This window comes from Spirillospora sp. NPDC047279 (assembly GCF_040643285.1).
GTDB lineage: Bacteria > Actinomycetota > Actinomycetes > Streptosporangiales > Streptosporangiaceae > Spirillospora.
This window is the reverse complement of sequence record NZ_JBEYUA010000027.1, coordinates 1-113729: the sequence shown is the minus strand read 5'-3', so window position 1 is coordinate 113729 and position 113729 is coordinate 1. Positions and strand designations below refer to the sequence as shown.

The window sequence follows — 113729 nt, the reverse complement described above, 5'->3', positions numbered from 1 at the left end:
GCCCCCGACACGCGCTCCGACGAGGCGCAGCTCACCTTCGACCACCAGGCCCCGCCGGCCGAAGACGGACTGGCCGACGGTGAGCGCGTCGGCGTGGAGGGCCACCGCGCCGGGGTTGCTCAGGTGCGCGCCGTCGAGTTCGAACTGGCCACCGATGCGCGCGCCGACCAGCCTGATCTCGCCCCTGGACGTGAAACCGTCGCAACACCGCAGGTCATGGTCGAGGTCGAGCCGCTCGGCGTTCAGGGCGCGGCCGCCCGGGTTGGCCAGGTGCGCTCCGGCCAGGGAGAAGCGGCCGCCGACGCGGGCTCCGGCGATGCTGATCTCGCCCTGGGCGGTGAAGCCGTCCCGCATGAAGACGCCCTCGCCGACGTCGAGGCCGTCACCCCGCAGCGCGACGCCGTCGTGGTCGTGCAGCCGCGCTCCCTTGAGCGAGAGGCGACCGCCGATGCGGGCGCCGACCAGGCTGACGCGGCCGATGACCGCGCCGTCGAGATCGAGGTTCCCGGCCGTCCGCAGCTGGTCGGCGTGCAGGGCGGGGACGTACGAGCCGGGCATCCGGATCGCCGGCGCGGACGCCTCGCTGAGGTCGACCGGCTCGTCGATGTGGCAGTCCCGCAGCGACACGGGGCGAACGAGCTCGGCGGCCTCGAGGCCGAGCGTCCCGGTCACGCGCACGCCGCGCAACTTGATGGGCCGCGGCCGGTGCCCGTCCGGCCTGGCCGTGAGCAGCTCGATCAGCAGCCCGGCCCGGATCGTGCGGTCCGGGCCCCAGCCGTCCCCGCGTTCCGGGTCGTCCTGGCCGGCGTCACCGGTCTGCCCGGCGTCACCGGCGCGCAGGTCGGCCGGTTCGCCCGCCCGGACGGCCGCCACGACACGCCGCTCGGCGTCGTTCCGCCCCTGAACGTTCACGCTGAGCGCCTCCCGCTCGTCCGGACGACTCGCCGGCCCTCGTTCGGGGGACCGCGGCCGGTCACCAGGAGTCTCCCCCCGCGCCGCCGCGGTCTCGGAACGCGGCGAGCGGCAGGGGTGTCTGGGCGTGTGAGCGGGTGTCAGCGGGTGTCGGTGGCGCGTCAGCGGGGTCGCCGAACGTGATGAGCGATGAGACGAGATCCGACTGGAGTTCCCATGGAAGACGTGATCCGGGCCGAGGGCCTGCGGAAGGGGTTCGGCGGCACCCAGGCGCTGGACGGGGTCGACCTCGTGGCGCGCCGCGGCACGGTGCTGGGAGTGCTGGGGCCCAACGGTGCCGGGAAGCTGACCTCCACGGTCCGGCCGTTCTCGTCCCGCACCCCCAGCGGGCCCAGGATGCCGATGCGCACCAGGTCATTGTGACCGACGCGGCCCGCGTCTGAGATCGTTCACCCCATGGACCCGAAGATCATCGCCGGTATCGAGATCATCCCCCTGCTCGACGCGATCGGCCCCATGGGCGGGGAACTCCGGCTCCCGCCCGCGGAGCTGTTCCCCGGAGCCCGGTGGGAAGGCGTGCGGGAGACCCATCCCGCGGCCTTCGGCCCCGAAGGCGAATGGGTCCTGCACTTCTACTGCTTCCTGATCCGCACGCCCACCGGGCAGAACATCCTCGTCGACGCCGGGCTGGGCCCCCTGGACTCGCCCGCCGCCTCGTGGGCCCCCGTTCCCGGCGACCTCGTCAACGCCCTCGCGAGGATCGGCGTCTCCCCGTCCGAGATCGGCACCGTCGTCCTCACCCACCTGCACAGCGACCACGCGAGCGGCGCCGTCGCCGGCGGGGTGCCCGTCTTCCCGAACGCCCGCCACCTGGTCCAGTCCGACGAGCTCGCCTGGCTCAAGGACGGCGCCCCGCCCCTGCTCCCCGCCGTGATCGACCCCCTGGCCCGGGCCGGCCTCCTGGACGTGCGCCGCACCGACGTCCGGCTGGCCCTGGACGTGCACCTCATCCGCACGTCCGGACACACCCCCGGCCACCAGTCCGTCATGATCGGCAACGACGAGATGTTGATCAGCGGCGACATCCTGCACCACCCCGTCCAGCTCACCGACCCGTCGATCACCTACCTGTACGACGAGGACCCCGAAGCCGCCCGCGCCACCCGCACGGCCCTGCTCACCAGGCTCCGCGAGAGCGGCGGCGTCCTGGCGGCCCCGCATCTCCCCGCCCCGTTCACCACATGACGGTTGAGCTGGACGTTTGACACGACTCGAACGGGTACGGCGGCATCATGGATCTCTCCTTCCTCAAATCGCTGTACACCCGACCGGGACCGTACGCCTCGGTGTACGCCGACCTCACCCGGACGACGGAGGAAGCGCCCAAGACCCCCAAGCTGCGGTGGCGGGCGCTGCGCGAGAAGCTGGAGGCCGAGGAGGCCCCCGCGGAGACCCTGAGCGCCATCGAGGAGATCGTCGGCGACGACCTGTCCGCCCACCGTTCGGAGGGCCTGATCGCCTTCGCCACCGAGGGCGAGACGCACGTCACCCGCCTCCCGGGCCCGCCCCTCGCCGAGACCGCCCGGCTCGCCCCGCTCCCCCACGTCATGCCGCTCCTCGTCCAGCGCGGCGAACGTTTCCCCTACCTCCTCGTCGACGTGCACCGCCCCGGCGGAACGATCACCTGCGTGGCCGCCGACGGCACCCGCACCACCCTCGACGTCCAGGGCGACGAGGACTCCCGCAAGGTCAAGTCCACCGGCGAGACGGCCCAGGCCCGCGTCCAGCGCGCCGCCGAGAACACCTGGAAGGCCAACGCCAAGAAGGTCGGCAAGGAGGTGGACCACGCCGCCCGCAAATGCGGCGCCGAACTGATCCTCATCTCCGGCGACCCCCAGCTCCGCGGCGCCCTCCTGGAGGAGATCTCCGACGGCCTCCTGGAACGCACCGTCGAGGACACCGACGAGGAGCACCTCCTCGAGCTCAAGCGCACCGAACGCCTCACCACGATCGTCGAACGTTTCGAACGTGAACTCGCCAACAACGGCCGCGCCGTCAGGGGCCTCAAGCCCACCGTCGAGGCGGCCCGCCGGGGCCAGGTCGAGACCCTGATCCTCCCGGAGGACTCCCCCGCCCGCGTCTGGGTCGGCCCCGCCCCGTCCGACATCTCCCTCGACCTCGGCGAACTGCACCGCATGGGCGTCGACGACCCCGCCGAGGACCGCGCCGACGCCGCCCTCATCCGCGCCGTGGCCGCCACCGACGGCGACCTGGCCGTCGTCGGCGGAGCCAAGATCGGCGCCATCCTCCGCTACTCCACCTGACCCTCCGGGCCCGGGCGGACCGGGGCCTCTGCCCGGGCCCCCTGGCGCCACCCCCACCGCGCGTAGTGGACTTGATCCCATGTCCATCGACCTGAACCACACGATCGTCCATTCACGCGACAAGCAGGCCGAGGCCGAGTTCTTCGCGAGGATCCTGGGCCTGGAGGTCGGCGCCCAGTGGGGCCCGTTCGTCCCCGTCCAGGCGGGCAACGGCGTCACGTTCGACTTCATGGACTCCACGGAGATCCAGCCGCAGCACTACGCGTTCCTGGTCACCGACGAGGAGTTCGACCAGATCTTCGCCCGCGTCAAGGAGTCGGGGATCACCTACTGGTCCGACCCGGCCCACCGCCGTCCCGGCGAGATCAACCACCACTACGGCGGCCGCGGCGTCTACTTCGACAGCCCCGACGGCCACAACCTCGAGGCCATCACCGCCCCCTACGCATGACAAAGGCCGGTGCCCGAGAGCACCGGCCTCACCTGTGGAGCTATGGGGATTCGAACCCCAGACCTCCTCCATGCCATGGAGGCGCGCTACCAACTGCGCCATAGCCCCGCACGCCGACCTTCCGACCGACCTGGAACAGCTTAGTGCACTCCCACCCCTGCTAACGCCACCCAACCGACTCCAGCCGCTCGGCCGCCCTGCGTGGGCTGGCCCTCCTCAGACCCCGCGCAGGTGGTCGGGGGCTTGCGATCAGGCCAGCGCAGCACGGGGTGCGGTGAGAGCGCGCAACTCGCGTGCGGCGTCCAAGGCGAGAGCAGCGGGAGGCGCGACCTCCAAGGACACACGCGCAGCGGACGCCAGGCGGGTCACCCGCCGTTCGGGAGGCAACGACTCGATGATCCGGGCGGCCTCCTCCAATCCCGTCTCCGGGTCAGTGCGCGTGACCAGCGCCGCTCGGTGCAGCCGGATCGCGATGAGCGCATGCTCGCCGGGCGCGTGCAGATGCTCCGCCGCGTCCTGGGCCTCCGCCGCACGCGCTTCGTCGCCGGCGACCGTGTAGACGAAGCTCTGGTCGAAGCACAACCGTCCGCCGCTCCAGTCGGGGTCGTCCCCCGGCAGGTGGCCGGTGACCTCCTCCGCCTGGCGCAACACCGCGACCGCTTGATCGGCCCGTCCGGCCGCGGTCAGCGTCTGGGCCTCCGCGGTGAGCGCCCTGGCGAGCGCCGCGGAGGGCCGGGGACCCGCTACACGCCGCGCTTCACGGGCCATCGCCAGGCTTCCCCCCGAGTCGGCAGGGTCGAACCGGAGGAGGAGCGCCTGGCCTCCCCGAAGCCAGGACGCGAGTCGCGTGTCCCCCGAGTCGTCCACGAGCGCCAGGGTCTTCGCCCACCACCTGCGAGCCTCGCGCATGTTGCCCATGTCGAACCACCTGGTCGCGATCAAGCTCGCGTGGCGTGCAGCGGTCCGGGAGAGGTCGCGCCGCACCGCATCCGGCTGTGGCTTGCGCAGGTGGGGAGCCATGTCGGCAAAGTCCACGGCCAGCAGAGCAAGAACTGTGACGGGCGGATCGGTCCGAGCTCGCCGCGCGTGCAGGTCGGCCGCGGCGTCCCAGTCGTCCAGCATCGTCCGAGACACCGTCGCACCAGCAACCTTGGGTTCGCTGGCCTGCCAGGCATCGGTCAACGCGGCCAGAACCGGCGCGACCGTGGCACCCATGGCAACGGTCGCGGCGTCCTGCATCAGCCGTCGCCGTTTCACGTCGTCCTCGTCCATTCCTTCGGGAGAGGCCGTCACCTCAAAGCTACCCCGAAGGCTGGGGAAGAGCTCCTCCTCGTCCATCTCGAACGCGGTCGCGTAGGCCGACGTCCAGTCACGCGGGAAATGCTTGCCGCTCTCCCAGTCGAGCATCTGCCGGTCAAGCGAGTCGACGCGCTTCCGCTCGGCCGGGGCCCCTATCGCCTTGAGCAGCTCGCGCGCCATCGTGCGCTTACCCCAGTCGCGATTCTGACGCTCGGCACGCAGGCGTGCGCCCTGCCGGGCCCTGTCACCAGCGTTCATCATTCGGCACCTCGTCCAGCTGGGACATCTGAGCATCGGGTCCTCATCCGGATTATCTGGCTTCCTCGTACGAACGGCTGCCGGGTGAACTGGCTGTAACCAGATCGCTACCCCGAGGAGAACAGCCGCCATGATTCCGCGTCGATCCTGCGAGCCGTCCCGGCTGTTCTCGTGGGAGGTCGCGCAGGCCAGGACCGGCGGGGTGACCGACGACCCGAGACGTGCCATCGACCAGGTGAACGCGGCTCTGGCCAGGGCTCCGCGCGGTGCCCGCGCGACGGTGACGCGAGTGGATCTGATCCTCGACATTCCGAGCAAGTACGACGTGGTCGCCGTGGTTGGCCGCGCGCGGACGGACCAGACCACCGGCGAGGTCGTCTGGGAGATCCAGTGAACGCGCTGAGACACCTGGAGGCCCTCGCCGCCGACCTGGCCCGGAGCGGCTACGCAGTCCGGCGCTGGCACCGGGGCGACCCTCCGTGGATCGTGGTGTGCCTGCCCTCCCTGACCGCATGCGGAGAGTCAGTGACCGCGTGTCCCATCCTCGACTTGGAGCAGGTCAGCCCGCTGGAGCCGCTGTGGTGGTTCCGGACCTCCTCCGGCGTGCTGCTAGCCCCCTGCGACCGCCCAGCCGAGGCAGTGACCAGGTTCCGGCAGGTGATGGCCCCCATTCACCAGGCCGCACAACTCGTGGCACGCACAGACAGACCGGCGCCCGCAACGATCCAGTGGCCCCACCCCGACGCGAATCGGGGGTGTGGGGGCGAAGCCCCCACCTAGCGAACAGCCCGAGCGAAGCGAGGACCCCTATCGGGGGCAAGGGGGCGAAGCCCCCAAAAAAGAAAGGCCCGAGCGAAGCGAGGACCCAAAGCGAAGGGGCGAAGCCCCGAGCAGGGGGTGCGGGGGCGGAGCCCCTGCCCCGGGGGTTCCAGGGGGTCGTCCCCCTGGGCAGAAATGACGAAGGAGTGACGGGAGCAGCCCGCCAGGGCTGCGACCACATCACTCCCAACTCCGAGTGGAGCTATGGGGATTCGAACCCCAGACCTCCTCCATGCCATGGAGGCGCGCTACCAACTGCGCCATAGCCCCGTGCAGCTGCGTGGACGTGCATCCCGCAGCGCTCCGCCAGTGTATCGGAAGGCGGGGGCGTACTCGAATCGATTAGGGGTCAGGCGCCGTTGTCGGAGCGGTCGTCGGAGAGGACGGGCTCGGGCAGGGTGCCGGCGTTGTGCTCGATGAGGCGCCAGCCGCCGTCGCGCATCTCGGCGACGACGGACCAGCAGCAGTTGCTGAGGCCGCCGAAGCGTTCCCAGATCTCTTCGGGGAAGCCGAGGAGGTGGGACATGCCGAGGCGCAGCGCGGCGCCGTGGGAGGCGACGACGAGCAGGCCGGTGGGCGGCAGTTCGTCGAGGGCGCGTTCGAGGGCGGCGCCGACGCGTTCGGCGACCTGGGCGCTGGTCTCGCCGCCGGGCGGCTGCCAGCGGGCGTGCTCTTCGGGGTAGCGCTCCCGGATCTCGCGGGAGGTGAGGCCCTCCCACTGGCCGCCGTCGCGTTCGACCAGGTCCTTGTCGTGGCTGACCGGCAGTCCTGTCACGTCGGCGAGGGCCTGGGCGGTCTCGGCGGCGCGCTGGAGCGGCGAGGCCAGGATGGCGGTGGGCCGGAGGCCGGCGAGGAGGCGGGCGGCGCGGTGGGCCTGCTCGACGCCGGTCTCGTCCAGCGGGATGTCGGTCTTGCCCTGGAAGCGGCGTTCGACGTTCCACGCGGTCTGGCCGTGCCGCCAGAGGACGAGGCGGCGCTTGCCGGGCTCGCGGCGCGGGGCGTCACTCACTCGTGCTCCCGACCTTGCGGCCGCGCTGGACGGAGTGGGCGTTGACGCTCTCGGGGAGCTCGATGAGGGGGCAGTCCTTCCACAGCCGCTCGAGGGCGTAGAAGAGGCGGTCCTCCTCATGCTGGACGTGCACGATGATGTCGGCGTAGTCCAGGAGCACCCAGCGGCCCTCACGCTCGCCCTCGCGCCGGATGGGCTTGGCGTCGGCCTCTTCGCGCAGGCGCTTTTCGATCTCGTCGACGATCGCGCGGACCTGGCGGTCGTTGGGTGCGGAGGCGAGCACGAAGGCGTCGGTGATGACGAGCTGCTCGCTCACGTCGTAGGCAAGAATGTCGTCGGCCAGCTTGTCGCCCGCCGCCTCGGCGGCGATCCGGATCAGCTGTACGGCCCTGTCGGATGCGGTCACGATGTGTTCGCGATCCTCCCTGTCGGGGACGGTCCCGGTTCTACCCTCTCACGGCTCCCGGACGCGGCCCTCTTTTGTCATTGCTTCGGTGTTGCGGTCCAGGTTGCCCGCAACCGCGCTGATATCCAGGGTATGGGCCGAAAGTCAATCTTCGTAATCGAATGAGGGACCGGGACTCAGGCCTCAAGATCGCGATACAGGGCGCGCTTGTTGATGTATTGCACGATGCCGTCCGGGACCAGATACCAGATGGGCTCGCCGTCCCGTACGCGGTCGCGGCATTCGGTGGAGGAGATCGACAGCGCGGGCACCTCCATCAGGCTGACCCGGCCGTTGGGCAGGCCGGGGTCGGCGAGCTGGTGGCCGGGCCGGGTGACGCCGATGAAGTGCGCGTGCTCGAAGAGCTCGTCGGTGTCGTGCCAGGTGAGCATCTTGCCGAGGGCGTCGGCGCCGGTGATGAAGAACAGCTCGGTGTCGGGGCCGTGCAGCTCGCGCATGTCGCGCAGGGTGTCGACGGTGTAGGTGGGGCCGGGCCGGTCGATGTCGATCCGGCTGACCGAGAAGCGGGGGTTGGACGCGGTGGCGATCACCGCCATCAGGTACCGGTCCTCGGCGGCGGTGATCTTCTCGCCCTCCTTGTGGGAGGAGATCCCGGTGGGGACGAAGACGACCTCGTCCAGCGAGAAGAAGTGCGCGACCTCGCTGGCGGCCACCAGGTGGCCGTGGTGGATCGGGTCGAACGTGCCGCCCATGATCCCCAACCGCCGCTTTTGCGTCATGCCGACGAGAATAGCCACGCGGCCTGGACCTCCCGTGACGCGCCCCGCCGTTTGTGCGGAGACTCAGGCGAGGCCGGGCAGGGGCGCGTCGCCGGACTCCCAGGTGACGACGCGGACGGCCTTGCCCACCTCGACGCGGGGCACGGTGCCCGGCGGGAGGACGCTGACGTCGGCGTGCAGGCCCAGATCGGCCTTGAGCGCCGCCGCCAGAGCCTGGACGGGGTCGCCGGAATCCGCCGTGCCCGCCGTACCCGCCGTAGCCGCCGTAGCCGCCGTAGCCGCAGCGCCCGCCGTACCCGCGGTCTCCGCCGTCTCGCAGGCGACGATCAGGCGGACCGCGGCCTCGTCCCGGCGGTCGACGACCAGCTGGTAGTGGGGCACGACCAGGCCGGACCCGAGCAGGACACGCTCCACCTCGCTCGGATAGACGTTCACGCCCCTGATCACCAGCATGTCGTCCACCCGGCCGCGGATCTTGCTCATCCGGGCGAGGGTACGGCCGCACGGGCACTCGCCGCGGGTCAGCGTGGCGATGTCGCCGGTGCGGTAGCGCAGCAGCGGCAGCGCCTGCTTGGTCGGGGTGGTGAAGACCAGCTCGCCCGGCTCCCCCTCGGCGACGGGCTCGCCGGTGGCCGGGTCGACGGTCTCGACGATGAAATGGTCCTCGTTGACGTGCAGGCCGTCCTGCTCCAGGCACTCGGTGGCCACCCCGGGGCCGATGATCTCCGAGAGGCCGTAGATGTCGACGGCCTTGATCGGGAGAACGTCCTCGATGGCGGTGCGGAGCTCCTCCGACCAGGGTTCGGCGCCGAAGACGCCGGCCTTGAGGGACGACAGGTCGGCCCCGGCCTCGGCGGCGGCCTCGCCCAGGCGCAGCGCGTACGCGGGCGTGCAGGTGAGGATGTCGGGCTTCAGGTCAGTGATCATCCGGATCTGGCGCTCGGTCATGCCGCCCGACATCGGGACCACGGTCGCGCCGAGCGCCACCGTGCCCTGGTGGATGCCGATCCCGCCCGTGAACAGCCCGTACCCGTAGGCGTTGTGGACGATGCTGTCGGACGTCGCCCCGGCGCACGACAACGACCGGGCGCACATCGCCGCCCACAGGTCGAGGTCGGCGCGGGTGTAGGCGACGAGCGTGGGCCTGCCCCGCGTGCCGCTCGATCCGTGCACGGCGACGACCTGCTCCTGCGGAACGGCGAGCATCCCGAACGGGTAGTTGTCCCAGAGGTCCTGCTTGGTGGTGAACGGCAGGCTGTGCAGGTCCTTCAGGTGAACGTCGGAGCCGCGGGTGACCCCGGACTCCTTGAGGCGCCTCCCCTGGACGCCGCCCGCGGCGACGAGCCGGTCGACCAGGCCCCAGAGCCGGTGGCGTTGCAGCGCCGCCCTCTCGTCCAGCGACATCGCCTCGGCCTTGGGATCGAACATCGCGCCTCCTTGCGCCCCGTCCCGGATGGTCGCGCGCACCCTCGCGCGATAGGCCGAAGTAGAGCGTGTGTCACGCGCCGGGCGCAAGGGGCCGGTCCTGGTCGGCAGGGGTGGGCCCGGGAACCCTAGGGCCTGGTGGTTCGTCGGAACTACCATGCCGGACATGACGACGAACACACCGGATCGAGCACGCACGCGCTTCCCGGGGATCAGCTCCCGGGCCTACGAACACCCGGCGGACCGCTCGGCGCTGGTGGCGCTGCGCTCGCTGACGGGGTTCGACACCGTCCTCCGCAAGATGTCCGGGCTCTTCAACGAGCGGGCGTTCCGCCTGATGTTCCTCGGCGGCACCGTGCGGGTGGGCGAGAGCCAGTTCCGCAACCTGCACGACATGGTGCGGGACGCCTGTTACATCCTGGACCTGCCCGAAGTGCCCGAGGTGTACGTCCGGCAGAGCCCCGAGCCCAACGCCATGGCCCTCGGCTCCGACCGCCCGTTCATCGTCATCAACACCGGCCTGATCGACCTGCTGGACGACGAGGAGCTGCGCTTCGTGGTCGCCCACGAGGTCGGGCACATCCTGTCGGGCCACGCGGTCTACCAGACGATGATGCAGATCCTGCTCTCGCTGGGCAACCGGCTGGCCTGGCTGCCGCTCGGCAACATCGGCATCGCGGCGATCATCATCGGGCTGAAGGAGTGGTTCCGGAAGGCCGAGCTGTCGTCCGACCGCGCCGGGCTGCTCGCCGGGCAGGACCTCGACGCCGTCAAGCGCACGATGATGAAGCTGGCGGGCGGCACCCGCCTCCAAGAGATGAGCACCGAGGCGTTCCTGGAGCAGGCCCGCGAGTACGACGCCGCCGGCGACGTGCGCGACGGCCTGCTGAAGTTCCTCAACCTGCTGCCGCAGACCCACCCGTACGCCGTGATCAGGTTCGCCGAGATCGACAAGTGGGCGCACAGCGGCGAGTACGAGCGCATCCTGGCGGGCGACTACCCGCGCCGCGACGACGACGGCAGCGCCTCGGTCACCGACGAGGTCCGCAACGCGGCCAAGTCGTACCGCGAGTCGTGGGAGCAGACCGCCGACCCGTTCGTCGGCAAGGTGAAGGACATCGCCGACGCCGCGGCCTCGGCGGCCGGCGGCCTGTTCGACCGGGTCTCCTCGACGCGCGGTGGCGGCGGCCGCGACGACGGGCCCACCAACGGCTCCAGCTGAGCCGTCCGCGGACATGAAGGGATCGGGCGCGCGGCCCCGCGCCTGATCCCTTTGTGACGTCCGGGCCCCGCCGGGGCCGGCCGGATCAGAAGGGGGCGGGGACGAGCAGCTCGACGTTGCGGTCGTCGCGGTCGCCCCGGCGGCCCTCCTCGCGGTCCTGCCAGTCGTTCCCGGCCAGTTCGCGCGCCAGCGAGGCGAGCCGCACCGGGTCGCCGATCCTGCCGCCGAACGACTCGGGCCCGGCCGAGTCGAGCACGGTCGCGAAGACCGACAGGGTGCCGTCGCCGTTGTCGGCGAGCTCGACGATGCGGCTCTGCTGCGGGAAGTCGACGTGCGCCGCCGTGTTGACCTCCCAGAACCCCCCGGCCCCGGACGTGCGGGCGTGCGGGATGACCTCGTTGCGGTGCGTGTGCCCGTTCACCCACAACACGACGTTGGGGTAGCGCAGGAGCAGCGCCTCGACCTCGTCGCCGAGCACGCGCCCGCCGCCCAGCGGGTTGCCCATCGAGCCGATCGTGTGGTGGCTGAACAGCACGAACAGCCTGTCGGCGACGTGCGGTCGCCGGACGACGGCACCCTTGGCGTCGAAGTGGCGGCTGCTGCCCGCCTGGAGCTGCGCCTCCAGCCAGGCGAACTGGCCGCGGTCGAGGGAGCCCTCCGAATAGCCGTTGGGGTTGACCGTGTCGAGCACGATCCCGCGGACCACGCCCTTGTCGAACGCGTAGTAGGCGGTGCCGTCGCGCAGGTTGGCCTGGGTGAAGCCGTGGCCGCGGAGCGCGGCGGTGGTGCTGAAGTGCTCCCGCACGACCTCGGCGCGCGACACCATGCGCCGCCTCAGGTCGGGCGTGACCTGGCGGAAGAGCCCGACGTTCTCGCGGGCCAGGCCGACCAGGTCACGGCCGTCGCCGGTGCGGAGCATGCGGGCGAGCCGTTCGGCCTGCTCGTCGGTGCCGGGCGCGCCGATCTTGATGCCGCCGGTGGCGAGGCCGGACAGCAGCGGGTTGGGCGGCAGGTTGCCCTGCATGAGCCCGTCGTGGTTGCCGAACACCGCGTACCAGGGCGCGTCGAGCCCGGTCGCCTGGAACGGCTTGCGGGCGGCGTCGAGCAGCCCCTTCACGCGGGGGAAGCCGTAGTCGGCGAACGCGACGTCGGGCTCGGCGCCGGGCGGCGTGCCGTCCGGGTGCCAGAACCGCACGTCGTACGCGCCCCAGTCCTGGACGCCCTCGTAGCGGCGCGGGTCGCCGGAGTCGGGGTGGATCCGGCCGCCGTCGAGCAGGTCGATGATCCAGCGGAGCTCGTTGTACTGCACGTTGTCGGCGGCGTCGCCGGTGTTGATGTGGAACGCCAGCCGCAGGCCCGTCGCCGGGCCTCGCCCGACCCGGTTGAGCTGCCGGACCATCGCCTCGGCGACCTGGGTGGTGAGGATCTCCTGCGGCCGCCACGCGCCCTCGACCGGAAGGATGCTCAGCGCGTCCTTGAAACGGTCGAGGAACTCGACGCGGGCCGGCGACTGCGCGTCGATGACGTGCACGTCGGTGAGGTGCCCGAACGCCACCAGGCCTCGCCGGGCCGCGGCCCGCGTCGCCTTGGCGATGCCGCCGAGGTCGCGGCGCAGCACGTGCGGCTCCCCCGGCCCGGCGACGACCTTGCGGTAACCGCCGGCGCCCGCGGCGCCGAGCAGCAGCGTACGTTCGAGCGTGGTGCCGGCGACCGGACCGCGCAGCGCGGGCGCGGCCGCGGCGGAGGCGGGACGGGCCGGAAAGGCGGTCACTCCTGCGGAGGCGATCCCCGCGCCGAGGGCGGCGCTCTTCAGAACGCGGCGGCGGCTGATCTCGACTGTCACAGCCGAGATCAGACCACACTTACAACAGTGACATCAAGGGTCACTTTGTCACATAGTGCTCACCCTTCCGCGTTCACCCGTCCCGCAGCCGCGTGACCTCGGCACGGGCGTACTGGACCGTCCGGTGTCCCTTCCTCCGGCCCGGGCGCCCGCCATCAGAAGAATGATCGCGACGACGGCCAGAGCCGCGGGAGGGCTCCCGCGGTCGAGTCCCGGCCTTCGCCGTTCCACCGGGACCCAGCCCGGAGGAGGTGGGGACGCCGTGGCGGGAGCGGCACCCGATCGAACCGTCACGGGCCCGCTTCGGAAAGGCACGCCGGGGTCGGGTGAACGCGCAGGTCAGGCGGGAGGCTTGGCTCCCTTGAGGTGGCCTTCGCCGACGACGACGTACTTGGTGGAGGTGAGCTCGGGCAGGCCCATCGGGCCGCGGGCGTGCAGCTTCTGGGTGGAGATGCCGATCTCCGCGCCGAAGCCGAACTCCTCGCCGTCGGTGAACCGGGTCGAGGCGTTGACCATGACGGCGGCCGAGTCGACCAGCGCGACGAACCGTTTGGCGGCGGGCTGGGACGCGGTGACGATCGCCTCGGTGTGCCCGGAGCCGTACTTGCGGATGTGCGCGACCGCCTCGTCGAGGCCGTCGACCACGCGGGCGGCGATGTCGAGCGAGAGGTACTCGGCGTGCCAGTCGTCCTCGGTCGCCTCGACCACGTCGTCGCCGTACGCGCGGACGCGCTCGTCGCCGTGCACGGTGACGCCCTTGGCACGCAGGGCCTCCAGCGCGCGCGGGACGAACGCGCCGGCGATGGAGGCGTGGACCAGGACCGTCTCGGCGGCGTTGCAGACCGACGGCCGCTGCGTCTTGGAGTCGACCAGGATGTCGACGGCGAGGTCGAGATCGGCGTCGGCGTCCACGTACACCGCGCAGTTGCCCACGCCCGTCTCGATCACCGGCACGGTCGACCCCTCGACCACCGAGTTGATGAGCGAGGCGCCGCCGCGCGGGATCAGCACGTCGACCAGGCCGCGCGCCCGCATCAGGTGCTTGACCGAGTCGCGGGACGTGCCCGGCACGAGCTGGATCGCGTCGGCCGGCACCTGGGACGAACGCAGTCGCGGTTCGGCGGGGTGGGATGAACGCAGTCGGGGTTCGGCGGGGTGGGATGAACGCAGTCGGGGTTCGGCGGGGTGGGATGAACGCAGCGCGTCCTGCATGATGCCGACGAGCGCGGTGTTGGAGCTGAACGCCGAGGACGAGCCGCGCAACATCGCCACGTTGCCGCTCTTGAGGCAGAGCGCGGCGGCGTCGACCGTCACGTTCGGGCGGCCCTCGTAGATGATGCCGACCACGCCGAGCGGCACCCGGACCTGGCGCAGCTCCAGGCCGTTGGGCAGCACGTTGCCGCGCACCGTCTCGCCGACCGGGTCGGGCAGCGCGGCGACCTGGCGGACCGCGGCGGCGATCGCCTCGACGCGCTCGGGCGACAGGCTCAGCCGGTCGATCATGTATTCGGAGATGCCCGCCTCGCGGGCCCGCGCGACGTCCTCCTCGTTCGCCTTGACGATCTCGCCGGTACGGGCGAGCAGCGCGTCGGCGATCGTGTGCAGGGCGGCGTCCTTCACCGCGCGCGGGAGCGGAGCCAGGCCGGCGGCGGCCTCCTTGGCGCGGTCCGCGACGCGCAGGAAGGCCGCGCGCTCCTCCGCCTCCTGGGCTGTGGGCTCACTCATCACCGGCTCCCCTCTGGGCGCATGCTCTCTTCGGTCTTCAGGACGACGAGGTCATCGCGGTGAATGATCTCGCGTTCGTACTCGGGGCCCAGCTCGCGGGCCAGCCACCGGGTCGACCGGCCCATGAGGTCCGGGATCTCGGCGGCGTCGTAGTTGACCAGGCCGCGCGCCACCACCCGGCCGTCGGCGCCGCACAGGTCGACCGGGTCGCCGGCGGCGAAGTCGCCCTCCACGCCGGTCACCCCGGCCGGCAGCAGCGACTTGCGGCGCTGGACGACGGCCTCGACGGCGCCCGGGTCGAGCACGATGCGCCCCTGGCCGGTGGTCGCGTGCGCCAGCCACAGGTGCCGCGTGGAACGGTGGCGCGCGTCCGGGTGGAAGTAGGTGCCGACGGGCTCCCCGGCGAGGGCGGCGGCGGCCTGCGCGGCGTTGGTCAGGATGACGGGGATGCCCGCGATGCGGGCCGCCTCCACCTTGGTGACCATGCCGCCGGTGCCGACCCGGCCCGATCCGCCCAGCTTGATGCCCTCGAGGTCGGCGGGCGTGCGGACCTCGTCGATGCGGCGGGCGCCGGGCTGGCGCGGGTCGCCGGTGTAGAGCGCGTCCACGTCCGAGAGCAGGACCAGCGCGTCGGCCCGGGTGAGGTGCGCGACGAGCGCGGCGAGCCGGTCGTTGTCGCCGAACCGGATCTCGTCGGTGGCCACCGCGTCGTTCTCGTTCACGATCGGCAGGACGCCGAGGTTGAGTAGCTGGGCCACGCAGCGCTGCGCGTTGCGGTGGTGCACGCGCCGGATCAGGTCGTCGGCGGTCAGCAGCACCTGTGCGACGCCCACCCCGTGGCGCGCGAACGACGAGGTGTAGCGCGCGACCAGCAGCCCCTGGCCGACGCTTGCGGCGGCCTGCTGCGTCGCCAGGTCCGGCGGGCGCCGGACCAGCCCCAGCGGGGCGAGCCCCGCGGCGATCGCGCCGGACGACACGAAGACGATCTCGGTGCCGGCGGCGCGCCGGGCCGCCAGCACGTCCACCAGCGCGTCGATGCGGTCGGCGTCGATCGTCCCCTGTGGCGTGGTGAGCGACGACGACCCCGCCTTCACCACGATCCGGCGGGCGGTCGCGATCGCCTTGCGCACGTTCATGCTCTCCCTCGGGGGTCGGGACGGAACCGGCGGTGGCCGTCCAGGCGGCGCTAGCGGAGGCCGTCCAGGCGGCGGTCGGTGCCGCGCGGCCCGGCGGTCGCCTCGCCGGCGGCGATCTCCGGCTCCCAGTCGAAGACGATCGACTCGTCGTGCGTGCCGATGAGCACGGTGGCGCCGGGGGCCGCGCCCGCGTCGGCGAGCGCCGCCTCCACGCCGAGCCGGGCCAGCCGGTCGGCGAGGTAGCCGACGGCCTCCTCGTTGGTGAAGTCGGTCTGCCGCAACCACCGGACCGGCTTCGTCCCGGTGATCAGGTAGGTGTTGTCGCCCATGCTCTTGATCTCGAAGTCGGCGCCGCCGATCTCCTTGGGCCGGATGACCAGGCGGGTCGGCTCGGGTGCGGGCAGCGACGCCCGGTATCCCTGGACCATCTCCGCCATCGCGAACGACAGCTCGCGCAGGCCCTCGTGCGTGGCGGCCGACACCTCGAAGACGCGCAGGCCGCGCTTCTCGAACTCGGGCCGCACCATCTCGGCCAGCTCGCGGCCGTCCGGCACGTCCACCTTGTTGAGGACGACCAGGCGCGGGCGGTCCGACAGCGGCCGGTCGCCCAGGACCCGGTCGTACGCCTGGAGCTCGTTCTCGATGACCTCGAAGTCGCTGATCGGGTCGCGGCCCGGCTCCATCGTCGCGCAGTCGAGCACGTGCGCCAGGGTCGAGGAACGTTCGATGTGCCGCAGGAACTCAAGGCCCAGGCCCTTGCCCTCGCTCGCGCCCTCGATCAGGCCCGGCACGTCGGCGACGGTGAACGTGGTCTCGCCCGCGCTGACGACGCCCAGGTTGGGGACCAGCGTGGTGAACGGGTAGTCGGCGATCTTCGGCTTGGCCGCGGAGAGCGCCGCGATCAGCGAGGACTTGCCCGCGCTCGGGAAGCCCACCAGCGCCACGTCCGCGACGCTCTTGAGCTCCAGCACCACGTCGGACGCGTCGCCGGGCTCGCCCAGCAGCGCGAAGCCGGGGGCCTTGCGCTTGGCCGTGGCCAGCGCCGCGTTGCCCAGGCCGCCCGCGCCGCCCTTGGCGATCACGAACCGGGTGCCCTCGCCGACCAGGTCGGCCATGATCTCCCCGTCCGGCGCCTTGACCACCGTGCCGTCGGGCACCGGCAGCAGGACGTCGTCGCCGTTGGCCCCGGTGCGGTGACCGCCCTGGCCGGGCTTGCCGTTGCCGGCCTTGCGGTGCGGTCTGCGGTGGTACTCCAGCAGGCTCGCGGCGTTGGAGTCGACCACCAGGGTCACGTCGCCGCCGCGGCCGCCGTTGGCCCCGTCCGGGCCGCCGAGCGGCTTGAACTTCTCACGGTGGACGGACGCGCAGCCGTTGCCCCCGTTGCCCGCGGCGACGTGCAGGACCACCCGGTCCACGAACTGGGCGCCTGTTCCTGCGGCCACGGTCTTCCTCCCCATCAGCCCGGATCCCGGGCATCAGCCCGCAAGGGGCTCAAACAGAACAAAGGGGCGGACCAAGTCGGTCCGCCCCTTTGAAAAGTCTTTCCTGACGGCGGTGCTCGTCTGGGGGGCGACCCCCAGACCTCCGCGGGGCGAGTCCACCTGGTCCTCGCTCCGCTGGTGCTCCGCCGCGGTCAGGCGGATCGCTATTCCGCCGGCGGGACGATGCTCACGGCGTTACGGCCACGGTAACGGCCGAACTCGACCTTGCCCGCGACCAGCGCGAACAGCGTGTCGTCGCCACCGCGGCCCACGTTGAGGCCGGGGTGGAAGTGCGTGCCCCGCTGGCGAACGATGATCTCGCCGGCGTTGACGGCCTGGCCGCCGAACCGCTTGACACCAAGGCGCTTGGCGTTGGAGTCGCGGCCGTTACGGCTGGACGATGCGCCCTTCTTGTGTGCCATATCGTCGCCTCCCCTTACTTCCCGGCCTTGATACCGGTGATCTTGACCTCGGTGTAGGGCTGACGGTGACCCATCCGCCGCTTGTACCCGGTCTTGTTCCGGTAGTGCATGATGTTGATCTTGGGGCCCTTGACCGCGCCGACGATCTCGGCGGTCACCTCGACCTTCGCCAGGTCGGCGGGCTTGGTCACGACGTTGTCGCCGTCGACGTACAGCAGCGCCTGGAGCTTGATCGAGTCACCGACCTCGCCGTTCAGCTTGTCGACGGTGAGCACGTCGTCGACGGCCACCTTTTCCTGCCTGCCGCCTGCGCGGACAATCGCGTACACCGCGAAACCCTTCAGTCTGCGCGCGCTTCCGGTCTCACCCGGCCCCGCACGTGGTTCCAGCCCCCGGTTGAGGGCCTACCCTCGGCCGGCGCCGAGAGCGGCACGCCAAAGGACGGTTCCCCTGGCGCTCTCTGCTGTGGGTGACGCTCACCGAGTAAGCCCGCCGGAGCCTCGGTGGCAAGTCGAAAGGCACGCTCGCACGTGCCGACTCATAAGAATACCGGATGCCACGACCGCAAGGCCAACCGCGCGATATTCGCTGGGCCTGGGCCTCCCGCCGTGCCAAGGTGCCCGGGGTGAGCTCATCTCGCCTTGATCTGCTGCGCTGGCAATTCGACCTTACCTGGGCGCTCTTCGAGTACCACCTGGAGCGGCTCGAACCCGACGACGTCCTGTGGGAGCCCGCGGCCCTCACCTGGACGCTTCACCCGAACGGGTCCGGCACCTGGACGCCCGACTGGGCCGAGACCGAGCCCGATCCCGTCCCCGTTCCGACCATCGCGTGGGTGACCTGGCACATCGGCTGGTGGTGGAGCACCGCCGCCGCCCACGTGACGGGCGCCACACCCCCGGAACGCGAGGCGGTCACCTGGCCGGGCGACGCCCCGTCCGTCACCGCCTGGCTGCGCGGCCTCCGCGACGACTGGCACACGACGCTCGACGGCCTCACCGACGCCGGGCTGGACGCCCCGGCCCCCGAGCCCTGGTCGACCACCGCCACCCTGGTCGCCTGGGTGAACGCCGAGCTCATGAAGAACGCCGCCGAGATCGGCCAGCTCCGCCTCCTCCGCCACGCCCGCCCGAACGCCCCCGGGCCCACGGCGTGACCGGAAGGCGGCCCGCTCCGGTGGACGCGGGGTCCCGCGGGGCGGATGCTCGGTTCGGAGGAGGCTCCAAGCCCTCCCGGAGCGGGTGAGGAGGCCCGATGATCGCGACCGTGGCCGTCTTCAGTCTCGTCGCCGCCGCCGTGTGCCTGGTGGTGGGGGCCTTCTCCGCGTTCGGCGTGCGGGACAAGCGCCGGGAGGTCATCGCCGCCATCCGGGTGCCCTCCATCGGCGACGACGCCTCCGCCGGGATGGCCGACCGGTCGCTGGCCGCGACGTTCGACAGCGTGGCCCGGCTCGCGGCGGCACTGAAGGACCTCGACCGCGTCGCCCAGATGTTCACGCTCGCCCTGGGCTTCACCGCCGTGGCCGCCCTGGCCGTCGGCATCGACGCGATCGCTCGGGCGGCCGGCGGCTGAAGGTCCAGCCCGGCCAGGCCCACCATGACGTCGTCGGTGGGCTCGGCCGCCGTGTAACGGACCCGGTACGCGCCGGGCGCGAGGGGTGTCCTCGCGCAGGGGGCAGGTGACGACGACCTCGTGGTGCAGGCTCATTCGGCACATTGTGGACGAATGACTATCCCAGTGATTGCTGGGATGGTTGAATCCGGTCTACCCACGCCAGGGAGACATGTGATGAGAGTTCGTTTCTGGGTCGCTGCGTTCCTGCTCGTTCCCCTGCTCACGGCGACGGCCGGGCCCGCCGAGGCGCGAGCGGCCGAGCCGAAGCCGTTCAAGGGCGCCGCCGCGCCGTGGTTGTGGGCGCGCAGCGGGCTGGAGACCGTGTCGGCGACCGGGCCGAACGACGTCTGGGCCGCCGGCTACCAGGGGTACCAGGGCGTCGACTGGTCCATCCCGGGCTTCGGCGCGGGGACCATCCACGTCCTGCCGCCCAAGGCCATGGTGGTCCGCTGGAACGGCTCGACCTGGCAGACGTACGACATGCCGGGCACCGAGGGCGACGCGGTGATCCAGCAGATCGAGGCCCAGTCGCCGACGAACGTCTGGGCGGTCGGCACGATCCGGCCGAACGACAGCACCGGCAGCAAGCCCTACCTGGCGCACTGGGACGGCTCGGCGTGGCGGCAGGTGCAGCGCCCCGACGACGGCTGCTGGCCCTCGAAGGTCGCGCCCGACTCCACCGGCGCCTGGTTCCCCTGCTGGACCGGGCTGTACCGCTGGGAGAACGGCTCCTGGACCGAGCACGACGCCGGTACGCCGCCCGGCGCCTGCTGCGTCACCATCGGCCAGATCTCCGTGGTGTCCGACGACTCCGCCTGGGCGGCGTCCACCTGGGGGATCCTGCACTGGGACGGGCAGCGCTGGACGAAGGTCCACGACCTGGACGACTCCTACTGGCACACCGTCCTCGCCGTCTCCGACACCGACGTCTGGGTGACCGGCCGCCAGTCCACGGGCGGGAACGTCAACCGGAACGTGACGCTCCGGTGGAACGGCTCGACCTGGCAGGAGGGCCCCGCCACCCCGGCCAACGAACGCCTGATCCGCACCGGTGACGGCACCATGTGGGCCCTCCAGCCGTTCTGGGGCGAGCTCTACCGGCTGGACGGCGACACCTGGACCCGCGTGTATCCGCCGGTGAACGGCGGCCGGCTCACCGGCGGCACGGCCGTCCCCGGAACTCCCTCGATGTGGCTGGTCGGCAAGACGAAGAACGTGCCCGTCGTGATCAACAATTCCTGATCCCCTCGAACCCACCCCTCGGACGCCCCCGCCCCTGCTTCCCCATGCGGGGGCGTTCCGGGTCCCGGTACACGAAGGGCCCCGGCCGTCGCGAGACGACCGGGGCCCTTGTGACGCGCGTCAGTCTTCGGCGCCCGCCTCGGCCTTGGCGCGGGGGCGCCGGGCGCGACGGCGGCGGCCGTTGCCGGCGACGGCCTCGTCCTCGGTGCCGTTGAGCTCGGCGGCCTCGCCCGAACCGGGCTCCAGCGTGCCGGGCACCGTCTCGGTCGCCTCGATCGCGGCCTCGGCGGCGTCGGTGACCGCCTCCTCGTCGGACTCCTCGTCGGGCTTGCCGTTCTGCTGCTTGGCGAGCTTGTCCTCGACGGCCTTCTCCACCTCGCCCTTGCGCTTGCGGCGGCGGCCGCCCTCCTTGCCCGCGGCCTTGCCCTCCGCCTTGGGCTCGACGGGCGTCAGGTGGACGTGGATGCCGCGGCCGTTGCAGGACTCGCAGGTCTCGGAGAACGCCTCGAGCAGGCCCTGGCCGACCCGCTTGCGGGTCATCTGGACCAGACCGAGCGAGGTGACCTCGGCGACCTGGTGCTTGGTACGGTCCCGTGAGAGGCACTCGACCATGCGGCGCAGCACCAGGTCGCGGTTGCTCTCCAGCACCATGTCGATGAAGTCGATCACGATGATGCCACCGATGTCGCGCAGCCGGAGCTGGCGGACGATCTCTTCGGCGGCCTCGAGGTTGTTGCGGGTGACGGTCTCTTCGAGGTTGCCACCCTGACCGGTGAACTTGCCGGTGTTGACGTCGATGACCGTCATGGCCTCGGTGCGGTCGATCACCAGCGAACCGCCGGAGGGCAGCCACACCTTGCGGTCGAGGGCCTTGGCGATCTGCTCGTCGATGCGGTAGGCCGACATGGCGTCCTGGTCGCCGTCCCAGCGCTCGACGCGATCGGCCAGGTGCGGCGCCACGTACTGGACGTAGTCGGCGACGGTGTCCCAGGCGTCGCCGCCGGAGACGACGAGCTTGGTGAAGTCCTCGTTGAAGATGTCGCGGACGACGCGGATCGTCAGGTCGGGCTCACCGTAGAGCAGCGACGGCGCCGAGGCGGTCTTGACCTGCTTCTGGATGTTGTCCCACTGGGCGGCCAGGCGGGAGACGTCGCGCGACAGCTCCTCCTCGGTGGCGCCCTCCGCGGCGGTACGGACGATCACACCGGCGTGCTCCGGCATGACCTTCTTGAGGATCGACTTGAGCCGGCTGCGCTCCTTGTCGGGCAGCTTGCGGCTGATGCCGGTCATCGACCCGTCCGGCACGTACACCAGGTAACGGCCGGGCAGCGAGACCTGGCTGGTCAGGCGGGCGCCCTTGTGGCCGAGCGGGTCCTTGGTCACCTGGACCAGGACGGACTGGCCGGACTTGAGCGCGGACTCGATGCGGCGCGGCTGGCCCTCCAGGCCGGCGACGTCCCAGTTGACCTCACCCGCGTAGAGGACGGCGTTGCGGCCCTTGCCGATGTCGACGAACGCCGCCTCCATCGAGGGCAGCACGTTCTGGACCTTGCCGAGGTAGACGTTGCCCACGTACGACTGGTGCGTCGCGCGGTTGACGTAGTGCTCGACCAGCACGTCGTCCTCGAGGACGGCGATCTGGGTGCGCTCGCCCTCCTGGCGGACCACCATCTCGCGCTTGACCGCCTCGCGGCGGGCCAGGAACTCGGCCTCGGTGATCACCGGCGGGCGGCGGCGGCCCTGCTCGCGGCCCTCGCGGCGGCGCTGCTTCTTGGCCTCCAGCCGGGTGGAGCCGCGCACCGACTGGACCTCGTCCTCGGCCGCGCGCGACTCGACGCTGCGCGCCGAGCGCACGTGGGTGACGGTGTTGGGCGGGTCGTCGGCGACGCCGTCCGAGTCGCCGGTGCCCGAACGGCGGCGACGCCGGCGGCGACGCCGGCTCGAGTTGCCGCCCTCGTCGTCATCGTCGCCGGACTCGTCGTCGGACTGGTCGCCCTCGGCCGCCGGCTCGTCCTTGGACTGCTCCTTGGACTGCGCGTCCTTGGCCTTGCGGGACCGGGACGGCTTGGCGGCCGGGGCGGGGGCCTCCTCGGCGTCGCCGTCGTCCTCGTCGTCGCCCTCGCCGTCCTTGCCGGCCCGGCCACGGCCGCGGCCGCCCCGGCGGCGACGGCGGCGCGACGGGCGGTCGCCGGACTCGTCGTCCTCGTCGTGCTCGGCGGACCCGGCCTCGTCGGCCTCGTCCTCGGGCTCCTCGTCCTTGGGCTCGTCCTTGGGCTCGCTCTTGGGCTTGGCCTTGCTCTTGGCCTTGGCGGGCGCGCTGGTGGGCTCGGGTGCCTGGAAGACGACCATGGGCGGCTGGAAGCTCACCCCCGGCACTCCCCCGGCGGCCTCGCCCGCCTCCTCGGCCTCCGCCGTGGGAACGGACGGGACCTCGGGAACGGCGGGCTCCTCGGCGGTCGCGGCGGCGGTACGGCGGCGCGACCGGGTGCGGGTGGCCTTGGCGGGCTCCTCGGCGGCCGTGGCGGCCTCGGGAGCGGCGGCGGTCTCGGCGACCTCGGCGGTCGCGGTCTCGGGCGCCGCGGCCGGCTCGGAGGCGCCGCCCTGCTCGCCGGCACCGTCTCCGGCGCCCGCGTCGGCGGCCTTCGCGCCGGCGGCCTTGGCCTTGGTGGTCCTGGTGCGGGTGGTCCGCGTCCGGGTCGCCTTCTTGGGCGGCGCGGCCTCGTCGCCGGCCGGGTCAGGTGCCGCGGAGTCCTCCGCCGCCTCGACGGCCTGGGCCGGAGGCGGAGGCGGGGTCTCGGACGCGGCTGCCGCGGCGGCCGCGGCCGCGGTGGCCGTGCTGTCGGCCGGAGCCGGCGGCCGAGGGGTGTCGTCGATCTCGGGCGGCGGGCCGGCCGGCCTGCTGGCGGCACGGCGCCGCGTCCGCGTGGTCTTCACGACGGCCGTCGTGTTATCGGTACTTTCGGCGTTGGCCGAATCAGATTCGTTGTCAAGCATCCGGGCAGTCTCCCGTCAGGTTCCCGGGCGCGACCGTTCGCTCCGCCTCGGGCGGATCGGTGCGGTGCGCCGCACGGGAACTCTCCGTCAGTCGTCGGCGCCGTCGCGTCCGGGCCGTGGCCCGGCTGCGACGACAAAGTCGTCGGGGGTGCGCCCGTCGTTCCCTGCGGGCCGGTTCCGTGGCGTCGCCACGGCTTCGGCCCTTCGATCAGGCGCTGACGGCATCCGCGCTCACGGCTTCGCCGGAGATCGGGAGAGCAGAGCCGTTCGCCGCCACGGCTTCGTCGCCGGACGGCTGCTCGTTCTCCCGGTCGGAATCCAGCGGATCCGCGAGGCCACCGGCGCCCGCGTCGAGGGGCCCCTGCGCCAGCCTGGTCACCAGTGGTGGTGACGGCGGCGCGAGGTCGGCGACCTGGCGCAGTCCGGTGAGGATGTCGTCGGGTCGTACGGCAGGTGTTGTATGCCGAACAACCATTCGAAGTATCGCACAAGGGGCATCGGCCGTCTCTTCGGCGCGCCGGTCCTGCTCCAGAGCGGACACGGCGGCGCGCACGTCGAAGCGGCGTCGTCCCTTCTTTGTGAGGCGTTCCACCTCGATCTCGTCGGCGGCCAAGAAGGCGGCCACGGCCGCGGCGGCGTCGCCGGTGGCGACCCCGTCGAGCCTGATCCGCCACTCGGACGCCTCGAGCCGATCCGCCAGCGAGCCCGGCTTGGCTCCCCCAGAACTGGGCGGAGCCGCCTGAGCATCACTGGTACGCACCTGCCGGACCACCACGACATCCACGATGTCGAGGCCGTCGGGCAGCGCTGCATCGAGCTCGGCCCGTACCCGCGCAGGGTCGCGGGGCTCGGTGAGCCCGATCTCGAGGTACTCGGCCTCACTGGCCACCCCGGTTGCCGCCGCACCCGCATACGAGATCTTCGGGTGCGGAGTGAATCCCGCGCTGAACGCGACAGGAATCCCGGCGCGCCGCACGGCGCGTTCCACGGCCCGGGATATGTCGCGGTGGCTTGTGAACCGCAGCCGGCCGCGCTTGGCATAGCGCACGCGCAGACGCTGGGTCACAGGGGCCGGCGCAGGGCCCTCCGGCATGGGAGCCAGGGCACTAGTCCTTCCTAGTCGCGTCGAGTCGAAAACGTCTCCCTATAGAGTACGGGCACCCCGGGCTCGTTGCGCCCCCGCATGGCCGTGGCGCACCCGCACACCCTTGCGGGCAAGGGCATTACCGGTCCTGGACCTACCCGTTCCCGACCTGCGCGGAACCCCTCAGACCACTGACAGGGGAAGAAGACGCTTACCCGTCGGGCCGATCTGGATCTCCGTGCCCATCGTGGGACAGACGCCGCAGTCGTAGCAGGGGGTCCAGCGGCAGTCCTCGACCTCGGTCTGGTCGAGGGAGTCCTGCCAGTCCTGCCAGAGCCACTCGCGGTCGAGGCCGGCGTCGAGGTGGTCCCAGGGCAGCACCTCGACCTCCTCGCGGTCGCGCACGGTGTACCAGTCGACGCCGACGCCGTGCTCGCCCAGCACCTTGTCGGCGCAGGACAGCCAGCGTTCGAACGAGAAGTGCTCGCTCCAGCCGTCGAACCGGCCGCCGTCCTCCCAGACGGCCCGGACCACGGCGCCGACACGGCGGTCGCCGCGCGACAGCAGGCCCTCGACGATCGACGGCTTGCCGTCGTGGTAGCGCAGGCCGATGGCCCGGCCGTACTCGCGGTCGCCGCGCAGCGCGTCCTTGAGCGCCTTCAGCCGGCGGTCGACGGTCTCGTGGTCGCACTGGGCGGCCCACTGGAACGGGGTGTGCGGCTTGGGCACGAACCCGCCGATGGAGACCGTGCAGCGGATGTCGCGGCGGCCGGTGGCGTCGCGGCCCGCCTTGATCACGCGCTTGGCCATGTCGGCGATGGCGAGGACGTCCTCGTCCTCCTCGGTGGGCAGGCCGCACATGAAGTAGAGCTTGACCTGGCGCCAGCCGTTCTCGTAGGCCGTGGTCACGGTGCGGATGAGGTCGTCCTCGCTGACCATCTTGTTGATGACCTTGCGCATGCGCTCGGAGCCGCCCTCGGGCGCGAACGTCAGCCCGGAGCGGCGCCCGCCGCGCGAGAACTCGTTGGCCAGGGTGATGTTGAACGCGTCGACCCGGGTGGACGGCAGCGACAGCGAGGTGTTGGTGCCCTCGTAGCGGTCGGCCAGGTCCTTGGCGACCTCGCCGATCTCGCTGTGATCGGCGCTGGACAGGCTGAGCAGGCCGACCTCCTGGAAGCCGCTCTGCTTGAGGCCCTCGTCGACCATGGCGCCGATGGTGGTGATCGACCGTTCCCGCACCGGGCGGGTGATCATGCCGGCCTGGCAGAAGCGGCAGCCGCGCGTGCAGCCGCGGAAGATCTCCACGCTGAAGCGCTCGTGCACGGTCTCGGCCAGCGGGACCAGCGGCTTCTTGGGGTAGGGCCACGCGTCCAGGTCCATGACCGTGTGCTTCTCGACCCGCCACGGCACCCCCGGGCGGTTGGGCGCGACCCGCTGGATGCGCCCGTCGGGCAGGTAGGTCACGTCGTAGAACTTCGGCACGTACACGCCGCCCGACGCGGCCAGCCGCATCAGCAGCTCGTCGCGGCCGCCGGGCGAGCCCTCGGCCTTCCACTCCCGGACGACCTCGGTGATCGCCAGCGCGATCTCCTCGCCGTCGCCGAGCACGGCGGCGTCGAGGAAGTCGGCGATCGGCTCGGGGTTGAACGCGGCGTGGCCGCCCGCCAGGACGATCGGGTGCTCGTCGCCGCGGTCGGCGGCCTCCAGCGGGATGCCGGCCAGGTCGAGCGCGGTCAGCAGGTTGGTGTAGCCGAGCTCGGTGGAGAACGAGACGCCGAAGACGTCGAACGCGGCGACCGGGCGGTGCGCGTCGACGGTGAACTGCGGGATGCCCTGCTCCCGCATGATCGCCTCGAGGTCCGGCCAGACCGAGTAGGTGCGCTCGGCCAGCACGCCCTCGCGCTCGTTGAGGATCTCGTAGAGGATCTGGACGCCCTGGTTGGGCAGCCCGACCTCGTAGGCGTCGGGGTACATCAGGGCCCAGCGGACCTCGGCCTCGTCCCAGTCCTTCACCTGGGAGTTGAGCTCGCCGCCGACGTACTGAATCGGCTTCTGCACGCGCGGGAGCACCGGCTCCAGGCGCGGGAAGATCGACTCAATGGGCATGGGGAGTCCTCCAGGGAAGGATTCGTGGGATCAACCACCCAGCCTACCCGGGTCCGGGCAGGTTAGGGCCTAGTCGAAGGGGCGGCGGCGGACGTGGACGGCCTGGAGCAGGCCGAGAGCGATCATGTTGGCGAACGTGGCGGACCCGCCGTAGGAGACGAACGGCAGCGGCAGGCCGGTGATCGGCATGATGCCCAGCGTCATCCCCACGTTCTCGAACGTCTGGAACGCCAGCCAGCAGACCACGCCGGTGGCGACCAGGGTGCCGAAGAGGTCGGCGGCCTGGGTCGCGATCCGCAACCCTCGCCAGAGCACCAGGCTCAGCAGCAGGATGATCACCGCGGCGCCGAGGAACCCCAGCTCCTCCCCCGCCACGGTGAAGATGAAGTCGGTCTGCTGCTCGGGGACGAAGTGGCCGCCGGTCTGCTCGCCGTTGAACAGGCCCTTGCCGGTGACGCCGCCGGACCCGATCGCGATCCGCGCCTGCTGGGCGTTGTAGCCCGCGCCGCGCGGGTCGGCGGACGGGTCGAGGAACGCGGTGAAGCGGGCGAGCTGGTAGTCCTTGAGCAGCCCGAAGAACCACACCGAGAACCCGGCGATCACCGCGCCGCCGGTCAGCCCGGCCAGCCAGCGTTTCTGGACGCCCGAGACGGCCAGCATGCCGAGCACCACGGCGGCGAACACCAGCGTCGTGCCCAGGTCGGGCTGCAACATGATCAGCACCGCGGGGACGCCCGCCAGGCCCAGCGCCAGCAGGACGTCGCGCTGCCCCGGGCCGACCTCGCCGTCGCGCGGCTCGCCGAGGAGCATGGCGAGCAGCACCACCAGCCCGACCTTGGCGAACTCCGACGGCTGGATCTGGAAGCCGCCGCCGAGCACGATCCACGAGTGCGAGCCGTTGATCGTCGAGCCGAGCGGGGTCAGCACCAGCACCAGGCCGACGCACGCCAGCCCGTACAGGATCGGCACGTACGCGCGCAGCAGCCGGTAGTCGAGCACCGTCACCACGCCGCCGAGCACGAAGCCGATGACCAGGTTGAGGATGTGCCGCTTGAGGAAACCCTCGGGGTCCTTGCCCTGCTCGGTCAGAAGCTGGAACGTCGCGGCCCGCACCAGCAGCGCGCCGATCACCGACAGCGCCAGCACGGCCAGGATCAGCGTCCAGTCGAGGTTGCGCAGGCTCGCCAGCCGTCGCTGCCAGACCCCGTGCTCGCCGTAGCCGCCGACGGACCCGACGCCGCCCACGCCGCTGATGCCGCCGCCGCCCAGCCCGCCGATCACGACGGGGCCCCTTCCCTGCCGGTGGCGACGCCGGTGCCCGGCAGCTTGGGCAGCGTGGCGGGCAGGCGGCCGTCCTTGAGCGCCGGCTCCTTGCCGTTGAGGCCGTACATGGCCTCCCAGATCTCACGCACGGCGGGCGCGGCGACCGAGCCGCCGGTGCCGCCCTGGGAGACCATCGCGACGACCGCGAACCGCGGCTTGCCGGCCGGCCCGTACGAGGCGAACCACGAGGTGTCGTCCTTGCCGTAGACCTCGGCGGTGCCGGTCTTGCCGGCCACGGCGACCTTGTCGAAGTCGAACCCGCCGAACGCGCCGGCCGCGGTGCCCTCCGTGGGCACGTCGGCGAGGCCGCCGCGGATGTACTTGAGCACCTTGGGGTCGACCGGCAGCTTCGCCGCCGGCGGCGTCTCGATGCGGCGCACGACCGAGCCGTCCGCCCGCACGACCGCCTGCGCCACCCGCGGCACCACCAGCCGCCCGCCGTTGGCGACGGCCGCGTACGCCCTGGTCAGCTGGAGCGGCGTGACGAGCATGTCGCCCTGGCCGATGGAGAGGTTGGCGGCGTCGCCGGCGCGCCACACGAAGCCCTCGGCGCAGTTCTCCGCCGCGATCGCCTTGACGTAGGCGGCCCGTGTCGGGTCCTTGCGCGCCAGCTCCGGGTAGCCCTCCTTGGCCGCCTTGCAGTCGGCCTTCTTGGTGGCGTTCCAGTAGTCGCGCTTCCACCGCCGGTCCGGGATGCGGCCCGAGGCCTCGCCCGGCACGTCGATCCCGGTGGGCGTGCCGAAGCCCCACTTGCGGATCATCTGGACGATCGGGTCGGACGGGTTCTTCTTCGGCTTGGTGCCGCCGTCGCGCAGCCACGCCTCGTAGGCGAACTTGTAGAAGATCGTGTCGCAGGACACCACCAGCGCGCGGTGCAGGTTCATGCTGCCGAGCGCGGCGCCCTCGAAGTTCTTGAACGCGCGGTTGCCGACCATGAACGAGCCGGGGCAGTTGTAGGTGCCGTTCAGGTCGTAGCCGTCGGAGATCGCGCCGGTCATGGTGGCGACCTTGAACGTGGACGCGGGGGCGAACTGGCCCTGGGTGACCCGCGAGATGAGCGGCTCGCCCTTCTTCTTGCCGAGCAGCCCCTCGTACTCGTCCTGCGAGATCCCGCCGGTCCAGATGGTCGGGTTGTAGGTGGGGTAGCTGGCCATCGCCACCACCCGGCCGGTCTGCACGTCCATCACGACCGCGGCGGCGGAGTCGGCCTTCTTGCCCTGCGAGCGGGCGCTCTTGACGCCGTTCTCCAGCGCCTTCTCGGCCGCCTCCTGCACCTTGGCGTCGATGCTGGTGACGAGGTTGCCGCCGGGGATGGGCGCCTGCTCCTGGGCGGTGCCGGTGACGCGGCCCTGGCTGTCGACCAGCACCTTGCGGAACCCGGGCTCGCCGCGCAGGTCGCCGTCGTAGGTCGCCTCCAGGCCGTCGCGCCCGATCAGGTCGACGCCGCTGTAGCCGGTGACCTTGAGGCCCTTGCGCTTGTCGAGCTCCTCCTGGGTGATCGGCTGGAGGTAGCCGAGGGCCTGCGCCGCGCTGGCCCCCTCCGGCTCCGGGTACTCCCGGACGGCCTGGACCGCGGCCGTCACGCCGGGGTACTCCTCCTGCCGTTCCATGATCTGCAGCGCGCGCTTGGGGTCGACGCGGTCGTCCACCGGGATCGGCTGGTAGGGCGAGCCGGGCCAGCAGGGCCGCTTGACCGTCGGCCCGCACAGCCGGATCTTCTTCTCCAGCTCGGCGGTCGAGGTGCCGAGGGTCCTGGCGAGCCGCGCCAGGACGGCCTTGCCCTTGTCCTTCTGCCGCGAGAGCGAGGTGCGGTCGACCGACACGACCAGGGCGGTGCGGTTGCGGACCAGCGCCCGGCCCGAGCCGTCGAGGATCATGCCGCGGACGGCGGGGACGACGATGTCGCGGGTGCGGTTCTGGGCGGCGATCTCGCGGTAGTGCGCGCCGTCGAGCACCTGCATCGACCACAGGCGCCCCATCAGGACCAGCAACATCGCCCCGACGAGCGCGTACAGCACGACGAGCCGGAAGTGGGTCCGCGAGTTCACAGGCGCGACCCCACTCTGCTGCGGTAGCGGCCGCCGCCGTACCGGGCGGAGGGTACCGAGAAACGGTCGCGGGAGGACGGCCGGTCGCCGCGCTCGTACCGCCGGGTCACGCGCAGCACCGCCCACACGACGAACGGACTGGCGATCACGTCGTACAGCACCTGGAGCGGCACGACCCGGGCGACGATCGTCCAGCTCGCGCGCGGGTCGCCGAGCAGCATGCCGGTCGCCGCGTACAGGACGGTGGCGATGAGCGCGCCGACGGCGACGGCCAGGAACGGCACCAGCGACTGGCGGTCCATCTCGTCGGACGCCAGCCCGCAGATGTAGCCGATCAGGCAGTAGACCAGCGCGTACCGGCCGATCGTGTGGTCGGCGGGCGGGATGATGTCGGCCGCGAGCCCGGCGCAGAAGCCCGCCACCAGGCCGGTCAGCGAGCCGTTGACCAGCGCCAGCGCGACCACGGTCAGCAACACCAGGTCGGGCGTCACGCCGCCGGGCAGCGGCAGCCGGTTGGCCACCGAGACCTGGAGGATCAGCGCCGCCACGATGACGCCCGCCGTCATGACGGTGCGGCCGGCCGGCGATCCCTCTGGTGCGTTCAGCACATCAATCCCCCGATGACGGCTTCGTGGACGGCGTCGTGGACGGCCTGCCGCCCGCCTTGGCGGTCGGCGAGGCGGAGGGCGTCGCCGACGGGCTCGGCGCGGGCTTGGGCGGCAGGACGCTGTCGCGCGGGTCGGTCTTGGGCGGGGCCACCACGACCGCGACCACGTCGAGGCTGGTGAACCGGACGAACGGGCGGACGTAGGCGGTGCGGGTGAGGCCGCCGGCGGGCTGGTCGATACGTTCGACGACGCCGATCGGCACGCCCGGCACGTACGGGCGCTCGCCCTGCGAGCCGAGCGTCACCAGACGCTGGCCGGGGCGCATCGGCGCGTTGGCGTTGAGCAGCTGGAACCGCATCGGGGTGGCGCCGCCGTCGCCGAGGCCGCGGCGGCCGCGGCCCTGCACGATGCCGATCTCCTGCGAGTCCTCCAGGCGGCTGCCGACCGAGGACGCCACGTCGGTGGCGAGCAGCACGGTGGCGGTGGCCGGGCCGACGCGGACGACCCGTCCGACCAGGCCGTCGGCGCTCATCACGGTCATCTCCGGCCGCACCCCGCTGCTGGAGCCGACGTCGATGGTGACGGTGTCCTCGAAGCCCTGCCCGGCGGAGATCACCTTGGCCGCCGCGATCTTGTAGCCGCCCATCCCGGCCGAGCCGAGCAGCCGCTGGAGCTGGGCGGCGCGGGCCTGGTCGAGGCGGCCCGCGCGCAACTGCTCGCGCAACCGCTGGTTCTCACGTTCGAGCCGGTCGGCGCGGCGCCGTTCGCCGGGCGCGTCGGTGATCGCGTCGAAGGTGTTGCCGACCGGGCGCACCACCGCCGCCGACACGCGCTCCACCGGGCCGAACACCGCGGCGCCGACCCCGCGCAGGCCGCGCAGCGGCGAGCCCTCCCCGCCGCGGTAGTCGATCGTGATCAGCGCGAGCGCCGCGACGAGGAGCAGGCCGAGGACCGTACGGGTCCGCCGGGTGTCCTTCACCCACTGACCTCCGTTTTCCTTGCGCGAAGGGGGTGATCAGTGGCGGGGTTCGGGGACGAGGACCTGCCGCAGCGACTCGAAGTCCTCGACGCACTTGCCGGTGCCGAGGACGACCGAGTCGAGCGGGTTGTCGACGAGGTGGATCGGCATGCCGGTCTCCTCGCGCAATCGCTCGTCGAGGTTGGCGAGAAGGGCGCCGCCGCCGGTGAGGGCGATCCCGCGGTCCATGATGTCGCCGGACAGCTCGGGCGGGCACTTGTCGAGGGTCGTCTTGACCGCGTCGACGATGGCGTTGACCGGCTCCTCGATCGCGCGGCGCACCTCCTCGGCGGAGATGACCACGGTCTTGGGCAGACCGCTGACCAGGTCACGGCCGCGGATCTCGGCATGCGGCTCGTCCTCGCCGCCGGGATAGGCGGACCCGATCGCCATCTTGATCTCCTCCGCGGTGCGTTCCCCCAGCATGAGGGAGTACTCCTTCTTGGAGAACGAGATCACGGCCTGGTCGAGTTCGTCGCCACCGACACGCACGGACTGGCTGGTCACGATGCCGCCGAGCGAGATGATGGCCACCTCGGTGGTGCCGCCGCCGATGTCGACCACCATGTTGCCGGTGGGCTCGTAGACGGGCAGCCCGGCGCCGATCGCGGCGGCCATGGGCTCCTCGATGATGTAGACCCGGCGGGCGCCGGCCTGGTAGCCGGCCTCCTTGACGGCGCGCTGCTCGACCCCGGTGATGCCGCTGGGCACGGCCACCACGATGCGCGGCTTGGCGAAGTGCCGCCGCTTGTGCACCTTCTGGATGAAGTAGCGCAACATCCTCTCGGTCACGTCGAAGTCGGCGATGACGCCGTCCTTGAGCGGGCGCACGGCGACGATGTTGCCGGGCGTGCGGCCGATCATCCGCTTCGCCTCGATGCCCACCGCGACGATCTTGCCGGTGTTGGTGTTGATCGCGACCACGGATGGCTCATTGAGGACGATGCCGCGCCCGCGAACATAGACCAGCGTGTTGGCGGTACCGAGATCGACCGCCATGTCACGGCCAAGAAAAGACAGCTTGTTACCCATGAAGAAAGGGAGCCCTTCATGTTGACGGGCGTGCAGAGCGGCAGCCCCATCGTAACGCCCTGAAGCGTTACGGGGCAGACACCCCCCGGGTGCGTCTTGCCGAAAAATCAGCGTGCTACCAGGTCACTTTCCGGTAAAACACACGCGGGCCGGATCACTCCGGCCCGCGTGTGTCACGTTTTTCGCCCCGGCGGCGCGGTGCGGACGTCAGCCCAGCTCGGGGAAGAACAGCTTGATCTCGCGCGCGGCGGACTCGGGCGAGTCGGAGCCGTGCACGATGTTCTCGCCGATCTCCAGGGCGTGGTCGCCGCGGATGGTGCCCGGGGTCGCCTTGACCGGGTCGGTCGCGCCGGCCAGCGCGCGGAACGCCTCGATGGCGCGCGGCCCCTCGACCACCAGGGCGACCAGCGGGCCGCCGGTGATGAACTCGACCAGCTCGCCGAAGAACGGGCGCTCGCGGTGCTCGCCGTAGTGGTCCTCGGCGGTGTCGCGGGACAGGGTGCGCAGCTCCAGCGCGACGATCTTCAGTCCCTTGCGCTCGATGCGGGAGATGACCTCACCGACCACGGCACGGCGGACGCCGTCGGGCTTGACCAGGACAAGAGTGCGCTCGGACACGGATGGTTCTCCTCGTACAGGTGGGATTACGCGAGCAGGTTACCCGGGTTCTCGGATCGGCGGCGGCCTTCGGCGTGCGCCGTGCGACGCCGCGCGGCGCTCACCCGGCCGCAGACGGCGGCCAGGACGACCGCCAGCACGCCCGCCGTGACGAGCCAGACACGGAACCCCGCGGTGAGACCGTACAGCTGCTGCGGCCCGTTCACCGGACGCAGGCGCTGGATCTGGGCGGCCTGGAGCGCGAGCACCAGCAACTGCCCGACGAGGACGGCCGGGAAGGCCAGCGTGAGGCCGAACAGGGCCGCGCCGACGCCCGCGCCGCGCAACGACGCGGCGAGCGCCATGCCGAGCCCGGCGCCGAGCGGCACCATCGGCGCGGCCAGCGTCCAGGGGCTGGACGCGACGTCGGTGGCCAGGCAGACCAGCACCGCGACGATCACCAGGCCGTGCCCGCCGAGGACCGCGCTGCGCGCCGCGTCCCTGGACATGCGCACGGTCGCCAGCGCACCGGCGAGGGCGGCGACGCCCGCGATCACGAAGGGGACGAGGTAGAGGCGCGGGTCGCCGGGCGTGCCGCCTTCGGCACCGGCGCCGGCGCCGCCTTCGGCACCGCGCAGGGTGGCGGCCGCGCCCGCCAGCCCGGCGAGCGGCCCGGCCAGCGGGTAGGTGAGCAGCCCGGCGGTGACCATCACGACCGCGCAGCCGAGCGGGCTGCCGGTGGCGGCGTCCTTGCCGCCGACGACGGCGAGGCCGATCAGCGCGACCATCGCGATGCCCGCGACGACGAGCTGCGCGCCCGGCGACCAGCCGTAGGTGGTGACCACGGCGAGGAACGCGAAGCCCGCGGCGGGCACGGCGGGCAGCAGCAGCTGGCCGCGCTCGGTCTGGCGCGGCGCGGCCAGCGGGGCGCGGCTCCTGATCGCCATGCAGGCGGCCGCGGCGGCCAGCGCGGCGGCCGCGACGCCCGGATAGGGGCCGAACGCCACCCGCCAGTCGCCGTCGGGGGTGCCGGCGTCCGGCAGCGGGGTCGCCTGGAGGGCCAGCGGCATCGCGACGAGGAGCGCGGCGACGAGCGTTCCGGCCCAGACGGCCGCCAGCGCGCGGCTGCGGCGTTCCCAGACCAGGACGAGGACCGCGGGTAGCACGACGCCCGCGCCGACGCCCTGCGCGACCCTGCCGCCGGCCATCATCGGCACCGATCCGGCGAGCCGGGCCGCGCCCAGGCCGCCCAGCAGCAGGACAAGGCCGATCAGCAGCACGAGCCGCGGCGAGAACCGGCGGGCGGACACGGCCGCGACCGGGACGGCGAGCAGGAGGGCGGGCAGGGTGAGCCCGGCGGCGCGGATCAGGCCGGGCAGGCCGGCGTCGTCGAGCCCGAGCGCGTCGCGCGCGGGCAGCAGGACGTTGAGGCTCGTGTTGGGGAGCACCAGGGCGATCGCCGGGAGGGCGGTGCACACCAGGGCCAGCACGCCGAGGGCGGCCAGCCGGTCACGCGTCCGTCCGGCACCGGGCATCAGCCCCGAGCCCTCGTCCGCCGAGCCTGAGCGCTGCCCGGACCGCTCGCCCCGTGCCCGGGCGTCATGCCCGGCCACGGCGGTCTCCGCGCCGCTCCCGGGCGCCGGCTCGGGCGTGCGCGCGGGCATGGGCGGGGGCGGCCAGGCCACGTGCTCGCCGCTGGATTCGCCCGGAAGGTCGGTGCGGATCTCGGTGGTGATCTCGGTGGGGATCTCGGTGGGGATCTCGGTGGTGCGGCGGCGTTCACCGCGGGGCGGGAGTTCGACGGGAATGGTGCGGCCGTCGGGAACGTCGAACGTGACGGTGCGGTCGGCGGGGTCTTCGGGCGGGAACCGGGTGGGATCGTCGTTCGGGTGGCGAGACACGGCCTTCTCCTTCAAGAGGGCGTCATCCACCGAGGCGCTTTTCCCGAAAGGGTGCGATGTCGGATTTGCGCGATAAATTAGAATCGCGAATATCGGCGGATGAGATAAGACGCCGTTCCCGCGAATTTAGCGCGCTTGCGCACTTTCCGCCTTGCGTCCGAGCCAAATCGCCGTGACCCAAAGCGCACCGAAAAGGGCGCCGAGGAAGAACATGGTCGGCACCATGAAGCCGGTGGCGATGATCAGCACCTGGAGGGCCCCGCCCACCGGCACCGCCCACGGGAAGCGCAGCAGCCCGGCCAGCAGCAGGCACGCCACCGCGAGCCCGCCGCACACCAGGCCCGCGACCTCGCCGCTCACGTCCAGCACCGAGACCGCCACCGGGATCGCGAGCGCGATCACGATCGCCTCGCAGGTCAGCACGGTCGACAACAACCTGCGCGCCGGATTCGCCGAGCGCGCTCCGCCGCCGGCCGCCGGGCTCGCCCCGCCTTGCGCACCCGGGCTCGCTCCGCTCGAAGCACCCGGGCTCGCTCCGCTCGAGGTCACTTCGTTCCCTCCACCCTCAACAAGGTCCGGGCATCGCCCGCGGTGACCACCGAGCCGGTGATCAGGACGCCCGCGCCCTGGTATTCACCGGTCTCCTCGGCCAGCCCGATCGCCTGGTCGATGGCGTCGTCGAGCCGCGGCGAGACGTGCACGCGGTCCGGGCCGAAGATCCCTTCGGCCAGTTCGGCGAGTTCTTCCGGCGGAAGGGAACGGGGCGAGGAGTTGCGCGTCACGACCAGTTCGGTGAGAACGGGTTCGAGCTGTTCGAGCATTCCGGCCACGTCCTTGTCGCCGAACGCGGCCACGACGCCGACCAGCCGGGTGAAGTTGAACGCCTCGGTGACCGTGGTGACGGCCGCCTCCATGCCCGCCGGGTTGTGCGCCGCGTCCAGCAGCACGGTCGGGCCGGTGCGCACGACCTCCAGGCGGCCGGGCGAGCCCGTCTTGGCGAACCCGCTGCGCACGAGCGCGGGGTCGAGCTGGCCCTCGTCGCCGCCCACGAACGACTCGCCCGCGGCGATCCGGGTGGTCGCCTCCAGGTTGGCCTCGCCCCTGGTCGGCGCGCCGCTGGCGAACGCCTCGACGGCGGCCAGCGCGCACGCGGCGTTGCTCGCCTGGTGGTCGCCGAACAGCGGCAGGAAGATCTCGTCGTAGGCCGCGTGCAGGCCCTGGATCCGCAGTTGCTGGCCGCCGAACGCGATGTCGCGGTGCACCACGCCGAACTCGATGCCCTCGCGCGCCGCCACCGCGCCCACCTCGCCGACGCGGCGCAGCAGCACCTCGGCCGCGGGCACCGGCTGCTGGGCCAGCACCGCGATCGCGCCGGGCTTGATGACGCCCGCCTTCTCCGCCGCGATCTCCTCGATCGTGTCGCCCAGGTAGCGGGTGTGGTCCAGGTTGATCGGCGTGATCACGGCGACCGTGCCGTCGGCGACGTTGGTCGCGTCCCAGGTGCCGCCCATGCCGGTCTCGACGACCGCCAAGTCCACCGGCGCGTCGGCGAACGCCGCGTACGCCATGGCAGTGAGCACCTCGAAGAACGACAGCCGGACGCCGTGCTTGTCGTCGATCAGCCCCACGTACGGGAGGACGTCCCGGAGCGTCTCGACGAAGCGCTCCTCGGAGATCGGCTCGCCGTCGATCGCGATGCGCTCCCGCAGCGTGGTCATCTCCGGGCTGGTGTAGAGCCCGGTGCGCAGCCCGCGTTCGCGCAGCAGCGCCTCGATCAGCCGGGCGGTGCTGGACTTGCCGTTGGTGCCCGCCACGTGGATCACGGGATAGGCCCGCTGCGGCTCTCCCAGCAGGTCGACCAGGTCCTGGATCCGGTCGAGGGTGGGATCGATCTCCCACTCCACCCCGCGGCCCATGATCTCGCTGACGGCGTCGCGATAGTCGCGCGGCTCGGTTAGCTGGCTCACGTTGCTCCATGCCTGCGGAAATTGACCTCTGCAGCCTACTTGCCGAGGGCCCGCGCCCCGGCACGACATCCCTGGAAGCACAACGTCCCTGGAAGCCCCGCGTCCCTGGAAGCATGGACCCGTGACGGCAGACGAGGCAGACGGGGTCTTCTTCCGCGAATGGGCCGCCCGGGAGCCGGGCGAGACCCGCGGCCTGGCCCGCGCCCGCGACCTGGCGGCCCGGCTGGGGCTCCTCCACCTCGACCTGCCGCTGCTGACGGTGGTCGGTTCCAAGGGCAAGGGCACCGCGGCGACGTACGCCTCCGCCTACCTGGTGGCCGCCGGGCAGCGCGTCTGCACGGTCACCAGCCCCGGCCTGCGCAGCAACCGCGACCGCGTCCGCCTGGACGGCGAGTCGATCAGCGAGGCCGGCCTGCGTTCCCTGGCGCGGACGCTGGACGAGGCGATGAGCGGCCTGCCTCCGCGTACGGACGGCTACCTGTCACCGGTCGGGCTCTTCACCCTCGCCGGGGCCCTGCACGCGCGCGAGACCGGCGCCGACGTGCTGGTCCTGGAGGCGGGCATGGGCGGACGGTCGGACGAGGTGAGCCTCTTCTCCCCCGCCGTCGTCGCCGTCACCCCCATCTTCGCCGAGCACGTCGGGGTGCTCGGCGACACCCCGGCCGAGATCGCCGCCGACAAGGCGGGGGTGATCACGGACGAGACGATGTTCGTGGTGTCGGCCCCGCAGGCCCCCGACGTCGCCGCCGTCCTCGACGGCGCCACGGCCGAGGCCGGAAGGGCGAAGATCAGCTACGCGCCGTGCTCGGGCGCCACCGCCGACCTGCTGCCGGCCGGGCTGGGCCGCGGCTCGGCCGAGCTGGGCTGCGCCGCGGCGCTCCGCCTGCTCGAGGCGTACGGCCTGGAATGGCCGGAAGCCGAACGGCTCAGGCCGGTCCTCGGCAGTCTCATCCTTCCCGGCAGGCTCTCCTGGCACCGGTTCGGCGGCACCGAGCTCCTGGCCGACTCCGCCATCGACGGGACGGGCGTGGCCGCCGCGCTGGACGCCGCCCGCGCCCGCTGGGGCTCCATCGACCACGTGCTCGTCTGCCTGCCCGACCACAAGGACCTGGACGGCGCGATCACCGCGCTGGGCGGCCTGCCCGTGACCTCCGTCCGGCTGCCGTACGACCACCTGCGCTTCGAACGGCCCCTGCCGCCCGCGTGGGACACGGTCGAGTCGGCCGACCTCTCCCCCGAGTCGATCGGCGCGCTGGGCGCCCGCGTGGTAGCACTGGGCACCGTCTATTTCACCGGCCTCGTGCTCGACGCCATCGGCGCCGAGACCGAACGGCTCTTCACCGCTCCTTAGAGCGCGGGAGGGCATGGGCTTCGCGGGGGTCCATGACCCCCGTCTCAGTACCCGGAGCCGGGGCCGTTCCCCCCGAAGCCGCCGCCCGGGAGCCCGCCGCCGCCCTGACCGCCGTCCGGCGCCTGCCACTGCCGCGACCAGCCGGGACGTTCGCCGCGGTCCGTCCCGCCGCCGCCGGCGACCGCGACACCGGTGGCGACCGCGCCGCCGGCGATGAAGATCCCGATCAGTCCGGCACCGACCAGCTGGACGGCCCTGTTCTGCACGAACCTGCCGAAGCCCCCGTCCTCGCGGGTGGGCCGCATTTCACACCGTGCCGCGCGACTCTGAGGGCCGCGTGCGAGGAGTCTGAGAACTCCCTGAATTGCCCACCGAGGGGTCGGGAGCCCTAGCGGGCCTTCTTCTCCAGGTCCGCGCGCATGTTGACCATGAGGTCGGCCATGGCGGCAGTGCCCGCCGCGTTGTCGGCGACGATGCCGAACGAGGCGGACGTGGCCCAGGCGCAGAACACGTGGACGTCGGAGAGCACGGCGAAGGTCCCGCAGGCCGCCTGCCCGCCGCCCTTGCCGGCGGGCACGCCGGAGCTGGCGATCGTCGTGCTCGGGCGGACCTTGGCCAGGAACTCCGCGGGCTTGCCGAACGTGCCCGTGCCGCCGTAGAAGAGCACGCTGCGCGGCGTCACGGCGGTCCCGGTGTAGACGCGCACCACGTTGCCCCGCCGGTCGGCCGCGGCGGCCCTGACGCCGGCCCGCACGAACGGGTAGGCGGAGGAGACCGCGGGGTTCTGGTCGCGGTTCCAGGTCAGGCCGCCCGCGACCGCCGCGTTGGTGATCATCCGGTTGGGCTTGGACGCGGGCGCCTCGTCGCCGCCCAGGCTCGCGTACAGCACGCCCGCGGCGAGGAGCGCGAGCAGGCAGATCCCGGCGCTCAGCACGGACCCGATCAGCAGCCCGCCCCGGCCGCGCTGCCTGGGCAGGTAGGGCGCGGGGAGCCGCGGCCCCGGCACCCGGAGGGGGCCGTCGGGGACGACCTGCCAGCCGCCCGAGGTGAGCGAGTCGGGCACCGGGCCGTCCGGGATGATCTGCCAGCCGCCGGACGTCGCCGGGCCGGGCACGCGGTCCTCCGGGCGGGGCGGCGGGGCCTGGACGGGCAGCGGGCCCGAGCTGTGCGCGGGGTCCACCACCACGTCGGGCGCCGCCATCCACCACGGCTCGGCGGCGTGGCCGTCCTCGGCGAGGTCGTCGTGACGCAGGCCGAACTCCGGAGGAACGTCCGGAGCGTCGACATCCTCGATCATCTGCGGCAGGACCCGCGGAATCTCCAGGTCGTCGACCGGCATGCCGTTCAGGTCGACGTTCTCCGGAGCGTCCGGCAGGTCGGGCTCGGCGACCGAATCCGCCATCACATCCCCAATCCCACCCAAAGCGCCGTCGGTCAGAGAGATCGTAGCCTGGCGCGCACGCAGAGCCGCCCCGTTCTGAAGGGCCGTGGCCGAAATGACAGAACTCCCGGACCGGCGGCGGCCGATCCGGGAGCCACGGCGATTGCCGTCAGGACGCGGGCAGGGCCGCCAGCTGTGCCTCGAGGCGCTGGATGTCGGCCTCGGCCTGGGCGAGGCGCTCGCGGTTCTTGGCGACGACGGCCTCGGGGGCCTTGGCCATGAACGCCTCGTTGCCGAGCTTCTTCTGGGCCTGGTCGACCTCCTTGCGGGCGGCCGCCAGATCCTTCTCCAGGCGCTTGCGCTCGGCCGCGACGTCGATGGCGCCGGCGGTGTCGAGCCGCACGGTGACCCCCTCCACCGGCAGCGACGCGGTCGCCGCGAAGCCGTCGCCGGGGCCGGTGAGGCGCAGGAGGGAACGGATGCCCTCCTCGTGCGCCGCCAGCGGCGAACCGTCGAAGGACAGCTCGGCGGCGACCTTCTGGCCCGGCTTGAGGCCCTGGTCGGCGCGGAACCGGCGGACCTCGGTCACCAGGCGCTGGAGCGACTCGACGATCTCGGTCGCCTCCTTGTCGAGCAGGTCGCCGTTCGCCGCCGGCCAGGGCGCCCGGACGAGCGTCTCGCCGCCGGTGAGCGAGATCCAGAGCTCCTCGGTGACGAACGGAGTCACCGGGTGCAGCAGGCGCAGGAGGACGTCGAGCACCTCGCCCAGGACGCGGCGGGTGGCCTCGGCGCGGTGGTCGTCGAACTGGACCTTGGAGAGCTCGACGTACCAGTCGCAGACCTCGTCCCAGGCGAAGTGGTAGAGCGTCTCGCAGGCCTTGGCGAACTCGAAGTGCTCGAGCTGGTCGTCCACCTCGGCGGCGACCGTCTGCAGGCGCGACAGGATCCACCGGTCGACGGTGGACAACTCCGAGGGAAGCGGCCCGCGCACGTGCGCGCCGTTCAGCAGCGCGAAGCGGGTGGCGTTCCACAGCTTGTTGCAGAAGTTGCGCGAACCCTGCGCCCACTCCTCGGCGACCGGGACGTCGCCGCCCGGGTTGGCGCCGCGCAGCAGCGTGAAGCGGGTGGCGTCGGCGCCGTACCGCTCGATCCAGTCGAGCGGGTCGACGACGTTGCCGAACGACTTGGACATCTTCTTGCCGTGCTGGTCGCGGACCATGCCGTGCAGGGCGATGACCTTGAACGGCTCGACGCCGTCCATCGCGTACAACCCGAACATCATCATCCGGGCGACCCAGAAGAACAGGATGTCGTAGCCGGTGACCAGCACCGACGTCGGGTAGAAGCGCTCGAGGTCGGCGGTCTCGTCGGGCCACCCCAGCGTCGAGAACGGCCAGAGCGCCGAGGAGAACCACGTGTCGAGCACGTCGGTGTCCTGCGTCCAGCCGGCGGGCGGCTCCTCGTCCGGCCCGGCGCAGATCGTCTCGCCGTCCGGGCCGTACCAGACCGGGATGCGGTGGCCCCACCACAGCTGGCGGCTGATGCACCAGTCGTGCATGTTGTCGACCCAGGCGAAGTAGCGCGCGGCCATCTCCGGCGGGTGGATCTGGACGCGGCCCTCGCGGACGGCGTCGCCGGAGGCCTTGGCCAACGGCCCGGCCTTGACGAACCACTGGAGCGAGATCCGCGGCTCGACGACGGTCTCGCAGCGCTGGCAGTGGCCGACCGCGTGCTCGTACGGGCGGACCTCCTTGACGATCCGCCCCTCCTCGCGCAGCGCGGCCACGACGGCCGGGCGCGCCTCGAAGCGGTCGAGGCCCTCGAACGGGCCGTGCGCGGTGATCACGCCGCGCTCGTCCATGATCGGGATGGCCGGCAGCGAGTGGCGCCGGCCGATCTCGAAGTCGTTGGGGTCGTGCGCCGGGGTGACCTTGACGCAGCCGGTGCCGAACGCCGGGTCGACGTGCTCGTCGGCGACGATCGGGATGCGGCGGCCGGTCAGCGGCAGCTCGACCTCGGTGCCGACCAGGTGCCGGTACCGCTCGTCGTCGGGGTGCACGGCCACGGCGGTGTCGCCGAGCATCGTCTCGGCGCGGGTGGTGGCCACCACGATGTCGTCGGAGTAGCGGATCGAGACCAGCTCGCCGTCGCGGTCGGAGTGCTCGACCTCGATGTCCGACAGCGCGGTCAGGCAGCGCGGGCACCAGTTGATGATCCGCTCGGCCCGGTAGATCAGCCCGTCGTCGAACAGCCGCTTGAAGATCGTCCGGACGGCGCGGGCGCGCGCCTCGTCCATCGTGAACGCCTCGCGGGCCCAGTCGACGCTGTCGCCGAGCCGCTTCATCTGGCCCAGGATGCGCCCGCCGGACTCGGCCTTCCACTGCCAGACGCGCTCGACGAACGCCTCCCGGCCCAGGTCGTGCCGGGACAGGCCCTCCTTGGCCAGCTCGCGCTCGACGACGTTCTGGGTGGCGATGCCGGCGTGGTCCATGCCCGGGATCCAGGCCGTCTCGTACCCCTGCATGCGGCGGCGCCGGATCAGCGTGTCCTGGATGGAGTGGTCGAGCGCGTGCCCCATGTGCAGCGACCCGGTGACGTTGGGCGGCGGGATGACGATCGAGTACGCGGGGGCGGCGGGGTCCCGAGCAGCGTCGGCGGCGAAGTAGCCTGCGGATACCCAGCGTTCGTAGAGCCTGCCCTCGACATTCGCCGGCTGGTACTGGGTGGGCAGATCGACGTCTGCGGCGGCCTGGCCGCGCTCGTTGCTGGGCTGAGTCACGGGCCCAGATTCTACGGGGCCCCGACAGGTAGAACACGCCGCCCCGTAGATGCGTCAATAGATACAGAACCAGCCGGTCCAGGCCCTCCCTCGAGGCGCCGTTCCGGTGTCCGAGGAGATGACATGAGCGGTTGGAACCTCCCTCCGGGCCAGAGCGGGCCCGAAGGCCACGGACAACAACCTCCACAGCAGCCGGGCGGCTACGGACAGCAGCCTCCGCAACAGCCCGGGGGCTACGGGCAGCAGCCCGGCCACCCACCGTACGGAGGCGGCGGCGGATACCCGCCTCCTCCCCCCGGCCGACCGGGCGGCGGTCCCGGCGGCACTTCCCCGGGCGGCCCGTACGGCCAGCCCGGCCCCTACGGCCAGCCCGGCCAGCCCGGGGCCTACGGACCGTCCGATCCGTACGGGCAGCCGGGACAGCCCGGCCCGTACGGCCCGCCACCGCGCAAGTCGCACACCGGCCTGATCCTCGGCGTGATCGCCGGCGTCGTCGTGGTGATCCTCGTCGCCGGCATCGCGCTGATCATGGCCGTCAGCGCGTCGGGCTCCAAGTACGACATCACCACCCCCACCGTCGCGGCCGGGCTGACCCGCGACCCGTCCACCGAGTCCACGCTGGCGTCCACGACCTCGATGATCCGCAGCCAGTTCGAGGCCGAGACCAAGGGCCAGATCACCTCGTTCCGGTCCGCCTTCTACAAGGACCCGAGCGGCACCTCCGCCGGCACCACCCCGGCCGGCGTGCTCTTCATCGGCGGCACCGGCGACATCGGCGACCCCGACAACTTCATCAAGGGCTTCCGCGACGGCGCCGCCAAGTCCGGCACGTCCGTCACCACCACCGACGCCGGGCCGAACGGCGGCCGGGCGGCCTGCGCCCAGATCAGCCGTTCCGGCGTGACCATCACCGAGTGCGCCTGGGCGACCTCCAACTCGTTCGGCGTGGTCGTGCCGACGAGCTCCGACAGCACGATCTCGGGCACCGCCGACCTCATGCGCAAGTTCCGCGCGGACGTCGAGGTCGAGCGCTGACGACCCCCATCGGGTGACGGGCCGGGACGACCCGGCCCGGAGCCCGGTTCCGGCACGCTCCGGCACGCCCTCACCGCATCGCGTGAGGTAGATCACACATTCATGTCAACTGCGCCCCGAGGCGAACGCGACGGCCACCGTGTACGTCCAACGCTTCGGAATCCACCGGACGAACCGACCCCTGAATCGTTCGCCCGGCCCGATAAGGAGCTTTGACATGAGCGGTTGGAACCCCCCTCCGGCACCCGGCGGCCCCGGACCCTACGGCTACGGGCCCCCGCCCGGACCTCCGATGGCCTACGGCCCGCCCCCGCCCCGGCGCTCGTCCGGCGCCGGCTGCGTGATCGGCGTCATCTTCGCCGGGTTCGCGGCGGTCGTGCTGGTGATCGTCGTCGTGGTCGTCGTCGTGGCCAACAACAAGCATGAGATCGACACCCCGCTGACGGCCGCCGGGCGTTCGCGCGACTACTCCGCCGAGTCCCAGATGGCCACCACGATCGCCAGCCAGCGCCGCATCCTCCAGCAGGCCACCGGCTACAAGATCAGCGTGGTCAAGTCGGCCGTCTACGGGCGGAGCAGCGACCGGTACGTGTTCGTCGGCGGCGAGGGCGACTTCGACCCCGACATCCTCTACACCTCGTTCCGCCGCTCGGTCGACCGCGAGGTCAGCACCAGCCGTTTCACCACCCTCACCCTGCCCATCAGCGACGCGGGCGGTTCCGGCAAGGCCGTCTGCACCAGCATCCGCTACCGGTCGACCACCAGCAGCAGCCTGACGTACTCCACCGCGATGTGCGCCTGGATGACCGGCAGCACGTTCGGCATGGTCTACCCGGCCCCCGAGAGCAGCTCCAGCCTGTCGTCCTCGTACGTCCGCTCGTACAGCACCACCACCGTCGCCTCGGTCATGCGCAGCCTCCGCGACGACGTGGAGGACTGAGCCCGGAGGCTCGGGACGGAAGGGGGCGGGCGGGGGCACGGCCCCGAATGATGATCAGAATGCGTTTTCCCGTTTCGCTCGGGACACCGGTCACCTGACACCGGGTCACCCCACCGGACAGGGTCTTGTCCGGACGAGGCGAACCACCGCCGACGGGGACGTCCGGACCAGCCGACGGCCGGAACGAGGTGAAGGACGGGATGCGAACCGCATTCGCGCGCGCGGCCGGGCTGGCCGGCGCGTTCACCGCGGGGGCGGTGACGGCGCACCTGACGAGCATCCCCCACCTCGTCGCGCTGACCGCGAGCCTGCGGCGGTCCAAGGCACGGATGCTGGCCGCCCACGAGGAGGAGCGGCGGCGGCTCCGCCACAACCTCCACGACGAGCTCGGGCCGACGCTGGCGAGCCTGGCCATGTCGCTGGACGAGGCCAGGATCGCGCTGGTCACCGACCCCGGGCGGGTGGACCCGCTGCTGTGCGAGCTGCGCGACCGGCTGGCCGGCACGGTCGGCCAGGTCCGCGAGCTGGCGCACGACCTGCGGCCGCCGGCGCTGGACGACCTCGGCCTGGTTGGCGCGATCGAGACGCTGGCCGAGGGCGCCTGCGACCGGGTGGACGTGCGGTTCGACGGCGACCCCACCAACCTGCCCGCGGCCACCGAGGTCGCCGCGTACCACATCGTGGCGGAGGCGCTCACCAACGTCCGCCGGCACTCCGAGGCCTGCGCCGCCCTGGTGGTCCTGAGCCGCGACACCGACCTGCACCTCATGGTCGCCGACTCCGGCCGGGGGCTGCCCGACCGGCTGCGGAACGGGCACGCGCGGCGGCCGGCCGTCACCCCCGCCCGCCGCGGCGCGCGCACCCGCGGCCTGGCCGCCATGCACGAGTGGGCGGCGGAGGTCGGCGGCGGCTGCACCATAACCTCACGAGCCGGAGGCGGCACCGTCGTCTCCGCCCGTCTGCCACTCTCAGTGCCGGGTAGCATCGGGCTTCGACCGGCAAAGGCGGACGAACATGAGCGCAGAGGACATCCGGGTCCTCATCACGGATGACCACCCTGTCTTCCGCCAGGGGTTGAAGGGCCTGCTCCAGGCCCTCGGCATCGAGGTGGTGGCCGAGGCGGAGAACGGCCCGGAGGCGGTCAGGCTCGCCGCCGAGCTGCAACCCGACGTCGTCGTGATGGATCTTCACATGCCGGGCGGCAACGGCATCGAGGCCACCCGGACGATCACCCGCACCAGTCCCCGGATCGGGGTCCTGGTGCTGACGATGTTCCGGGACGACGACTCGGTGTTCGCGGCCATGCGGGCGGGCGCCCGCGGCTACCTCCTCAAGGAGTCGGGCGCCGAGGAGATCGCGCGCGCGGTCCGGGCGGTCGCGGCCGGCGAGGCCATCTACGGCCCCGAGATCGCGCGCCGCGTCCTGGCGTACTTCACCGAGATGCCCGACCCGAGGCAGGCCGCGTTCCCCCAGCTCACCGAACGTGAACGCGAGGTGCTGGAGCTGATCGCGCAGGGCCGCAGCAACCAGGAGATCGCCGCGGCCCTGTTCCTGAGCCAGAAGACCGTGCGCAACCACGTGTCCAACATCTTCATGAAGCTGCACGTGGCCGACCGCGCCCAGGCCATCGTCCTAGCCCGCGAAGCAGGCCTCGGCGGCTCCTAACCCCCATCCCCCCACCCCACCCCCGCCCAGCCGTCAAGCAGCGCCCCAGCGGGCAGCGCAGGCCAGCGAGCGACGGCGGAGGGGGCGGCGGTCCAACTTGCAGCGGCACGGCATCCGACGGCCTAACGGGCAGCGCAATCCCACGGCCAGCGGCGGCGGAGGCGGCGGAGGCGGCGGTCCAACTTGCAGCGATAGGGCGCTCGACGGCCATATGGGCAGCGCGAGCTAACGAGCGACGGCGGTGGGGCCTGTGATCCAGCCCGCAGCTGCATGGCGCGACGGCCTGGCGGGCAGCGCGGTCTACCGGGCAGCGCGGCCTGGCGGGCGATGGCGGGGGGCAGCGGTATTGCGGGCTGCTGTCCAGCGAGCGGTGGCGGTGGACGTGGCGGATGCGAGGGCGGCGCGTGCCATCGCGTTCACTCCGTTCTGGTTGGGGTGTGCCGGGGCGGCCCACTGGGTGGGCATGCCCTCGATCCAGCGCTGGGCGGGGTCGCCCTGGCACATGTCGTGCCCCGGCTGGGCGGTGTCGACCAGCGTGGCCCCGGCGTCCGCCGCCTCCTCGGCGAGCATTCCGTTCAGCCAGGCCTGAACGTCGCGCAGGTAGGCCACGTCGCCCTTGGCGATCGGCACCCACGGGAAGCAGCCCGTACCGGTGGCGGGCATCAGCAGCGGGTAGTTGAGCAGCAGCACGCGCGCCTGGGGCGACCGTTCGCGGATGCCCCGCAGCGCCGCGCCGACCTTCGGGGCCGCGTTGTCGACGCTCACCCTGAACTGGTCGACACCGCCGGCCGTGAGCTGGTCCTTGCAGGGCGAACCCTCGGGATCGCCGTAGCTGACCTGGAAGCACCGCACGGCCTTGCTGAACCCGATGTCGTTGCCGCCGACGGTCAGCGTCACCAGCGTGGTGTCCGTCTTGAGCGCGTCGTACTGCGGCGGGTTGGCCGACCCCACCGAGAACGACTGCGCGGCCGCGAAGTGTTTGGTCTGCGCGCCCGAGCAGCTCACGTCCACGAAGCTCGCCGCGTTCAGCGCCTTGGCGACCTGCGTCGGGTAGTTGCGGTCGCCCCGCAGGCAGCCGACCGGCGAGCCCGGCTGGAGGAACGAGGTAAGCGGCGCCGCCGTGTAGGAGTCGCCGAGCGCCACATAGCGCGCAGGGACCGCCCCCCGCGCGAGCCCCGCCTGCGCAGGCATGGCCTGCGCCTGCATGGCCTGCGCGAGCGCCGCGTTCGCGGGCGCGGCCTGCGCGAGCACCGTGTGCCCAGGCGCGCCATGCGCAGGTACGGCCCGCGCAGGTACGGCCTGCGCGGGCGCCGCCTGCACAGGTGCCGCGTGCGCGGGTAGGGCTGTCGCCAGGGTCGCGGTCGCGAGGGCGGTCAGGCATGACAAGGGCAGCAGGCGGCGCGGCACGGCGGTCTCCTCGGGCTCAGGGGCGTGCCTGATTTCTAGTCCGCTGTGACTGCCGTCACTATGAAGCCGACGATCGTTTTACCCACCGGAATCCGTCTCCGGTGCACAACAGACGTTGCGATCACCGCTAGAGCCGCCGCAGCCTCAGCCAGAGCCGCTGAGGCCTCGGGAGCCACAATCTCCTCTGCGGATCGCTGCGGTCTCTGGAGCCACTGCGGCCTCCGCCGGAGCCGCGGTCACCTTCGAAATTGCGGTCGCCTCCAAGGCCCCGGTCGCCTCCGGAGCGACGGTCACCTCCAAAGCCGCGTTGGTCTCCGGAATCGTGATCGGCTCTGGGACCGCGATCGGCTCTGGAGCCGATGTCGTCTCCGGCGGACGTCCTTCGCCCTGGGTACGTTCGGGGAATGGACGATCATTTCGGGGAGCGGGTCGCGGCGCGTTACGACGAGGCGTCGGCGGAGATGTTCGAGCCTGGGGCGGTGGACCCGGTGGTCGACCTGCTGGCCGACCTGGCCGGTGGTGGACGGGTGCTGGAGCTGGGGATCGGCACCGGACGCATCGCCCTGCCGCTCTCCAGGCGCGGCGTCCCCGTGCACGGCATCGACCTCTCCCGCGCGATGGCCGACCGCCTGCGAGCCAAGCCGGGCGGCGACACGATCGGCGTGACCATCGGCGACTTCGCCACCACCCGCGTCGAGGGCACGTTCTCCCTGGCCTACCTGGTCTTCAACACGATCATGAACCTGACGACTCAGGAGGCTCAGGTCGCCTGCTTCGAGAACGTCGCGTCCCACCTGGCCCCCGGCGGCCGCTTCGTGATCGAGGTCGGCGTTCCCGACCTGCGCCGTCTCCCTCCCGGCCAGAACATCGTGCCGTTCCATGTCGGTCCCACCGGCTGGGCGTTCGACGTCTACGACACCGCGACCCAGTCCATGAGCTCCAACTACGTGGACGTGGTCGGCGGCCACGGCGAATACCGCTCGATCCCGTTCCGGTACGTGTGGCCGGCCGAGCTGGATCTCATGGCCCGGATCGCCGGCCTCCGCCTCCGCGACCGATGGGCCGGCTGGACGGCGGCGCCGTTCACCCACGAGAGCGGCGCGCACGTCTCGGTTTGGGAGAAGCCTTAGGGCGCCAGGCCGATCCGGTGCAGCGCCAGCGCCGAGAATCCGAGCAGCGAACGATTCCACGGCAGCGGGAAGGCGCCCGTATGGATCTCGTCCGCGCGGTCACGGGCCTCGACGAGCGCTTCGAGCGCCGCCTCGGGGATCCGCTCCCCCTGCCTGAGGGCGAGCGCGACCGCGGCGGTCAGCCGTACGCCGTAGACGCCCGCGGCGAGCAGGCCGGTCAGCCGCCGTTCGATCGCCGGATCGTCCGCGCCCAGGTGGCCGAGCGTCAGATTGGCGCTCGCCCGGGCGAGCTCGCGTCCGTCCGTCCCGGGAACGTCGAGAAGCGCCGACACGGCGGGCCCCGTGGCGGGAAACCAGACCAGCAACTCGGCCGCCCGCGCCGCCACGACCTGGTCGGCGTCGGTGGTCCAGGAGACGAACCGGTCGCTGATCGCGGCCGCCGCACGGTACGCGTCACGGTCCCAGGAGACCGCCACCGCGTCGACGTCCACGGCCGCCTCCGCGCCGTCCTCCCCGCACGGACCGCCCTCGCCGTGTAGGTCGTCCGCTCCGTACAGGAGGTTCAGCGTCCGGGCCACGTCGGCGGCGGTCACCCCGGCCGCCGCCGCGAACGCCTTCGCGGGGTCGAACGGCAGGTGGGTGTCGTCGCGGTCGCCGACCGCGAGCGCGGAGAGCAGGCCGATCACCCGCTCCCGTTCCGGCGTCGCCGGATCGTCCGCGAGCGCGGCCAGGAACGGGATCACCTGCCCGCTCGCCTGCCACCTCGTCCCCTGGTGATAGACGTTGCCGGACAGCTCGCGGTACGCCTGGAGCCGTTCGTCCTCGTCCGGGGAGATCAGCGCCCTCAGCTGGCCGGGGACGTCCGTCGCGGCGCCGTAGGCGTGGTGGAGGCGCCCCCACGCGACGTCGTCGAGCCCGGCCAGCGGGGCTCCGGAGGGCCTCACGCCTTCGTACGGGCCGCCTCGGCGGCCGCGATGACCCCGGTCAGCGCCTCGTGCAGGCCCCGGAGTTCGCTGAGGTCCATGTCGAGCCGCTCGACGATCGCGGGCGGGATCTTCAGGGCCTCCGCGCGCAACTCCCGCCCCCGGTCGGTCAGCACGACCGCCAGCGAACGTTCGTCCTCCCCCGCCCGTCCCCTTCGCAGCAGTCCCGCGGCCTCAAGCCGCTTCAGCAGTGGGGACAGGGTCGCCGGCTCCAGGTGCAGCATGCCGCTGAGCTCCTTGACCGACAGCGGCGCGTGCTGCCACAACGCGAGCATCACCAGGTATTGGGGGTGGGTCAGCCCCATCGGCTCGAGCAGGGGCCGGTAGACCGAGATGACCGAACGGGCCGCGACGGCCAGGGCGAAGCACACCTGGTTCTCCAGCGCCAGAGGGTCGAGGTCCTCCAGGGCGACATCGCTCACATCGGTCTCCACGGGTCCGGGAATGTCCCGCACCTATCGTACGCTAATGATTAGTGCACTAATCGAAGGAGACGCGATGCCCAAGCGCCCGTCGTTCCTGCCGTCGCTGGAGACGCTGGAGCAGCAGGCCCTGGACCGTTCGGCCCAGGGCGAGCGGCCGGGCTCCCAGTTCGGCCACCCGACGGCCAAGTACATCTTCATCGTCGGCCTGGTGGTGACCGCCCTGGCTCACATCATCGGCGGCATCATCTTCGCGATCATCGGCCTCTGACTCCCACCCGGTGACCCCACGCGAGCGCCCCCACGCGGGGGGCCCTCACGCGGTGATCCCTCCTTGGTGGTCCCTACGCGGGCTGGAAGAGCTCCACCACGTTCCCCGACGGGTCCTGGAGCAGGATCTGGGACCCGCCGGGCCCGGTGACCACGTCGTTGCGGAACGGCAGCCCCGCCGATCGGAGCTTGCCCACCTCCGCCTCCAGATCGTCGACGATCAGATGGATGCGGTTCCAGCCGCCCGGACCGGGCTTGACGCCGTCGGGCATCGGTCGTCCGGCCGAGGACTCCGGCCCGCTCAGCAGCAGCCGCAGGTTGCCGCGGACCACGTCCGCGAACGCGGGCAGCGCGGCGAAGCGCACGTCGAAGCCCAGGTGCGAGGTGTAGAAGTCGACGGCCTCGCGCACGTCGTCGACCATGTAACGGACGCTGACCAGCTCGTCGGACATCGTCGTTCTCCTTCCGTTCCCCCGGCCGTCTAGCCCGGCCGGGGTGTCGAGGTGATGTGACAGGTCAGGAAACGAATTCGGGTATCGAGCTCGGCGGCGGTCTCCTCGAACGCCGTCCCGCCATCCGCCGCCGAGGGGTCGGGAATGCTCCAGTGGATCAGCTCGGGCGGCCCGGGAAACTCGGGGCAGACCCGCCGCACCCGATCGCACAGGCTGATCACATAGTCGAACCGCCGCGTCGCGAACCTGTCGAAGTGCTTGGCCTCCCGCCCGCCGATGTCGAGCCCGTAGGTCCGCATCACCCGCACCGCGTCCGGATGCAGCCGCTTGGGGTGGCTCCCCGCGCTGACCGCCTCGGCCAGACCCCCGCCATGCCGGTTCAGCAGGGCCTCGGCCATCTGCGACCGCGCACTGTTGCCCGTGCACAAGAACAGAACCCCTGCAGGCCGCCGCTCCACGTCCTCCCCCGACCGCGCCGACCCCAGATGCGTCGCCGGCCAAGCCCCACACGCCTGCTGGGATGGCGCCGTCGGCAGGACTGAACCCTCGGACGGCGCTGACGGCGAGGCCGAACCCCGGGACGGCGCTGGCGGCAGCGAGTGTCGAGGAGGCGTTGCCGACGATGGCGATCTCGCGGGCGACACCGGCGGGAACGAGCGCCGGGGGCCCGTTGGTGGCAGGGGTGAATGCCCGGGCGATGCTGGCGGCAGAGACGAGGCCTGAGGCGGCGCAGCCGGCAGGGACGAATGCTGAGGCGACGTTGGTGGTGGTGGCGGGGATTGGGAGCGCGTCAGCGACAGGGGGTGGTGCGCGAACAGGGACGGGGCCAGAGCCGGGTGGAGGGCGGTCGCGGCGTTGGTGAGGAGGCGGCCGCAACGTTCCAGGTCGATGCGGTAGTAGAGGTCGCGGCGATCGGCCGAACTGCGGCGGACCGCCACCAGCCCGGCGGAACGCAGGCGGCCCAGGTGGTAGGAGACCAGCGGCTGGGGCTGGCCCGCCAAGGCGGCCAGCTCGCGGACCTGGCGGTCGCTTCGAGCCAGCTCGGCCAGCAGGCGCCAGCGCAGCTCGTGACCGAGCAAGAGAAAGACCTCCGGCGGCGCCGGAATCTCAGCCGAGCGTGCAGCCTCCATACCCCGAAACTACATCAAATGAGTTTGATACATCAATACAGATTGATGGAATTCACTCCAGGCGCGCCCGGCCGACCGTGCCGCCCCGGGACGTGCCAGGCCGGACGTAGAAGCCGGACGCGCCAGGCCGAGCGTGCCTCCCGAACGTGTCGAGCCGAACGTGCCGCCCCAGAGGTGCAGCTGCGGAGGTGCCGGGTCGAACATGCGGGAACGCGTATATGCCAGTGGGATGCTCCGGGGCGGTTCAGGGGCGGGCGAAGTGGACGATGTCGGGCTCGCTACGCGGGACGTCCGGCGGCCGTACCTCTGCCCGCCGGCACAGCAGGCACCCGAAAGCGGGCATGGCGCCCGGACACTCCGCACCGCCTACATGCCGCGGCCGGTGAGCTATGACGTACCAGCCTGGACGTGGCGGACTGGGCCTGCGAGGCCGGACGTTCCAGGCTCAGATGTACCAGCCCGAGTCTGCCAGGCCCGAACGCGCCGGGCGCGGACATGACGGGCCAAGCGTGCCAGGCCCGAGTGTGCCCGGCTCAGGACACGACGAGGTCGGACGTGGTGAGCGTGGACGTGGCAGGCCGGGCTGGACGTGGCAGGCGCGGACGTGGCGGGGGCCGAGCGTTCCAGGCCCGGGCATGCCGGGCCCTGGGCACGACGAGGCCTGACGTTGTGCGCGGGCGGGCCGGGGTGGGCTTGTCAGGGGTGGATATGACGGAGGGCAGTGACCTTTGGTCACTGCCCTGGCGTCGGTTGTTGTGCGGGTGGGTCAGGCCGACTTCTCGCGGGGCTCGCGCTTGGTGCGCTCGCGGGGGACGAGGGTCGGGTTGACGTGCTCCAGGACCGCCTCGCGGGTGATCACCACGCGGGCCACGTCGTGGCGGGACGGGACCTCGTACATCACGGAGAGGAGGACCTCCTCCATGATGGCGCGGAGGCCACGGGCGCCGGTGCCGCGGAGGATGGCCTGGTCGGCGATCGCCTCGAGGGCGTCGTCGGTGAACTCCAGGTCGACCCCGTCGAGCTCGAAGAGGCGGTGGTACTGGCGGACCAGCGCGTTCTTGGGCTCGGTGAGGATGTTGATCAGAGCCTCACGGTCCAGGTTGTGCACGCTGGTGATCACTGGGAGGCGGCCGACGAACTCGGGGATCATGCCGAACTTGAGGAGGTCCTCGGGCATGACGTCCGCGAGGACGTTGACCGACTCGTCGAACTCGGTCTTGGAACGGATGACCGCACCGAAGCCCATGCCCTGCTTGCCGACACGGGACTCGACGATCTTTTCCAGCCCGGCGAAGGCGCCACCGCAGATGAACAGCACGTTCGTGGTGTCGATCTGGATGAACTCCTGGTGGGGGTGCTTGCGGCCGCCCTGGGGCGGAACGCTCGCGGTGGTGCCCTCCAGGATCTTCAACAGGGCCTGCTGGACGCCTTCACCGGAGACGTCCCGGGTGATCGACGGGTTCTCGCTCTTGCGAGCGATCTTGTCGACCTCGTCGATGTAGATGATCCCGGTCTCGGCCTTCTTGACGTCGTAGTCGGCCGCCTGGATCAGCTTCAGCAGGATGTTCTCGACGTCCTCGCCCACGTAGCCGGCCTCGGTGAGGGCCGTGGCGTCCGCGATGGCGAACGGGACGTTGAGAAGTTTGGCGAGCGTCTGCGCGAGCAGGGTCTTGCCGGATCCGGTCGGCCCCAGCAGCAGGATGTTGGACTTGGCCAGCTCGACCGCGTCGTCCCTGTTGTTGTCGCCCGACTGGATCCGCTTGTAGTGGTTGTACACAGCCACGGAGAGGGCCTTCTTGGCCGTCTCCTGCCCGATCACATAGGAGTCGAGGAAGTCGAAGATCTCCCTCGGCTTGGGCAGGCTGTCCCACTTGAGGTCGGAGGTCTCGGAGAGCTCCTCCTCGATGATCTCGTTACAGAGATCGATGCACTCGTCGCAGATGTACACGCCCGGACCCGCGATGAGCTTCTTGACCTGCTTCTGGCTCTTTCCACAGAACGAGCACTTGAGCAGGTCACCACCGTCGCCGATGCGTGCCACGCAACTGTCTCCTTTTCGTGGGGCCGCCCGCCTAGAGGATGCGGCGCAGCTCGGCTTCAGTCCCGAAGGCTCTCGACGTTGGAATCGACGTTACCGCCTCCAACGGACTTGGTAAGCCCCTCGCCCGGAAGTATGACGACCGGGCTGGGGGTTTCCCTCGTCCGGGTGCCGTCTCAGGACGACACTACCTCGGCCTTGCGCTTCCTGCTGACGAAGACGTCGTCGATCAAGCCGTACGTCTTGGCCTCATCAGCAGTCAGGATCTTGTCACGCTCGATGTCCCGGCGCACCTCGTCGATGCTCTTGCCGCTGTGCTCGGCCAGGATCTCCTCGAGGAGCTCACGGATCCGCATGATCTCGCGCGCCTGGATCTCGATGTCGCTGGACTGGCCGTAGGAGCCCTCGGTCGCCGGCTGGTGGATCAGGATCCGCGAGTTGGGCAGGGCCGCCCGCTTGCCCTTGGTGCCCGCGGCGAGGAGGACGGCCGCGGCCGATGCGGCCTGGCCGATGCAGACGGTCTGCACGTCCGGCTTGACGAACTGCATCGTGTCGTAGATCGCCGTCATGGCGGTGAACGAGCCGCCGGGCGAGTTGATGTAGATGCTTATATCGCGGTCCGGGTCGATCGACTCGAGCGTGATCAGCTGGGCCATCACGTCGTTGGCCGACGCGTCGTCGATCTGGACGCCGAGGAAGATGATCCGCTCTTCGAAGAGCTTGTTGTACGGGTTCATCTCCTTGACGCCGTACGTGGTGCGCTCGACGAAGGACGGGATGATGTAGCGGTTGTCGATGGGCGCCGGCGACCCCGCCGTGACGAGGTTGGGCCTGATCAGGTCGCTCACTTGTGTGCCTCCGATAAAAGATTCAGGTCGTCAGGAGACGGGGCCCTCGGAGGGCACCTGGGTCGCGCTCTCCACCACGTGGTCGACGAAGCCGTAGTCCTTGGCCTCGGCGGCGGTGAACCAGCGGTCGCGGTCGGAGTCGCGCTCGATCTGGTCCAGCGGCTGACCGGTGTGTTCGGCGATCTTCTCGGCGAGCGTCTTCTTGACGTACAGCATCTGCTCGGCCTGGATCTTGATGTCGGAGGCCGTGCCGCCGATGCCGCCGGACGGCTGGTGCATCATGATCCGCGCGTGCGGCAGGGCGAAGCGCTTGCCGGTGGTGCCGGCGCACAGCAGGAACTGCCCCATCGAGGCGGCCAGGCCCATGCCGACCGTCACGATGTCGTTCGGGACGTACTGCATGATGTCGTAGATCGCCATGCCCGCGGTGACGGAGCCACCGGGCGAGTTGATGTAGAGCGTGATGTCGCGGCGGCCGTCCTCTGCGGACAGCAGAAGCAGCTCGGCGCAGATGCGGTTGGCGATGTCGTCGTCGACCTGCTGGCCGAGCACGACGATCCGCTGCCGCAGCAGGCGCTGGAAAAGCTGCTCACCCAGGGGAAGCAGGGGCGCCTCGGCCACCCGCGCCTGGATCGGCGACGACTCGTCGAAAGTCGGAGGCATGCTCACCGGGTGTTCCTCCGGTCCTTTTATCGGTTCGGATGATTGGACATTAACGCGCCCCCGCCACCGTTCATGCCGAAGGGGCCGCCTTTTCGCTGGGGGCGTAGTGCGCCGAACCGGCTCGCTTCCACCGGGACGCGGTCCCCGGGAAACGCCTGAGCCCGGCCTGGGCGGGTTCGGGCGGCCCAGGCCGGGCTCAGGAGGGCCTCAGGGCGCGTCAGGCGTCCTTCTTCTCCGCTTCCTTGGCCTCGGCGGCGTCGGCGGCCGGAGTCTCGTCAGCGGCGGCCTCAGCGGCTTCCGGGGCGTCCGCCTCGTCCGCGTCGGTGTCCGTGGCCTCGGCGGCCTCGGTCTCGGTGTCGGTGTCGGCGACCTCGGCGTCGGCGTCGGCGGCGGCGTCGGCGTCGGCGGCGTCGGTCTCGCCGTTCAGCTCGCGGCGGACGGCCTCGACGTCGATGACCTCACCGGCCTCGTCCTTGATCGTGACGTGCTCGACCACGAGGTTGAGGGCCTTGCTGCGCAGCACCTCCGACACGATGGCCGGGAGCTGGTTGTTCTCGGTGAGGTACTGGGCCAGCTGCTGCGGGGCGACGCCCATCTGCATGGCCTGGGTGACGACGTACTCGCTGAGCTCCTCGTTCTCGACGTTGAGCTCCTCCTGGACGGCGAGCTGGTCGAGGACGAAGCCGCCCTTGACGGCCAGCGCGGCCGCGTCGGCGACGTCCTTGTCGAAGTCCTCCTCGGACTTCTCCTCGTCGGCGAGGTAGTCGGCCTTGGTCATGCCGGCCATCTGGAGCTGCTGCTCCAGCTGCTGGTTGCGCCGCGAGATCTCCTCGTCGACGACCTTCTCCGGCAGCGGGATGTCGACCTTCTCCAGCAGGGCCTCGAGCGCCTTGTCACGGGCGTCGGACAGCTGCTGCATGCGGCCCTGCCGCTCGAGCCGGCCCCGGACGTCGTCGCGGAGCTCGCCGATGGTGTCGAACTCGCTGGCCATCTGGGCGAAGTCGTCGTCCAGCTCCGGCATGTTCTTGACCTTGACCGACTGCACCGTGACGGTGACCTCGGCCTCCTCGCCGCCGCGCTCGCCGGCGACCAGGGTGCTGGTGAACGTCTTACTCTCGCCGGCCGAGAGGCCGACCAGCGCGTCGTCGAGGCCTTCGATGGCCGACTTGCTGCCGACCTCGTAGGAGTAGCCGCTGGTGGAGGCGTCCTCGATGTCCTCGCCGTCGATGGTGGCGGCCAGGTCGACGGTGGCGAAGTCGCCGTCCTCGACGGCGCGCTCGACGGTGGTGAGCGAGGCGAACCGCTCGCGCAGGTTGTCGACGGTCTCGTCGATCTGCTCGTCGGTGATCTCGGCGGTGTCGACGGTGACCTCGAGGCCGTCGTAGTCCGGCACCTCGAACTTGGGCCGGATGTCGACCTCGGCGGTGAACGCGAACTGCTCGCCGTCGTTGAGCTCGGTCACCTCGACGTCGGGCTGGCCGAGGACGAACAGCTCCTTCTCCTCGACCGCGCGGCCGTAGAGCTCGGGCAGCGCGTCGTTGACGGCCTCCTGCAGGACCGCACCCCGGCCGACGTACTTGTCGATGAGCGGGGCGGGGACCTTGCCGCGGCGGAAGCCCTTGATGCTGACCTGCTGCGAGATCTCCTTGTACGCCTTGTCGAGATTCGGCTTGAGCTCGTCGAACGGAACCTCGACGGTGAGCTTGACCCGCGTGGGGGTCAGCTCCTCGACATCGGTCTTCACTGGGGTAGGTCTCCTTGGATCCGGCGCTGTCTCGGCCGCGGCGTTCGACGTTCGACGCGTACTCAGCCAATCAGTCTCTAGGGTCGGGCGCGGGCACGCCGAAGAACCGGCGCCGCGCCTCGCGCGCCAAGTCTATGGGGTCCGGCGGCCCGCTGCGGCCATCGGTGGCGGATAAAGACCGCCCGAAGTGCGGACACACCCGGCGCCCCTCCCCCGTGGCGATCTCAATCTGTGACGGATGTTGTCGGAGGGTGTGACATGCAGCACGTCACCCCTCATACTCGTTCGGGATGAACGGGATAGTTGCGGCCTTTGGGGCGACCGGTCTGTATTACGTCGGGTTCGCCATATTCAAGCTCGCCGCGGACCGGATGGAACCGGTCCGGGGCAACCGGATCCCGCACATGGTCTGGGTGATCGTCACCAACTGGATCTTCCTGGTCGGGTTGGCGCTGGTCCTGGGCGGGCTCAGCCTGCAGATCCTCGCGCTGAGCAAGCTCTCCCTCGGCATCGCCGTGCCCATCTTCATGTCCGGGGTCGTCCCGCTGGTCCTGATCGCGATCGTCTTCTTCGGCGAGCGCATGACGCCGCGCGAATGGCTCAGCCTGGTGCTCATCGGCGCCGCCGTCGGGCTGCTCACGCTGTCGATCGGCAACCCGCCCCCGCTGGAGGCCGTCGACGTCCCGCTCTGGAAGCTGGGCGTGGTGGTCGGCCCGGCGGTGCTGGTGCCGCTGGTCATCATCGTGCTGAGCGACTACCGCCCGGACGGCCGGCACGCACGGCCGATCACCGGGATCGCGTACGGGCTGAGCTCCGGCTTCCCGGTCGGCACCGCGGAGCTGGCGATCAAGGGCTGGAGCGACTCCGGCGCCACCGGCCTGGACATCCTGGCGACGCCGTACCCGTACGTGACGGTGCTGGCCGCCGCGCTCGGCTTCGGCATCATGGTCGCCGCGTTCCAGCGCTGCCGGGTGACGATCGTGGCGACCGTCATGACGGTCAGCGCCAAGTCGTACCTGCTGCTCATGGGCACGTTCATGTACGCCGAGCCCTGGCCGAGCGACTTCGAGCACTTCTCGCTGCGGCTGGCCGCGCTGGCGCTGGGCGCGATCGCGGTGCTGCAGTTCCCGCGCCACCAGCCGCTGGCCGACGAGGACCGCCCGGAGCACGAGGAGCCCGCCCCGGCGCAGGATCCGTTCGGGCAGGCGGGCGCCGCCTCGCGCGGCACGCTGACACAGGCGCCGCTCGTCCGGGATCCGCTGGGCGGGATCCCGCTCGCGAGCCCGTCGCCGCTGGCCGCGCCGACCCCGCCGGAGCAGCCGGTCCACCGGCCGGACGCGCGGCACCCGGGCCACTCCGGCCACCACCCGGCCGCCCAGGCCGCCCAGCCGCACGCCGAGCCGAACATGTCGAACGTGCCGCCGCAGGCCCCCTACGAGGACGCGGCGCACGGGCGGTATCCCGCGCAGCAGACGCCGCCGCCGGTCTACAGCCCGTACGCCGACGACCTGCTCGGACGCGGCCCGTACGACCGCGACGACCAGCGGCCGCAGCACCCCGACCCGGCGCCGGGGCACCACGACCGCTGACCGGGCCGGTCACTTGCGCTTGTCGCGCCCCTTGCCCCCGTCGCCCCTGCCACCGTCACGCTGAGCCGGGAGGCCCTTGTCGAGGCCGGCGCGGCGCAGAGCGTCGGCCATCGCGCCCGAGCCGCCGCCCGAGCCGGAGTCGCGTCCGCTGCGCCCGCCCTGCTGACCACCGCGGCCACCTTGCTGACCGCCACGGCCGCCCTGCTGGCCACCGCGACCGCCACCGCCACCGCCGCCGCCACCGCCACCGCTGCGCTGCTGGCCGCCTTCACCGCGCTGGCCCCCGGAACGCTGGCCGGCACCGCGCTCGGCACCGCGCTCGGCACCGCGCTGGCCGCCGCCGCCCCGCTGGCCGCGGTTGTCGCCACGGCGACCGCCGCCACCGCCCTGCTCACGGCCGCCGCCCTGCTGCGACTCCTCGTCCAGCCGCAGCGTGAGCGAGATGCGCTTGCGCTGGAGGTCGACGTCGAGCACCTTCACCCGGACGATGTCGCCGGGCTTGACCACGTCGCGCGGGTCCTCGACGAACTTGTTGGACATCGCCGAGATGTGGACGAGCCCGTCCTGGTGCACGCCCACGTCCACGAACGCGCCGAACGCGGCGACGTTGGTGACGACGCCCTCCAGGACCATCCCGGCCTCGAGGTCGGCGAGCTTGTCGACGCCCTCCTTGAAGGTGGCCGTCCTGAACGCGGGACGCGGGTCGCGGCCGGGCTTCTCCAGCTCGGCGAGGATGTCGGTGACGGTCGGCAGCCCGAACGTGTCGTCCACGAAGCTCTGCGGCTTCAGCGCGCGCAGCGCCGCGGTGTTGCCGATGAGCCCCTTGATGTCGCCACCGGAGGAGTCCAGGATGCGGCGCACCACCGGGTACGACTCGGGGTGCACGCTGGAGGCGTCCAGCGGGTCGTCGCCGCCCGGGATGCGCAGGAAGCCCGCGCACTGCTCGAACGCCTTGGGCCCGAGCCGCGCGACGTCCTTCAGGCCCGACCGGGTGCGGAACGGCCCGTTGGCGTCGCGGTGGGACACGATGCTCTCGGCCAGGCTCTCGCCGATGCCCGACACCCGGGTCAGCAGCGGCGCGGACGCGGTGTTGACGTCGACGCCCACGGCGTTCACGCAGTCTTCGACCACGGCGTCCAGCGAGCGCGACAACTTCACCTCCGACAGGTCGTGCTGGTACTGGCCGACGCCGATGGACTTCGGGTCGATCTTGACCAGCTCGGCCAGCGGGTCCTGGAGCCGTCGCGCGATCGAGACCGCGCCGCGCAGGGACACGTCCAGCTCGGGCAGCTCGCGCGAGGCGAACGCGGACGCCGAGTACACCGACGCGCCCGCCTCGGACACCATGATCTTGGTGAGGCCGAGGTCGGGGTGCCGGGAGATCAGGTCTGCGGCCAGCTTGTCGGTCTCCCGCGAGGCGGTGCCGTTGCCGATCGCGACCAGGTCGACCTTGTGCTCGCGCGCCAGCCGGGCCAGCGTCTCGATCGACTCGTCCCACTTGCGCCGCGGCTCGTGCGGGAAGATCGCGTCGGTGGCGACGACCTTGCCCGTCGCGTCCACCACCGCGACCTTCACGCCGGTGCGCAGACCGGGGTCCAGGCCCAGCGTCGCGCGCGTCCCGGCGGGCGCCGCGAGCAGCAGGTCGCGCAGGTTGGCGGCGAACACCTTGACCGCCTCGTCCTCGGCCTCCTGCCGCAGCCGCGTGCGCAGGTCGATGCCGAGGTGCACCAGGATGCGGGTGCGCCAGGCCCAGCGCACGGCGTCGCCCAGCCAGCGGTCCGCGGGACGCCCCTGGTCGACGATGGCGAAGCGCCGGGCGATCTCCGCCTCGTACGTGCTGCGGCCGCCCTCGGGCACCTCCTCCGGGGGCTCCGGCTCCATGTCGAGGTCGAGGACCTCTTCCTTCTCGCCGCGGAACAGCGCGAGGATCCGGTGCGAGGGCAGCTTGGTGAACGGCTCGGCGAACGCGAAGTAGTCGGAGAACTTGGCGCCCGCCTCCTCCTTGCCCTCGCGCACCTTGGACACGACCCGGCCGCGCGACCACACCTGCTCGCGCAGCGCGCCGATGAGATCGGCGTCCTCGGCGAAACGTTCGACCAGGATCGCGCGGGCGCCCTCCAGCGCCGCCCCCGCGTCCGCGACGCCCTTCTCCTCGTCCACGTACCCGGCGGCCTCGGCCTGCGGGTCGGTGGACGGGTCGCTGAGCAGCAGGTCGGCGAGCGGCTCCAGGCCGGCCTCGCGCGCGATCTGCGCCTTGGTGCGGCGCTTGGGCTTGTAGGGCAGGTAGATGTCCTCCAGCCGCGCCTTGGTGTCGGCCCCGGTGATCTGGGCGCGCAGCTCGTCGGTCAGCTTGCCCTGCGACTCGATCGACTCGAGGATCGCCGCCCGCCGTTCGTCCATCTCGCGCAGGTAGCGCAGGCGTTCCTCCAGCGCGCGCAGTTGCGCGTCGTCGAGGGCTCCGGTGGCCTCCTTGCGGTAGCGCGCGATGAACGGCACCGTCGAACCGCCGTCGAGCAGGTCGACGGCGACCCGCACCTGCCCCTCGCGGACGCCGAGTTCGTCGGCGATGCGCCGGCTGATCGGGACCGGTTCGGTGCCGGTGGTGCCTGTCTGAGTGATGGACGCTGTCACGACTGGAATCCCGCTCTCTCCCCTGGATACGCCCTGGCATTGTCCAGGAAGCGACCTGACTTGTCGCGTCGAAGGGGCGGCCGGTGGGGCTCGGGCCCCCCGGACCGGGGGCCTAGCACCACTCCCCCCGCGCGCCGGACGGACCAGAATGGGGTGATCGGCAGGCGGGACGACGGAGGAGGAGCCGTGATCGACCACGACGAGGGGCCCGCCCCCGGCGGCCTGATCAGCCGCTGGTTCGTGTCGGGCGTGCGCGGCCTGGTCCAGGTCGTGCTCGCGTTCGCGGCCGGTCTCCCGCTGTTCATCCTCTCCGTGGTGTCGTTCGCGCTGATCCTGGTCGGCGTCGGCGTCTTCCTGCTGCCCCCGGTGCTGCGTGCGCTGCGCACTCTGGCCGACCAGCAGCGGGCCTGGGCCGCCGAATGGTCGGGCGTTCGGATCCCGGCGCCCTACCGGCCCGATCCGCGCCCTTCGGGCAACCCGTTCCGCGGGCTCGCCCGGCTCCTCGGCGACCCCGCGACCTGGCGGGACGTGCTGTGGTCGCTGCTGAACGTCCCCGTCGGCCTGCTCCTGGGGCTGCTGCCCGCGGCCATGGTGGTGTACGGGGTGGAGGGCATGCTGGTCGCGCCCTGGATCGGCGGCGTCGCCGATTACGGCTGGGGGCCGTTCTGGACGCTGGACGACTGGGGGTTCGTCGGCATCGCCGGCTCGGTCGTGCTGGGCGCGCTCCTCGTGGTGATCGGGCTGCCTCTGGGGCCGCGGATCCTGAACGCGCACGCGCTGTTCAACCGTTCGCTGCTGTCCCCCACCCGGGCCGCGCTGGAACGCCGCGTCCAGGAGCTGACCGCGACCCGGTCGGAGACCGTGGACGCCTCCGCCGCCGAGCTGCGCCGCATCGAACGCGACCTGCACGACGGCGCCCAGGCCCGCCTGGTGGCGCTCAGCATGAACATCGGCCTGGCCGAGGAGCTCATGAAACACGACCCCGAGGCGGCCCAGCGACTCCTGGCCGAGGCCCGGGAGGCCAGCGGCACCGCGCTCACCGAACTGCGCGACCTCGTCCGCGGCATCCACCCGCCCGTCCTGGCCGAACGCGGTCTCGACGGCGGCGTGCGCGCCCTGGCCCTCTCGCTGCCACTGCCGGTCGACGTCACCATCGAACTGGCCGGCCGGCCGGAGGCGCCGGTGGAGTCGGCCGCCTACTTCGCCGTCGCCGAGATGCTCGCCAACGTCGCCAAGCACAGCGGCGCCCAGCGCGCCTGGATCGACGTGCACCATTCGGGCGGCGCGCTCAAGATGATCATCGGCGACGACGGGACGGGCGGCGCGGACCCGGCGGCGGGCTCGGGCATGCGCGGAATCGAACGCCGTCTGGCCGCCTTCGATGGGACCATGGTCGTGACCAGTCCGCCCGGCGGACCCACCGTCGTGACCATGGAGCTCCCGTGCGCGTTGTCATCGCCGAGGACCTTGCCCTCCTCAGGGACGGACTGATCCGCCTCCTCGAGGCGTTCCAGTTCGAGGTCGTCGAGGCGGTCGACAACGGCCCCTCGCTGCTCCGCGCGCTCACCGCCCACCGGCCCGACGTCGCCGTCGTGGACGTCCGGCTCCCGCCGACGTTCACCGACGAGGGCCTGCGCGCCGCCCTGGAGGCGCGCAAGGAGATCCCCGGCCTGCCCGTCCTCGTCCTCTCCCAGCACGTCGAGCAGCTGTACGCGCGCGAGCTGCTCAGCGACAGCTCGGGCGGCATCGGCTACCTGCTCAAGGACCGGGTGTCGGACGTGAGCCAGTTCGTGGACGCCGTCCGCCGGGTCGCCGCCGGCGGCACCGCCCTCGACCCCGACGTCGTCGCGCAGCTCCTCACCCGCCGCGCCCGCGAGGAGCCCCTCCAGGCGCTCACGCCGCGCGAACGCGAGGTCCTGGAGCTCATGGCCGAGGGCCGCTCCAACGCCGCGATCGCCGCCAAGCTCTTCATCACCGAGAAGGCCATCAGCAAGCACACCAACAACATCTTCGGCAAGCTCAACCTCCCCCCGTCCGAAGACGACAATCGCCGCGTCCTGGCCGTCATCACCTACCTCAACGCCTAGTGCACCGCTTTGGCCATCACCCGGACAGGGTGGGCGCGGGTCCATCCGGAAAAGTGCGCAGTCAAGCGCGTCCGGCCCTTTTCGTTTGTGTCACACGGCACAACTGAGGGGTAAGTCCCGTCGCCTTGGCGACGGCGGCAAAAGCAGGCTCGCGGCATCAACGGCGTACCACCGGCCACAAGAACTGGGGCGCCGGATAACCGCCCGGCCGTTGAAGGCGAGCCTGCCCAGGGTGCGATGAGACCGGCGTCAGGCACCGTCCAGCTCACCGTCGCGGATCCGGGTGACGAGCCGCCCCCACTGGGCGGGAGTCAGGGTGAGGATCTTGTCGTCACGGTCACGCGAGTCCCTGACCAGGATCGACTCGCCGTGACGTGCCAGTTCCACGCAATCGCCGGTATCGGCGCTCTTTCCGCTCTTCCGCCAAGCGATCATGGAGCGACAGTTCGGCCGGGCAACCATCCACGACCCTCCGTTCGCCGCGTCGGCCCGCACCCCCGGCGAATCGAGCCGAACGACACCCGGCCACCAAGGGTCGGGCAGGGCGCACGAGCCCACGGCCTTGTGGGTGATTTCCGACGTTAAGTGTAAACCGTTCACCTTTCCTCGCCTATGGGCCCAAACAAGATCACCCACCGCGCTTTGCCGCCGGTGGTTGTTCGGACGCCGGTGAGGAACCGGACGCGGTTTGCGGCGAAACGGGACCTACGGCCGGAGAGGGCCGCTCAGGACATCTCCTCGGCTGCGGCCAGCAGCAAGTCCCGCGACTCGCCGGCGGAGAGGGCCACCTCCAGAAGCGCCTCGAAATCGGACGCGAACTTGCCGACCTGAGGATCGTCGCCCATGACCATGGAGACGTCACGGCCCGTGTCGAGGTAGAGCATGTCCGACAGGCCGCCGTCGAACTCGAGCAGCGTGAACGGGCCGGTGAGCCCGGCGTGCTCGCCCGCGTCGAACGGGATGATGCGGAAGGTGAGAAGGTCGTCGAGCTCCACCTGCTCGGCTATGTGGCGGAGCTGCGCGGGCATGATGGCCGGATCGCGCGACTTGCCGATGTGCCGGCGGATGACCGCCTCGTCCACGACGAAGTAGCGCCGCGGCCGCTCCGCACGCTTGGCCAGCTCCTCCTGGCGCCGCATCCGGAAATTGACCACGCCGCCGACCCGCGCCGGGGACAGGAAGACCGCGGTCTGCGCCTCCGAGTAGCCGCGGGTCTGCAACAGGCCGGGCACGACCGAGGACTGGTATTGGCGGATGAACGCCGCACCCGCCTCATAGCCCACGTAGTTGAGGTAGGTGGCCGAGCTGTCGCCTTTGAAGTCGTCCCACCACGCCTTGGCCCGTGCACCGCGGTTGAGGGTCTGCAGCCGCTCCCGCTGACTCTCGGACGTGATCCCGTACAGCGTGAGCAGCGCGTCCAGATCGACCTTCGTGATCGAACTTCGCCCGCCCTCGACCCTGATCAATTTGGACGGCGACCATTCCAGCCGATCGGCGACCTGCTCTTGGGTCAGCGATTTCTCCCTGCGGATCCGGACCAGATCACTCCGGAGGATCGCGCTCTGCACGACCGGTCCCTGGTCTACCGCCATGATCGTGACCCACCCTCCGTAGTCGATGCCGTCAAACCAGTAGTCTCGCGCGGCCTAACTGCGCGTGCCAGGTAGCATTTCGCCTCCTGCCGGATTACGACATTCGAACCCCGACAGTCCGGCATCACGGGTTTACCGATCGCCATATCGCATCTCGGCGCCTCGTACAAGCCCTGGCCGTTGCCGAGAGGGGCCGATGCTACCGGCCAATGTGACAGGTGGCAACTTGGATGCCCCCAATCTACCGGAGAACAGTTTGGCGTGAACCAGACTGTCCGGTATCGACATGCTACACTCCAAGGTGGATCTTCGTCACGGACTTCCGGCGACAGCCGGACCGAACGGGATCACGACGAGCGGCCGCCGGACAAGCCGAGCCGACCCTTGGTTTGCGGCCAGCCGCATTCAGCCCGAATCGCTCAACGACGATCGAGGAGGCGACATGAAGCATGGCGAATCGCCACACGCACAAAGGGCCGCATCCGTCTCTCACTGATCCGAAGGTATCCAGCCAACTGGGATCAGTGCGACGAATGCGACCCTCCACACCGTTCACGCAAACGCTTTGGTCAGATCGGCCACATGAGGTGCTTGCAGGCACGCACATACCGGCCGTTTTCCGCCAAACGGAACGGACAGTCGGCCACTAACCGACCATCCGATACCTGACCAGGCCAATGGGCAAACCGGTTCACCCATGGTAGCCACCGTTCGGCGGGCTACCAAGAGGGGGACCGCGATGCCCTCCCCGCGGCCATCGGACCTGGGAGAACGGCAACTGGCAGCTTCCGGCCACCGCGGATATTCGCAACTTTTGAACTGGTTCGAAGGTTCCCCCCATGCCCCTGAGAAAGCAGCGGCCAGGAAAGACCAAAGAGGCCGCGCAGAGCCCCATCCAGCACATCCGAAGAGAACCACACGGTGACCATCACCAGAATGCGCCGTTTGGTATACAGAAACCCGTTCACGAGCATGAAACGGGACTTCAGACCGCCCTGTCCTTGCTGGGCGGTCTCGGTTCGGCCGGCACCGCGGCACTGGTCTGCCTCCTGGCCGGACGCGGCGACCCGCTCGCCATGGCGGCGGTCTTCTGCATGATCGTGCTCCTGGTCCGGTGGGTGCTCGGCTGGACCCGGCTGCTCACCGACGTCCGCGACGCCTGGGCGATCGCGGGCACGACCCACCAGGCCTCCGGGCCGAACGGCCCCGAGTTCGGCCCCGCGTTGAGCCGGGCGCTCAGCGGGCCGGCCTCCGGGTCCGCCGCCGAACCTGACGCGGGGCCTGGCTCCGGGCCCGACGCGGAGCCGGGCACCGGGCCTGACCCAGAGCCGCCCCGGGGCCCTCGGCGCAAGCCCCGGGCGACCTTCTGGGAGGTGCTGCGAGAGGCCGAGCGGGAGGTGCTGCGCTCGATGTCCACGCGGCGCACGTTCGTGCGCGGCGCGACGCTCGTGAGCGAGGGCGAGCCGGCCCACTTCGTGCTGATCATCCTCTCCGGCTGGACGAAGATCTCCGTCACCGAGGGCGGCCGGGAACTGCTTCTCGGCGAACGCGGGCCGGGCCAGCTGATCGGAGAGCGGGCCGCCCTCAAGGTGAACGTGCGGTCGGCGACCATCATCGCCCTCGACACGGTCGAGGCCCTCTGGCTGCCGACCTCGTCCTTCGCGCGCTTCATCAGCCGGCATCCGCATGTGCTCGACATCGTGGAGAACCAGATCTACGACCGGCTGACCGAGGGACCGGGGCAGGCACCAGGCGGGCCCGGCCCGGAGGGCGGCGGCACCACGTTCCCGGGCGGGTCCGGCGATTCGGGGGGCGGCGGGGACGATGACGCGGGTGAGGACGGCGACGGGTTCCCGGACGTGGACAGGCAGAACTGCACGATCGTCGTGACCGACGTCGTCGGCTACGCGTCCCCCGACAGGACGGAGGAGGACCGGTCATACATCGAGGAGAGGCACCTGGAGATGGTGCGGCAGAGCTTCCTCCGGGCCGGGATCCCCTGGCGCAGTTGCTACCCGCGCCAGGTCGGCGACGAGCTGCTGGTGGTGGCTCCCCCGAGCGTCGCGACCGCCCAGGTCGTCCGGTCCCTGGAGATCCTGCTCGCGCTGCTCAAGACGCATCACCGCCGCTCGGCGCCCCCTGTCCAGATTCGGCTGCGCGCGGCCGTGTCGGTCGGGCCGCTGACGACCCACCGCAGGGGCGTTCCCTCCGGGGACGCGCTCGTCAGGTCGGCGCGGATGCTGAACGCCGACGTGCTGCGCGACGCGGTCGGCGCGTCCGGCGCGCTGCTCGGCGTCCTGGCCTCGGGCTACGTCTTCGAGAGCGTCATCCTGACGATGGGGCCGGGAGAGCGGGAGGGGTACTGCGAGGTGGCGGACACGGTCAAGGAGACCCACTTCACCGCCTGGATGAAGCTCAACAGGCCGATGCTGGAGCCCTGACGCCGGGGACTCATGATCACAGGTCCCGGCGGAGGCCTCCGGCACGCCGAATTCATTGCGCCCGAAATCGACGCCTTTAGATGTCCGATTCTCGGGGGTCTGGTCTTGGGTCACCGGACATCCGCAGGCCGGTGACAGGACCAGTGGGTGGTCTTGAAGCGTGGTGTCACGAGGCCTTGAAGGGCCACGGAGGCACGGTTACGATCCCCACAACTCTTAGGAAACTTTCCTAAGAGTGATGGAGTGCTCCATCGATTCGGGGTTCCTGTTGGTTCGGGGTGAACTGAACGAGGAGAACCATGTCCAGACCCCGCGGGCGGCGAGCGATAGGGCTGGCCGGCGCATTGATCATCGCGATGGCCGGGTCACTGGTCGCGGCGCCCCAGGCGTCGGCCGCGGCGGTGACCGCCACCTGTACGAAGACCTCCGACTGGGGCACCGGCTTCGGCGGCCAGTGCACCGTGAAGAACGGCACCACGGCGTCCATCCCGAGCTGGAAAATGGAGTTCGACCTCCCGGCCGGGACGGCCATCGGCTCCACCTGGGACGCCGCCAAGGCCGTCTCGGGCGACCACTACACCTTCACCAACGTCGGCTGGAACGGCACGCTGGCGGCCGGGGCGAGCGCGAGCTTCGGCTTCAACGGCACCGGGCCCGGCTGGATCTCCGGCTGCAAGGTCAACGGTGCGACCTGCGACGGGACGGGCGGGCCGGGTGACGACACCCAGGCCCCGACCGCGCCCGGCAACCTGCGCTCCACCGCGAAGACGTCCAGCAGCGTCTCGCTGGCCTGGAACGCCTCGACCGACAACGTCGGCGTGACAGGGTACGACGTCTTCCGGGGCGGCACCCTGGCCGACACGGTCACCGGCACCAGTACGACGATCTCCGGGTTGTCGGCGAGCACGGCCTACTCGTTCACCGTCAAGGCCAAGGACGCGGCCGGCAACTCCTCGGCGGCGTCCGGCGCGGTGAGCGTGACCACCGACGCGGGCGGGCCCGGTCCCGGCCCGGGCGGTGACAAGGTGATCGGCTACTTCGCGCAGTGGGGCGTCTACCAGCGCGCCTACCACGTCAAGAACATCGACACGAGCGGCTCCGCGGCCAAACTGACGCACATCAACTACGCGTTCGGCAACGTGCAGAACGGCCGGTGCACCATCGGCGACAGCTACGCCGACTACGAGAAGGCCTACACCGCCGGCGAGAGCGTGGACGGCGTGGCCGACACGTGGGACCAGCCGCTGCGCGGCAGCTTCAACCAGCTGCGCAAGCTGAAGAAGAAGCACCCGCACATCAAGGTCATCTGGTCGTTCGGCGGCTGGACCTGGTCCGGCGGCTTCGGCCAGGCGGCGGCCAACCCGGCCGCGTTCGCCGACTCCTGCCACAGCCTGGTCGAGGACCCGCGCTGGGCGGACGTCTTCGACGGCATCGACATCGACTGGGAGTACCCGAACGCCTGCGGTCTCACCTGTGACACCAGCGGGCCCGCCGCGTTCAAGAACCTGATGTCGGCGCTGCGCGGCGAGTTCGGGTCGGGCAACCTCGTCACCGCCGCCATCACGGCCGACGGTTCGAGCGGCGGCAAGATCGACGCGGCCGACTACGGCGGCGCCGCGCAGTACGTCGACTGGTACCTGCCGATGACGTACGACTTCTTCGGCGCCTGGGCGGCGCAGGGCCCGACCGCCCCGCACTCGCCGCTCACCTCGTACCCGGGCATCCCGCAGCAGGGCTTCAACAGCGACGCCGCCATCCAGAAGCTCAAGTCCAAGGGCGTCCCGGCGAACAAGCTGCTGCTCGGCATCGGCTTCTACGGCCGCGGCTGGCAGGGCGTCACGCAGGCCGCACCGGGCGGCACCGCCTCCGGTCCCGCGCCCGGCACCTACGAGCAGGGCATCGAGGACTACAAGGTCCTCAAGACGCGCTGCGCGGCCAACGGCACCGTCGCCGGCACCGCGTACGCGCACTGCGGCAACCAGTGGTGGAGCTACGACACCCCCGCCACCATCGGCGGGAAGATGACCTACGCCAAGAACCAGGGTCTGGGCGGGTCCTTCTTCTGGGAGCTCAGCGGCGACACCTCCAACGGTGAGCTCATCACCGCGCTGAAGAACGGCCTCGGCTGACGACGCGACCCCACCACGTCGAGCCGAGGCTCGGGCCCCTGACCCACCGCGCAGGTCAGGGGCCCGTCCCATCTCCCGGGGGATCAGTCGCGGAGCTGGGAGAGGATCTTGGCTCGTTCGTCGGCGTTGCGGCTCAGGTAGCCGATCCAGGACGAGCCCGCGCCGGCGTACGCGCGCATCACGTTCGCCAGCGTGGGCTCCAGGCCGCCGACGCCGCGGCCGAGGATCTCGTTGGCGATGACGACGGCCTCGTTGACGGCCAGGCCGTCGTCGGCCATCCGGCGCAGCGCGGGCTCCATGCCCTGCTCGCGCCGCAGCAGGTCGTAGAGCTCGATACGGGGCCTCAGCAGCTCGACGCGCCGCGCGTACTCCCCCGAGGGCAGGTCGTTGTCGCGCCGGAACGCGGGCTCCAGCAGCGCCGCGAGCCGCTGGACGTGGTCGTCGCCGTGGCCCGCGAGCCGGCCGGGGAACTCCTTCTCGAACTCGTCCCAGTCGACGCTCAGGGCGCGGACGTCCTCGATGCGTGGCAGGAAACGCACCCGGGCCGGGTCGGCGGCGACGAACGCGTCCACCAGCAGCCGGTAGCTCAGCGAGGAGTGCTCGGCCAGCAGCAGGGCGTCGAAGAGGTCCTTGGCCTGGGGGTAGGTGTCGTCCAGCAGCCACATGAGCTTCCACGCGAGGGACAGCTCGGGGGTCGCGGCGTTGAGCAGGACGTCGTCCACCAGGGTCGGCTCCGGCTCCACCGGCAGATGCTCGTTGAACACGAAGTCGAGCTGGACGGTGCCCTGCGGCACGGCCTGGGACTTCCAGGGCAGGAGGAGCCGCCGCCCCGGCACCCGGTCGTAGGTCCAGATGTCCTCGGTGACGGCACCGCGCGCGTCCAGCCTCACCGCGCCGGACGAGGACGCCGCCTCGGCCTCCCAGGCGATGCCCTCGAGCATCTGCCGCGTCCGGTGCTCGGCCATCCGCCATGTACGGGGCACGACCACGAAGTCCAGGTCGCCGGGCTCGCGGGCGAGGTCCCCGTACCACGCCCGCAGCAGGACGCTCCCCCGCAGCACCAGGTGGTCGGCCCACGGCGACCCGGCGATCGCCCGGAGGACGTGGCCGACGGCCTGCCGCCGGTCGGAGTACCACCGCACGTTGAGGTAGCCGGAGTCGAAGACCGGCTCACCGATGCGCATCGCGTTGCTGAACTGCTTCAGTGCCGGGTCGAACACCGGCCGCTGCACGGCGCCGGGCACCGGCCGCAGGGTCGCGGGCAGGCCGAGCCGCCGGCGCGTCACCTCGTCCGGCCCGTCGTGCGGCACCTCCGCCTCGGGCTTCCAGGGGCCGCCTCGCAGGCTCTCCCAGGTCGAGCTCATCTCCGGTTCCTCCCTTCGGTGATCCATCCGTCGTCGAGCGACTCGGCGTCGTCGGCCACTACGTACTCGCGTTCGACCGAGGCGATCTCGTGGCCCGCCGCGCGCAGCACGGCGGTGAGGGCGTCCAGGCGGCGGCCCGCGGTGAGCGAGCCGACCGCGCGGCAGCGCTGGGTGACGAACCGCTCCTGGAGGCCGTCCGCGCGGACGCGGCGCGCGTTGCGCGACAGGTGCGCCTCGTGCCGGACGACCAGCCCGGCGAGCGCGGGCAGTCCTCCGGCGTCCGCGCCGAGCAGCAGCTTGACGTGGTGCTCGAAGTAGCGGCCGGGCGCCTGCTCCTCGTCGTCGGTGCGCGGCACGCCCTCGTTCCAGGGGGCCGCCTCGATCTTGGTCCGGGTGACCGCGCACCCGGCCGCCCGCAGCCCGGCCGCGGTGTCCGCCGCCCGCTCGCGGGCCTCCGTCAACGTTCCGGTCGTGCGGAGCGTCAGCATCGGCTGCGACGGCGTCCGGCCGCGCTCCAGCACGATGTGGACGACCTTCAGGCCGCGCGGCGCCGCCCAGCTTTCGAGCGCGGCGAGGTCGCGCGCCGCCACCGTGAGGTGGGTCTCGAAGTCGCCGGCGAAGTCGTGTAATGCGGACATGCTGGGATGGTGACAGAGGTCGCGAACGCGAGGCACCTGGATTAACGCTAGTTTCGAACGTATGACGGAATGGAAACTGAGCCGGACGTACCGGAGCACCGCGGGCGAGGTCCGCTGGGACGCCTTCGGCACGGGCGAGCCGCTGGTCCTGCTGCACGGCACGCCGTTCTCGTCGTACGTCTGGCGCGGCATCGCGCGCGGCCTGGCCGACGGGCGCCGGGTGTACGTGTGGGACATGCCGGGCTACGGCTCGTCCGAGATGGCCGAGGGGCAGGACGTCTCTCTCGGCGCCCAGGGGCGCGTCTTCGCCGAGCTGCTGGCCCACTGGGGGCTGGACGAGCCGCAGGTGGCCGCCCACGACTTCGGCGGCGCCGTCGCGCTGCGCGCCCACCTGCTGCACGGCGCGCGCTACCGGCGGCTGGCGGTCGTCGACCCGGTGGCGCTGGCGCCCTGGGGGTCGCCGTTCTTCCGGCTCGTCGGCGACAACGCCGCGGTCTTCGAGCGGCTCCCGCCCGCGCTGCACCGGGCGCTCGTCCGGGAGTACGTGACGTCCGCGAGCGGCCCCGGCCTCCACCCGGGGACGCTCGACGCCCTCATCGCGCCATGGCTCGGCGAGACCGGGCAGGCGGCGTTCTACCGCCAGATCGCGCAGGCCGACCAGCGGTACACCGACGAGATCCAGGGCCGGTACGGGGAGATCGACCTGCCCGTCCTGGTCTGCTGGGGCACCGACGACGCGTGGATCCCGGTGGCCAAGGCGCACGAGCTGGCCGCCGCGATCCCGGGTGCCCGGCTCCGCCTCATCGAGGGGGCCGGGCACCTCGTCCAGGAGGACGCCCCCGCCGAGCTCACGGCCGCCCTCCTCGGCTTCCTCGACTGACCGGCGTCCCCTAGTCGACCTGGAGGGCGGCCTGGATCTCCAGGTTCAGCTGCAGCCTGGTGCCGAGGGCGAGGGCGCCGCCCGGGATGGTGGCGGTGTCGCCGACGCCGAACTCGGTGCGGTCCAGCTCGCCCGTCGCGGTGAGCCCGACCCGCGACCCCTTGAACGGGTCGTCCTGGCGGAACACGTCGGGCCCGAAGCCGCCGATCTCCAGCCGCAGCGGCACGCTCCTGGTGATCCCGCGCAACGTGAGCTCGCCGTCCAGGACGAACCCGTCGCCGTCCGCGCGCAGGCCGGTGGAGCGGTAGGTCATCGTCGGGTGGTTCGCCACGTCGAGGAAGTCGGCCGACCGCACGTGCTCGTCCCGCTGGTCGTTGGCGGTGTCGATGGAGGCGAGGTCGACGGTCGCGGTGACGCTGGACTCCAGCGGGTTCGCGGCGGTGACGATCGTGCCCTCGACGCCGGTGAACCGGCCGCGCACCTTGTTGAGCATCATGTGCCGGATCTTGAAGCTCACGTCGCTGTGCACGGGGTCGATGACCCAGGTGCCGGCGACGTAGCCGGGAATCTCGACAATTTCGACAGTCATGGTGTCTCCTAGGGGTGACGAGAAGTAAGAAGGTTCTCTTTGATGCCTCAGTCTCAAAGCGGAACCGTTCTCATCCTGCGAAGGCTTGTCTGAGCCGACAAGAAGGCACTTGTTTCTGCCATGGGCACACGGAGGGAACCATGGAGGTCAGCGACTTCAGGGGGCGTGAACCCGCGCTCTGCGAGACCCACCGCGTGCTCGACCGCATCGCCGACAAGTGGTCGCTCTACACGATCACCGTTCTCAGCACCGGCACCCGGCGTTTCACCGAGCTCAAGCGCGAGGTCACCGGCATCAGCCAGCGCATGCTCACCGCCACCCTGCGCGGCCTCGAACGCGACGGCATCGTCACCCGCACGGTCCATCCGGTCATCCCGCCGCACGTCGACTACGAGCTGACGCCGCTCGGCCACACCCTCGTCGACGCCGTCAAGAACCTGATGGCCTGGTCGGAGGAGCACATGGACGAGATCGCGCTGGCCCGCGAGGACTACGACTCGCGCGAGAGCTGAAGCCCTGCGCCCCTGTCCGGAACGGAGGGCTTCGCCTCTCCCGGGGGCTGACGTATCGTCCGAAACGTGAGGACGACCGGCGCGGGACCGGCGCCGGTGGAAGGAGCGTCCCGTGTTGCGCGTGTTCTGTTTCGGTGACCTCGGGCTGACGGTCGAGGACGTCTACCTCGTCGATCCCGACCCCGACCGCGGCGGCCACGAGCGCGGCGTCCGCGTCGAGCTCCGCCCGGTCGAGCCGCAGGACCGGCGCGGCTCCCCCAACGCCTCCCAGCCCGTCGCCCTCGGCCAGGCGATCTGGCGCGGCGACTTCCTCGAGTCGGTCAAGGGAGGCCCGGGCACCAAGGACCGCATGCACCACCACCCCGGCATGCGCGCGGGCGAGCCGGGCCGCCGCGTCTTCGAGCCCGGCCTCACCGACGACCCGATGGCCTGGCTGGAGAAGCGGCTCGGCGACCTGGAGCCCCTCCTCGACGCGGCGGGCGTCCCCGTCACGCCCGCCCACCGGCACGCCGCCGCCGTCCTCCGCGACAACCTCACCGAGGTCGTCGGCACGATCACGACCGTGCTGAGCGAGGTCCGCGCCGGCACCCTCGCCCACTCACCCCCCGAGTAGCGCGGCGCCGCGGCGGCGCCGATCCGCGGCTCAGCCGTGGAGCAGCGCGGCGCAGATCCGCGGGACGGCCGTCCCGATCGGCTCCCGGATCACCTCGGTCGCCAGGTCGTCGTACGGCGTGGGGTCGCGGTTGACGATGACCAGCGTCGCGCCGTGCCGTACGGCCTCGGCGCACAACCCCGCGGCGGGCTCCACCATCAGCGAGCTGCCGATCGCCAGGAACAGCTGCGAGGCCCGCGCGACGGCCCCCGCCCGCCCGAGCACGTCCTCGTCGAGGAACTGCCCGAACATCACCACCGACGGCTTGAGGATCCCGCCGCACGAGCACGCGGGCTCCTCCCCGCCCCGTTCCAGCACGTTCGAGGTCGGGCTCCGCTCACCGCACGACAGGCACGTCACCGTCGCCAGGCTGCCGTGCAGCTCCAGCACCTTGCGCTCGGACGACCCGGCCTTCTGGTGCAGCCCGTCCACGTTCTGTGTGAGAACCCGGACGGCCTTGCCGCCGTGCTCCAGCTCGGCCAGCGCCGCGTGCGCCGCGTTCGGCGCCACCTCGGTCCGGTACAGCTCCCGGTAGGACGACCACAGCCGGCGCCGCACGCCGGCGTCCGCGACGAACGTGTCGTAGGTGAAGAGGTCGGCCAGGCTCGGGTCCTTGGTCCAGATGCCCTGCGGCCCCCGGTAGTCGGGAATGCCGGAGTCGGTGGAGATTCCGGCGCCCGTCAGCACCGCGATCCGCGTGACCCCGCGCATCCATTCCGGCGCGTCCGTGTCCATGCGCGCCACCGTATGCGCCACCACCACGCGACCGCGATCGTTTATCCGGCGCCTCCGCGCCGGGCCGTCGCGGCGCTTCCCATGGCCCGGACTGGTCTCACTGCTTGACCTGTTCGCCGAGGTGGTCGTAGGAGGTGGGGCAGACGAGGATCTGCAGGGAGTAGCCGCGTCCGATCCGGATCTGCGTCGGGTCGGGACGTACCCCTTCCTCGGCGGGCGGCCAGCTCTCGCCGCCGTGCTCCCCGCTGTCGATGGCGAGGAGGAGCTCCAGGTCGGCGCCGCACTCGCACTCGATGACCTCCGGGCCGCTGAGGTTCCAGCGGGCCCAGCCGCCGACCTTCCAGCCGCCCACCAGGGCCAGTTCCCACCGGTAGTCGTGGCCCGTCTCCTCCTGCCAGGCGATGATGCGCTGCTCCAGGTCGTAGGGCAGCAGGCCGAGGTACTCGTACTCGGTGATCTGTTCGGGCCGCAGGACGCACGGCTCCGGGAGGTACTGGTCCGACTCCATGACCGTGGGCCCGGGCTGGACGGTCAGCGGGTTCGCCACGTCGGAGGAACGCCACCGCAGCTCGGCCAGCGGGCAGATGAGGTCCGCGTCATGCTCGAAGGGGCACCACAGGACCTGCACCATGTCCGTGCCCTCGGGCGGGTGAAGGTCGGGGACGTCGCGGGCGTAGAGCTGAGCCACCGCGAGCAGCGGGAGTTCACGGGGCACCGAGGTCGGCGCCCGCTCGTCCAGCCTTCTCAGCTCGGCCCGGAGCTCGTCGGTGAAGGCGTCGTCGTCGCGGGCCTGGTCGAGAAGCCGCCGGCGGAGGCGTTCGTCGGCGGGGCTTCGCAGGTCCTCCGCGAAGGCGTGGGTGCGCGTGCAGACGGGCCACGGCTCGTCGGCGGGCCAGAGGAGCGGGCCGCCGACCGAGCTGTCGTGGACGCCCGGGGAGCCCGGGCGCGGGTGCAGGCGCGTCGCCGTCCTGGCGTGGTCGGCCAGTTCGGGGAACGCCGCTTCGAGATCGACGGGACGCGGTGGTGTGGTCATTGCTGGGAGGTCATCCAGAGGTCGATGAGCTCGGCGGTGGGGTTGGTGAGGGCGGCGACGCTCTTGTCTTCGTGATCGACCTCGATGCCGACGGGGAGGAGCTCGGGGCCCAGGCCGCTGAAGAAGGCGTCCGGCTCGGGGAGCCTCTCGTACTCGCCGGGACGCCACCAGTAGACCAGCGGGGTGATGGGCTTCTCGCCCTTCTCGTAGTGGGTGCGGGCGAGGTCCTGCATGGCCTCCAGCGCGCCGAAGATGTGATGGTCGGTGCCGATCACCTGGATGATCACGTACTCCGGGATGGGGACGGAGATCAGGGCGCCGAACGGGGCGGCCTGCCGGACGTGGCGGTTCAGCAGGTACAGGTGGGCGCCGATGTAGCGGTGCGCCTCGCCGACGTGCGTGATCGGGATGCCGTAGATCTCGTCGTCCTGGGTGTAGTGCGGCTCGTTCTCCAGCGACCAGCGGATCGCGGCGCCGAACGCCTCGTTCTCGGGGACGTCGCCGAGCGTCTCGCGGGTGAGCGGCGACAGCGACTCGGGGTAGTCGATCACGACGGTCTCCAGCAGCCCGGCCGCCAGCGGGCGCGTCACGAGGTCGTCGACCAGGTCGCCGAGGTCCTCCTCGTAGTAGATGCGCAGGCGGAGCTGCCCGGCGGCGAGCACCCGGTCGATCTCGGCCTTCTCCCGGCCGAACGCCGTGGTCATCTTCTGCACGAACTCGGCGGCCAGCCGCGGGAGCTCGGCGCGGGAGTTGCGCCCGGCCTCCTGCCGCCAGTCGGCGGTGTTGATCGTCCAGGTCTCCCCGTCGGGGCCGGTGACGTCGACCGTCTCGGGGTCCAGCGTGACGGCCCGGTAACCCCGCCGTTCGAAGGCGTCCAGCAGCGCGTTCCCGATGATGTCGGACACGGTTCTCCCATCGTGACGATTCAGATGATCAACCCCCGGAGCAGGTCACGCTAGCGATCTTTCGCCCCCTCCCGTAAATCGGGAAGAAATCGGGTCCCGGCGCGGGTTACGTTGGGTCAAGGCGGGCCAGGCCCGCGTCGTTCACGACGGAGAGATCGAGCAGGAACCCGATGGCCTTCCACGAGGTGGGGCGGCGAGCTATCCGCGCCGAGCTGGGGAACGAGCAGTCGTTCTCGGCCCGGCTCGGCGGTGTGCGCCGTCATCCCATCGACCTCGTGAGGCCGTTCCATGCGATCACCTGACATCCGCACGACCTTTCTCGACTTCTTCTCCGAACGCGGGCATCGTGTCCTGCCGTCGTCCCCGCTGATCCCCGGCGATCCGACGTTGCTGCTCACGGCCGCGGGCATGAACCAGTTCAAGCCGTACTTCCTCGGCGAGCGCGAGCCCGCGGACCGGCGTGTGGCGACCGTGCAGAAGTGCGCGCGGACGTCCGACATCGACAACGTCGGCCGGACGACCCGGCACGCGACGTTCTTCGAGATGCTCGGCGACTTCTCGTTCGGCGACTACTTCAAGGACGAGATCATCCCGTGGTCCTGGGAGCTGCTCACCGGGCACTTCGGGCTCGACCCGGACCGGCTCTGGGTCACCGTCTACCTGGACGACGACGAGGCCGAACGGCTGTGGCGGCGGCTCGGCGTGCCCGGCGACCGGATCCAGCGGCTCGGGATGGCCGACAACTACTGGTCCATGGGCGTTCCCGGCCCGTGCGGGCCGTCGTCGGAGCTGCACTACGACCGCGGGCCCTCGTTCGGGCGCGAGGGCGGCCCGGCGGTCGACGGCGAGCGTTACCAGGAGATCTGGAACCTGGTCTTCATGCAGAACGTGCGCGGCGAGGGGCCGGGCAAGGAGGGCTACCCGATCCTCGGCGAGCTGCCCGCCAGGAACATCGACACCGGCCTCGGCCTCGACCGGCTCGCGGCGATCCTCCAGGACGCCGGCACCGTGTGCGAGACCGACCTGCTGCTGCCCACGTTCGAGCTGGCGCAGGAGCTGGCGGGCCGCCCCTACCCGGGTCGGGACGGCAGCGAGGAGTCGGTGTCGTTCCGGGTGGTCACCGAGCACGCGCGGTCGGTCGCGTTCCTGATCGCCGACAGCGTCCTGCCCGGCAAGGAGGGACGCGGCTACGTGCTGCGCCGCCTGATGCGCCGCGCGGTCCGGCACGCGCGGTCGCTGGGGATCGACGGGCCGGTGCTCCCGGCGCTGACCGGCAGCGTGATCGCCAACCTCGGGCCGGCGTGGCCGGAGCTGGTGGAACGGCGGTCGCTGATCTCCCAGGTCGTCGCGGCCGAGGAGGAGTCGTTCGGCCGCACGCTCCGCCAGGGGTCCCGCCTGCTGGACGGCGCGATCGAACGGGCGCGGACCACCGGGTCGTCACGGCTGCCCGGGCGGACCGCGTTCGAGCTGCACGACACCTACGGCTTCCCGATCGACCTCACCGTGGACGCGGCGCGGTCGGCGGGCCTGGACGTGGACGAGGAGGCGTTCGGCGAGCTGCTCGAACGCCGGCAGCGCCAGGCGAAGCGGGCCGAACGTGACCGCAAGGGCGGCGCGGTGGCGCGGCAGGACGCGTACCGGAAGGTCGTCGCGCGGCACGGGCTCACCGAGTTCGTCGGCTACGACGGCACCCGCGCGGAGAGCCGGATCATCGGCCTCCTCGACGGTCCGGAGCCGGTCGAGGACGCGGCCGAGGGCCGCGAGGTCGAGCTGATCCTGGACCGCAGCCCGTTCTACGCGGAGGCGGGCGGCCAGGTCGGCGACACCGGTCTGGTCCGCACGCCGACCGGCACGCTGGAGATCCTCGGCACCCGGCCCGGCCTGGACGGGCTGCACGTCCACGCCGCGCGCGTCCGCGACGGCGAGGTCCGGACGGGCGCCGAGGCCGAGGCGGTCGTCGACGGCGAACGCCGCGCGGCGACGGCGCGTTCGCACAGCGCGACGCACGTGCTGCACGCGATGTTGCGCCGCGTCCTCGGCGACCACGCGGCGCAGCGCGGCTCGCGGGTCGAGCCGGGACGGCTGCGGTTCGACTTCGCGCACTTCGGCGGGGTCGAGCCGGGCACGCTGCGTTCGGTCCAGACACTGGTGAACGACTACCTGCTGGACGACCCGGACGTGACGGTCTGGGAGGCGGGCCGCGCGGAGGCGGAGGCGGCGGGCGCGATCGCGCTCTTCGGCGAGAAGTACGGCGAGCGGGTGCGGGTCGTCGACATCGGCGACGCGTCCCGCGAGTTGTGCGGCGGCACGCATGTCGGCCACGGCGCGCAGGCGGGGCCCGTCCACATCGTCGGCGAGTCGTCCATCGGCACCGGCCTGCGCCGGATCGAGGCGCTCACCGGCGCTGACGCGCTGCGCCACCGCGACCGGCAGGAGGATCTGCTGGCCGAGCTCGCGGCGCTGCTGAACGTCGGCCCCGACCGGGCGCCCGACCGTCTCCGGCAGCGCCTGGCCGCGCTCGCGGAGACCCGGCGCGAGCTCGACCGGCTCCGCCGCCGGGAACGCGACGCCATCGGCGAACGCCTCGCGGCACGGACCGTCCATCTGGACGGGGCGTGGCTCATCAGCGAACGCCTCGACGACGTCCCGGCGGCCGAACTGCGCCCGCTCGCGACCGAGCTCGCGCACCGGCCAGGCCGCGGCGCGGTCATGCTGGGCACGGTCGACGGTGGCGTCGCGACGCTGGTCGGCGCGGTCACGCGTGATCTCGCGGACGGCGGCCTGCGCGCGCGTGATCTTCTCACCCGCGCGGCGCGGACGGTCGGAGGCGGCGCGGGCGGCAAGGGCGCGCTCGCGCAGGCGGGCGGGCGCCGTCCCGAACGGCTGGACGAGGCGCTGGCGTTCGCCGCGGCCGAGGCACGCGCCCTGCTCCGCGATAAATGACCGTCATGTGATCCCGCCGGTGGTCAGGACGGCGGCCCGCGCCCACCTGCGCGGCCATCGCCCGTGAGGCCCCTGTGCTCTGTCCCGTGCCGCGTTCGTTCGCGGCGCGGGACGACAGTGGCCGACGGTCATGACGGGGAGGACGTGGTGATCGGCTGGGGGCGGGGCGTCCAGCGGTGCCGGGTCAGGGCGGAGATCGCGCCCGGCCCCGCCATCGCCACGATGATCGCCAGGCCGACGGGCACGGCCAGCGCGGCCCGCAGCGAGGTCGCGTCCGCGAGGTGCCCGATGACCGCGGGACCGGCCAGCATCCCGCTGTACATGAACGTGGTCAGCAGCGCCAGCGCGCGCCCGGCCGACGCCTCGGCGGCGCCCACCGTGCTGAACGCGATCGGCACCACGGTCGCCAGGCCGATCCCGACCAGCACCCATCCGGCGAACGCCCCGGCCAGCGCCGCCGCCCCGAACGCCGGGGCCACCAGGACCAGCGCGTAGCCCGAGGCGGCCACCGTCCCGGCCATCCGCAACGTGCGGGCCGCGCCCAGCCGCCCGCGGAGCCGGTCGCCCGCGAACCGCATCGTGGTCATCGCGACCGAGTAGACGGTGAACGCCAGCGGCGCCATCTCCGGCCCCGCGTCCAGCACCCGCCGCGCGTGCATCGCGGCCCAGTCCATGGCCGCGCCCTCGCTGATCGCCGCCGCGAACACCACGATCCCCAGCATCGCCAGCGCGCCCCTGGCCAGGCCGCGCCGCCGGCCGGTGCCCTCGTCGACCTCGACCGCCGCCGGAACGGCCCGTTCGCGCAGGAGCAGCGGGGCCGGGGTGACCAGCAGCACCGCCCCCACCACCGCCGTGGTGATCAGCAAGGCCTGCACCCCGAACCCGGCCTTCAGCGCCGCGGCCGTGGCCAGACCGCCGGCCGCGCCGCCCAGGCTCCACATCCCGTGGAACGCCGACATGATCGGCCGCTCGTAGACGGCCTCGACCTCCACCGCGTGGGCGTTCATGCCGATCTCCAGCAGCCCGAACCCGGCCCCGAACACGAACGCCGTCACGAGCAGCACCCCGTACGACTCCGAGAGCGCCGGGCCGAGCAGGAGCAGCGCGCCCAGCGGCCCGGAGACCTGGCACAGCCGGCGACTCGAGAAGTGATCGGAAAGACGCCCGGCGACCTGCATGGACACCAGCACGCCCACCGCGACCAGCAGCAGCACCGTGCCGGTGCGGCCGGTGCCCAGATGCAGCCGTTCGTCCAGCGCGGGCAGGCCGGCCGCCCACACGCCGAGCACCAGGCCGCAGAAGCCGAAATAGGCGAAAACACCCAGCCGTGCGCGTCGTTCCACATCCCCTCCAGGTTTTGTTCGCACCTAGAACATAATCCAGGTCCAGAGATGGCACAATCTCCTCGTGCGAACGACCGGCGCGAGGACGAGCGGTGAGCTGCGGCTTCACAACCTGGTGCGGCTCCTGCGCGCCGTGCACGAACGCGGCGCCCAGGCCACCCGCTCCGAGCTCACCCGCGACCTGGGCCTGGCCAGGGGCACCGCCGCCGTCCTCGTCGGCGAGCTGATCAACAACGAGCTGATCCGCGAGGAGGCCGCCCACCAGGGCACCCGCGGCCGCCCGACCGGCATCCCCGGCCCGCACCCCGCGGGGCCGGTCGCCCTGGCCGTCGACTTCCGCGAGGACCTCTGGACGATCGCCGCCGCCGAGCTGGGCGGCGCCCTGACCGTCCTCGACGAACGCCCCCACCGCGGCAGCCTGCCCGTCCTGGACGACCTGACCGAGGCCATGGCCCGCCACCGGACGGCCCTCGCGCCCCGCCCCGTCGCCACGGCCCTCGCCCTGCCCGGCCCCATCCGCGACGGCCGCCTGGTCGACATCCCCGCCCTCGGCTGGCGCGAGATCGACATCGCGGCCGCGCTGCCCGGCGTCCTCGTCGGCAACGACGCCACCCTGGCCGCCCTCGCCGAGGCCCGGCGCGGCGCCCTGCGCGGCCACGGCCTCGGCCTGCACCTGCACGTCGAGTTCGACCTCGGCGGCGCGCTGATCCTGAACGGCGACCCGATCCCCGGCGCCCGCGGCGCCGCCGGCGAGATCGGCCACATGCCCCTGATCGGCGGCGACGAGCCCTGCCCCTGCGGCGCCGCCGGCTGCTGGGGCAACGAGGTCGGCGCGAACGCCCTCCTGCGGGCCACCGGCGGCCCGCCGCACGACCGCTCCCGCGCCCTGGAGATCCTGGCCTCGCCGGCCCACCAGGCCGCGGTCGACAAGGCCGCCGACATCCTCGGCATCGGGATCAGCGCCCTGGTCAACGCCCTGGACCCCGAGCTCGTCACGCTCTCCGGCCTGGGCCCCGGCATCCTGGCCCGCTCAGCGAACGCCCTGGACGTCACCTACCGCCAAGGCCTGATGGCCTTCCGCCGCGAGAACCCGCCCCCCATCACCCCTTCGGCCCTCGGCCCCGAAGCCACCCTCATAGGCGCCGCCGAACTGGCCTTCGACACCTTCCTCACCCCCCAAGGCCTCACCGACTGGCTGACCAGACGCGCTCCCCGCGAGCGAAGCTGAAAAGGTCCCGCGCTCAGAAGGACCCGCACAGAACCACCTGGAGCCCCACCCCTCGACCGGGAGAGCTTCCTGTCCTGGGCGATGTTGCCGCCGTAGGTGATCCACGAAGGCACCGAACCAAGCGATGCGAAAGGCCCCCCGGACCGAGCGAAGCGAAGGCGTCACGACTCCCCGTGCTGCGACCCGAGCCGAGCGAAGCAAAGGCCCCGACCGATCGACGTACTGCGACCCCGGAGGCCAAGCGAAGCAAAGGCCCCCAGGCGACGAAGCCCGGCCCTGTGGAGGCGGAGCCTCCACCCCGGGGGGCTCCGGGGGGTCGTCCCCCCGGGCAAGGTGGCGGGCCCCCGCGAAGCCGCCCCAAGGGGCGGCGAAGTGGGTAGGCCGCCTCGTCGGGCTGGCGGGATTTGAACCCACGACCCCCGGCACCCAAAGCCGGTGCGCTACCAAACTGCGCTACAGCCCGTACGCCCGCTGGCGGGGCGACCTGTGCAGTGTAGTGCCGTTCAGGCGCGATCGCCTCTCCATATCGGTGCCGGTGGCGTGCGATCAGCGGACGGTCCGGTTCCCGTCAGGGAAAGGGCGCAAGTGGTTCCGCGCGCTGCGGCTCGCCGACGGCCCCGACGAGGTCCATCGCGGGGTGGTCGCCCGGCTGAAACTCATGAAATTTGGCATGAGTCGATGAAAAAGTTGCTTCGTTGATAAAAATCCGCGAAACCGCGTAATCGTCCTGGGCGCTTCCCGTCTTCTCCAGAAGCCCGCTTCATTCCTGCGGTGCCTCTGGGGCGACCGGTAGTGGTTGGTGAGGGTTGTGGCGAAGTGCGAGCTTGGGTTGGATGGCCAGGTGGTCACAGGCGTGGGCGTCGAATCGGACGCCGATCTGGTGCAGGCGGCCGGCTCCGGAGACGAACGCGCGTCGGGCGAGCTCTACCGGCGCCACCATTCCGCCGTGCTCGGGTACGCCCGGGGTCTCGTACGTGATCAACATATGGCCGAGGACCTGACGAGCGAGGCGTTCACCCGCACGTTCGCGGCGCTCCAGCAGGGCGCGGGGCCGCGCGAGGCCTGCCGTCCCTACCTCTACACCGTCGTCCGCAACGCGGCGGTCGACTGGGCCCGCGCCGCGCGCCGGACCGTGGTGACCGACGAGGTCGCCGAGTGGGCCGACGGACCGGCCGACGAGATGCCCGACGTCGACGAGCTGGACGCGCTCGTGCGGGCGTTCCGGTCGCTGCCCGAGCGCTGGCAGACCGTGTTGTGGCACACGATCATCGAGGACGAGCCCGTCCAGAAGGTGTCCGAGGTGCTCGGCATGGAGCCCGGCGCGGTCACCCAGCTGGCGTTCCGGGCGCGCGAGGGGCTGCGCCAGGCGTTCCTGGCCGCCAGCGTCGAGGGGCGGCCCGAGTGCGCGGAGTACATCGCGCAGCTGGCCGCCGGGGTCCGCCGGCCGGGCCGGCGCCGGAGCCGGGCGCTGCGGCAGCACCTGGAGACCTGCGCGCACTGCCGCCGGGCCGCCGAGGAGATGTCGGACCTGAACGCGCGGCTGCGCCGCAGCCTGCCGCTCGGCGCGATCATCCTGGGGGCGCCGTCGGCGCCGCTCAGCGCGCTGGTCCCCGCCGGTGCCGGCGTGCCCGCCTGGGCGTTCCCCGCCGGGGTGGCCGGCGCGGCGGCCGCCGTCCTGGCGATCCTCTACGCGGCGACCGGCATGGGCCCGTCGGAACGGCCGCCGCCGCAGGCCGCGCCGCCCAAGCAGGCGGCCCCGCCGGCGACCCTGCCGGCCACGAAGGTGCCCGAGCCGGCGCGGAGCACCGCGCCGCGGGTCGCCGTGCCCAACGACATCAGGCCTTCCGCCAGCCCGCAGGCGGGCGGCGGCGCCACCGCCCAGAACGCCCCGGGGGTCTACCGGATCCGCAACGTCACGCTCCAGTCGTGCCTGGTGCCGGACGGCCCGTCGGTGGTCGCGACGCAGGGCACCTGCGGCGGCACGGCGTCCACCTGGCGGCGTACCGACACCGCGGGCGGCTTCACGCTGACCAACGCGGCCACCGGCACGTGCATGGCCCGGGGCGCGTCCTCGGCCGGCGCGCCGTGGGAGAGCCCGACGCAGTACGCGGTGACCATGGCGCGGTGCGGCGGCGCCGACCAGGTGTGGAAGCTGGTGCAGTCCACGGGCGTCACCAAGCTCTCCAACGGAGACGGCTGGTTCCTCCAGGCGAGCTGGTCGGGCCTGCAGCCGGTGACGCTGAAGTCCTCGTCCTTCGCGGGGATGGCGGCTCAGGGATGGTCCCTGGACAAGCCCTGAGCCGCGGCCCGGTCAGCCGTAGCGGAGCTGCTCGCGCGCGACGGGCTCGCTGTTGAACGTGAGCCACGCCTGGAGCGCCATGTGCAGTTCCAGCCGGCCGCTCGTGGCGTGGATCGTGTCGCCGAAGAGGTCCTCGAGCTGCCGGATGCGGTAGCGGACCGTCTGCGCGTGGACGTGCAGCCGCCCGGCGACCTCGGTGGCGTTGAAGCCGCACTCCAGCCAGGCCAGCAACGTCTCCGCCAGCCGGTGCCGCTGGCTGGCGCGGACGGTGAGCAGCGGCGCGAGGCTGCGGTTGATCACCCGCTCGACGAGCTCGCGCTCGCGCAACATCACGATGAGCGGCAGGTGGCCCTCGGCCACGATGAGCTCGGTGCCGTCGACCAGTCCCTGCGAGGCCAGCTCGACGGCGTCGCGGGCCAGCCGCAACGACTCGTTCACCTGGGTGACCTCGACGGTGGGGCCGACCGCCGCCGTCCAGCCCGCCAGGTGCCGCCGGAGCATCTGGGCCCGGCCCGGCCCGTCCGGGTCCGGGACGATCACGCACGGCTCGGGCAGGTGCAGGCCGAGCAGGACGTCCGGCGGCAGGCTCGGCCGCCGGGTGTCGGCACCGCGTTCGCGCAGGGCCACGGCCGCGACGGTGCGCGGCAGCGGCCATCCCGCCTCGTGCGCCGGCTCCCTGAAGTCCTTCAGGTCCGGTGCGGGAGAGGTGAGCAGCAGGTCGAGCAGGCGGCGCCGGCGGTCGTGGCGGGCGCCCGCGGCGCGCGCCTCGGCGTCGGCGTGGCCCTCCGCCACGACCACCGCGAGCTGGTTGAGGTAGCCGAAGACCCCGTTGGCGATGGCCGCGATGTTCGCCGCGCTCGTCTTGTAGCCGAGCCGCTCGGCACGTTCGGTGAGACGTTCGACCGCCACCCCGGCGCCGATCCTGATCGACGCCTGCCACGCCTCCAGCGTGCGGCCCTCGACCGCCTCGCCCTCGCCCACCTTGCGGAAGAAGTCCAGCACCTCGACCGAGCTGGTGCCGGGGTCGGCCATGAGGTCGAGGAAGTGCCCGATCGCGTATTCCACGCCCACCCCGAGCGCCTCGGCGTACCGCGGATCGTGCGGCCGGGTGAACTCCGGCACCTGCTTCTCGATCATGCGCACCGCCTCGGTGGCGATCTCGGGCACGTGCCCGCGAAGGTCACTGGCGATCCGGGCGGCGTCGCCGAACGAGAAACCGAGCTCGATCCGGCGCACGGGAAGGCGGACCACCTGGCTGACGTCAGACACCGAGATCTCCTTCACTGGGACGACGTGAAGGAGACGCGGGAAGGTCCGCGAGATTACGGACTTTCGGCAGATTTAATGTCGGCCCTGCTCAGCGACCGGACAGGCGACCGGCGCGCGGAGGCGTTCCGGGCGGCACGCGCCGGACGGGCGGCGGACAGGCGGGCGGCACGCGCCGGACGGGCGGCGGGCATGCGGAGGCGCCCGCGAGTGGGGCGTACCCGCGAGCGCCCGGGTTCGGTACCGCCTCCTTGTCTCAGGCGGCCTTCGTGGGGGTCCCCGCGACGGCTGCTCCCGTCTCGGGCACACCGGCCGCCGACGCGGAGCGGCGCGGCGTCATGCCCAGCGCGACCACGGCCGCGACGAGCATGAACGCGCCGATCACCAGCCAGGCGTCCACGAAGGACTCGTGTGCGTCCAGGTAGCCGTGCGGTGTGCCGAGCACCGCGACCGCGAGGCTGACTCCGAAGACGCTGCCGATCTGGCGGCTCATGTTGACCACCGCGCTGCCGGTCGCGTAACGATGCGGCGGCAGGTCCACGGTCGAGGACGCCAGGATGGTGGGAAGGGCGAGGCCGACGCCGGCGCCGCCCACGAGCCAGCCGGGCAGCAGCCCGCCGACGTAGTCGGGGGTCGGGCTCAGGCTGGACACCATGATCCCTATGCCGAGCGCACAGAGCAGGCAGCCGAAGGCCGTGACCACGCCGACCGGGATCCTCGCGCCGATCATCCGGCCGGCCACCAAAGCGAAGATCGGTACCATCAGCGGCCCGGGAGCCACACCGAGCCCGGTCTGGATCGCCGAGTAGTTCCAGACCTCCTGCATCCACAGGACACCGATCAGCAGGTTGCCGGCGAACGCGACGCAGAACAGCAGGATGGCCGCGTTCGACGAGGCGAAGGTGCGCACCGCGAGCAACGCCGGCTCGATGACCGGTGTGGCGTGCCGCGACGAGCGCAGCCAGAACGCACCCAGGGTCAGCATGGCCACGGCGAGGACGAGCGTCGTCCGCTCCGACGGCCAATCGTTGATCTTGACCAGTCCCAACGCGAGCAGCGCGATGGCCACCGTGAGCATCACGGCGCCCGCGATGTCCGGGATCTTGGCGGTCGCACCGTCCCTGGAGTCCGGCACGAAACGGACCGCCAGGACGATCGCCATGATCCCGATCGGGACGTTCACCTCGAAGACCCATCGCCACGAGGCTTCTACCAGCACGCCGCCGACCGCCGGACCCGCCGCGGCCGCCAATGCCGAGGAGGCGGACCAGATCCGAACCGCGGCGGCGCGCCGCTCTTGGGGGAAGACCGAAAGCAGAAGCCCCAGGCTGGTGGGGATCAGAGCGGCCGCGCCCACGGCCTGAAGTACGCGGAAGCCCACCAGCCACCACAACGAGGGCGCGATCGCGCAGGCCTGCGAGGCCGCCACGAAGACCACGAGCCCGAGCACGAGCCCGGCCTTGCGGCTGTAGCGGTCGGCGAGCCTGCCGAGGGGAACCAGCAACGCGGCGAAAACGATCGTGTAGGAGTTGAGCACCCACGAGAGGTCGGCCAACGACTCTCCGGAGTAGTCACGGCCGATGTCGTTGAACGCCACGTTGACGATGAACAGGTCGAGCCCGGCCATGAAACTGGCCACGGAGAGCACACCGAGCACAAGGCCCGGACGTGCCTGCCGCGGACGCACCTGGCTTTGATCAACCATAGTCAGAACAGTAGCGACGTCCGCTGACTGTGGTCAATACAAGTCAGCATGTTCTTCGGCGTATAATCGCGAAGGTGAGCATCGCGCTTGAGGGGCACTTCGCCGACCGGACCACGTGGTCGATGCAGAACTGCCCCGTATCCAGGACACTTGCGGCGATCGGGCCGCCGTCGGCGGTGCTGGTGCTGAGCGAGGCCTACCTCGGTACGAGCCGTTTTGGCGACTTCGTTCGCAATCTCGGCATGACCGAATCGGCCGTCACCGACCGGCTCCGCCATCTCGTGAACTTCGGGCTGCTGAGCAAGGAGCCGTACCAGGAGCCCGGGCAGCGCACCCGCTACGCGTACCACCTCACCAAGGCGGGGCTCGCCCTCGCTCCGACCCTGGTCAGCCTCATGGAATGGGGCGACATCTACCTCGAGAGCGACGAGGGCCGCATGGTCGCCCTCGTCCACGCCGACTGCGGCGAGGCCGTCATGGCGGACATCCGCTGCGAGGCCGGTCACGACGTCAACGTGGACGAGGTCATCATGCGTCCTCCCCCGGAGACTCCCGAGGTCAGCGAGGGCGCCGCCCCCGAGCCGGCGGGCGGCCTGCCGGCTCCCGAGCCCGCCCCCAGTTCCACGACCTAGTCCCACGGCCACTCCTGGCCTCTATCGGCCACACTCCCGGCACCCGCCGGCCCGCCCCGCGGCGGCCGCCCTGACGGGTGGACCGCAGGCACCGCCGACACCGCTGGGCTCGGCGGATGCCGCGGAGCCGGCCGCGGACGCCGCGCGCGGTCGCCTCCGCGGCCGGACCACCGCGGGAGAACGGCTCCCCGGCGAGACGCAAGCCCCTGGGTGCCTGCCACCGGCCCATGGCCGCGTCTCGCCGGGGAGGTCCGGCGCCCGGCCCGGCCGCCGCCGTCTGGGGTAACGGCGGCCGGGCGGGCGAGTTCAGTAGGCGGGGCTGGTGGCCGCCGCCAGGCGGAGGGCGTGTTCGACCAGGCCCACGAGGACCTGCTTGGCGGAATCGGCGCGACGGGCGTCGCACAGGATGACCGGGACGTGCGGATCGATGTCGAGGGCGCCGCGGATCTCGTTGGCCTCGTACTGCTCGGCGTCGTCGAAGCAGTTGACCGCGACGATGAACGGGGTGCCCTTCTCCTCGAAATAGTCGATCGAGGCGAAGCTGGCGGTGAGGCGCCGGGTGTCGGCCAGCACGACCGCGCCCAGCGCCCCCCGCGACAGCTCGTTCCACATGAACCAGAAGCGCTCCTGGCCCGGTGTGCCGAAAAGGTAGATCGCGACGCCGTCGCGCAGCGTGATGCGGCCGAAGTCCATCGCCACGGTCGTGGTGCGCTTGGCCGCCACGCCCTCGAGGTCGTCCACGCCGACGCTGGCGTCGGTGAGCGCCTCCTCGGTGCGCAGCGGCCGGATCTCGCTGACCGCACCGACCAGCGTGGTCTTGCCGACGCCGAAGCCGCCGGCGACGAGGATCTTGAGTGCGACCCGGGGGCCGTCGTTCTCCTCGTCCGCCGTCTCGGTCAGTTGGTCAGAGCGCGCGGAGTTCATCGAGAACCCTCCTGAGCAGGTTCTGATCGGTCTGGGGTGCGCTGGAGGCCGGCGAGGTCCAGCGCTGGATCCCCACCAGGCCCGAGTCGAGCAGGTCGCCCGCCAGGACCCGGATCACGCCGAACGGAAGGTTCAGCTCCGAGGCCAGGTCGGCGATGGTGTACGGGCGGCGGCACAGCCACAACAGCCGCCGCTGCTCGCGCGTGAGCCGGCCGGGCTCTGCGGGGGCACGGCCGAGCGCGACGAGAATGGTGACCAGGTCGAGCGGCTCGCCGCGCGGGCGGGTCCGTCCTCTGGTCATCGCGTACGGCCGGACCACCGGTCCGGCGGCGTCGTCGATCCACCGCTCCCTCCCAGGACCAGGACCACGGGGGCCACCTGCGGTGCTCGGATCCATCTCCGGTCACCCGGAGCCCGGACCGCGGGGTCTCAGTCCCGTCGAGAGTTGCCGCCCGACTCGTTTGACCAGCATCGTCATCTCGTACGCGACGAGGCCCGCGTTGGCGCCCACGTCGCTGAGCAGTGCCAGGCAGCTGTTGGCGCCGGCCGGGACCACGAAGAACAGGCCCTTGTCCATCTCGACGATGGTCTGCCTGATCTCGCCGGAGTCCAGCTGCGGCTTGGCGCCGATCGCCAGGCTGTGGAATCCCGCGGCGAGCGCGGCCAGATACTCCGAGTCCTCGCGGCCGACGTCCCGCGACGAGCCCATCACCAGGCCGTCCCTGGACAGCACGACCACCTTGCGCACCTGCGGCACGCGGTCGACGAGGTCGTTGAGCAGCCAGCTCAGCTCGTTCCCCACTCCCTGCTGCGTCATGATGTCGGTCCTCCCCTTCCCTCTGCGAAATCGGACGGGCCCTCGTCCTCGTCCCTGCCGCGCATCCAGCCCGCCTGTAGGTCGGCGAACAGGTCACGGGAGGCCTCGGCCGAACGTTCCTCCCACGCGACGAGCTGGTCGTCGGGCTGCTGGTAGCCGCCCGACTGCTCGTCGTCGCGAAGTTGCGGGGCCAGGCTGGCCCGCCGCACACGCCGTGGCAGCGGCGTGCGGCCGGAGCCGTCGCCGAACGAGGCGGGTGCGGTGAACGGCGCCGGCCGGTCGGTGGGCTCGGCCGCCCACGCCGGCGTCTCGGTGGTCCACGTCGGCCGTTCGGTGCCCCAGCGCGGCGTCTCCGCGGGCGGCCGTCCGGTGAACGGCTGCTCGGTGAACGACTGCTGGCCGGCCGCCGGCGGCGGCTCCGCGAACGGCTGCTGGTGCTGCTCGGTGAACGGCTGCTGTTCGGTGAACTGCTGCTGCCCCGGCTGCGGTTGCGGCCCGGTGTAGGGCGGCTCCTCGTACGACCCGGGGTGCCCGAGCGACGTCGGCCCCTCCGAGGTCGTTCCCTGGACGGGGGGCGGCGGCGCCGTCTGGGTGTCGAACACGGGCGCGTTGAGCATCGCCTTCGACCGCAGGAAGTCCTGCCGGTGCCCGTTGCCGGTGCCGTTGGCCGCCATGGCCGCCCCGGCCTCCTGGCGGACGTCGGCGACGGTGGAGTCGTGCTCGTCCTCGGGCTGGTCGACGTCGACCATCAGCTCTCGCGGGATCAGCACGACCGCGCTGACGCCGCCGTAGACCGACGGTTGCAGGGCGACCCGGATGCCGTGCCGGCCGGCCAGCCGGGCGACGACGAACAGGCCGAGCCGGTCGGTGACGGCCAGGTCGAACTCGGGCGGCTGCGACAGCCGCAGGTTGAGGGCGTTCAGCTCGGCCTGGTCGAGCCCGATGCCGCGGTCGACGATGTCGACGGCGAAACCGTTCGCGCCCATCTCACCGCGCACCAGGACCTCGGTCGGCGCGGGCGAGAACACGGTCGCGTTCTCGATCAGCTCGGCGAGCAGGTGGACGACGTCCGCCACGGCCTCGCCGATCAGCGCCGCCTCGGCGGACATGACCACGATCTCGACCCGGGTGTAGTCCTCCACCTCGGCGATCGCCGCGCGCAGCACGTCCTCGACCGGAACCGGACGGCTCCAGCCGCGGCCGGGCGACGCGCCGGACAGGATGACCAGGCCCTCGGCGTGCCGGCGCATGCGGGTGGTGAGGTGGTCCAGCCGGAACAGGTCGGCCATCACGTCGGGGTCGGAGGCCCGGCGCTCCATCTCGTCCAGCATGCGCAGCTGGCGGTGCAGCAGCGACTGGCTGCGCCAGGCGACGTTGAGGAAGACGCGGCTGATGCCCTCGCGCAGGTACGACTCGCGGACCGCCGTCTCGATCGCGGTGTGCTGGACGCGGGTGAACGCGTCGCCGACCCGGATGACCTCCCGTGTCTTGCCGCCCGTGATCGGCGGCGCCTCGGCGTTGACGTCCACCTCGTCGCCGCGGCGCAGCCGGGCGACGACGCCGGGCAGCCGGTTCTCGGCGAGTTCGAGGGCGGCGCGCTGCAGGCCGCGCAGCTCGCGCGACAGGCTGCGGGCGGCGATGAACGACAGCGCGATGGACGCGACCACCGCGAGCAGGCCGAGGCCTCCGACCAGGACCAACCGGCGCACGATGCGCTCGCCGATCGGCTTGGCCAGCTCGTTCAGGGCCAGACTGGCCTGGGTGACCCGCTGCTCCCACGCCTGCGACAGGGGCTGCGTCGTCGCGGCCCACTCCGCGGCCTCGGCCGGCAGCCGCTCACCGCCCGAGGCGATCACGGCCGCCTCGGTGGCGCGGTAGCGCTGGTAGTTGTCGGACGCGGCGAGTGCCTGCAGCGGCTTCCTGAGCTCGCCGTTGAGGTCGGCCATGCCGACCAGGAACTGCTGCCGGCCGTTGGCCGCCCACTCGACGAACGCCAGGTGCTCGGCGGCGCTCAGGCGTCCCCCCTTGGCCGCCGCGGCCTGGATCAGCGCGTCCTGCCTCAGCATGTAGGCGCGGGCGTTGCCGACACTGATGAGCGCGCGGCCCTGCTCGAAGATGTCCAGGTCGTTCACGATCACCAGGCCGCTGAAGACCAGGATGACGCGGTCGAGCATGCCGCTGTACGACTCGATGATCTCCAGCGTGCTGGTCTGGCCGGAGTCGACCTTGGCCCGCAGGTCGGGCAGCCGGCCGAGCGCGCGCATCGCCTCGTTCAGGCGCTGCCGGGTCTCGGGCTCGGCGGCGTCCACGGCGTCGGCCGACAGCGCGCTCCTGCGGAACGCGGCCTGGACCGCGTTCGCCCGGGCGCGCTGGGCGCCCAGCTTCTGCTTGTCGGCCGCCTTGCGGGTCGCGACCGCGACGGCGCTGAGAGAACGTTCCTGCTGCAGCGTGTTGACCAGGAAGAGACCGGGCAGGCCGATCTTCTCGTACGTGGTCGAGAAGTCGTACTTGTCGACCGCCGGACCCAGCGTGATGTTGGCGGCGAACCCCCACAAACCGATCAGCGACAGGATCGGCACGAGCAGCAGGACCGTGATCCGCACGCGGATCGGCAGCCCTCGCCTCCTCGAACCGGCCGCGTAGTCCAGGTCCTTCGAAGCGGCCGCCCGGGGCGGGCCGGTCGGCCGGCGCTTGCTCTTCGTGCCCATCAGATCTCACCCTCATGTCTCAGCGGGGCCGCAGGGCTCGGCCCGCCTCTCGTTCGCCTCCGGGGCCTCCCGCCGTCGGGTGGCGGGGTGCCCCGGCTCATGACCACGAGCCGTCCGTTCCGGTCCAGTTGGGCTTGCCGCCCTGCCACGTCTCGCCGGCGTTCGTGCGCGCCACCAGGCGCCGCAGGCGGTCGGTGATCATGGCGACGGCCTCCGCGTGGCCGCGTTCGGCCTTCTCCCGCGTCGTGTACTGACCGATATCGGCGTGCATCGCATGGTCGGAGGCAATGGTCTGCCACAGCAGCGGCCTCCCGTTCGCCGCGAGCCCCTGGCCGACAACGGTGAACCAGGTGGAGACGACCACCACGACACTGCCGACCCGGATGACGTCCTGCGCGAGCAGGCGTGATCTCACGTCGAGCAGCAGCCGTTGTGCCTCGTCCGATGTCGCGGGTCTTCCGTCAGCTCGATACCAGTCCACGGACATCGCAGCCACCCCTATCGCCGACGATCTGTTCGTCTGCGGGGGGTCGACGACGACGCGTACATGGGCATGTGGACGCGCATGGTTGCTCACCGCTCCAGAAACTGAGCTCGGATCAGTTGGCCGGGGGCGGGTCGGCCTGGAAACGCCCGGAGAGGACGGCGTCGTCCTCCAGAGGGCGTCTAACGCGTGTGCGGCGCCCAGGCGGGCACTTCACACCAGACCGACTTGCCGGCTGAGGTCTGCTCGATGCCGTGGCGTTCCGCGATGATCGCCACCAGGAACCATCCCCTGCCGGTCTCTTCCAGCAGGTTGATCCGCATGGCGCGCGGCAGGACAGGGCTCGGGTCGTGGACCTCGATCCGGAGACGGCCACCGACGCGCAGCAGGCGGAGGCTCAGCGTGGCACCGGTCTCCGCGGCGTGTTGCACCGCGTTGGTGACCAGTTCCGAGACGAGCACCTCCGCGTCGTCCCGCACGTGCGGGATTCCGCTGTCGGTGGTGATGGAGCGGCTGAAACCGCGGGCCAGGGGCACGGACGCGCGTGCCGCCGGCAGGTCCAGCTCGCCCAGCAGTACTTCCATGGGGTCCGCCAACGAGGGCACGGCAGGCGGGGCGACCGCCGTGACCGTGGCCGCGGAGGCCGGTGCGAGCGCCGCCGCGGGCGCGGGATACGCCGCGGCGGGCACGGTATGCGCTGCGGAGGATGGAGGGTGCGCCGCGGAGGACGGAGGGTGCGCCGCGGACGGCGCGTGGTGCGTCACGGTGGACGCGGGGTGCGCCGCGGGGGACGCGGGGTGCGCCGCGGGGGGCGGCGCGAAAGTCGCGGTTGGCGCTGAGAGCGCGTCGGCGTGTGGCTCGGCTGTCTCGCTAGGTCGCTCTATCGTGCGGTGTTCGCCCGTCATGAACGCCTCCTCGGCTGGGGCGTGGCGACCGGTTCCTGCGCGGGCGTGGCGCGGGGCCGGGGGTCACGATGGCTTGCCTTCCTCGGCGTGCGCGGCAACACGGTCGCGCAGCAACTGGGCAGTGCTCTCGAACCACTCCTTGTTCTCCTGCTCGAAGCGCAGGCCACGCAGGCAGGTGAGGTAGGGCCCGATCGGGGATCCCTTCCGGAGGAAGGTCTCCTCGTCCAGATCACCTCGGAGGTGTTCGAGGGTGCGCTCGAAGATCGAGATCTTGGCGGCGGAAGCCAAGGCCCTGTCCTCGAGTTGCGCGATGACGGCCGTTGCGGAGATGTGGTCCACGGCCTGGACCATGACCAGGAGGTTCTCACGGATGATCCCCGGTTTCGCCGGCACTACGGCGAAGCTCTCCAGCTCGTCGATCCCTGCCTGGGTGACGGTGAACACCCTTTTGTTGGGACGGTCGTGCTGGATGATGCGGCGTCCGGCGATCAGCCCTTCGGCCTCCAGTTTGGTCAGCTCGGCGTAGAGCTGTTGCGGGACCGCGTGCCAGTAGTTGGAGACGGAGAGATCGAAGATCTTGGCCAGTTGATAACCGCTGTACTCGCCGTCGAGCAGGGCTGCGAGTACTGCGTGACGTAGCGCCATGGCCCGTCTTCTCTCCGTTCTCGGCACCGGATGCGGGTGATCTGTGACTTTATCAGGCAAAGCCATGGCTAGTCTCGTTTTTGACTAATTTGTTTTGAAAGCACCGGTTCCGCGTCCGCGGCCAGTGCCGTGATCCTGCCTTCCAGGAAGGCGTCGCGAGTCAGCGCGCGCTGTATCTTCCCGCTGGTCGTCCGGCGGACGGCGCCCCTTCCGGCGAGCACGACGGTGAGGGCCGGCAGCCCGAACGCGCGCGCGACCCGCTCCTTGGTCGACGACGCGAGCTCCGGAGTCCCCCGCGACGCGGAGACCTCCTGGACGACGACCACCTGCTCGACGAGCGCGTTCCCGTCATGACCGCCGTGATCACTGTGCCCGTCGCGTCCATTGAGGCCGTTGAGCCCGTTGCGCCCTTCGCCGAGGTCAACGGCGAAGGCCGCGGTGTTGCGGGCGGCCGGGTTGGCGGCCTGCGCGGCCTCCTCGATGTCGTGCGCGTGGATGTTGCGCCCGTTGACGATGATGAGGTCCTTGATCCGACCCGTCACGTACAACTCCCCGTCGGCGACGAAGCCGAGGTCGCCCGTACGCAGGTACGGGCCGTCGCCGTCGAGGGTGAACGCGCGGAACGTCTCGAGCGTCTGCGCGGGCCGCCGCCAGTACCCCTGGGCCACGCTGCCGCCGCGGACCCAGATCTCGCCGACCCGGCACGGAGGCAGCGCCTCCCGGGTCCCCGGATCCACGACGCGCACGTCCAGCGACACCGCGCGCCCGTTGCTGACCAGCCGACGCACCTCGCCCTGCGTACCGGACGCGGACGGGGGAACGGCCAGGTCGCGGGTCAGGGCCTCGCCGTCGAAGTCACGGACGACCGAGCCGGTGCCGAACGGCGCTCCGCTGATGAGGAGCGTCGTCTCGGCCATGCCGTAGCACGGCATCCAGGCGTCCGGGTCGAACCCGACCGGGCCGAAACGTTCCGCCATACGTTCCAGGGTGGCGGCGCGGACCGGCTCGGCCCCGTTCTTGGCGGTCTGGAGGGAGCTCAGGTCGAGCCCCTCCAGCTGGTCGTCCGTGACCCGGCGCAGCAGCAGTTCGTACCCGAAGTTGGGCGCGAGCATGATCGTCGCGCGGTGGCGGGTGATGAGCTCCAGCCACAACACGGGCCGTTTGACGAACGTGATCGGGGACGTGAAGACGTACCGGCAGCCCATGTAGAGCGGCTGCAGGAACTGACCCACCAGCCCCATGTCGTGGTAGTGCGGGACCCAGCCGGTCCCGATGGTGTCGGAGCAGCCGTTGATCGCGCGCTTGATCTCCTCCGCGTTGTAGAGCAGGTTGCCGTGCGAGACCATCACTCCCTTGGGCTCGCTGGTGGAGCCCGAGGTGTACTGGAGGAACGCCAGCGTGTCCCGGCCGATCACGGGCATCGACCAGAGCGCGGCGTCCACGGCGCTGCCCGCCGCGGTCTCGTTCTGGGTGTCCAGGACGCCCACCTCGCCCGCCATCCCCGAGTCGGCGAGCCACTTCTCGAGCTTGCCGCGGTGCGCGGTGTCGGTGAGGATCCAGCTGATGTCGGCGTCCGCGATGATGCGCCGGGTCCGGCCGGACCGCCCCGAGTCGAGCTCGGGCAGCGGCGACGGCACGGCCACGACGCGCGCGTACAGGCAGCCGAGGAAGGCCGTCACGAACTCCAGCCCCTCCGGGTAGAGCAGCATGACGGCCTTGTCCTGGAGGCCGAACGCCTGAAGGCGCGCGGCCAGCGCACGGGCCCGGCGGTCGAGCTCGGCGAACCCCAGCTCGGTCTCGCGGTACTTGCGGCCGACCCCGCGTTCCTCGGTGACGAACGTGAAGGAACGCAGGTCGCCGTGCCGCAGCACGTTCTCCCGTACGACGGATACGAACCCCCCGGCGGGGGCGCTGTCGCCGTGATCGCGCACGACGTCACGCCCCGGCCGCGGCGGCCGGGTGGACCGCCTGGTCGTCCGCCCGCTGGACCGCCTGGTCGTCGTCGGCCAGCGACCGCAGCGAGAACCAGGCCTGGCCGCCGGCGCCGGCGCCGGCGCCCTTGAACATCGCGGCCTCCAGGGAGGGCAGGTGCTCCTCGGACAGCTCGGTGTCGGGATGGACGCGCTGGAGCAGGCGCTGCAGGCAGAGGACGAGCCACCGCCCCTCCGCGAACGCGCCGCCGAACTCCTCCTGGTTGTGCAGCCAGGTGAGCACGCACGAGATCATCGCGTGGATCTCGCAGTAGCGGCGGGCCCGGTTGAGCGCCGCGACCGAGGTCGTGTCCCCCGCCGCGTCCCTGATGCCCGCGTGCAGGTCGGCGCGCAGGTCGCCGATCCGTTCCGCGAGGTCGGCGAGCTCCGCCGCGACGCCGGGTGCGGCGTGGGCCTTGGCCGCGGTACGGAGCTCGTCGACGGTCGCCGCGAACCGCTGCCCGATCTCGTCCAGCCCCTCGTTGGTGAGCTGGAGCCGGCGTCCGTCGGGACGCCATCCGGGCGGCACGCGCGTCCAGTCGAAGAGGCCGGCGAGAAGCCCGGCCTCGTCCCCCGTCGGTTCGGGAGGCGTGACGAGGTAGGGAAGCTGGCCCGCCACGTTCGCCAGGTTGACGTGGGTGGTGCCCTCGAAGATGCTGGCGATCGCGTGATCGCGCTGGAGCTTCTGGAACACCCCGTGCGCCACCCCCTCGCGCAGGTAGCCGCGAGCCGCCAGGACCGTTCCGATGCTGGCCACGACCTCCTCGCCGAGGACCGGCACGAAGTACTTCACGATCGACGACCACAGGCTGAGCCGGGCGGGCTCCACGGTCAGGCAGCGGGTCACCGGGATCGCCACGCACTCGGCGATCAGCAGGTCGAGGTGCGCCTTGACCAGATGGTCGCGGATCACCGGGATCTGGTAGATGTCGGCGCCGTAGAGCGTGCGCTGGTGCGCGTACTCCATGCCGATCCGCACCACCGCGTCGATGGTGCCGACCGACAACGCGGCGATCGCGGTACGGGTGATCTGCAGCGTCTTGAGCGTCTGCACCAGGCCCGAGCCGCGGCGGCCGATCACCCCGCCGGCGGGGACGCGGGCGTCGTTGAAGATGATGCCGCTGAGGTCGTGACCGCGCAGGCCCACGGTGCGGACCGGCGGGAGCACGTCCCACATGGCCGGGTCGAGGCCGTCCTTGTCGACCAGGATCAGCGAGAAGTCACGGCTGCCCGTCCGGGCGTACGTGGTCACGAACCGGCCGCGGGTGGCGTTGCCGACCGGCCACTTGGTGCCGTTCAGCACCAGGTCGTCGTCGTCGGACTCGGCTTCGGCCTCGCAGGCCATCACGTCACTGCCGTGGTCGGCCTCGGAGACGCCGAAGCACGCCAGGTCGCCCTTCAGGACGCCGTCGGCCACCAGCTCCTGCTGGCGGTCGTTCCCCCACAACCACACCGGGTTGACCGCGAGCAACCCGGACCCGTACATCACCGCGAGCGTGACGCTGCGCCGCGAGATGCCGCGGGTGACGAAGAACAGCTCTTCCAGCGTCGCCAGCCGGCCGCCGAGGTGACAGGGCACCAGGTACGCCGGGAAGCCCCAGTCGCGGACCGCGTCGACCGCGCCGGAGGGCAGCTCGTCGCGTTCTTCGGCCTCGACGATGGCCTTGTAGGAGAAGGGTCCGGCCGACTCGTCCATCGGATCGCCGAGATAGGCGTCCAGATCGGCGGCGATCCGGTGCGCCGGGCTCGGCTGCTCGCCTCTGGCGGCCGCATGGCCGGGCTCCACGTACATCGAGGCCGCGCGGTCGGGCTCCGCGCGTCTCGAGGTCGCGCGGGCGGGGTCCTGCCTATTCATTTTTCCACTCCCTTGTACGCCTCTGGTTCAGGCGGACGCCTCTTCTTCCATCCGCCTTCCGACGAGCCGGGCGAGTGTCATCGCCGCGGGCAGCGGCCGGACCATCACCGTCAGCACGCTGACGAGCCCGGCGTCGTTGAACCTGATCAGATCGAGTCCCTGCACGTGCTTGCCCATGACCCGGGCGCTGAAGATCAGCGCCACCACCGGCGGCCCGCCTGTCGGGTAGGCGGACGTGCCGGGCGGACCACCGCCGGCCGCGGCGGGCGGACCGCCGGCCGGGGACGCCAGGCCACCGGCCGGCGATGGCAGGCCGCCGCTCGAATGCGGCGGACCGCCGGCCGGGGCGGGCAGGTCGCTGGTCGGGGTGAGTGGGACGGCGGCCGTCGGGTCATGCCGCCGCCCCGGGGCGGAACTCACCAGTTCGTCGGTGTAGTGAAAGTCCTCGAAGACCTCGAGGAGCACCCGGAGAAGCGCGGTGACCGCGTCCCGGCCCTGGTAGGGCTTCACCATCACCGGACTGTGGAACTCGATGCCGGGATCCAGCGTGCCGGTGATCGCGGCGAGGTCCTTGGCCTCCACCGCGGCGCGGAATGTTCCAGGAACGGTCACGTTCGCTGCTCCTTCGAATGCCGCGACGCCGTCAGAGCGCCGATCGCGACAGCTGCGCCGAATAGGCGGCCGGCGACGACACCGCGCGGGCCAGGTCGTGCGCCCAGACGCGGTAACCGGCGGGTGACGGATGGAATCCATCCCGGGCGAAGAGCTCACGATCACGCGCCATGGCCTCGTCCATCGGAACATGGAACGCGCCATATTCACGCGCGACCTCACGCATGGTCCTGTCCATGGCGCGGGCCTGAGCGCCGAGGACCATCCGCAGTGGTTGGGGAATCGCGGGGAATCGGTGAACCGGAGGCATTCCGGCGACGATCACCCCGGCCGTGCGATATCGGGTGCGCAGGGCCGTGATGAGCTCGGCCAGGTCGGCGGCCCATCGTTCCAGCGAGCGACGCCGGAGCAGGTCGTTGATCCCGACGGTCACCACGACGAGGTCGGGTGTGGTGCCGTTCAGGGCCGGGACCAGGTCGGTGGTGACCCGGCGCGCGGTCGCGCCGTTCCGGCCGGTGACCGACCAGGCCACGCTTCGCTGGAGGTGGTCGTGCAGGGCGCCGGCGAGGAAGCCGGGCAGCGCCTCGGCGTGGGCGATCGCGCCCACCCCGGCCGCCGTCGACTCCCCGATCACCAGGATCCGGAACTCCGGCGCGATGCCGGTGATGACGCCCTGTTCGGCGCCGGACGCCGGGTCGAGCCGGGGCGTGTTCCGCGCCGTCCGGCGGGCCTGTAGGAGCAGGATCGGCGCTAGCAGCAGACGCGCCATCGCCTGCGTGACACGGGTGACATGGGTGAACGAGAACGGTCTCTTCATCTCTAACCCCAGACGGTGATGTCCCCCGAGGACTCAGATCGTCCGTTCGCTGAGCAGGTCTCTGGCGATGTCCGCTATCACCTCCGCTACGTAGGCGTGACCGTCTGAATTGAGGTGGATGCCGTCCGCGCTCCACAGCGACGGGTGGTCCACCCTGGGCACCGCCTCCGGCGAGAGAAATGTCATCCCGCTGGCCTTGGTACTCCGGGCGAGTGCGTCATTGAACTCGTGAATTCTTTGCCGGACCCGTTTCTTCCTGAACTCGGACATGAGTCCGCGGTCAAGAAGTGGCGGATGCGGCACTGGCGCGGCAATCGCCGCCGCCCCCATTGCCCGGGACCACCCGAACACTTCTTCGAGCCGGTCCGCCACATCGGCGTTCTGGAATCCGTTGAGGGCGTCGTTCATACCGCAGTTGATCACCACCAGGCCGGGCCGGAGATGCCGGACCGCGGGCAGCTGGTCGCGGACCACGTCCGCGATCGTGGCCCCGGGCCGGGCCGCGTTGGCGACGTGCGCGCGCGGCAGGCCCAGCGCGTCCGCGAGCCGGCCCGCCCAGCCGATCCAGCCCCCGGCGGGGTCCGGATCGTTCTGCCCCTCGGCGACGCTGTCACCCAGCACCACCAGGTAACGCCGGGCGGTATAAGCCTCTGGCCAGCCATTCATCACGGCTTCGCCGTCCATCAGCCGACGAGCTCGAGGAGGTATTCGGTCAGCGAGTCGACCGTCTCCCTGCGGCGCGCCTCGTCCAGATCGACCTCGACCTGAAGGTGGTCCTCGATGTCGCTGATGATGCTGATGGCATAGACCGAGTCCACGCCGTAGCGCGCCAACTCGACCGCCGGGTCGATGCTTTCCGCCGGCTTGTCGAGGTAGAAAGCGATCCTGTCAATGAGCCACGTTTGTAGCTCACCGTTGGATATTGTTGTCGAGCCGCGCACAGTGTTCCTCCTTTACCGGGATGTGCTATGAATCGATCGCGGTGGCCACCGGAGGACGAGCACAACGCAACATACAGCCAAACCAAAGCCAGGTACACACCCCTATGTGAACTATCTGAAACAGGACTTCTGCCGCTCTGTAAATCAATCCGTCACCCTCGCAATAAAGGGCAGCGGCTTAATCCGGGCGACAAGTTCCAATACCTGGCTTGGATCGACCACAGTCAGCTACGGAGCTGGCTTGCCTTGACCACAGTCAGCTACGCGGACCGGGTGTGCATCCCCACCTCAACAGGCCACTCCACCCCACCCACCTGCAAGAACACCCCGCGGACACCCTCCGCCACCACCACCCGCCACGTCCCCGGACGGCGCACCCCACCACCGGAATTTGGGACACGCTCCGCCCCCTTAAGTGACGACTACTCCCCGTACTCCCGACGGTCACCTGAGTCACAACCACCCCGCCCCCTGGCCAGAAGGGGACGGATAAGTCTTACGTCCCGGCCACATTGCAACCCGGCAATCAGCGCCCCTCAACACCCCCCGCACCCCCTCCCAAACCCCCCGCTCCCCCACCCCCGCGACCACCCCTCGAAGCCCCCTCCCCCGTAAATAATTAACCGCAACCCCGTCACCACCCCACAGAACCCGCCCCCGAGCGCCCGACGCGCAGCCACCCCACCCACGTCTCCAGGAAGTCCAGAACGCTCACCACGTCCACGCGTTCACCAACGGCTCAGCCGGTCTCGACGCCCAGGACACAAGGCGGAGTTCCACACGCTCACCGCGGAGGGCCGACGACACAACCGCCGCCGAAACCCGGTACGCTACAGCCTGGCGATCGGGCCTCCCCGATCCCTCGCGGGCGTAGCTCAATGGTAGAGCCCCAGTCTTCCAAACTGGCTACGCGGGTTCGATTCCCGTCGCCCGCTCCCCACTGAAAAGGCCCAGGTCAGTCCCGCAATGGGAAGCCTGGGCCTTTCGAACATCCGGCGGCCGTCTCTCCTTCGTGCCACACCTGTGCCACAGGGCTTGTGATCTAGGTGTCGCGAACCTCCTTGTAGGCGTCTCCGAGGGCCTGGGCGATGGCCCTGTCGCGTTCCTTGCTGGCGTGCTGGTAGATCAGTGCGGCCCGGGTCGAGCTGTGCCCCATCCGGGCCATGAGTTCTTTGAGGCTGGCACCATTGCTGGTGGCCAGGGTGTTGCCGACATGACGCAGGTCATGGAAATGGAAGCCAGGCAGGCCGACCTGGGCACGAACCTTGTTCCAGGTCCGGCGGAATCCTGAGCGTCGCAGCGGTCCCCCGTGCGGGCCAACGAACACGCGTCCCTCCGGGCCTGCTTCGGCGAAGGTCTCCGAGTGCTCCCGGAGATCAGGGATGATCTCTTCGGGAATGGCGACGGTCCGGCGTCCGGCTCGGGACTTCGGAGTGTCCACCAGCAGTTTGCCGCCGTCCAGCTCAGCGATGGTCTCGACGACGCGGACCACGCCCTCATCGAGATCAAGGTTGCAGCGGCGAAGGCCAGCCAGCTCACCCCAGCGCAGTGTGGTGAAGGTGCCGAGCAGGACCAGGGCCCGGTATCGCTCGGGGGTAGCCGCAAGGATCTCAGCGACCTTGGCCACAGGGATCGTCGGGCGTTCGGGGGTATCGGGTGTCCCGGCACCCTTGATCCGGCAGGGGTTCCGGCGGATCAGCTCGTCCTCGACAGCGGTAGCAAGAATGGACTTGAGCAGCTGGTAGGACTTGGCCACGGTGGACTGGCCGACCTTGCCGAGTCGTTCCTTGCGCCAGCGTCGTACATCGGCCTCACGGATATCGGCGATCTGCCGCTTGCCGAAGGTGGGCGCGAGGTGGTTCCGCAGCAGGCTGCGGTAAAGCCCTTCGGTCCGCACCTTCAACACCCGATCGTCGACCCATTGGGTCGCATACTCCAGGAAGGTGACCTTGCCGAGTTCAGGGTTGAGCCACTCCCCTCGTCGGATCTCGGCTTCCTTGAGCACCAGCCAGACCTCGGCGTCTGTCGAGCTGTCGAAGGTGTTCGGTGCCGCATGCATGAGGCCGTCAGGCCCCCGATACCGTGCCTGGAACCGGCCTGATGGCAACTCCCGGATGCTGCCGAATCGGCGTCGTGATTTGGTCATCAGGCGGCCCTCCCCCGCCGGTGACCGCGCAGGGTGATCGGTTCGACCGTGCCGCTTGCGATGAAGGCGCGGACGGCCGACTCAGGGATACGGACCTTGCGGCCAATGCGCACGAAGGTGATACGACGTTCTTCGATGAGGCGTCGGGGGAAACGCTCGGTGGTGTTGAACAGTTCGGCGGCTTCGGCCACGGTGAGCAGCCGATCCTGCCGAGGGTCGAATGTCATGGGGAACGTGCTCCTTACGAACGTTGATCATGAGTGGGGTCCTTCCGTCAGGGACGTGATCTCGCACGGATCTCGTCCGGCCTGCCTGGTGATGTCCACGAGAGCGCGGAGGCTCGGCCTGGTGTGAGCTCGCCGTTGCGGCGCCTGGCTCATGCTGCTTGCAAGTGTGGGTTGTCGGCTGGTTGGCGGGTGAGTTCTTCGCGTCCGGCTTGTTGTCGGTCGCGTGCTTGGGCGGCGGCTGTGTTGGCGAGTAGGGCGTCTCCTTGGTTGAGCCATCCGCGTCCGGCGTAGGTGAGGTCGCCGATGATGAGAGTGGTTTCCTCGTCGTGTTGGTGGGGGTCCGCCAGGTCGCAGGTATAGGTGGGGCCGGTGGCCTGGGTGCGTGCGTAGCGGATGCGTGCTCCGCGGAGGCGGGCGAAGGTGACGGAGTAGCGGCGGGCTTTGGTGAGGAAGTGTCCGCCGAAGCCGAGCATGTGTGCCCAGCGGCGTAGGCCCTCGTACGGTCCCTCGTCGCGGTTGTCCTCGTTGACCTCGGGGTGATGTGTGGAGTCGCCGAGGTTCCAGCAGGCGGCGATGAGCCGTTGCGGGTGGGTGCCGTGCGGGTCGGCGTAAAGCGCGATGTTGTGGTGGTCGAGGCGGGGCGAGGTGTGGCCGGTGGGTTCGGTGCTCTTGGTGGCGTACTTGGCCAGGTATCCAGCCACTGCGCTGTCGTTGAGGGCGTTGTGACCGGTCAGGGTGATGGGTCGGACGTCGAGCTGGCGGCCCCAGTTCATGGGCCATCCGTCCGGCCGGGCCGGGTGTGGCGGAGTCGTGAAGGTGATGCCGGACGTGGCGGCATGCACGGCGTCGTACAGGTCGTCGATGGTGAGGCCGGCCGGAGGCGGGATCACCGCGTCGGGGTCGGCGGGATCGATGCCGTCGAGGCGGAGCAGTACGTGGAAGTGCACGGCGCCGCGGGCTTGGTATTCGGCAGCTTTGCCGTGCGAGACCCGGATTGTTCGGCCACCGGCGGGGGCGAGTCCGCGGGTGCGGGCGAGCTGGTTGAGACGGCGTTCGATGGCTTGCTTGGTGCGGCGCCAGAGTTCGCCGCTGTAGCGGTTCCAGACGACGTGGTGGTCGTGGTCGTAGCAGTCGGCGCACAGCGGTTGCCCGAGCTGCTCGTCACCATGGCGGTGCCGGGTGAAGCAGGCGAGCTTGACGCCGTGCTGGCAGGTCTGGGCAGTCCCGGAACCGTCCCCGTTGCGGCGGGCGTGGCAGGGTTCGGCCGGGCACGAGCACTCGCCGGGCTTGGCCTCGCAGCGGGCCCTATGGTTGCGGACGTGACGGGTGTGGACGAGGCCGAAGCTGGGGGCGGTGAAAGTGGCGAACACGGCCGGATGCTGGGCGACGCTGTCAGGAACGGTTTTGCCGCCGACGAGTCCGGCCCGCACGAGCTGGTAGGCGTCGCGCTGGTAGGTGGTGGCGCATGTGGGGCAGACGCTGTGGCGCCGGTTTCCGCACGCTTTGTAGATCGTCCCGTCAGGGAGAGTCGCGGTGGAGATGGTGTCGCGTACTTCACCGGTCGTGGCGTCAAGGCAGTGCAGCAGGCCGGAGAGGCGGACGGGCCGGGTGCAGGCGGCGGCGGACCAGATGTGATCGAGCCATGCGTGGTAGCCCTCTCCGCCACGGCGTAGGGCGGCGTCCACGGCGAGCAGAGCGCGACGGGCTGCTTTCTCCTGGTCGGCGATGGTGGTGGGTGGTTCGCTGTTCGCCCCGTTACCCGGGACCGGGGTGGTTCCGGGTAGCAGGGCCAGCCTCGAACCCGTGATCGGGGTAGAAGCCAGAGGGTTGGTCACCGGCTACCCCCGGAGGGGGCCGGAACGGTGGTATCGCCGTGCAGGTGGTGCAGGGCGGTGGCGGCCTGGTCGGTGGTGATGCCGAGGTAGTCGGCCAGGGCCGCAGGGGTGATGGATTGGCCGTGTGTCTGCCGGTGGCTGAAGTCGGCCATGCGTGCGCTGGTCAGCAGCTCGTCCGGGACGGTGATCTCGACCGGGGTACTGGCCGGTGCGGTGATCTCCGGTGTCGTGGTCTCGGGGGCGAGATCGACCGGTGCGGCCTGGACGACGAGTTCGGGTCCGGTATGAACCGGAGTGGACAGCACCAGCTTGGTGAGGGCGAGGAACGCCAGGGCGGGGACGGCTGACAGCAGCCAGCCGACTGGAGTGGGGATCGCGACCGCGAGCTGGGCGGCGATGGATAGTCCGGCCGCCAGGATGAGGACGGCCATGGGGTAGCCGACTTTGCGGCCCTGGCGCTTGCGGCGGCGGATTTCCAGGGCGGCCGCGGTGGGGGTGAGTTCGGAGATGACGGCGTTGGCCCAGCCGAACCAGTCGCCGGTCCCTTCGGGGCTGTTGGCCATGGTCCAGTCGTGGACGTGGGTGAACGATGCAGCGCCGGCCATGCTGGCGACGGCGAGCAGGATGCCGAGCTGGGCCAGGCCCTCGACGCGTTCCCGGTTGGTGGCGCGGTTCATTTCGGGTCGCCTCCCCAGCGTTGTTGGGCGGCTTGGCGGGTGACGGCGGTGGCGTTGCCGATGTCGGTCCAGGAGTAGCCGGAGTCGCGCAGGCCGTGGACGGCGGCGTGCAGGAGGTGGCCGATCTCGATTTCGAGGGCGGCGAGGTCGGTGAGGGCGTCGATGTCGCCTTGTTGGATGCGGCGGACGTAGGCGCGCAGCACGCGGCGGAGGAACGCGGCGTACTCGTCGTTCTCCACCACCCGACGGCGGCGGCTTCTACGGCGATTTGGTGTCAAGGCGGTCTTGACGTTCTCGGGCGTATGACGGCCGGGCTGGTCGGTGGCGTTCATCGCGTCCACCTCCCGTTGCAGTCGGCGCATTCGCCGAGTGAGCGTCGGATGTAGTAGGGCTGTTCGGTGCCGCAACTGGTGCAGGTGCGGCGTGCTCGCAGCGCTTTGTCGATGGCGCCCAGTTGGGCGTAGGTGGCGGTGCGCTTGGGCAGGGCGAGGTCTTGCCGGTAGAGGTAGGCGACGCGCTTGCCTTTGCGCCACACGATCTGTGCAGCGATGTGCTGGCCGCCGGGCCGCAGCCCTTTGGCGGTGAGCTGGCGGCGGGTGAGCAGGCCGCCGGGTGCCCATCGGTAGGGGTAGGTGGGCAGGCTGTAGCGGGTGCCGGTGGGGTCGTAGAAGGCGTGGTTATGCTGCATGGGTCATGCCTCCCTTCGTTTGGGTTGGTGAGGTGTGGGGCCCGGGGGCCGGACGGCTTTCCAGGCGGGTCCGGCCCTGGGGCGTCATTCGTCGCCGTCCTCCAAGTGCGGGGACGGCTGGTGGCGCAGCGCGGTCAAAGGCGCGCGTAGGAACGGCGGGGTCGGCTGCCCGCAGGTGAGGATGAGTTGCAGGTAGGCCAGTTCGCGGGGGCCGTAGCTGGTGCGGACGCCGGAGATGGACATGTCGGCGGCCTGGGCGAGCTGGGTGAAGGTGTAGGGCCGGGGTCCGGTGAACTCGCGGCCGAGCGCGATCAGGATGCGCATTTCGATGGTGGCCTGGTCGAAGCGCTGCCTGGCCTGCGCCAGTGCTTCCAGCAGCGGATCGGCAGTGCCGATGGCAGGGACGTCCGCCAGTGCGGACGTGGTGTTGTCGTCGGGGTCGCTGCGTCGGGTGCGATGGATGGGCGAGATGCTCATGTGACTCCTCCGGCAATGGTGGGGTGAAGGGTGAATAGCGGCGCCTGTGCCCGAACACAGGTGCAGCAGTAGATGGGGGTAGTGGTGTCGTCGCGGCGGATCGCCGCGCAGGGGATCTGCCAGTCACGGATTCCACACGCAGTGGTCTGCACGTGGCAGCCGTCGCATTCGAAGGTCCAGGCGGTGAGAACGGCGACGCCGTCTGGCCGGTAGTGCTTTTGGATCACAGCGCCCACCCTTCGGCGGGTGGCAAGTCCCAGCCGTTGACGAGGCCGGTCAGGTTGATCTCGTCGGTGTAGGACCACAGAGTGGCGCCGCATTGGTCGCAGGCGATGTACTGGTGCGGGTCGGCGGGATCGTCGTCGTACCAGATGTCGATGTCGTCGCCGTTGCATCCGGCGCAGCGGACGCCGCAGACGATGAGGCCGGCGGCCTGGTAGAAGAAGCAGGCCGGGCAGTAGACCCGGAAGCCGGGCCGGGTCGGTATGAACCATTGAGCTGAGGTCTTGGACAGCATCTTGTTGCGGAGCCCGCATCCGTCGCACTCCAGGAGCCAGCGGCGGTAGTCGGGGCGGCCGTTGCGTCGATAGCGTTTGCGGATCACAGCCACCACCTGGCCGCATCGTCGTAGTCGGTGCTGGTCACTTCCATCGGCACGCCGCAGTCGTCGATCGGCTTGAACTGAAGCATGGGCGCGTTCCAGCAAGCCCAGGTGCGTGCGGCTTTCCCGCACTTGGCCAGAAGTGTTGAGGGTGCTTCCAGCCATGCCGTCGCGGCTTCTGGCCCGGACAGGAGGGCCGGGAACTGGTCGGGAGTGTTCATGCGGCCCACACCCCGTGGCAGTGGCCGCAGGTCAGGGCGTATTCGTCGGTGCGGTCGTCGATGGTGACGCGGGTTTCGTAAATGTCATCGCTGCTGCCGCAGTACAGGCAGCGGACGATGCCGTCAGGTCCGGCCGGGTGTGATTCCGGTTCGTCGTGAATGACCTGGGTGGCCGGCCCGGACACCAGCGCGGCGGCCGGGTGCTCGGGGGCGAGCAGGGTAGTGACCTGGTCGAGCCAGCTCTGGCAGCCCGCGCAGGGGCCGCCTGGGTGGATGGTCTTGATGGCGTCGAGAATGGCCATGGCGACAAGCGCCTTGGGCCGGTCCACGATGTGCACGGGACCGAAGGTGGGCCCGCTGAGCAGCCATGCGCCGTCGTGGCAGCGCACGGCCTGGTCGTCCACGGTGGTGGAGGTGATCCAGGTGGGGGTGATGGATAGGGACATGACGATGCCTCCCTTGGCGGGTTAGGCGGCGTTGAGAAAGGGGGATGCTGCGGTGGCCTGGGCGCGGTGGTCGGCGCGGCCGGTGCGGCGGGTCCAGGCGGCGAAGTCGACGATGTGGATGATCTGGTCGTCGGTGAGGTAGGCGGCCTTGATCTTGCGTGGGGTGACGCCGTTCTCGGCGAGCAGCCAGCACACGCCGGGGGTGGACATGGGGATGTCGGTGGCGTCGTAGCCCTGGGCGGCCAGGTTGTCGCCGAGGATGATGTCGGAGGAGCCTTCGGACATGCAGCGGAAGGCGGCCCGGTAGGCGAACAGGTCGCGCAGGCTCTTGGGGATGATGTCGATGCTGGGCCGCTGGGTGGCGGCGATGACGATGAGGCCGAGGGCTCGGCCTCGGGCGACCAGGTCGCGCAGCAGATCGATGAAGGTCTGGCGCTGCTCGCGGGTGCCGATGGTGGCGGAGAAGAACGCCACCTCGTCGATGATCACGCAGTAGGTGTCGACAGGGTCAGTGCGGGTGAACTTGCGGCGGCGGCGCGCCAGCAGCCAGTCCGAGCGGTTGTTCATGAGCCGCTGGAGGCGTTGCATGACCCGGATGGCCTGCTCCAGGTCGGGGCCGATGAAGAGGTCGTCGTCGCCGAGGGCGTCTCGGAACAGGCCGAGCTCGACCTGTTTGCCGTCCAGCAGCACCAGGTGGGTGCGGTCGCACAGCAGGCTGTAGCAGCCGATGTTCTGGATCAGGCCGGACTTGCCCGAGTCGGGGACACCGGCGGCGATGAGGTTGCGGTAGGCCAGCGGGAGATCCGCGCGGACCTGGAATTCGTCCATCCCGATGGGGATGGGGTCATACATCGACAGCATCGATCCCACCGGGACACGGCTCCTTTCGGTCGCGGCCAGCCCGAGCGGCTTGCCGGGCGACACCACAGCAGGCGTCGCAGTGGTGAGAGTTGGCACGTGAAAGCTCCTTTGCGGCATGCGATTTGGGCATGGGGACCCGTCAGAACGGCTCCGAGCAGCGGGCCCAGAACCGTCCTGGCGGTCTGCGTTCAGGCAGAGAGGGGGAAGGGGTCAGATCCAGTCGGCGGCGTCCGGGCCGCCAACGCCGTAGGTGTTGAGCGCCGGTTCCTTACCGGCCTGTGACCCCGTGTCGTTGCCACCAGGCGGCTTGCCGCCGGCCTTGGTGCCGTTGGTCTTGCTGGTGGTCTCGGCGGATTCGGGAACGTCCCGCAGGTTCAGGCCCACCACGACGTTGTCGCCAGAGGTAGAGGCGGGCTGAGTGGCGGCCGTCTTGTCGGCCGCAGCATCGATCGTGGAGTCGGCGGGTTCGCCGACGCGGTCGGGCAGCTCGGAGACGACCGTGCCGGTCAGGCCGTCACGGCGGATGATGTCCAGCCGCACCAGGGCGGCGTTGGTCGCCGAGGCGGCTTCGGCTCGGGCCTGGGCGGCCCAGCAGCCGGTGGCGATGTGGTCAAGGCGCGCTTGCACGTCCGCGAGGGACAGGCCGGGACGCAGCCACAGCCACACGCGTTCACCGACCTTGGTCGGCGTGGTCCACAACAGCAGAGGCAGGGAACCGCGGTTGTTGGAGATGATGAACTCCGCGAAGCAGGTCCGCAGACGGTGCCTGGTCACCAGGCACATGAACGGACGCTTCGCCCAGGCGCGAACCTGGGGGAACGCCATCGGCGCGGCCAGCATCATCAAGATGCCGATCCGCAGTTGCACCGACGTGGCGGCGCTGAGCATCCAGAAGCCGTACACGGCTCCGCTGAACAGGATGATTTCCGGGAGCCACCACCAGATGACCCGGATGACCGGCCAGGCCGCGATCACAGCCGCGACCGGAAGCGCGGCCACGACACCGATGACAGCGCCAGCAAAGAACGCCAGCACCGGGTGCCAGTACGAGGCGGCGATGCTTGCCGCCAGCAAACCCACGACGACGGCGACCACCACGAAGGCGATCTTCGCCCGCCGCAAATACGACCGCGAGACACGGTCTTCGATCACCGTCACCGTGCCGCGACCGGATCGGCCACCACGGCGCCCGGACACCACGGGGGTAGACTTGGGCATGACGAACTCTCCTCATGTGAGGGTTTGGGATTGAGCGATCGGGGCCGGGCCTGCGAAGCTTTCGGCCCCGTTCGCGTGTCAGACAGCCACTCGAGGAGCGGCTGTTCAGCCCGCGGCCTTCAGATGCCGGGGCAGCTCGTTGGGCTCAGCAGAAAAGAACACGACGTTGAAGTCGCTGATGCTGGCGACGTCCAGTTGCTTGCGGACGTACTCGACGAGGTCCTGATACATGTCCTGACGAGTTGTGTTCGGCGCCGGCGTGAAGACGCCATGAAAGGTGCCGTACGCCATGCCGTTCCGGTGGGGACGGACGATGGTGATGATGAAATGCCACTGCATGACAAGCGCTCCTTCAGAAAGAGGGGGAAGGAAGCAGCAACCCATCACGGGTTGCATGGGACGAACGCCCAGGCCAGCAGCTAACTGCCGCCCTGGAAGAGTTGTGAACCGGCTCGGGCCGGGGACAAAGCCCCGGCGCCAAGCACCAGGTATCACCGCTGAAGAATCGCCGGTCAGGCCGACTTGACCGCCGCAGGAGCGGACGCCTTCAGCTCAGCCGCGCGGAACGCCACGCCGCTACGACCATTGGTCGCCCACGGCAGGGCCTCCAGATCGGACACGGTGACCGGCTGCCCGACCTTCACGTTCGGCTTCTCACCAGCCGTGGTGATGGTCAGGATCTCGCCACCGTCGTTGTCCAGGACGAACACCTGCGTCGACCACATCGGCCGGCCGGTGTTCCGCTCGGTGCGCTGACGCCCGTTCTGGTCGGTCTTCTCCTCCGACACCTTCGTCACGGTGACCTGCTTGTCGCTGGTGTCCACGATGAGCCGCATCAGGACTCTCCCTTCGGTCCAGAGCTGCACCGCTTCTCGGTGCATCACTCGTTCGTGACTCCAGCGTGCGATCGGAACCGCCGGGCAGTTATGAACTGGTAGTGCACCCGCAATGCACTCTGTTCTCGTGCCGATGTCTGAGAAGGCTCGTACTATGGGCCTGAGGTTCCTGCGTCTTTCCTCCTGCGGCCAGTACGGAGTCGATGCACATGCACGTCGTAGACATTTGGACCGGGCGACACGCCAACGCGCTACAGAAGGCGATGCGCCTCACCAACGAGGACTTCGCACTCCAGGAGCTGGGCGTTGCGGTACGCACCGTCGCTAAATGGCATGCGAACCCAGATGTCGAACCGACCACTGAACTCCAACGAGCGCTCGACACCAGCCTTAGCAACGCGTCGGAGGCCGAAAAGGCGAGATTCACCCTCCTCCTGGAGGAAGCTTCAGGGGATCGGCCGCAGATGCCGCAGAGCCAGGTGACCTCCCCAAACGACATTGAGAGCCTTGCATCGGGCCTCACCGCCACGAGTGTCACTGACGACGCGGTGACAGAGTTGTCACAAGCAGTGGAGTCTCTGGCTGAATCACACACGAAGGCTCCTGCGGGGAGAGTCCTGAAAGAAGCGCTGCGTTTGCACGAGCGAACGCAAGGTCTCCTTGAAAAACAAATGCGACTAAGACAGCGTCGAGAACTCTACAAAGCCGAAGCGTCCTTGCTTGCTCATGCTTGCCTTCTCTTTGGAGATCTAAAGCAGGATTCGATAGCAGACAGGTACGGCCTGACCGCGCTCGCTTTTGCTCAAGAAGCAGAGACGAATCCAGCAATCGCCCTTAGTGCTCGGGCCAAGAATCTCAGGTGGCAAGAACGCTTTATCGAGTCGGCAAACGTCGCACGGCATGGATACGAGTGCAGCCCGGCCACGCCCATCAGAATTCAGCTTGCAAGCCAGGAAGCGAACGCAGCTGCCTTGCTAGGGGATTCCACTCGCGCTCGAGAAGCACTGAGGCGAGCAGAGTCCGCCGCTGAGACCGTTAGCCAGGACTCAGGAAGATCCGCCTGGTCCTTCGCCAAGGGGCGACAGGCGTTGTTCGCGCTTGCGGTAGCCACCGAGCTAGGTGACGCAGATGTAGCACTACAGGCCGTCGAAGCAGCCGACGCAGGATGGGCGGCCGGCGAGCCCTGCATCCCTGCCAACTGGGCTCAGATCAGGGTTGGTGCTGGGCTTGCCCACCTCATGGTGGGCTCCCTCGATGGGACCATCGAAGAAGTGACACCTATGCTGAGTCTCGCACCAGAGCTGCGGGTAGCCACGGTGACCGACTATGTCAGCAAGCTAGATCGCCGACTAGCCAGCCCGAAGTTCCACAACACCCGACAGGTCGACGACCTACGTCAACAGCTGCATGAGTTCAACAAGGCCGCTCTGTCTGACGACATGCCTAGATCGGAGTCTGAATGAGTCCGTTGCCAACGCGGATGCAAGATCGGTGGCAGAGTCGTGAAGAGCCACCTGTAGGCAGCGGAACCATCTACTGGCACGTTCTCTTTTACGGACAGCCGCATATTCGTGCAGCCGCCAAAGCCGCACAGGCACGTCTGGCCGATTTCGGCGGATTTCACATGACCCCCGAACGATGGCTGCACATGACGACCCTGGCAGCAGGCTCAGCCGACGGAGTCTCCCCAGAGCAGTTGAACGCGATGCTGTTCAAGGCGAGAGAAGAACTCGCCAGAGTCGATCCGATTCCGGTGAACTTCGAACGAGTGCTCTACCATCCAGAGGCCGTGATGCTCGCGATCGAACCAGCTGCGGCGTTGCTTCCTCTGCGCCGAGCAGCTCAGCAAGCGACCCACGAAGCAGTCGCCGAGCACCGATCCGACGAAGCGGGCTCAGACTGGAAACCTCATCTCACGGTCTCGTACAGCACAACGCAACAACCTGCGGACCCGATCATCTCTGCGCTAGGCAGGGAGATTCCAAAATGCCAAGCCCGGATCGACGAACTGAGTCTCGTTATCCAGCGGGGCCCTGAACGTCTCTGGGACTGGCAGGTCGTAGGTACCGCGAAGCTCGGACCAAGTCTGTACAGATAGCCGCGCAGGCTCTGTGCAGACTTTCTGTACGTCTTCAAGGCGGCCCGACAAGCGGGCCGCACGGGCGGCCGACACGGCGCCCTGGCGGCCGGCCCCGCTCCGCTCAGGCAGGCCGCCGGGCCAACGCCAGTCGGCTCGCCCGGACAAGACCTAGATCGTTGATGTGAAATTTGGTTAGTGGTCGTAGGCGGTGAGTGATCGTTTGGTGGGGGCGCCTACCTGCCAGTTGTGCCAGATGGCGGCG

At 71.0% G+C, this 113729-nt stretch carries 105 protein-coding genes, 4 tRNA genes and 1 pseudogene (1 of these 110 running past the window's edge); 32 read left to right on the top strand and 78 right to left on the bottom strand.

Annotated elements, in window-relative coordinates; translation table 11 throughout:
* Positions 1–912 carry the 5' portion of a hypothetical protein gene (locus ABZ810_RS44040; RefSeq protein WP_358413485.1) on the bottom strand. It extends 873 nt beyond the left edge of the window, so 912 of the gene's 1785 nt are visible here — the first part of the coding sequence; the start codon lies at positions 910–912; the stop codon falls past the left edge of the window.
* A 216-nt stretch (positions 913–1128) separates the two neighbouring features.
* Here ABZ810_RS44040 and ABZ810_RS44035 point away from each other — a divergent pair.
* The 4 genes and pseudogenes from ABZ810_RS44035 to ABZ810_RS44020 all read left to right on the top strand — a co-directional run.
* A pseudogene (locus tag ABZ810_RS44035) lies at positions 1129–1275 on the top strand (daunorubicin/doxorubicin resistance ABC transporter ATP-binding protein DrrA); the annotation flags it as partial.
* A gap of 93 nt (positions 1276–1368) precedes the next feature.
* Positions 1369–2157 (top strand): MBL fold metallo-hydrolase, encoded by a 789-nt coding sequence (locus tag ABZ810_RS44030; protein WP_358413483.1) that lies wholly within the window; start codon positions 1369–1371, stop codon positions 2155–2157.
* A 47-nt stretch (positions 2158–2204) separates the two neighbouring features.
* Positions 2205–3236 carry a Vms1/Ankzf1 family peptidyl-tRNA hydrolase gene (locus ABZ810_RS44025; RefSeq protein WP_358413481.1) on the top strand — a complete coding sequence of 344 codons (1032 nt, stop codon included), beginning with the start codon at positions 2205–2207 and terminating at the stop codon, positions 3234–3236.
* Between the two features lie 79 nt (positions 3237–3315).
* On the top strand, positions 3316–3687 hold the full coding sequence (locus ABZ810_RS44020) for a VOC family protein (protein WP_358413479.1): 372 nt from the start codon (positions 3316–3318) through the stop codon (positions 3685–3687).
* 35 nt (positions 3688–3722) lie between these two features.
* Here ABZ810_RS44020 and ABZ810_RS44015 read toward each other — a convergent pair.
* Together ABZ810_RS44015 and ABZ810_RS44010 are read right to left on the bottom strand one after the other, a co-directional pair.
* Positions 3723–3795, bottom strand: a tRNA-Ala gene (locus ABZ810_RS44015).
* 141 nt (positions 3796–3936) lie between these two features.
* A complete protein-coding gene (locus tag ABZ810_RS44010) occupies positions 3937–5244 on the bottom strand; it encodes a hypothetical protein (protein WP_358413477.1) in 1308 nt (435 codons plus the stop codon).
* Positions 5245–5374: 130 nt separating this feature from the next.
* Between ABZ810_RS44010 and ABZ810_RS44005 the strand changes: the two genes are divergently transcribed.
* On the top strand, positions 5375–5638 hold the full coding sequence (locus ABZ810_RS44005; protein WP_358413475.1) for a hypothetical protein: 264 nt from the start codon (positions 5375–5377) through the stop codon (positions 5636–5638).
* Between the two features lie 622 nt (positions 5639–6260).
* On the opposite strand, the gene ABZ810_RS44000 is transcribed toward ABZ810_RS44005, so the two are convergent.
* The 5 genes from ABZ810_RS44000 to ABZ810_RS43980 all read right to left on the bottom strand — a co-directional run bounded on the left by ABZ810_RS44000 (position 6261) and on the right by ABZ810_RS43980 (position 9685).
* Positions 6261–6333, bottom strand: a tRNA-Ala gene (locus ABZ810_RS44000).
* A gap of 79 nt (positions 6334–6412) precedes the next feature.
* The gene (locus ABZ810_RS43995; protein ID WP_358413473.1) at positions 6413–7072 is read right to left on the bottom strand and encodes a histidine phosphatase family protein; all 660 of its coding nucleotides are present in this window, start codon (positions 7070–7072) and stop codon (positions 6413–6415) included.
* Positions 7065–7478, bottom strand: coding sequence for a ribosome silencing factor (gene rsfS / locus ABZ810_RS43990; RefSeq protein WP_358413471.1), 414 nt, complete (start codon positions 7476–7478; stop codon positions 7065–7067). The genes ABZ810_RS43995 and rsfS overlap by 8 nt, the downstream gene beginning before the upstream one ends.
* 176 nt (positions 7479–7654) lie before the next feature.
* Positions 7655–8257 (bottom strand): nicotinate-nucleotide adenylyltransferase, encoded by a 603-nt coding sequence (gene nadD, locus ABZ810_RS43985; protein ID WP_358413469.1) that lies wholly within the window; start codon positions 8255–8257, stop codon positions 7655–7657.
* A 63-nt stretch (positions 8258–8320) separates the two neighbouring features.
* Entirely contained in the window at positions 8321–9685 is a 1365-nt protein-coding gene (locus tag ABZ810_RS43980) for a phenylacetate--CoA ligase (RefSeq protein WP_358413467.1), read from the bottom strand.
* A 163-nt stretch (positions 9686–9848) separates the two neighbouring features.
* Here ABZ810_RS43980 and ABZ810_RS43975 point away from each other — a divergent pair, with 163 nt between their 5' ends.
* Complete coding sequence (locus ABZ810_RS43975) at positions 9849–10904, top strand: M48 family metallopeptidase (protein ID WP_358413465.1); 1056 nt, start codon at positions 9849–9851, stop codon at positions 10902–10904.
* An 85-nt stretch (positions 10905–10989) separates the two neighbouring features.
* Here ABZ810_RS43975 and ABZ810_RS43970 read toward each other — a convergent pair whose 3' ends face one another.
* The 6 genes from ABZ810_RS43970 to rplU form a co-directional block, all read right to left on the bottom strand.
* Entirely contained in the window at positions 10990–12747 is a 1758-nt protein-coding gene (locus ABZ810_RS43970) for a TIGR03767 family metallophosphoesterase (RefSeq protein ID WP_358413463.1), read from the bottom strand.
* Positions 12748–13086: 339 nt separating this feature from the next.
* Complete coding sequence (locus ABZ810_RS43965) at positions 13087–14472, bottom strand: glutamate-5-semialdehyde dehydrogenase (RefSeq protein WP_358413461.1); 1386 nt, start codon at positions 14470–14472, stop codon at positions 13087–13089.
* Positions 14472–15608 carry a glutamate 5-kinase gene (gene proB, locus ABZ810_RS43960; RefSeq protein WP_358413459.1) on the bottom strand — a complete coding sequence of 379 codons (1137 nt, stop codon included), beginning with the start codon at positions 15606–15608 and terminating at the stop codon, positions 14472–14474. The genes ABZ810_RS43965 and proB overlap by 1 nt, the downstream gene beginning before the upstream one ends.
* Positions 15609–15658: 50 nt before the next feature.
* Positions 15659–17050: a GTPase ObgE gene (obgE, locus tag ABZ810_RS43955; RefSeq protein WP_358413457.1), complete on the bottom strand. Its 1392-nt coding sequence runs from the start codon at positions 17048–17050 to the stop codon at positions 15659–15661.
* Positions 17051–17253: 203 nt separating this feature from the next.
* Positions 17254–17511, bottom strand: a complete 258-nt coding sequence (rpmA, locus tag ABZ810_RS43950) for a 50S ribosomal protein L27 (protein WP_151571159.1) — start codon at positions 17509–17511, stop codon at positions 17254–17256.
* Between the two features lie 14 nt (positions 17512–17525).
* Positions 17526–17840, bottom strand: a complete 315-nt coding sequence (gene rplU / locus ABZ810_RS43945) for a 50S ribosomal protein L21 (RefSeq protein ID WP_358413455.1) — start codon at positions 17838–17840, stop codon at positions 17526–17528.
* Positions 17841–18136: 296 nt separating this feature from the next.
* Here rplU and ABZ810_RS43940 point away from each other — a divergent pair, with 296 nt between their 5' ends.
* The 3 genes from ABZ810_RS43940 (at position 18137) to ABZ810_RS43930 (ending at position 20367) form a co-directional block, all read left to right on the top strand.
* A complete protein-coding gene (locus ABZ810_RS43940) occupies positions 18137–18667 on the top strand; it encodes a DinB family protein (protein ID WP_358413453.1) in 531 nt (176 codons plus the stop codon).
* A gap of 98 nt (positions 18668–18765) precedes the next feature.
* A complete protein-coding gene (locus ABZ810_RS43935) occupies positions 18766–19083 on the top strand; it encodes a hypothetical protein (RefSeq protein WP_358413451.1) in 318 nt (105 codons plus the stop codon).
* Positions 19084–19299: 216 nt separating this feature from the next.
* Complete coding sequence (locus ABZ810_RS43930) at positions 19300–20367, top strand: hypothetical protein (protein WP_358413450.1); 1068 nt, start codon at positions 19300–19302, stop codon at positions 20365–20367.
* Positions 20368–20487: 120 nt separating this feature from the next.
* On the opposite strand, the gene ABZ810_RS43925 is transcribed toward ABZ810_RS43930, so the two are convergent.
* The 12 genes from ABZ810_RS43925 to ABZ810_RS43870 all read right to left on the bottom strand — a co-directional run bounded on the left by ABZ810_RS43925 (position 20488) and on the right by ABZ810_RS43870 (position 36994).
* Positions 20488–23361: an Rne/Rng family ribonuclease gene (locus ABZ810_RS43925; protein WP_358413448.1), complete on the bottom strand. Its 2874-nt coding sequence runs from the start codon at positions 23359–23361 to the stop codon at positions 20488–20490.
* A gap of 208 nt (positions 23362–23569) precedes the next feature.
* Positions 23570–24454, bottom strand: coding sequence for a TIGR03936 family radical SAM-associated protein (locus tag ABZ810_RS43920; protein WP_358413446.1), 885 nt, complete (start codon positions 24452–24454; stop codon positions 23570–23572).
* A 174-nt stretch (positions 24455–24628) separates the two neighbouring features.
* A complete protein-coding gene (locus ABZ810_RS43915) occupies positions 24629–26551 on the bottom strand; it encodes a TIGR03960 family B12-binding radical SAM protein (protein ID WP_358413444.1) in 1923 nt (640 codons plus the stop codon).
* A gap of 69 nt (positions 26552–26620) precedes the next feature.
* Positions 26621–27832, bottom strand: a complete 1212-nt coding sequence (rodA, locus tag ABZ810_RS43910; protein ID WP_358413442.1) for a rod shape-determining protein RodA — start codon at positions 27830–27832, stop codon at positions 26621–26623.
* Complete coding sequence (gene mrdA, locus ABZ810_RS43905; protein WP_358413440.1) at positions 27829–29922, bottom strand: penicillin-binding protein 2; 2094 nt, start codon at positions 29920–29922, stop codon at positions 27829–27831. The genes rodA and mrdA overlap by 4 nt, the downstream gene beginning before the upstream one ends.
* Positions 29919–30530, bottom strand: coding sequence for a rod shape-determining protein MreD (gene mreD / locus ABZ810_RS43900; RefSeq protein ID WP_358413438.1), 612 nt, complete (start codon positions 30528–30530; stop codon positions 29919–29921). The genes mrdA and mreD overlap by 4 nt, the downstream gene beginning before the upstream one ends.
* 1 nt (position 30531) lies before the next feature.
* A complete protein-coding gene (mreC, locus tag ABZ810_RS43895) occupies positions 30532–31509 on the bottom strand; it encodes a rod shape-determining protein MreC (RefSeq protein ID WP_358413437.1) in 978 nt (325 codons plus the stop codon).
* A 36-nt stretch (positions 31510–31545) separates the two neighbouring features.
* On the bottom strand, positions 31546–32580 hold the full coding sequence (locus ABZ810_RS43890) for a rod shape-determining protein (RefSeq protein WP_358413435.1): 1035 nt from the start codon (positions 32578–32580) through the stop codon (positions 31546–31548).
* A gap of 207 nt (positions 32581–32787) precedes the next feature.
* Complete coding sequence (gene ndk, locus ABZ810_RS43885; RefSeq protein WP_358413433.1) at positions 32788–33198, bottom strand: nucleoside-diphosphate kinase; 411 nt, start codon at positions 33196–33198, stop codon at positions 32788–32790.
* Positions 33199–33224: 26 nt separating this feature from the next.
* A complete protein-coding gene (locus tag ABZ810_RS43880; RefSeq protein WP_358413431.1) occupies positions 33225–35078 on the bottom strand; it encodes a hypothetical protein in 1854 nt (617 codons plus the stop codon).
* 126 nt (positions 35079–35204) lie between these two features.
* Positions 35205–35510, bottom strand: a complete 306-nt coding sequence (locus ABZ810_RS43875; protein ID WP_358413429.1) for a DUF4233 domain-containing protein — start codon at positions 35508–35510, stop codon at positions 35205–35207.
* 113 nt (positions 35511–35623) lie between these two features.
* The gene (locus tag ABZ810_RS43870) at positions 35624–36994 is read right to left on the bottom strand and encodes a folylpolyglutamate synthase/dihydrofolate synthase family protein (protein ID WP_358413489.1); all 1371 of its coding nucleotides are present in this window, start codon (positions 36992–36994) and stop codon (positions 35624–35626) included.
* A 172-nt stretch (positions 36995–37166) separates the two neighbouring features.
* On the opposite strand from ABZ810_RS43870, the gene ABZ810_RS43865 reads away from it, so the two are divergent.
* Positions 37167–38396 (top strand): hypothetical protein, encoded by a 1230-nt coding sequence (locus ABZ810_RS43865; protein ID WP_358413427.1) that lies wholly within the window; start codon positions 37167–37169, stop codon positions 38394–38396.
* Between the two features lie 44 nt (positions 38397–38440).
* On the opposite strand, the gene ABZ810_RS43860 is transcribed toward ABZ810_RS43865, so the two are convergent.
* The 3 genes from ABZ810_RS43860 to ABZ810_RS43850 all read right to left on the bottom strand — a co-directional run bounded on the left by ABZ810_RS43860 (position 38441) and on the right by ABZ810_RS43850 (position 42556).
* On the bottom strand, positions 38441–38701 hold the full coding sequence (locus ABZ810_RS43860; RefSeq protein WP_358413425.1) for a hypothetical protein: 261 nt from the start codon (positions 38699–38701) through the stop codon (positions 38441–38443).
* Between the two features lie 83 nt (positions 38702–38784).
* The gene (locus tag ABZ810_RS43855; protein WP_358413423.1) at positions 38785–39798 is read right to left on the bottom strand and encodes a hypothetical protein; all 1014 of its coding nucleotides are present in this window, start codon (positions 39796–39798) and stop codon (positions 38785–38787) included.
* Between the two features lie 148 nt (positions 39799–39946).
* On the bottom strand, positions 39947–42556 hold the full coding sequence (locus tag ABZ810_RS43850) for a valine--tRNA ligase (protein WP_358413421.1): 2610 nt from the start codon (positions 42554–42556) through the stop codon (positions 39947–39949).
* A gap of 123 nt (positions 42557–42679) precedes the next feature.
* On the opposite strand from ABZ810_RS43850, the gene ABZ810_RS43845 reads away from it, so the two are divergent.
* The 4 genes from ABZ810_RS43845 to ABZ810_RS43830 all read left to right on the top strand — a co-directional run bounded on the left by ABZ810_RS43845 (position 42680) and on the right by ABZ810_RS43830 (position 46196).
* The gene (locus tag ABZ810_RS43845) at positions 42680–43591 is read left to right on the top strand and encodes a hypothetical protein (RefSeq protein ID WP_358413419.1); all 912 of its coding nucleotides are present in this window, start codon (positions 42680–42682) and stop codon (positions 43589–43591) included.
* A gap of 217 nt (positions 43592–43808) precedes the next feature.
* Entirely contained in the window at positions 43809–44531 is a 723-nt protein-coding gene (locus tag ABZ810_RS43840) for a hypothetical protein (protein WP_358413417.1), read from the top strand.
* A 200-nt stretch (positions 44532–44731) separates the two neighbouring features.
* Positions 44732–45583 carry an ATP-binding protein gene (locus ABZ810_RS43835; protein ID WP_358413415.1) on the top strand — a complete coding sequence of 284 codons (852 nt, stop codon included), beginning with the start codon at positions 44732–44734 and terminating at the stop codon, positions 45581–45583.
* Complete coding sequence (locus ABZ810_RS43830) at positions 45546–46196, top strand: response regulator transcription factor (RefSeq protein WP_358413413.1); 651 nt, start codon at positions 45546–45548, stop codon at positions 46194–46196. Before ABZ810_RS43835 ends, ABZ810_RS43830 begins: the two co-directional genes overlap by 38 nt.
* Positions 46197–46496: 300 nt before the next feature.
* Here the strand turns inward: ABZ810_RS43830 and ABZ810_RS43825 are convergent, their stop codons facing one another.
* A complete protein-coding gene (locus ABZ810_RS43825) occupies positions 46497–47447 on the bottom strand; it encodes an SGNH/GDSL hydrolase family protein (protein WP_358413411.1) in 951 nt (316 codons plus the stop codon).
* Between the two features lie 560 nt (positions 47448–48007).
* Here ABZ810_RS43825 and ABZ810_RS43820 point away from each other — a divergent pair.
* Positions 48008–48733: a class I SAM-dependent methyltransferase gene (locus ABZ810_RS43820; RefSeq protein WP_358413409.1), complete on the top strand. Its 726-nt coding sequence runs from the start codon at positions 48008–48010 to the stop codon at positions 48731–48733.
* On the opposite strand, the gene ABZ810_RS43815 is transcribed toward ABZ810_RS43820, so the two are convergent.
* On the bottom strand, positions 48730–49677 hold the full coding sequence (locus ABZ810_RS43815; RefSeq protein ID WP_358413407.1) for a hypothetical protein: 948 nt from the start codon (positions 49675–49677) through the stop codon (positions 48730–48732). The genes ABZ810_RS43820 and ABZ810_RS43815 overlap by 4 nt on opposite strands.
* Positions 49674–50138 (bottom strand): MarR family transcriptional regulator, encoded by a 465-nt coding sequence (locus ABZ810_RS43810; protein ID WP_358413405.1) that lies wholly within the window; start codon positions 50136–50138, stop codon positions 49674–49676. The genes ABZ810_RS43815 and ABZ810_RS43810 overlap by 4 nt, the downstream gene beginning before the upstream one ends.
* A 76-nt stretch (positions 50139–50214) precedes the next feature.
* On the opposite strand from ABZ810_RS43810, the gene ABZ810_RS43805 reads away from it, so the two are divergent.
* Positions 50215–50409 carry a hypothetical protein gene (locus ABZ810_RS43805; RefSeq protein WP_358413403.1) on the top strand — a complete coding sequence of 65 codons (195 nt, stop codon included), beginning with the start codon at positions 50215–50217 and terminating at the stop codon, positions 50407–50409.
* 73 nt (positions 50410–50482) lie between these two features.
* Here the strand turns inward: ABZ810_RS43805 and ABZ810_RS43800 are convergent, their stop codons facing one another.
* From ABZ810_RS43800 to tig, 6 genes are all read right to left on the bottom strand, one after another.
* On the bottom strand, positions 50483–50860 hold the full coding sequence (locus tag ABZ810_RS43800) for a VOC family protein (protein WP_358413401.1): 378 nt from the start codon (positions 50858–50860) through the stop codon (positions 50483–50485).
* A gap of 29 nt (positions 50861–50889) precedes the next feature.
* Positions 50890–51990 (bottom strand): MarR family transcriptional regulator, encoded by a 1101-nt coding sequence (locus ABZ810_RS43795; RefSeq protein WP_358413399.1) that lies wholly within the window; start codon positions 51988–51990, stop codon positions 50890–50892.
* Positions 51991–52756: 766 nt separating this feature from the next.
* Complete coding sequence (gene clpX / locus ABZ810_RS43790) at positions 52757–54031, bottom strand: ATP-dependent Clp protease ATP-binding subunit ClpX (protein WP_358413397.1); 1275 nt, start codon at positions 54029–54031, stop codon at positions 52757–52759.
* Positions 54032–54204: 173 nt separating this feature from the next.
* Positions 54205–54876, bottom strand: a complete 672-nt coding sequence (locus ABZ810_RS43785; RefSeq protein ID WP_358413395.1) for an ATP-dependent Clp protease proteolytic subunit — start codon at positions 54874–54876, stop codon at positions 54205–54207.
* A gap of 30 nt (positions 54877–54906) precedes the next feature.
* A complete protein-coding gene (locus ABZ810_RS43780; RefSeq protein WP_358413487.1) occupies positions 54907–55539 on the bottom strand; it encodes an ATP-dependent Clp protease proteolytic subunit in 633 nt (210 codons plus the stop codon).
* A gap of 217 nt (positions 55540–55756) precedes the next feature.
* The gene (gene tig, locus ABZ810_RS43775) at positions 55757–57283 is read right to left on the bottom strand and encodes a trigger factor (RefSeq protein WP_358413393.1); all 1527 of its coding nucleotides are present in this window, start codon (positions 57281–57283) and stop codon (positions 55757–55759) included.
* A gap of 290 nt (positions 57284–57573) precedes the next feature.
* Between tig and ABZ810_RS43770 the strand changes: the two genes are divergently transcribed.
* The gene (locus tag ABZ810_RS43770) at positions 57574–58872 is read left to right on the top strand and encodes a hypothetical protein (protein WP_358413391.1); all 1299 of its coding nucleotides are present in this window, start codon (positions 57574–57576) and stop codon (positions 58870–58872) included.
* A gap of 9 nt (positions 58873–58881) precedes the next feature.
* Here the strand turns inward: ABZ810_RS43770 and ABZ810_RS43765 are convergent, their stop codons facing one another.
* Entirely contained in the window at positions 58882–61503 is a 2622-nt protein-coding gene (locus tag ABZ810_RS43765) for a Tex family protein (RefSeq protein WP_358413389.1), read from the bottom strand.
* Positions 61504–61689: 186 nt separating this feature from the next.
* Here ABZ810_RS43765 and ABZ810_RS43760 point away from each other — a divergent pair, with 186 nt between their 5' ends.
* Positions 61690–62994, top strand: a complete 1305-nt coding sequence (locus ABZ810_RS43760; protein WP_358413387.1) for a sensor domain-containing protein — start codon at positions 61690–61692, stop codon at positions 62992–62994.
* Positions 62946–63590 (top strand): response regulator transcription factor, encoded by a 645-nt coding sequence (locus tag ABZ810_RS43755; RefSeq protein ID WP_358413385.1) that lies wholly within the window; start codon positions 62946–62948, stop codon positions 63588–63590. Before ABZ810_RS43760 ends, ABZ810_RS43755 begins: the two co-directional genes overlap by 49 nt.
* Before the next feature lie 249 nt (positions 63591–63839).
* Here the strand turns inward: ABZ810_RS43755 and ABZ810_RS43750 are convergent, their stop codons facing one another.
* Both ABZ810_RS43750 and ABZ810_RS43745 read right to left on the bottom strand, forming a co-directional pair.
* Entirely contained in the window at positions 63840–64025 is a 186-nt protein-coding gene (locus ABZ810_RS43750; protein WP_358413384.1) for a DUF397 domain-containing protein, read from the bottom strand.
* A 290-nt stretch (positions 64026–64315) separates the two neighbouring features.
* On the bottom strand, positions 64316–65182 hold the full coding sequence (locus ABZ810_RS43745; RefSeq protein WP_358413382.1) for a helix-turn-helix transcriptional regulator: 867 nt from the start codon (positions 65180–65182) through the stop codon (positions 64316–64318).
* Positions 65183–66183: 1001 nt separating this feature from the next.
* Between ABZ810_RS43745 and ABZ810_RS43740 the strand changes: the two genes are divergently transcribed.
* Positions 66184–67623: a cyclic nucleotide-binding domain-containing protein gene (locus ABZ810_RS43740; protein WP_358413381.1), complete on the top strand. Its 1440-nt coding sequence runs from the start codon at positions 66184–66186 to the stop codon at positions 67621–67623.
* Between the two features lie 299 nt (positions 67624–67922).
* Positions 67923–69752 carry a glycoside hydrolase family 18 chitinase gene (locus ABZ810_RS43735; protein WP_358413379.1) on the top strand — a complete coding sequence of 610 codons (1830 nt, stop codon included), beginning with the start codon at positions 67923–67925 and terminating at the stop codon, positions 69750–69752.
* 83 nt (positions 69753–69835) lie between these two features.
* Here the strand turns inward: ABZ810_RS43735 and ABZ810_RS43730 are convergent, their stop codons facing one another.
* Positions 69836–71116 (bottom strand): nucleotidyl transferase AbiEii/AbiGii toxin family protein, encoded by a 1281-nt coding sequence (locus tag ABZ810_RS43730; protein ID WP_358413377.1) that lies wholly within the window; start codon positions 71114–71116, stop codon positions 69836–69838.
* Positions 71113–71754, bottom strand: coding sequence for a hypothetical protein (locus ABZ810_RS43725; RefSeq protein ID WP_358413375.1), 642 nt, complete (start codon positions 71752–71754; stop codon positions 71113–71115). Before ABZ810_RS43725 ends, ABZ810_RS43730 begins: the two co-directional genes overlap by 4 nt.
* Positions 71755–71815: 61 nt before the next feature.
* Here ABZ810_RS43725 and ABZ810_RS43720 point away from each other — a divergent pair, with 61 nt between their 5' ends.
* A complete protein-coding gene (locus tag ABZ810_RS43720; RefSeq protein ID WP_358413373.1) occupies positions 71816–72634 on the top strand; it encodes an alpha/beta hydrolase in 819 nt (272 codons plus the stop codon).
* Positions 72635–72644: 10 nt separating this feature from the next.
* Here the strand turns inward: ABZ810_RS43720 and ABZ810_RS43715 are convergent, their stop codons facing one another.
* Positions 72645–73223, bottom strand: a complete 579-nt coding sequence (locus ABZ810_RS43715; protein ID WP_358413371.1) for a YceI family protein — start codon at positions 73221–73223, stop codon at positions 72645–72647.
* A gap of 140 nt (positions 73224–73363) precedes the next feature.
* Here ABZ810_RS43715 and ABZ810_RS43710 point away from each other — a divergent pair, with 140 nt between their 5' ends.
* Both ABZ810_RS43710 and ABZ810_RS43705 read left to right on the top strand, forming a co-directional pair.
* Positions 73364–73735, top strand: a complete 372-nt coding sequence (locus ABZ810_RS43710) for a helix-turn-helix domain-containing protein (protein WP_358413369.1) — start codon at positions 73364–73366, stop codon at positions 73733–73735.
* A gap of 112 nt (positions 73736–73847) precedes the next feature.
* Positions 73848–74348 (top strand): hypothetical protein, encoded by a 501-nt coding sequence (locus ABZ810_RS43705; protein WP_358413367.1) that lies wholly within the window; start codon positions 73848–73850, stop codon positions 74346–74348.
* Positions 74349–74378: 30 nt separating this feature from the next.
* Here ABZ810_RS43705 and ABZ810_RS43700 read toward each other — a convergent pair whose 3' ends face one another.
* From ABZ810_RS43700 to ABZ810_RS43690, 3 genes are all read right to left on the bottom strand, one after another.
* A complete protein-coding gene (locus tag ABZ810_RS43700; RefSeq protein WP_358413365.1) occupies positions 74379–75122 on the bottom strand; it encodes a Sir2 family NAD-dependent protein deacetylase in 744 nt (247 codons plus the stop codon).
* Between the two features lie 97 nt (positions 75123–75219).
* Positions 75220–76155 (bottom strand): hypothetical protein, encoded by a 936-nt coding sequence (locus ABZ810_RS43695; RefSeq protein ID WP_358413363.1) that lies wholly within the window; start codon positions 76153–76155, stop codon positions 75220–75222.
* Complete coding sequence (locus ABZ810_RS43690) at positions 76152–77060, bottom strand: hypothetical protein (RefSeq protein WP_358413362.1); 909 nt, start codon at positions 77058–77060, stop codon at positions 76152–76154. The genes ABZ810_RS43695 and ABZ810_RS43690 overlap by 4 nt, the downstream gene beginning before the upstream one ends.
* A 170-nt stretch (positions 77061–77230) precedes the next feature.
* Here ABZ810_RS43690 and ABZ810_RS43685 point away from each other — a divergent pair, with 170 nt between their 5' ends.
* Both ABZ810_RS43685 and alaS read left to right on the top strand, forming a co-directional pair.
* Positions 77231–77362 (top strand): hypothetical protein, encoded by a 132-nt coding sequence (locus ABZ810_RS43685; RefSeq protein WP_264159552.1) that lies wholly within the window; start codon positions 77231–77233, stop codon positions 77360–77362.
* A complete protein-coding gene (gene alaS, locus ABZ810_RS43680; protein ID WP_358413360.1) occupies positions 77349–80003 on the top strand; it encodes an alanine--tRNA ligase in 2655 nt (884 codons plus the stop codon). The genes ABZ810_RS43685 and alaS overlap by 14 nt, the downstream gene beginning before the upstream one ends.
* A 128-nt stretch (positions 80004–80131) precedes the next feature.
* Here the strand turns inward: alaS and ABZ810_RS43675 are convergent, their stop codons facing one another.
* Complete coding sequence (locus ABZ810_RS43675; protein ID WP_358413358.1) at positions 80132–81346, bottom strand: MFS transporter; 1215 nt, start codon at positions 81344–81346, stop codon at positions 80132–80134.
* Positions 81347–81410: 64 nt separating this feature from the next.
* On the opposite strand from ABZ810_RS43675, the gene ABZ810_RS43670 reads away from it, so the two are divergent.
* Positions 81411–82574: an ROK family protein gene (locus tag ABZ810_RS43670; protein ID WP_358413356.1), complete on the top strand. Its 1164-nt coding sequence runs from the start codon at positions 81411–81413 to the stop codon at positions 82572–82574.
* Positions 82575–82963: 389 nt separating this feature from the next.
* Here ABZ810_RS43670 and ABZ810_RS43665 read toward each other — a convergent pair.
* A tRNA-Pro gene (locus ABZ810_RS43665) sits at positions 82964–83037 on the bottom strand.
* Between the two features lie 390 nt (positions 83038–83427).
* On the opposite strand from ABZ810_RS43665, the gene ABZ810_RS43660 reads away from it, so the two are divergent.
* A complete protein-coding gene (locus ABZ810_RS43660) occupies positions 83428–84873 on the top strand; it encodes a sigma-70 family RNA polymerase sigma factor (RefSeq protein ID WP_358413354.1) in 1446 nt (481 codons plus the stop codon).
* Positions 84874–84885: 12 nt separating this feature from the next.
* Here ABZ810_RS43660 and ABZ810_RS43655 read toward each other — a convergent pair whose 3' ends face one another.
* Together ABZ810_RS43655 and ABZ810_RS43650 are read right to left on the bottom strand one after the other, a co-directional pair.
* Positions 84886–86142 (bottom strand): helix-turn-helix domain-containing protein, encoded by a 1257-nt coding sequence (locus tag ABZ810_RS43655; RefSeq protein WP_358413352.1) that lies wholly within the window; start codon positions 86140–86142, stop codon positions 84886–84888.
* A gap of 253 nt (positions 86143–86395) precedes the next feature.
* On the bottom strand, positions 86396–87778 hold the full coding sequence (locus ABZ810_RS43650; protein ID WP_358413350.1) for an MFS transporter: 1383 nt from the start codon (positions 87776–87778) through the stop codon (positions 86396–86398).
* Positions 87779–87918: 140 nt separating this feature from the next.
* Between ABZ810_RS43650 and ABZ810_RS43645 the strand changes: the two genes are divergently transcribed.
* On the top strand, positions 87919–88476 hold the full coding sequence (locus ABZ810_RS43645; protein WP_358413348.1) for a helix-turn-helix domain-containing protein: 558 nt from the start codon (positions 87919–87921) through the stop codon (positions 88474–88476).
* A gap of 306 nt (positions 88477–88782) precedes the next feature.
* Here ABZ810_RS43645 and ABZ810_RS43640 read toward each other — a convergent pair whose 3' ends face one another.
* The 13 genes from ABZ810_RS43640 to ABZ810_RS43580 form a co-directional block, all read right to left on the bottom strand.
* The gene (locus ABZ810_RS43640) at positions 88783–89400 is read right to left on the bottom strand and encodes an ATP/GTP-binding protein (RefSeq protein WP_358413346.1); all 618 of its coding nucleotides are present in this window, start codon (positions 89398–89400) and stop codon (positions 88783–88785) included.
* The gene (locus ABZ810_RS43635) at positions 89381–89701 is read right to left on the bottom strand and encodes a DUF742 domain-containing protein (protein ID WP_358413344.1); all 321 of its coding nucleotides are present in this window, start codon (positions 89699–89701) and stop codon (positions 89381–89383) included. The genes ABZ810_RS43640 and ABZ810_RS43635 overlap by 20 nt, the downstream gene beginning before the upstream one ends.
* Positions 89702–89803: 102 nt before the next feature.
* Positions 89804–90217: a roadblock/LC7 domain-containing protein gene (locus ABZ810_RS43630; protein ID WP_358413342.1), complete on the bottom strand. Its 414-nt coding sequence runs from the start codon at positions 90215–90217 to the stop codon at positions 89804–89806.
* Positions 90214–92925 carry a nitrate- and nitrite sensing domain-containing protein gene (locus ABZ810_RS43625; RefSeq protein ID WP_358413340.1) on the bottom strand — a complete coding sequence of 904 codons (2712 nt, stop codon included), beginning with the start codon at positions 92923–92925 and terminating at the stop codon, positions 90214–90216. Before ABZ810_RS43625 ends, ABZ810_RS43630 begins: the two co-directional genes overlap by 4 nt.
* 97 nt (positions 92926–93022) lie before the next feature.
* Complete coding sequence (locus ABZ810_RS43620) at positions 93023–93412, bottom strand: hypothetical protein (RefSeq protein ID WP_358413338.1); 390 nt, start codon at positions 93410–93412, stop codon at positions 93023–93025.
* A 179-nt stretch (positions 93413–93591) separates the two neighbouring features.
* Positions 93592–93993: an ATP-binding protein gene (locus ABZ810_RS43615; RefSeq protein WP_358413336.1), complete on the bottom strand. Its 402-nt coding sequence runs from the start codon at positions 93991–93993 to the stop codon at positions 93592–93594.
* A 384-nt stretch (positions 93994–94377) separates the two neighbouring features.
* Positions 94378–94959, bottom strand: coding sequence for a PadR family transcriptional regulator (locus ABZ810_RS43610; RefSeq protein ID WP_358413334.1), 582 nt, complete (start codon positions 94957–94959; stop codon positions 94378–94380).
* Positions 94960–95027: 68 nt separating this feature from the next.
* The gene (locus ABZ810_RS43605; RefSeq protein WP_358413332.1) at positions 95028–96890 is read right to left on the bottom strand and encodes a fatty acyl-AMP ligase; all 1863 of its coding nucleotides are present in this window, start codon (positions 96888–96890) and stop codon (positions 95028–95030) included.
* A gap of 4 nt (positions 96891–96894) precedes the next feature.
* Complete coding sequence (locus tag ABZ810_RS43600) at positions 96895–98784, bottom strand: acyl-CoA dehydrogenase (RefSeq protein ID WP_358413330.1); 1890 nt, start codon at positions 98782–98784, stop codon at positions 96895–96897.
* A gap of 27 nt (positions 98785–98811) precedes the next feature.
* Positions 98812–99396, bottom strand: coding sequence for a nuclear transport factor 2 family protein (locus tag ABZ810_RS43595; protein WP_358413328.1), 585 nt, complete (start codon positions 99394–99396; stop codon positions 98812–98814).
* 31 nt (positions 99397–99427) lie between these two features.
* The gene (locus tag ABZ810_RS43590; RefSeq protein WP_358413326.1) at positions 99428–100213 is read right to left on the bottom strand and encodes an SGNH/GDSL hydrolase family protein; all 786 of its coding nucleotides are present in this window, start codon (positions 100211–100213) and stop codon (positions 99428–99430) included.
* Between the two features lie 33 nt (positions 100214–100246).
* The gene (locus ABZ810_RS43585) at positions 100247–100897 is read right to left on the bottom strand and encodes an SGNH/GDSL hydrolase family protein (RefSeq protein ID WP_358413324.1); all 651 of its coding nucleotides are present in this window, start codon (positions 100895–100897) and stop codon (positions 100247–100249) included.
* Positions 100897–101154 carry an acyl carrier protein gene (locus ABZ810_RS43580; RefSeq protein ID WP_358413322.1) on the bottom strand — a complete coding sequence of 86 codons (258 nt, stop codon included), beginning with the start codon at positions 101152–101154 and terminating at the stop codon, positions 100897–100899. The genes ABZ810_RS43585 and ABZ810_RS43580 overlap by 1 nt, the downstream gene beginning before the upstream one ends.
* A gap of 864 nt (positions 101155–102018) precedes the next feature.
* Between ABZ810_RS43580 and ABZ810_RS43575 the strand changes: the two genes are divergently transcribed.
* Positions 102019–102089, top strand: a tRNA-Gly gene (locus ABZ810_RS43575).
* Between the two features lie 107 nt (positions 102090–102196).
* On the opposite strand, the gene ABZ810_RS43570 is transcribed toward ABZ810_RS43575, so the two are convergent.
* The 14 genes from ABZ810_RS43570 to ABZ810_RS43505 form a co-directional block, all read right to left on the bottom strand.
* Positions 102197–103300: a tyrosine-type recombinase/integrase gene (locus tag ABZ810_RS43570; protein WP_358413320.1), complete on the bottom strand. Its 1104-nt coding sequence runs from the start codon at positions 103298–103300 to the stop codon at positions 102197–102199.
* Complete coding sequence (locus ABZ810_RS43565) at positions 103300–103527, bottom strand: excisionase family DNA-binding protein (protein WP_358413318.1); 228 nt, start codon at positions 103525–103527, stop codon at positions 103300–103302. Before ABZ810_RS43565 ends, ABZ810_RS43570 begins: the two co-directional genes overlap by 1 nt.
* 149 nt (positions 103528–103676) lie before the next feature.
* Positions 103677–105362, bottom strand: coding sequence for a replication initiator (locus ABZ810_RS43560; RefSeq protein ID WP_358413316.1), 1686 nt, complete (start codon positions 105360–105362; stop codon positions 103677–103679).
* Positions 105359–106039 carry a hypothetical protein gene (locus tag ABZ810_RS43555; RefSeq protein ID WP_358413314.1) on the bottom strand — a complete coding sequence of 227 codons (681 nt, stop codon included), beginning with the start codon at positions 106037–106039 and terminating at the stop codon, positions 105359–105361. Before ABZ810_RS43555 ends, ABZ810_RS43560 begins: the two co-directional genes overlap by 4 nt.
* Positions 106036–106371 carry a hypothetical protein gene (locus tag ABZ810_RS43550; RefSeq protein ID WP_358413312.1) on the bottom strand — a complete coding sequence of 112 codons (336 nt, stop codon included), beginning with the start codon at positions 106369–106371 and terminating at the stop codon, positions 106036–106038. The genes ABZ810_RS43555 and ABZ810_RS43550 overlap by 4 nt, the downstream gene beginning before the upstream one ends.
* A complete protein-coding gene (locus ABZ810_RS43545; RefSeq protein WP_358413310.1) occupies positions 106368–106727 on the bottom strand; it encodes an RRQRL motif-containing zinc-binding protein in 360 nt (119 codons plus the stop codon). The genes ABZ810_RS43550 and ABZ810_RS43545 overlap by 4 nt, the downstream gene beginning before the upstream one ends.
* A gap of 84 nt (positions 106728–106811) precedes the next feature.
* A complete protein-coding gene (locus tag ABZ810_RS43540; protein ID WP_358413308.1) occupies positions 106812–107204 on the bottom strand; it encodes a hypothetical protein in 393 nt (130 codons plus the stop codon).
* Between the two features lie 223 nt (positions 107205–107427).
* Positions 107428–107808 (bottom strand): hypothetical protein, encoded by a 381-nt coding sequence (locus tag ABZ810_RS43535; protein WP_358413306.1) that lies wholly within the window; start codon positions 107806–107808, stop codon positions 107428–107430.
* Positions 107805–108026 carry a hypothetical protein gene (locus tag ABZ810_RS43530; RefSeq protein WP_358413304.1) on the bottom strand — a complete coding sequence of 74 codons (222 nt, stop codon included), beginning with the start codon at positions 108024–108026 and terminating at the stop codon, positions 107805–107807. The genes ABZ810_RS43535 and ABZ810_RS43530 overlap by 4 nt, the downstream gene beginning before the upstream one ends.
* The gene (locus ABZ810_RS43525) at positions 108023–108472 is read right to left on the bottom strand and encodes a hypothetical protein (RefSeq protein WP_358413302.1); all 450 of its coding nucleotides are present in this window, start codon (positions 108470–108472) and stop codon (positions 108023–108025) included. The genes ABZ810_RS43530 and ABZ810_RS43525 overlap by 4 nt, the downstream gene beginning before the upstream one ends.
* A gap of 21 nt (positions 108473–108493) precedes the next feature.
* Positions 108494–109429 (bottom strand): FtsK/SpoIIIE domain-containing protein, encoded by a 936-nt coding sequence (locus tag ABZ810_RS43520; RefSeq protein WP_358413299.1) that lies wholly within the window; start codon positions 109427–109429, stop codon positions 108494–108496.
* Between the two features lie 114 nt (positions 109430–109543).
* The gene (locus tag ABZ810_RS43515) at positions 109544–110551 is read right to left on the bottom strand and encodes a hypothetical protein (RefSeq protein ID WP_358413297.1); all 1008 of its coding nucleotides are present in this window, start codon (positions 110549–110551) and stop codon (positions 109544–109546) included.
* A gap of 105 nt (positions 110552–110656) precedes the next feature.
* Entirely contained in the window at positions 110657–110890 is a 234-nt protein-coding gene (locus ABZ810_RS43510; RefSeq protein WP_358413295.1) for a hypothetical protein, read from the bottom strand.
* 173 nt (positions 110891–111063) lie between these two features.
* On the bottom strand, positions 111064–111387 hold the full coding sequence (locus ABZ810_RS43505; RefSeq protein WP_358413293.1) for a hypothetical protein: 324 nt from the start codon (positions 111385–111387) through the stop codon (positions 111064–111066).
* 209 nt (positions 111388–111596) lie between these two features.
* Between ABZ810_RS43505 and ABZ810_RS43500 the strand changes: the two genes are divergently transcribed.
* Entirely contained in the window at positions 111597–112850 is a 1254-nt protein-coding gene (locus ABZ810_RS43500; RefSeq protein ID WP_358413291.1) for a hypothetical protein, read from the top strand.
* The gene (locus ABZ810_RS43495) at positions 112847–113485 is read left to right on the top strand and encodes a 2'-5' RNA ligase family protein (RefSeq protein ID WP_358413289.1); all 639 of its coding nucleotides are present in this window, start codon (positions 112847–112849) and stop codon (positions 113483–113485) included. Before ABZ810_RS43500 ends, ABZ810_RS43495 begins: the two co-directional genes overlap by 4 nt.
* Positions 113486–113729: the final 244 nt, after the last annotated feature.

What these genes read in the sequence shown, in the direction of transcription:
- ABZ810_RS44030 (WP_358413483.1), top strand. Translation starts at nt 1,369, where the DNA reads ATGGACCCGAAGATCATCGCCGGTATCGAGATCATCCCCCTGCTCGAC.
- ABZ810_RS44025 (WP_358413481.1), top strand. Translation starts at nt 2,205, where the DNA reads ATGGATCTCTCCTTCCTCAAATCGCTGTACACCCGACCGGGACCGTAC.
- ABZ810_RS44020 (WP_358413479.1), top strand. Translation starts at nt 3,316, where the DNA reads ATGTCCATCGACCTGAACCACACGATCGTCCATTCACGCGACAAGCAG.
- ABZ810_RS44010 (WP_358413477.1), bottom strand. Translation starts at nt 5,244, where the DNA reads ATGAACGCTGGTGACAGGGCCCGGCAGGGCGCACGCCTGCGTGCCGAG.
- ABZ810_RS44005 (WP_358413475.1), top strand. Translation starts at nt 5,375, where the DNA reads ATGATTCCGCGTCGATCCTGCGAGCCGTCCCGGCTGTTCTCGTGGGAG.
- nadD (WP_358413469.1), bottom strand. Translation starts at nt 8,257, where the DNA reads ATGACGCAAAAGCGGCGGTTGGGGATCATGGGCGGCACGTTCGACCCG.
- ABZ810_RS43980 (WP_358413467.1), bottom strand. Translation starts at nt 9,685, where the DNA reads ATGTTCGATCCCAAGGCCGAGGCGATGTCGCTGGACGAGAGGGCGGCG.
- ABZ810_RS43975 (WP_358413465.1), top strand. Translation starts at nt 9,849, where the DNA reads ATGACGACGAACACACCGGATCGAGCACGCACGCGCTTCCCGGGGATC.
- ABZ810_RS43965 (WP_358413461.1), bottom strand. Translation starts at nt 14,472, where the DNA reads ATGAGTGAGCCCACAGCCCAGGAGGCGGAGGAGCGCGCGGCCTTCCTG.
- proB (WP_358413459.1), bottom strand. Translation starts at nt 15,608, where the DNA reads ATGAACGTGCGCAAGGCGATCGCGACCGCCCGCCGGATCGTGGTGAAG.
- rpmA (WP_151571159.1), bottom strand. Translation starts at nt 17,511, where the DNA reads ATGGCACACAAGAAGGGCGCATCGTCCAGCCGTAACGGCCGCGACTCC.
- ABZ810_RS43935 (WP_358413451.1), top strand. Translation starts at nt 18,766, where the DNA reads ATGATCGCGACCGTGGCCGTCTTCAGTCTCGTCGCCGCCGCCGTGTGC.
- ABZ810_RS43930 (WP_358413450.1), top strand. Translation starts at nt 19,300, where the DNA reads ATGAGAGTTCGTTTCTGGGTCGCTGCGTTCCTGCTCGTTCCCCTGCTC.
- ABZ810_RS43925 (WP_358413448.1), bottom strand. Translation starts at nt 23,361, where the DNA reads ATGCTTGACAACGAATCTGATTCGGCCAACGCCGAAAGTACCGATAAC.
- ABZ810_RS43920 (WP_358413446.1), bottom strand. Translation starts at nt 24,454, where the DNA reads ATGCCGGAGGGCCCTGCGCCGGCCCCTGTGACCCAGCGTCTGCGCGTG.
- ABZ810_RS43915 (WP_358413444.1), bottom strand. Translation starts at nt 26,551, where the DNA reads ATGCCCATTGAGTCGATCTTCCCGCGCCTGGAGCCGGTGCTCCCGCGC.
- ABZ810_RS43890 (WP_358413435.1), bottom strand. Translation starts at nt 32,580, where the DNA reads ATGGGTAACAAGCTGTCTTTTCTTGGCCGTGACATGGCGGTCGATCTC.
- ABZ810_RS43870 (WP_358413489.1), bottom strand. Translation starts at nt 36,994, where the DNA reads ATGGGCCGCGGGGTGGAGTGGGAGATCGATCCCACCCTCGACCGGATC.
- ABZ810_RS43860 (WP_358413425.1), bottom strand. Translation starts at nt 38,701, where the DNA reads ATGCGGCCCACCCGCGAGGACGGGGGCTTCGGCAGGTTCGTGCAGAAC.
- ABZ810_RS43855 (WP_358413423.1), bottom strand. Translation starts at nt 39,798, where the DNA reads ATGGCGGATTCGGTCGCCGAGCCCGACCTGCCGGACGCTCCGGAGAAC.
- ABZ810_RS43845 (WP_358413419.1), top strand. Translation starts at nt 42,680, where the DNA reads ATGAGCGGTTGGAACCTCCCTCCGGGCCAGAGCGGGCCCGAAGGCCAC.
- ABZ810_RS43840 (WP_358413417.1), top strand. Translation starts at nt 43,809, where the DNA reads ATGAGCGGTTGGAACCCCCCTCCGGCACCCGGCGGCCCCGGACCCTAC.
- ABZ810_RS43835 (WP_358413415.1), top strand. Translation starts at nt 44,732, where the DNA reads ATGCGAACCGCATTCGCGCGCGCGGCCGGGCTGGCCGGCGCGTTCACC.
- ABZ810_RS43830 (WP_358413413.1), top strand. Translation starts at nt 45,546, where the DNA reads ATGAGCGCAGAGGACATCCGGGTCCTCATCACGGATGACCACCCTGTC.
- ABZ810_RS43820 (WP_358413409.1), top strand. Translation starts at nt 48,008, where the DNA reads ATGGACGATCATTTCGGGGAGCGGGTCGCGGCGCGTTACGACGAGGCG.
- ABZ810_RS43805 (WP_358413403.1), top strand. Translation starts at nt 50,215, where the DNA reads ATGCCCAAGCGCCCGTCGTTCCTGCCGTCGCTGGAGACGCTGGAGCAG.
- ABZ810_RS43800 (WP_358413401.1), bottom strand. Translation starts at nt 50,860, where the DNA reads ATGTCCGACGAGCTGGTCAGCGTCCGTTACATGGTCGACGACGTGCGC.
- ABZ810_RS43795 (WP_358413399.1), bottom strand. Translation starts at nt 51,990, where the DNA reads ATGGAGGCTGCACGCTCGGCTGAGATTCCGGCGCCGCCGGAGGTCTTT.
- ABZ810_RS43780 (WP_358413487.1), bottom strand. Translation starts at nt 55,539, where the DNA reads ATGCCTCCGACTTTCGACGAGTCGTCGCCGATCCAGGCGCGGGTGGCC.
- ABZ810_RS43770 (WP_358413391.1), top strand. Translation starts at nt 57,574, where the DNA reads ATGAACGGGATAGTTGCGGCCTTTGGGGCGACCGGTCTGTATTACGTC.
- ABZ810_RS43750 (WP_358413384.1), bottom strand. Translation starts at nt 64,025, where the DNA reads ATGATCGCTTGGCGGAAGAGCGGAAAGAGCGCCGATACCGGCGATTGC.
- ABZ810_RS43745 (WP_358413382.1), bottom strand. Translation starts at nt 65,182, where the DNA reads ATGGCGGTAGACCAGGGACCGGTCGTGCAGAGCGCGATCCTCCGGAGT.
- ABZ810_RS43735 (WP_358413379.1), top strand. Translation starts at nt 67,923, where the DNA reads ATGTCCAGACCCCGCGGGCGGCGAGCGATAGGGCTGGCCGGCGCATTG.
- ABZ810_RS43730 (WP_358413377.1), bottom strand. Translation starts at nt 71,116, where the DNA reads ATGAGCTCGACCTGGGAGAGCCTGCGAGGCGGCCCCTGGAAGCCCGAG.
- ABZ810_RS43725 (WP_358413375.1), bottom strand. Translation starts at nt 71,754, where the DNA reads ATGTCCGCATTACACGACTTCGCCGGCGACTTCGAGACCCACCTCACG.
- ABZ810_RS43720 (WP_358413373.1), top strand. Translation starts at nt 71,816, where the DNA reads ATGACGGAATGGAAACTGAGCCGGACGTACCGGAGCACCGCGGGCGAG.
- ABZ810_RS43715 (WP_358413371.1), bottom strand. Translation starts at nt 73,223, where the DNA reads ATGACTGTCGAAATTGTCGAGATTCCCGGCTACGTCGCCGGCACCTGG.
- ABZ810_RS43710 (WP_358413369.1), top strand. Translation starts at nt 73,364, where the DNA reads ATGGAGGTCAGCGACTTCAGGGGGCGTGAACCCGCGCTCTGCGAGACC.
- ABZ810_RS43700 (WP_358413365.1), bottom strand. Translation starts at nt 75,122, where the DNA reads ATGGACACGGACGCGCCGGAATGGATGCGCGGGGTCACGCGGATCGCG.
- ABZ810_RS43695 (WP_358413363.1), bottom strand. Translation starts at nt 76,155, where the DNA reads ATGACCACACCACCGCGTCCCGTCGATCTCGAAGCGGCGTTCCCCGAA.
- ABZ810_RS43685 (WP_264159552.1), top strand. Translation starts at nt 77,231, where the DNA reads ATGGCCTTCCACGAGGTGGGGCGGCGAGCTATCCGCGCCGAGCTGGGG.
- alaS (WP_358413360.1), top strand. Translation starts at nt 77,349, where the DNA reads ATGCGATCACCTGACATCCGCACGACCTTTCTCGACTTCTTCTCCGAA.
- ABZ810_RS43640 (WP_358413346.1), bottom strand. Translation starts at nt 89,400, where the DNA reads ATGAACTCCGCGCGCTCTGACCAACTGACCGAGACGGCGGACGAGGAG.
- ABZ810_RS43635 (WP_358413344.1), bottom strand. Translation starts at nt 89,701, where the DNA reads ATGACCAGAGGACGGACCCGCCCGCGCGGCGAGCCGCTCGACCTGGTC.
- ABZ810_RS43630 (WP_358413342.1), bottom strand. Translation starts at nt 90,217, where the DNA reads ATGACGCAGCAGGGAGTGGGGAACGAGCTGAGCTGGCTGCTCAACGAC.
- ABZ810_RS43625 (WP_358413340.1), bottom strand. Translation starts at nt 92,925, where the DNA reads ATGGGCACGAAGAGCAAGCGCCGGCCGACCGGCCCGCCCCGGGCGGCC.
- ABZ810_RS43620 (WP_358413338.1), bottom strand. Translation starts at nt 93,412, where the DNA reads ATGTCCGTGGACTGGTATCGAGCTGACGGAAGACCCGCGACATCGGAC.
- ABZ810_RS43615 (WP_358413336.1), bottom strand. Translation starts at nt 93,993, where the DNA reads ATGGAAGTACTGCTGGGCGAGCTGGACCTGCCGGCGGCACGCGCGTCC.
- ABZ810_RS43610 (WP_358413334.1), bottom strand. Translation starts at nt 94,959, where the DNA reads ATGGCGCTACGTCACGCAGTACTCGCAGCCCTGCTCGACGGCGAGTAC.
- ABZ810_RS43600 (WP_358413330.1), bottom strand. Translation starts at nt 98,784, where the DNA reads ATGAATAGGCAGGACCCCGCCCGCGCGACCTCGAGACGCGCGGAGCCC.
- ABZ810_RS43590 (WP_358413326.1), bottom strand. Translation starts at nt 100,213, where the DNA reads ATGAAGAGACCGTTCTCGTTCACCCATGTCACCCGTGTCACGCAGGCG.
- ABZ810_RS43585 (WP_358413324.1), bottom strand. Translation starts at nt 100,897, where the DNA reads ATGGACGGCGAAGCCGTGATGAATGGCTGGCCAGAGGCTTATACCGCC.
- ABZ810_RS43570 (WP_358413320.1), bottom strand. Translation starts at nt 103,300, where the DNA reads ATGACCAAATCACGACGCCGATTCGGCAGCATCCGGGAGTTGCCATCA.
- ABZ810_RS43565 (WP_358413318.1), bottom strand. Translation starts at nt 103,527, where the DNA reads ATGACATTCGACCCTCGGCAGGATCGGCTGCTCACCGTGGCCGAAGCC.
- ABZ810_RS43555 (WP_358413314.1), bottom strand. Translation starts at nt 106,039, where the DNA reads ATGAACCGCGCCACCAACCGGGAACGCGTCGAGGGCCTGGCCCAGCTC.
- ABZ810_RS43550 (WP_358413312.1), bottom strand. Translation starts at nt 106,371, where the DNA reads ATGAACGCCACCGACCAGCCCGGCCGTCATACGCCCGAGAACGTCAAG.
- ABZ810_RS43545 (WP_358413310.1), bottom strand. Translation starts at nt 106,727, where the DNA reads ATGCAGCATAACCACGCCTTCTACGACCCCACCGGCACCCGCTACAGC.
- ABZ810_RS43540 (WP_358413308.1), bottom strand. Translation starts at nt 107,204, where the DNA reads ATGAGCATCTCGCCCATCCATCGCACCCGACGCAGCGACCCCGACGAC.
- ABZ810_RS43530 (WP_358413304.1), bottom strand. Translation starts at nt 108,026, where the DNA reads ATGAACACTCCCGACCAGTTCCCGGCCCTCCTGTCCGGGCCAGAAGCC.
- ABZ810_RS43525 (WP_358413302.1), bottom strand. Translation starts at nt 108,472, where the DNA reads ATGTCCCTATCCATCACCCCCACCTGGATCACCTCCACCACCGTGGAC.
- ABZ810_RS43515 (WP_358413297.1), bottom strand. Translation starts at nt 110,551, where the DNA reads ATGCCCAAGTCTACCCCCGTGGTGTCCGGGCGCCGTGGTGGCCGATCC.
- ABZ810_RS43510 (WP_358413295.1), bottom strand. Translation starts at nt 110,890, where the DNA reads ATGCAGTGGCATTTCATCATCACCATCGTCCGTCCCCACCGGAACGGC.
- ABZ810_RS43505 (WP_358413293.1), bottom strand. Translation starts at nt 111,387, where the DNA reads ATGCGGCTCATCGTGGACACCAGCGACAAGCAGGTCACCGTGACGAAG.
- ABZ810_RS43500 (WP_358413291.1), top strand. Translation starts at nt 111,597, where the DNA reads ATGCACGTCGTAGACATTTGGACCGGGCGACACGCCAACGCGCTACAG.
- ABZ810_RS43495 (WP_358413289.1), top strand. Translation starts at nt 112,847, where the DNA reads ATGAGTCCGTTGCCAACGCGGATGCAAGATCGGTGGCAGAGTCGTGAA.